We start from the raw sequence: 115,343 nt of genomic DNA on the forward strand, positions 1-115,343 counted from the left end.
TTGAGCGTGGGGATGCCGCGAATCTCCACGCCCGGGGTGCCCGTGGGGACGCAGAACATGGTGAGCCCCTCGTGCCGCGAGCCCGAGGACTGCGTGCGCGCGACGAGCAGCAGGTGGTCGGCGAAGTGCGCGTTGGAGCACCACGTCTTCTGACCGTTGATGAGGAAGCCTCCGCTCGTGCGCGTCGCGCGGCAGGTGATGGCGGCGGCGTCCGAGCCCGCGTCGGGCTCGGAGATTGAGATGGCCTCCACGCGGCCCCGGGTGATGCCGGTGAGCACCTTCTCCTTCTGCGCCTCGCTGCCGAACTTCGCGTAGGGGCTCGCGGCGACGGCCGTGGTGATGTAGCCGCCGACGGGGGCGAGTCCGTACGAGGTGCGCTCGGCGAACAGGCACATCTCGGCCATGCCGCCGTCGGAGCCGCCGTACTTCGGGGAGATGCCCACGCCGAGCCAGCCCAGTTCGGCCATCTCGGCATACAGCCGGGCATTGTGGGCCTCGACGCCGTGCTGGGTCAGCGCGTCGCGCTGCGCGCGGGTGCCCGTCTTGGCGCGACAAAACGCGTCGATGGAAGCAGCGAAGGACGCTTGCTCCGGAGTTCTCGCATGCATGGGGACTCGTGAGGGAGGCGGCGGGTGGTGTGTCAGGCGTTCTCGTAGAACGTGGCGATGCGCTCCGCGTACTGCTTGAGAATCACGCGGCGCTTGAGCTTCAGCGTCGGTGTGAGTTCGCCCGTCGCGGGACCCCAGGCCTCCGTGACGACCTCGAAGCGCTTGATCTGTTCGGCGCGGGAGAGCCGGCCATTGATGGAGGCCACGAGCGCTTCCAGTTCGGAGCGGACCGCCGGCTCGCGGGTGAGCTCCAGGAGCGACTGGGGCGGCAGGCCCCGCGCCTTGGCCCACGTGGGCGCGACGTCCGCGTCCAGGCAGATGAGCGCCGTCACAAACGGCCAGCCGTCGCCAATGGCGATGGCCTGACCGACGAGCGGGTGGGCGCGCAGCATTCCCTCGATGCGGGACGGGGCGATGTTCTTCCCGCTCGAGGTGATGATGAGCTCCTTCTTGCGGTCGGTGATGGTGAGGTAGCCCTCGTCATCGACGGTGCCGATGTCGCCCGTGGCGAGCCAGCCGTCCGCGTCCGCCGGGCTCTCAATCCGCCCGTCAGCGCTCAGGTAGCCCAGGAACAGCACGGGCCCTCGCACGAAGATTTCCCCGTCCGCGGCCAGCCGGACTTGAAGCCCGGGGATGGGGCGGCCCACCGCGCCCACGCGGAACTCCGAGGGCGTGTTGATGGTGGCGCAGCCCGTCGTCTCGCTCATGCCCCAGACCTCCAGCACCTTGATGCCGAAGCCGCCCAGGTACTCCAGCACCTCCACGGGGATGGGCGCCGAGCCGCTGCTCGCCCACGTCAGCGCGTCCAGGCCCAGCGTCGCGCGCAGGGGCTTGAGGACCTTCTCTTCCATCAGCGCGACCTTCTGCGCCAGCTCCGGGGGCACGCTCTTGCCGGAGCCCTCCAGCCGGAAGGCCTCCAGCGCCGTCGCGTGCGCGGCGAGGATGGCGTCGCGTCGGGGCGCCTCCAGCGTGGACAGCTTCGCCTTGAGGCCGCCAGCGAGCTTCTCCCAGACGCGCGGCACGCCGAAGAACGCGGGGGGCCGCACCTTGGCCATCAGCGGCACCACGCCCGCGGGGTCCGCGCAGATGTGTACGTGCATCGCCTTGTAGAGCAGGCGGTACAGGCCCAGCTCGCGCTCGGCGATGTGCGCCAGCGGCAGGTAGGCGATGGACGGCACCTGCATCGGCGTGGGCACCACGACGTCCACGGCGACGGCTTCATAGAAGGCGTTGCGGTGGCTGAGCACCACGCCCTTGGGGTCTCCGGTGGTGCCGGAGGTGTACATCATCGCGATGGGGTCCTCGGGGCGGATGCTCTGCCAGCTCTCCTCGAAGACCCTGGGGTCCTCCTGATGCAGCCGTCCTCCGTCGGCCTCCAGCTGCGCGAAGGAGACGTAGCGGGCGTCGCCCGCGGGCACCGCCGCCGCGTCGATGACGATGACGCGCTTGAGCGCGAAGAGCGACTTGAGGATGGGCCGCCAGCGGGCGACCTCCTCCGCGCCCTCCAGCACCACGACGGTGGCCGCGCTGTGTTGGGCGACGTAGCCTACCTGCTCGCTGCTCAGCGTCTGGTACGCGGTACAGGGGATGGCGCCCAGGTGGACGGCGGCATAGTCGATGAGCCAGTGCTCGGGCCGGCTCGACATCATGATCATCATCCGCTCGCCGCGCTGGAGGCCGAGCGCGCCCAGCCCGCGAGACAGCGCGGCGGTGCGCGCACGCAACTGGACCCACGTGTGCGTGGAGTCACCGGCGCTGAGGGCGGGGGCGTCCGCGAACTCCTCCGCGTTGCGCTTGAGCAACAGCGGCAGGGTGAGCTTGTTCGCCAGGGATTGGCACTGCGCCTCCAGGTCTGCGAGCGACGTACCCATGGGCACCTCCAGCACTGCGATGGCCAACGACTCTCAGCGGGCTTCCACTTCAAGGGTCGACGTACAGGTCCAACATCACGTCGGGGCCGCCGCCGTAGCGGCTGAAGTCGGTGATGCCTTCGGCGCGCAGGACGTCCTCGTCGATGAACGTGTGCCCGGTGCAGTCACGGGGCCGGCGCTGGAGGATGGCCACGGCCGCGTCCGCCATGATTTCCGGCGCGCGGGCCCGCTGCATGGACGAGTCGCCCCCGAGCAGGTTCTTCACGGCGGCGGTGGCGATGAGCGTCCGGGGCCAGAGCGCGTTGGCGGCGATGCCGGCCTCGGCGAACTCCGCCGCCCACCCGAGCGTGAGCAGCGTCATGCCGTACTTGGCCATGGTGTACGCCGGGTGCTTGCCCAGCCAGTGCGGCGCCAGGTTGACGGGGGGCGACAGCGAGAGGATGTGCGGGTGAGGGGAGCGGCGCAGGTGCGGCAGCGCGGTGCGCGTCAGGAGGAACGTGCCCCGGACCTGAATCTGTTGCATCAGGTCGAAGCGCTTGAGCGGCAACTCGTCTGTCTTCAGCGGCGCGAGCGCGCTCGCGTTGTTCACGCAGAAGTCGATGCCACCGAAGCGCGCCACGGCCTCGTCGACGGCGCGCTGCACGTCGGCCTCTTCACGCACGTCGCCCACCACGGCGAGCGCATGGCCACCCGCGGCGCGGATTTCGTCCGCGGCCGTGTGCACGGTGCCCGGCAGCCGAGGGTCCGGCGTGTCGGTCTTCGCCAGGAGCACGACATTGGCGCCCAGCCGGCCCGCGGCGATGCCGATGGCCAGCCCGATTCCACGGCTTCCTCCGGACATCAGCAGCGTGCGTCCCGCGAGTGGTTTCTGGGTCATCCTTCGTCCTTTTCGCGCGGGGCTCCCGGCTTGACGGCGGGAGCGTCACCCCGCTCGGCGCGACCTGGGGGTGAGGTGAGTTCGGGGAGGACGTCGCGGACGATGGTGATGAGCGACTCGCTCAGGAGCAGGTGCGCCTCCTCGCGGGAGAGGGTGCCACCGCGAATCCACTCGCGGATGGTGGCCTTCACCATGCCTGCGTAGGAGCGCATCATCGCGCGATGCCGGACGTCGCTGCCGACCTCCACCTTCATGCCGAGGAACTCGAGCGTCTTCGCCGCGGCCACGTCGTCCGCCGCGGAGATGATGCGTTCGACCTCCGGGTCCGCGATGCTGCCGGCGCCGGTGACGGCGACGTACGTCTTTCCGTGCGTCGCCACCGTGTCCAGGTACCACTCGACGCTGCGCTCCACGCGTTGGCGCAGGGTTCCCGTCGGGCTGACTTTCTCTTCGAGGCCGGGCATGAGCAGCATCCTCTTCACGACCTTCAGGTAGAGGTCCCGCTTCTGCCCGAAGTAGTGGTTGAGCAGCCCCCGGGCGACGCCGGCTTCCTTGGCGATGTCCGTGGTGGAGACGTCCGCGTAGGGCCGCTCGCCGAACAGGCGCATCGCGCACTCGAGGATCTGCTCCCTGCGCGCGTCCGGTTCCAGTCGCTTCCAGCGAGGCGCGGGCGCGGGACTCATGACTCACGCTCCCGCCACGGAAGGAACGTGGGCAGGTCCTCCTCCACGGTGCGGGCGAAGGACGGCGGCCGCTTCTGGAGGAAGGCCATGACTCCCTCCATGGCATCCGGGCTCTGGCCCAGCGTCGCGATGAGCTGGCTGTCCAGTGCGAAGGCCTGCTCGGGGGAGGGCAGGGCGCTCATCCGGTAGAGGGATTGACGGATGACGGCCACGGACACGGGCGCGGTGGTCTCCACCAGCTCGCGCGCCAGCGTGTACGCGGCGTCCAGCACCGCGTCGGGCTCATGGAGCGAGCGCACCAGCCCCGCGCTCAGCGCCTCCTCGGCGGGGATGAGCCGGCCGCTCACCATCCAGTCGAGCGCGCGGCCCATGCCCACCAGCCGAGGCAGGAACCAACTGGAGCCCGCCTCCGGATAGATGCCCCGTCGGCTGAACACGAAGCCGAAGCGGCTGTCCTTGGAGGCGAGGCGGAAGTCCGCCGGCAGCAACATGGTGGAGCCCACGCCCACCGCGGCGCCCCGCACGGCGGCGATGACCGGCTTTCGCAGCGCGAACAACTGGCGCGTCACGCGCGTCGCCGGCTCCACCCAGCCGTTCTCTGGAGGGGCGCTGTTGGCGACCTCGAACGACAGCCCGCTCAGGTCCGCCCCCACACAGAAGTCCTTGCCGGCCCCCGTGAGGACGACGACGCGCACGGCTTCATTGGCGTCCGCCTGGGAAAGCGCGTCCGCCAGCTCGTCCGCCATGGTCACCGTGAAGCCATTGCGCGCTTCGGGTCGGTTCAGCTCGAGGGTGGCGATCCGATCCGCGACCGAGAACCGGATGTGTTGGTAGCTCATGGCTGGGGCCTCATTGCTCCTGTGACGGTGATGATGGGAACTTGTTGGCGGAGTGTCAACAACAAGAGGCCTGCGAAGTCCTGCATGCCTTTCGACGTGTTGCGTCATCCGGGAAGCTGTCCTTGGGGGGCGAAGAGGAGTCACGTGGGACCGAGCCTAGAGCCGGGCTGGGGCCAATGCACCTCCGCGGTGACTCGCGGCGAAGGACGGCGCCTCGCGGGGTGTCTGTCTATTCGGAGGTTCGGACGGGGGCGCGACGTGACGGAAGGCTCCGTGCGCGCCCCTCGCATCCTGGCGTGTGGGGCCGGCCGGCTCGATTTCGAGACCTGGCGCGGGAGGACTGGCACTGGAAAGCTGGAGCCCACGCAGGGCGGGTGCGCCGCGAGCCGAGGGCGTGGCTCGCGGCGCGCCGGGTGACTCAGTAGACCCAGACGCTCTTGGGCGCGAAGTCGAGCGGGCTGACCTGCGCGCCCGGTTCAATCATCTGGGGATAACCCTCGCAGTTCTCGTGGGGGAACAGCGCCGCGGCCTCGTCGTTCGTGTTGATGGCGGAGACGGCCCGGTCCTCCCAGCCGTGCTCGGGCAGGCCCACGCACGTCCCCGCCCCACCCGGCGGCCAGGCCATGACATTCCAGACGGCGCCGGTGAAGTCAGGCCCGTCGAACAGGCAGAGGACACCCGACCAGGGACACGCGGCGGTGTCCTCGGCCGAGGCCTCGGAGGGGGTCAGCAGCACTGTCGCCGTCGCGAGCCCGAGCACCAGGAAGGAGCCCAGGCCCAGCAGCCCTGAGCGGATGAAACGACGGGGATTCCGGCCGAACGTGTGCGATTGCATGGGATTGTCTCCTCTGCCCGTCCCGGGCGCATGTGGCGTGGGGATGGTGGCATTGCGACGGGAGAGGTGCCCTGGAGACGGATTCCCCAGAGGCGGTCCATCCGCTGGCGGACTGTTTGCGTTCACATGTCGGGAGAAGTCCCGTGTGCCTGGAATGAGTGTCTTTGATTGGACGCAAAGGGCTGCCCTCGTGAAGTTCGGCTGCGGGTTGACCGAGACACCGGACGTTCAATGGCGTTGAATTGTTCGACAAGCCTTCAGGAGCCTCCATGCGAGCCGTCGGTTATCGCCAGCCTCTTCCCGCGTCGGACCCCCAAGCGCTGCTCGACGTGGAGCTGCCAGACCCTGTCCCCGGTGAGAGAGACCTGCTGGTCGAGGTTCGCGCCATCTCCGTCAACCCCGTGGACGTGAAGGTGCGCGCGAGCGCGTCTCCGCCTCCGGGAGAGGTGAAGGTGTTGGGCTGGGATGCCGCGGGCGTGGTTCGCGCGGTGGGGGCCGGGGTGAAGCTGTTCAAGCCTGGGGAGCGCGTCTGGTACGCGGGCACCATCACCCGGCCAGGAACGGACAGTGAGCTTCACGTGGTGGACGAGCGCATCGTGGGCCACATGCCGGCGTCGCTGGGCTTCGCTGATGCGGCGGCGCTGCCGCTGACGGCCGTCACCGCGTGGGAGCTGCTCTTCGACCGGCTCCAGGTTCCAGAAGGCAAGGGCACAGGTGCCTTGCTCGTGGTGGGCGCGGCGGGTGGAGTGGGCTCCATCCTGGTGCAGCTTGCGCGGCGCCTCACGGGGCTGACGGTGGTTGGCACGGCCTCGAGGCCGGAGACGCAGGACTGGGTTCGCGAGCTGGGGGCGCACCACGTCATCGACCACCATCAGCCGCTGGCGAAGGAGCTGAAGCGAATCGGCGTGCCGCAGGTGGAGTTCATCGCCAGCCTGAACCAGACGGACCGGCACTACGCGCAGTTGGTGGAGGCGCTGGCGCCCCAGGGCCGGCTCGGCGTCATCGACGACCCGGGACCCATCGACGTGCGCGAGCTGAAGCGCAAGAGCGCGTCGCTCCACTGGGAGCTGATGTTCACCCGCTCGATGTTCGGCACCCCGGACATGCAGGCGCAGCACGACATGTTGGAGCGGGTGTCGAAGCTGGTGGACGCGGGCACGCTGCGGACCACGGTGGGCGAGCACTTCGGTCGCATCGATGCCGCGAACCTGCGTCGCGCCCACCAGCTCCTGGAGTCACACAAAGCCAAGGGCAAGTTGGTGCTGGACGGCTTCTGAGGAGGCCTCTCCGTCAGTAGTCAGCGAAGACATTGGACATGGCGTACAGGCCCATGTCCGTGTTCTGGCAGACCGTCCGGCGTGCGATGAGGAGCTTGGGCTGGCCCGCGACGGTGCGGATGAGCTGATATCGGGCCAGGCTCCCTCCCACGCTGGTGAGGGGCCAGTCTCCGATGGAGGCCGAGGAGGGCGAGAAGTTGTGGTTCGACCAGTTCCAGGTGGGCTGGCCGGCCTCGAAGTCCTCGGTGACGGCCCAGTCCGCCGTGGGGCCGTTCTGGATGAAGAACCACTCGTCCTTGGCGTCGACGTGGTCGATGTTGCCCGCCAGCCACACGTCATTCGGGCCCTGGGGATAGGCCGCGCCGCCGATGTGGGTCGCGTTGGCCGTGCTCCACATCCACTCGAAGGTGCTGTTCCGGTAGTTGAAGAGCGTCGCCCAGCTCGACAGCCCGAGCAGCTCGTCCTGACCATCTCCGTTGGTGTCGCCGCCGTTTCGCAGGTTCGCCCGATAGGGATAGAGGGCGGAGGCCGTGGGGTTGGAGCCCGACATCCAGACCCAATCCCAGCCGAGGCCGTTCGAGTTGAGTCGGAAGATGCTGACCAGTCCAGTCACGGCCACGCTGACGAGCTCATCCTTGTTGGCCAGCGAGCTCCCGCTGTTCCCCGAGAGGTCGAAGTTGCCGGCGACGAGGTAGTTGCCGTTGCGTGAGGACTGGTAGATGGGGTCCGTGGTGCTGCCATTGTTGCTCCAACTCGGGCTCCAGTTGCCGTTGTCGAAGTTGAACAGCGTCACGCCCGCGCCGATGCCCAGCACCTCGTCCTTTCCGTCCCCGTCGAAGTCGCCCACGATGAGGTTGTCCTTGACGGCGAAGATGCCATTGCCCACCGCCGGGTTACCCTGGTTGGTCCAGCCCCATTCCCAATCGTTGTTGCGGAAGTGGAACAGCGTCATCCACGTCGTGGAGACGCCCAGGAGGTCCTCTGCGCCGTCGCCGTTGAAGTCGCCGATGTAGTGCTTCGCGTAGCCCGCGGGTCCCGACTGGTTCGTGGCGGTCCAGACCTTCCGCCAACCGTCGTTCTGCCCTTCGACGGTCACCGTCGTCGTGCTGGTATCCACCTCCTGGCCGCTCGCGTCGTGGATGCGGAGCGTCACCGTCGCCGTCTGGCCGCGAGGCGCATTCGGAGGGAGATTGCCGCTGAAATACACCCTCGAGCTGCCCGCGATGTCTTGAAGGGTTCCGATGGAGAGGCCATTCCAGGTGACCAGAAGGTTGTTGATGGCGAAGGTCCCCGACTGGGAGGCGCTCATGCGGTATCTGCCCGCCGGCAGGGCGCCCGAGTAGATGCCGTTGTAGCTCACGAAGTTGCCACCGGGAGGGACGATGGCGGGCGTGCAGAAGGTCACGGTCGCCGCGAAGGACTCCGCCGGCGGCATCAGGATGAGTGTGGCGACCAGGGCGATGACGGTGAGTCGAAGCCCTTGGCCGCGCGATTCGACACGGCGCGGTGGGGGAATTGGAGGATGACGCGTCACGACGGGAGACGGAGCGCTGATCATGTGGGCCTCGCGAGGGATTGTAGCGAGGCGCCGAACAAGCACCGGTCATGCCAGTGAATGGCGTCAAGGCCCGGAGTCGTGGAGGCTGTGTCGTCTTGGGCTACGGTGGCGTGGCCACTGTGGCATCAGGCGATACAAGAACAACGCCGAAACAGAAATGTGACGGATTCCCGAGGTCAGAAGTGTCCCCCGAGTCCGAGCACCGCCCGGTCATTGATGACACCCAGCGAAGGCGTGAGCTTCAGGGGGAGGCTGAGCCGGGTGCGGGTGGCGGCGGCTTCGTCGTCCTCCCAGTCCCAGTCGGACCCGGTGACGAGTCTGAGATAGCCCGCTCCGAGCGACAGTCCCAACATGATGCCCGTCAGCAAGCTGGTCCCACAGCCCTCGCCGCCCGCGTCGTGCGCGGCGCAGACAGCGATGCCGGCGGCGAGCCCCGCGCCGGTGAGAATCAAGGGCACCAGCCAGACATGGGTGGGAATCACATCGCTGCTCGACGTGTGTCCATCGACGGAGAGGGCGCGCAGGCGGTTGCCCTCCGCCATGAGGCGCTGCCCGAAGAAGGGCCGGGACTCCGTCACTCGGGTGGAGCGTCCACGGGAGGAGAAGTCGAAGGCGCGGGGTGCGGCGAGGACGGTGCCAGGAGTGACAAGCCAGAGGCACAGCCCGACAGCGGCGAGGACAGGGTTCTTCATGGGGGAGTTTCACGAGGAGGCACAGGCCGGCCCGGCGTGCCAGGGAGCGAGCTTTTGTGCGCTTCCCGACGAAATGCGCGGGCGGATATTCACCCGGAGACCGGGTTTCTTCCGTGGCCTCCGAGGACGTGGCGCGCCCCCGTGTCTCCTGCTGGCTCCCGGTCGCGGACTCCCGCCCTACGACGGCTGGCTTCGCGTCACGCGGGCCCGCGCGGCCTGGAGGGTGTTCGCGAGCAGCATGGTGATGGTCATCGGGCCGACGCCCCCCGGCACGGGGGTGATGGCCTCGGCGACCTGGCTGACGGCGTCGAAGTCCACGTCGCCGACCATCTTGAAGCCTCGCGCCGAGCTGGCATCGGGGACGCGGTTCTGCCCCACGTCGATGACCACCACGCCGGGCTTCACCATGTCCGCGGTGATGAGGTTCTGCTTGCCCACCGCGACGATGAGGATGTCGGCCTGCCGGGTGAACGCGGCGAGGTCGGGGGTGTGCCGGTGGGTGATGGTGACGGTGGCGTCCGGGCCGGGGGCCATCAGGAGCGAGGCCAGCGGCTTGCTGACGATGAGGCTGCGTCCCACGATGACCACGTGCTTGCCCCGGGTCGGGATGTTCTCGCGACGCAGCATCTCCAGGATGCCCGCGGGGGTGCAGGGGATGAAGGCGCGCGGGTCGCCCACGAACGCCAGTCCGGCGTTCTGGGGATGGAAGCCGTCCACGTCCTTGTCCGGGTGGATGTGCTCCAGGACGGCCTTGTAGGGGAGGTGCGCGGGGAGGGGGAGCTGGACGAGGATGCCGTGGACCGTCGCGTCCGAGTTCAGCCGGTCGATGACCGCGAACAGCTCTTCCTTGGAGACGTCCTCGGGCAGGTTCAGCGTCTGGCCCTTCATCCCGAGCGTCTCACAGGCGCGCGTCTTGCTCGCGACATAGGCCTGGCTCGCGGGGTTGTTGCCCACCAGCACCACGGAGAGGCCAGGGGTGACTCCCGCGGCCTGGAGCTCCGCGACTTGCTGGGCCATCTCGGCCCGCATCACCCGGCTGATCTCGGTTCCATCGATGTTCCGCGCCATGGGTGGCTCCATACGCCAGATTCCTGGCGTCGACGCGCCCTTTCTGGGGCGTGGGCGGCTCGGATGTTGACCCGTCGCGGCTACGCCGGCTGGAGGAAGCGGCCGTCCACCAGGTGGTCAATCACTTCGCGCGCGGAGTGCGGGTCCAGCCGCGCCTTCGTCCCCAGTTGTGTCACGGCGCTGGAGACCGTCGCGGGCTGCTCGAAGGCGGCCAGGGCGGCGAGCAGGATGGCCCCGTCCTGTCCCTGGACGAGTGTCGGGTCGGAGAACTTGCGAGGGCTCACCGTCGGCGCGCACGTCAGGGTGATGCCGTCGACCGAGCGGAGGACCGTCACGGGCTCCTGGGCCACCTTGGCGGGAGCACGGTGGTGTCCCAGCCAGTCCCCCAGCGTGAATCGCTGAGTCGAAGGCGAGGTGTTCAGCAGCCGCGTCCGTCCATTGACGGCGACGCTGCGCCGCGTGTCGCGGTGCTTCCAGGCGAGCGCGTCCACCTGGTCGGAGTTGCGCTGCACGGCGGCCTCCAGCTCCGCGTCCCGGAAGCGAATCATCGGCACGGACACGTCGCCGGGCTCGCGCTGCTCGAAGTAGTCGAGGAACTCCGTGAACGTCTTCGCTTCGGTCACCATGTCGAAGCGCGCGGGATGTTCGGTGACCAGGGCGCCGGGCTGCGCCTCGAGCCGCTGATAGCCCACCACGCAGTCGAGGCTGATGACGCGCTCCACCAGTCGCAGCTCCTCCGCCAGCGCGGCCTTGCTGGTGAAGGGCAGGCCTCCGATGCCGGAGATCTCCATGTCCAGGTTCGGATGGCGGTGACAGGCGTCGATGACGTCGAGCAGCTCCCGGTCCTTCGCGCACGGCTTGAGCAGGCCCTTGCCCATCTGCTCCAGGCGCTGTTGTTCGGAGAAGCAGCCGATGTCGATGACCATGTAGACGCGCTTGAAGGTCCGGGCCAGCTCGGCGACGAGCTCCAGGCGAGGCACGCCCCACAGGAAGTACGTGCAGCAGTGCTTGGAGAGGTCCACGCCCGCCCAGGTGCTCCCCAGGAACTCCGCGGTGCTGCCCGCGAAGTCGTAGCGCATCTGCCACGTCTGGGGGGCAATCTCCTGGTGGTCCCGACGCACGCTCTGCTCGGAGCGAAGGAACGGCTTCGCGCGCCCGAAGGCCGCTTTCTGGTTGCCTCGGGCCCCGCCGCAGTAGAGGCAGTTCTCTCCGCAGCCCTTGCCCGGCGCGACCCAACCGGAGAACGAGTTGCGGTCCAACTGGCTCAGGAAGAGCTCGTTGAAGTGCGAGTAGTAGATGTCCTCGGTGTTGGTGGCCCCCTGGATGTACGACAGGGGCAGTCTGCGAGACGTTCCCGTTGGAGAGCGCGTCACGCAGTTGGGCGGGGAGGGCTCGCCCTGGCAGATGGCCAGCAGCGGCACCTCGCCATCGCCCAGGACGACATGGTCGATGAAGTCGAACGCGTGCAGCTCCCTCCACCAGTACGACGCGGAGTTGCCGCCCACGACGATGCGAATCCCGGGGTCTATCTTCCGGAGCGTCCGGGCGATGAGCAGCGCGCGGTCCACGTGGTGGAACCACTTGAGGCTGATGCCGACCAGTCGTGGGCGGACCCGGGCGACGAGGCGCTCGAACGAGGCCACCACCTCCGCGTCCGTCTCATCGCCGTCGTACAGCCGCACGAAGGCCTCGATGCCGCCGCGTCGCAGGTAGCTTGCCAGGTAGAGGATGCCGCACGTGGCTTCGCCGGTTCCGGCGCCCACGAGGAGAACTGGCGAGAGCTCACGACCACCACCCATGCGACAAGCACCGACCTTTCCGAGGAAGGGGCAGAGTAGACGATCCAGGCCGCCGTCGGCTCGGGAATGGTGGGCACCCGCCGAGCGGGCGTCCGAGCGTCGCGGGGGCCGCCCGTACGTGAAGGCCCGGCCCTACCTCCTCCCGGGAAGTCAGAAGGACGGTCTCTCGCGGCGGCCGGGGCTTGCGTGTGTCAGCTCCGTGTCGTCGACACCTTCTCGCGAGCCTGGGACGCACGCCGTCTGACGGACATGTCTTGGTTGTAGCGTCGGGTGCTACAGAGACAGTGTCTTTGTTGTTCATTCCCGACGCCGACGCCAGACTTGTAGCATGGCATGTCACAGGGCCTGGATGGCTCATCGTGAATGATTTGTATTCAGGCTTGTCTTTGGCGGCTCAATCACAGCAGAGTGCGGGTCTCACTTCACCAGGAGGCCGTATGTCAGTTGCATCCTCAGCGTTGCTCTCGCGCAGTGGTGTGTCTCGCGGTTGGCTGTTCGGGGCCGCCGTGGCCATGGCGCTCGTCGTAGCTACCCCCGGTCGCGCGGACGCCCAGTGTACGAGCTGGCCGACCAACACCACCGTCACCCCTGGCGCGGCGTACTCCGACACCATCAATGTCTCGGGGCTGGCCTACGGGACGTACATCATCACCGCGTCCTTCTCGGGGAGCGCGGGACTCATCAACATGGCGTTCAGCGCGGTGCCTGGCGTGAGCTGGAGCAATGGCACGAAGGGCTTCATCGGCTCCTCGACGACGATGTATATGAGCTTCATCATGGCCCCCGGGGCGCTCCCGGGCCGCTGGTCGACCGTCACCATGAATGTCGCCAACACCGCGGGCCAGACGGTCTGCTCGTCCAGCTTCGTGGTGTTCGTGGCCGGGGACGCGTGCCCGGGCGACGTTGTCTGGAACGGGACCACTGTCGACGCGACCTTCGATGGCGCCAACTGCTACGTGGCTTCGATGCCGGCGGGTGACGGCTCGCCCTTCATGCACGCCAACAACTATTACATGACGCGCGGCCCGAACAACGTGTGTGAGGCGGGCTGGTTCGACGGCGCCAACTGCTACCTCGGCACGCCTCCCAGTGGGAAGTCGGGCTTCTTCTGGGGCTCGGCGTTCTACTACTCGCCCTGACGAACCCCGTCGTGACGGCCCCGCGCGGCGAGGAATGACCGCGCCGCGCGGGTGTGTCTTCAGCGGAAGGGCCCACGCACCTCGAAGGTGACGCCCTGGCCGTTCGTGCCGCGCTGCGAGCTGAAGTACAGCCGGTGCCCATCCGGACTGAACGCGGGACCGGTGAGCTCCGAGCCTCCATGGCCTTCGAGCTGGAGAAAGGGCGAGACCACGCGCTCCGGCTGAGGGGTGATGAGGCAGAGCTGGAGGTCATCCCCGTCCTCGGCCACGTAGAGGTCCCCCGAGCGAGACACGGTGACGTTGTCCACGCCGTGCAGGGGTGAGTCCGGGAAGAGGTTGTCGTCGTAGAGGATCTCCACCTGTCCGGTGGAGGGCGTGTGGGCCCAGACGCGGTTGTCGCCCTTGGTGGTGAAGTAGACGGTGCCGCTGTCGTACCAGCAGCCCTCGCCGCCATCGAACGCGGTGGTCCAGAACCGCGCGGTCTGGAGCCACGCGGGGCTCGACGCGGAGACCTTCGTCCAACTGAAGGACGCGGTGCCTTCCAGCGCGTTGCCGGACAACCGCGCGGCCTCGAGCGTGCCGGCCGCGAGCGACGGCCACTGGGACGGCGTGAAGCGGTAGAAGCGCCCATGGGGGCGGTCCTCCGTCAGGTACAGCCGGCGTCCCACGGGGTCCACCGCCACGGCCTCATGAGCGAAGGTGCCCAGCGCGGCGCGACGCTGGCCCTGCGAGGGATTCAGCGGGTCGCACTCCCACACGTGTCCGCCATCCCATTCCTCACAGGACAGCCACGTGCTCCAAGGCGTTGGCCCTCCCGCGCAGTTGGCGATCGTCCCACCGAGGATGCGGTACGCGCCCACCACGCCCCCGCCACCGTCGAAGCGCAGCGCGGAGGCACCGCCGAGCAGGGGCAATTCGCTGTTGGAGGTGTAGACCCAGCCTCCGTCACCGGTGGGAAAGCAGGTGCCACCATCGGGGCTGCCATGCCAGGTGTAGTCCGTGCCGGGGACGACCTCGTTCGTGCGCGCGACGATGCGAGAGGTGAAGCCCGCGGGAAGTCGCAGGCCCTGTGCATCCGGTGTCCCGGAGAGGGCGCCATAGGGACCGGGGCCGGGCCGCGAGGGGGCCGCATAGGCCGCACGCCAGAAGCCGGGCCCGAGGACGAGCAGTCCGCTGCTCACCGCGGTGAGTCGAAGGAAGTTCCTGCGCTGCATGGGCCTGCTCCATTCGTGGACAGGCCCAGGAGACTGGTGCGTGCGAGGCACGGCGCCCATCGCGCCCCGAGGGCGTGGTCCTGTCCACCTCACGACGCCCGACTCCGACCGCGTGGCTCGGGAGAACTCCCGTGAGCGGAGTGTCTCTCGCGCCGCGCCGCGCGCGTCCCTGTGTGAAAGGGCGCGCGCGGCGGGGTTCTTCGGGCTTCGCTTGCGCGCTCGGGGCTACATCTCCACCGGCGGCGTGCAGTTGACGTCCTGGCAGACATCACCGGGCGGGCAGTAGCAGCGGTCCGCCACGAGGATGTTCACCAGGGCCGAGGACTCACCCATGTGACTGAAGGTCCCCGGTGCGGTCTGCATGCGCATCCGCCACTGGAAGGCATGAGGGCCCTGGGTCGTGGTGGGCGCGGTGGCCGTGAAGCTGAAGGTCCGCTCCTCGCCGGGTTTGACGCGGTCCCCCGGCTCCAGGGTGACGGACACGTGCCCCCAGTTGTTGCCCTGGAGATTGGGGAGCGGGGCCAGGTGGACGATGGCGCTGTCACCCCAGGTCGTGTCGCCCGAGTTCTTCATCGTGACGGTGACGGGGAAGCTCTGCCCAGGCTCCACGCGAGCGGGGACCGTCTGCCCGACGAACGTCGCGTCGGTGCGAGGAATGACCTGGATGAAGGTCAGCGGCGAGGCCTGCCCGAAGCCTCCGGCCTGGGTCTGCCACATCTGCCACCGCAGCGCGTAGGAGCGGACCTGCGTGGGCGCGTTGACGGTGACGTGGAACGTCTTCTCCGCGCCGGGCGCCACCTCTTCGCCGGGGGCCAGGGCTCCGTTGGAGTTGCTCCATTCGGGGAACAGGTTGCGGAGGGAGAAGCCGGTGTCGGCGCGCCAGGGCAGGGTGCCCGTGTTGCGCAACGTGACATCGTAGACGAAGGAAGTGCCCGCCATCACGGTGGTGGGGCCGGACTGGCTGACGACGGCCGCGTCCCGGGGCGGCAGCGTGACGTTGATGGTGATGGGTTCGGTGAATGCGCCGAAGTAGACCGGGGTGTCGAACCCATCCTGAACCATCCGCCAGAACATGGTGTAGGGGCCGGGCGTGGTGGGCGCGGTGAGCATCGTGGAGAAGGTCAGCTCCTGACCGCGAGCCGCCGAGTCCGTCGGGTTGAGGTAGATGCGCTGGTGTCCCCACACGCTGCTCGTCGCCGGCTGGGAGCCCAGCCGATAGAACGTGGCCATGGTCCAGGTGTCGCTGCCCGTGTTCTTCATCGTGAAGGTGGCGTGGAAGGTGCTCCCCGCCACCACCGAGGTGGGCACGGACTGACGGACGAAGGCCGAGTCCCGGAACGGCACCGTGACGTTGATTTGAGTCAAGAACGAGGGCGCACCGAACAGGCCATGTCCCTCCTTCATCATCCGCCACTGGAAGGGATAGGTGCCCAACTCGTACGGCGTCCTGATGGCGAACAGGAAGGTCTTGGTCTCGAAGCGCCTGATGACCTCACCGGGCTCCAACTGGACGCGGTCCAGTCCCCAGAACGACGTGTTGGTGACGGGCTCGATGGCCTGGAGCCTGAACCCTGTCGCGGCGGTCCAGGGCTCGGTCCCCGTGTTCTGAATCATCACGGTGATGTTGTAGATGCGGTCAGCCTGCATGGTGGAGTCGACCCGCTGGAACACAATCCTCGCGTCCAGGGCGGGCGTGGCGCAGCGGAAGCTGACATCTCGTGAGAGGGTGGTTGCCTCACTGTCGCTGACGGTGAATCTCACCGTCGCGTCAGTGCCCGGCGTGCACGTGCCCGCCACCGAGATGGAGGTGGAGTTCTCGATGGTGAGGTTGGCGATGCTGGACCAGGACTGGGTGTAGGGCGTGACTCCTCCAAAGGGCCAGGGGACGGTGCAGGAGAAGGTGCTCGTGTTCGTCGCCGTGCCGGGAATCGACTCACACGTGGGGGAGGGAATCAGGAGGGGCGTGATGACCGCCTTGGAGGCATCCAGCATGCCGGCGCCGCACGTGTTCGCCGGGCATCCGGGGACGGCATTCACGGACTGGAGGAGCCGCTGGGTCACCTGGGCGACGGTCCAGTGGGGGCGCTGGGTCATGATGAGCGCGGCGACCCCCGCGACGTGGGGCGCGGCGAAGGACGTGCCGGAGATGTAGCGGTGGCAGAAGTCCGCCCCGAACACCGTGGGGCCGGGCTTGGACACGGCCCAGGCCGTCACGCTTCCACCCAGCCCATTATAGGGCCCCATCGGAGTGGGGTCGTCGCAGAGCAGCCCATTGCCGTAGACATCCGGGCCTCCGCCGGGCGCGGTGATGGTCACTCGGGGACCCCTGTTGCTGTAGGGGGCCAGGTGCCCGTTCGGCATGGTCGCGGCCACGGTGATGACCCCCTGACAGGACGCGGGTATCACCACGCTGGGGTCGCGATTGTCATTGCCCGCCGCGGCGACCACCACCACGCCGGCCTGGATGGCATTGGTGACGGCTTGCTGCAACAACGGAAAGTCGACGCAGCGCTCTTCAGTGGGCTCCAGGGTTCCGAAGCTCATGTTGATGACCTTGGCCCCGTTCAGGACGGCCCAGTTGATGGCCTTGGTCACGTTGCTCATGATGGGGCGGTCGGCGGTCGAGGAGATCTTCACGGGCATGAGAGGGCAGTCCCTGCAGACTCCCGCGACGCCGTAGTTGTCCCACTTCGCGCCCAGGATTCCTGCCACCGCCAGGCCGTGGTGCCATCGGCCGTCGGAGGTCGGGTCCGGGTCGGAGACATTCGGCTGCTCGTAACCGAAGTCGTAGCCTTGCCCCCAGCGATCATCGAGGTCCGGGTGCGCGAGCCGCCCAGAGTCCAGGACGGCGATCTTCACGTTGCCGGTGACGGTCTGCCAGGCCTCTGGCAGGTGGATGGCGGGGTAGTGCCATTGCAGGCCGTAGTACGGGTCAACGGGCTCGGACAGGTAGTCCATGTAGGGGTCCACGTGCGCGTATTCCACGTCGGAGCGCAGGCGGAGCTCCTCCACGGCGGCCGTGGTGAGGGACTCCTGCTCGGCCACGGACTTGTTCGTCAGCGCTTCGTTGGACGCGAGCGTCCAGAGCTCCGTGCCCCCGGAAAGGACGTCCGCCTGCTGGAACGTCAGGCCATGGAGCGTCATGGGCGCGCTGACGGAAGAGGCCTTGCCCTGCGGGGCTGGCCGGAACTTCACGAGGACGCGGCCCGGGACGAAGCGGGGGCGGGTGGTGGGCTCCTCTTCCAGCTTCGAAAGGGACGCGGGCGGAGGGGAGTCCTCTGTCGGGGGCGCGGGCGGTTCGCCGCAATGGGCCCCGAGGGCGAGGAATAGACAGGCTTGAAGGCAGCTCAAGAGTCGGGATGAGGGCACAGACGTTTCCTGGGGAGGACGGCGGTGGAGGTGGTGTGGCAACGGGTAGAAGAAAGTGCTGATGGCTCCTCGGCCTGGGGAACGATGTTGTTCTCGAAGGCGAGCCCGGGCACTCAGGAGCCGCACGAGAGCGGCGGGGCGCAGGTGATGGTCAACGATTGGAGGTGAGGCCGGTGTTGTCGGCTTGGCTCACGAGTTGGTCGACCATCATCTGCGGGGGGCCGGTGGCCATCGACGCTTCGTCGGTGACGACGAGTGAGCGGAACGGTTTCAGCGTCGCGGCGATGGGGAAAGGACTGTCGGCCAGAGACGTGGACTGGAGGCCGCCGCGCTCGGAGCGGGGCGCGGCTACGGCGGGCCCCAGGCTCGCGAGGAGCCTGGAGGCGCGCCCCCAACTGGCCTCACGGTCGTCCGCCAATGGAACGTTTCGAAGGTGAATCATCTCTGTTGCCTCTCGGGGATCCGGTGTCCGAGGGCTGTTACGGTCGCTGGCTGCGACCTGGTTGATGATGATTGAACTTCGTCGACTGCGTTTCCCTCGCGCTGCTCAGTCGACGAGCAGGCGCTTCACGGGGGCGGGGTCGACTGCCACCATCAGCGGACGGGCGAAATTGCTGAAGGAGACCAGCGCCTGCCCTGGGGCGAGCCGGGTCACCCGATTCCAGAGGCTCTCGTCGATGCTTCCCACCGTGCGTTGCATGCGGGAGATGACGGAGCTGTCGGTCATCTTGTGGATGATGAAGTTGTTGAGCAGGCCCAGCACCTCATTGGGGAGGTGTTGAGGCAGCTGCGTGACGAAGACGAGCCCGAGCCAACGCTTGCGTCCGCGCTTGGCGATGCGGGCGACCTGCTCGAAGAGGACGGGCATCTGGCTGATGCGGCTGGCCGACAGGAACTCGTGCGCCTCCTCGATGATGATGAGCACCGGGGTGACGGCCTGGTCCTGATTGTTCGCCTTCTCGTAGCGTGCCTCCTGCGCCTCCTGGAGTCCTCGCAGGATGTCCGCGATGACCAGGTTGTTGAGCTGGGGCGAGTCCGTGTCCGACAGGTCGATGACCGACACGCGTCCCGGCGCGAGCATCGAGTTGTAGGCCACGCCCGGCGCGGTCCCCACGTCGAAGATGTTGAGCCGTCGCAGGCGGTGGAGCTTGCTGGCCAGGGCCTTCCAACTGATTTCGGCCCTGCTGCTCTGGGCCATCACCCGGCGCATGACCATCCCCGGGTTGCTCTTGAACTCGCTGTGGAGCGAGAGCGCGTGGCTTGGCGGAGGCGAGTCCTCTTCGGGCGCCGGGTCCAGTCCCTCGAGCGCCTCCAGTAGCGGCTCCTTGCGTCGTGACGAGGCACGAGCACGGGGCTTTGCCTCTGCGCGGCCCTCGTCACTGAGGCTGTAGATGTAGGCGCTCACGACGTCCAGCACGTGCTGGATGGTCATCCGGGGGTAGCCGGTCGACAGCTCGTCCACGTCCAGCGCCTGTTGTTTCTCCTGGTCGCTCAGCGGGAAGATCTTGAAGTCCTCCAGGAGCAGCTTGGTGACGTCATAGGCCTTGAGGAAGCGCTCCTGCTGCGCGTCCGACATGTCCAGGATTTCGGCCAGGGCATAGGGCGACAGGCTGGAGAAGTTCAGGGCGAAGCGGTGCAGGTTCTTGTGGCGCGGGTTGCGGCTGGATCGGCCCGTCAGATGGTGGAGGTGCAGGTCCCTGACGCCCTGAGGTCGCAGGCCCCTTCGCTTGAGGGCCTCCAGCATGGCGGCGTGGTCCGTGGGCTCATCCACATGCGTGTATTCGCCCTCCACGTCGAAGACGACGGTGGCGATGCCCTCTGCCTGGGCGCGGTGGATGAGCGTGGCCACGGTGGTGGACTTGCCGCCGCCCGTCGTACCGATGATGCCGGTGTGCCGCGGCAGCACGGACTTGTCGCGCGCATTGAGGCGGGCCTCCATGCGCTCGTAGCCCACGACGACGCCCAGGCACAGGTCTCCGCCCACACCGAGAACGCGCTCGCTCTCCTTGTCATCCAGCACGAACACGGGGCTCTGGGGACGTGGCCGGAAGCGGGGAGGCTTCAGGATTCCTTCCACTTCCTCACCCAGCAGCTCCACCTCCGCGCGGCCGTGATAGTCGAACGTGTAGGTGAGCTTCTTTCCGTGCGTCACCACGCCGATGGCCATCGTCGAGTTGGCGGGAACGGCGTTGGGCTCCGTGAAGGGGCCTCGGACGACGACACCCAGATAGGTGCGCTTGTCCTCGCGCGACTTCACCCGCACCAGCGTCTGCGAGGCGAGCAGGTGGAGGTCGTCGCGGGCCAGCAGGACGGTGAGGAGGTTGTCCTCGCTGGACGCGGTGTCGAAGTGGGTGAAGCCCGCGGCCAGCTCCAGTTCGGGGTCGAGCTGCGACGCCGTCGTGTCGTTCCTCAGCTCCTCGAGCGCGGCACGGGCCTCGGGTGGCGTCGAACGGACGACGTCGCCGCGCCCCTCCCGCGCGGACGCCGGTGGCGTCTCCGGGGGCGAAGCGGGCCTGCGCACCGTCGTGGGGGCCGCGCGTGACGGTTGACCTGGAGGCACAAGTCTTCTGTCCTCACCGCCCGAGGGCTGCGGAGTCTGATGTGGCGACTCACCCCGAGGTCCTCCGAGCGACGGGAGTGGCGCCGTGTGTCCGTTCAGTCCGTGCGGTGGACGACTCGGAATGTTCTCGAACAGCCCCGGACCTGGTGGCCTTGGTCCCTTGCCATCATTGGACATGGTTGTCTCCCCCTACCGGCGCATCCCGCGCTCACTGAAGAACTGGAGGTTGGCTCCCGCCTGGGCGTAGGCGTCATGGACCAGCCCCAGGAAGCCGTCGTCGCCAAAGGCACTGCGGCAGGACATCTCCGCGACGTCGAGCAGCAGGGGGAAGCCCCGCTCGGGACGCAGCACGCTGTCGGCCATGGCCACCCAGGCGGCCTCGTGCACGTGCTCACGGTGCGCGTAGAACAGGCGGGGAGGGGAGTGGTCTGAAATTCGGAACAGCCCCTTCACGACGCACGAACTCGAGTCGCGCACGAAGTCCCAGGCCATGCGCTTGCTGCGTCCTCCGTACTCCCAGCCCCTGACGATGTGCTCGCCATCGCTCTGGAGCGTCTCGAGGAGCGCGTACTCGCCCGCGTCGAGCGCGAAGCCCATCGTCAGGAAGCCCCGGTCCTGGAGTGAGCCGGAGACGAAGACGAACTTCTTGTGTTCATGGATGACCCGCTGGAGCACGGACAGCGAGCGCTCCAGCAGGGTCATGTACCCAGAGCCGGAGAGCAGCTCGTGCGCGCAGGGATTCCCGATGCCCATCCGCCACTCCGCCGAGGACTTGCTCAAGAGCGCGGCCCGCTCCGCATAGGTCCGGATGCCCCGCCGCGCCATCCGGGACAGGGTGTCTTTGTGCCCCTGGAAGCGGTTCTGGCGCATGTTGATGTAATCCATCGCCTCCTGGGCGGGATTCGCGTTCCGCGCGGCCATCTCCTTGCGGAACAGCCGCTTTGAAAAGGCGCCGGAGTTCCCCTGGTAGCCGACGATGCCGACCCCAATCTGGGAGATGCCGATGGGCAGGCTGTCATGGCTCGCATGGCTGCCGGCCACGGCGTCAACCTTGCCTTGGAAGAGCAGCCGCTCGTGGATGAGTGTCAGCTCTTCTGGCGTGACTTTGTAGACTCCCGCCTCGGGAAGCATGCCGCTGCGGGTAGACAGTCGGGGGAGAATCTCGTTGCGGACGAGGGTGCGCAGCCGCCCTTCCTTGTGCAGGGCGCCGGCAATCTCGCTCCGGAAGCGCTCCATGACCTTGTCCAGGTCGAGCCCCGTGGACCATCGGTCGAGGTCCAGCGTGGAGGCCATGTCCTCCCCGAATGCCTCCCGATAGTCGTCATCCCCAAACAACTCACCCATCTCTTCCGGCGGAATCCTGCTCGACATGTCTACCCTCCCTCCACTCCCAGGAACTGCTCGATTGAAAATCGCGGAGTGCGCATGCGGCGGTGCAACTCCTGGACGTAGGTGTCCGCCTTCTCCCGGGGGAGCCCGTACCGGAAGAACAGCAGGCCCGTGGCCTCCTCGGCGGGGAGGTCCATCACCAGTGGCACCACGAGCTTCGCCGGAGCCAGCAGCTCCAGGCCCAGCAGGTCCGCGCGCCACTCGGAGTCCATCACCGCTCGACGGGCGTAGTGTCCGGAGGCATCGCGAGCCATGAGGTCCACCGGAGGCCCCAGCGAGAGCTTCTCGAAGAGGGCCGTCATGGCCTCGTCCGGCGTGGGCTTACGCAGACCGTCGAGCACCGGCAGTATCTGCTCGCCAAACACCCGCAGGGCCCGCTGACGTGGAAGCCATTGGTCCAGGATGAAGTGCGACAGCTCGTGCGCGACGGTGAAGCGTTGCTCGGCGTTCTCCTCGGACCTGTCCACGAACAGGAATCCGTGTCCGGCTTTCGCCACCATGCAGCCATGGAAATCACTGGCGTCACCCTCGACGGGCTGACGGATACCCCGGCGCAAGAGCCAGTCCCGCACGGCTTGCGGCGTCAGGTGGGGCAGGGCCACCACCTTGACGGAGAGCCGCGAGGGAATCTCCGTCGACAGGTTTCGTGGGAAGCGCGAGGGGGCCGTGAAGCCACACTCCTCCACGGCCTCCTCGAGCCAGAGCGGCGTCATGGACTCGTCTTCTCGCCCGGGACGCGGTCTCTCGCGGCCATCTGGATGGGACGTTCCTCTCCGTTGGAGTCCGCGACCCGCTCGGACAGGGCATCCACGATTTCGACGTGTCGAATCACGTCGACGAGCGCCCGGAGATCCACTTCATGACGTTCGGTGATGGCGGTGACCTGGGTATCGAAGTCCGGGCCCTCGGGTTTGCGGCACAGACACAGCCAGTAGAGCACTTCCCGCGTGCAGCCCAGATCCCGCGCGAGTTCAGCCTCGGTCCGATCCTCCAGTTGGCGATACCTCTCGAGTGTATAGGCAAGCGTCCAGGACGCGCGCTGGGCACGCAGGGCGGCCCGTTCGAGCCAATCAGGGTTCGACATCTCACTCCTCCTTCCCGATCCGTCCCAGGGTCTTCATGAGGCGGTCCCGGTTCCGTTTCACCTCGCGGCGGAGCTCTTTCTCCGACAGCTGCGGCAGGTTCATGGCCTTGGCCAGGGCGTCGGTGGAGCGCTCACCTTGGAGGATGAGCCCGAGGGCGGCCCGGTCCTGCTCCTGAATGGCCTGTTCGAGTTGTCCCACGAGGTGTCGTGCCTCCACGATGATCTCCAGGCTTCTATTCGGAGCCGTCGCGCGAAGTTCGATTGCCTCCCCGAATTCCCTTTCTCGGCGCTGGCGGGCCTCCTGGGAGCGGTACATGTCCCGGACCTGCATTTCGGCGTTCCGGGTCAAATACGAGGACAGCTTGCTCTTGTGGGCCAGGTACCGTTCGGGATTCTCCAAATACTCCATGAGGACGTCGCAGACCGCGTCGTGCGCCTCCTCTTTGGTTTTTCTCCGGTTGCGGCAAAGCACTCGGGTGATGGGGGCCATGAAGACCCTGAAGACGTCCTGGGAGGCCAGTGACTCATTCTTTTTAAGGACGCGCTCATGAAGTGCCTGTTCCTCCGCTTGTGATGGAAAACTCATCCCCACTCCTCACCGGGAAACTCCTGCCCGCTCTCGGGTTGACTGCGACATGTATGTTCGTTCCCACCCTGGTGAGTTCGACGGAGGCGGGTTTGTGCATCTCCATGAAAGGTTGCTGGAGATCAGTCCGTCAGTCTGTACCTCCCAGGTGGTATGCCGCCGCGCGCGAGAGGAGAAAATGAACGCCCCGCGCACTTTGGATCCCGGCAACGAATGAATGGACAGGAGACGGTGAGTCGCCGCGACCGACCCGAGTTCGAGAGGGAACCCATGACGTCCATGCACTGCCGAGTAGCCACCACCCAGCGAGAGCTCGATGACGCGCTTCGTGTCCGCTGGGCTGTCTTTGGGGGGGAACTGAGGTTGATTTCCGGAAAGGCGCCGCCGTCGAGGCGGGAGGTGAGCTGTTTCGACACGCTGGAGACCACGGTGCATCTGGTGGTCTACGCGGACCGCGAGCCGGTGGCGACGTTGCGGATGTTGATGACGAGCCCGGAGGTGGCGCTCGCCACGGGGGGCCGGCTGGGTATCGAACTGGAGCAGAAGCTGGACCTGTCGGGTCTGGGCGGACCTGGGATGGTGTTCGCGGAGACCGCGCGCTTCTGTGTGCTCGAGCGTTGGAGGCACTCCGAGGCGGTGGCGCACCTGCAGGCGGGCATCTACGCGGAGAGCCGCGGACGCGGCGTGACGCACTGGATCGCCGCGGCGAACCTGGACACGGATTCGAGGGAGGACGCGAGTCTCATCGCCCGGGTGGCGGCGCACCGGGGCTGGGTGAGCCCTCGCTGGCGGGTGAGGGTCTCCGAGCCCTCGGAGTCTCCGGTCCTCCCCAGCAGCCCCTTCTATACGCCCATGGAGCGTGAGCGCGCGGGACAGGGAAACCTGGGCGGGCTGCGGATGCCGAGGGCGCCCTCGTTGTTCGCCAGGAAGATGGGCGCGCGGTTCATCGCGGAGCCACTCTACGACGCGAGCTTCCGCCGCTTCACCCTGCCGCTCCTCGCCGCGCTCGACGAGATTCCCGCCAGCACCCTGGAGCGGTTCCGCGCGCTCGACGGCATCGTGCGTCGCGCCGGCTAGCCCCAGGGCGACCCGCTTTTCTTCCTTCACCTTCAACGCGCAACAGCCGGGAGCCCACGCCCCGGACAGGAGACGTCCGTGCAGACGACGATGGAGAGCCCGAAGTCGATGGATTGGGTGGACCTGCTGGAGCAGGAGGGCCGCGCGCTCGTGGCGGCGCTGGATGCGCATCCTGACGCAAGCCGCCTGTTCGCCGGCACGCTCGACCGGGAGGGCTATGTCCACTACCTGGTGCAGACGTATCACTACGTCCGCTGGAGCCTGCCGCTGCTGAAGGGCGCGGGGACGCGCCTGAAGCACCTGGGGCGGCACCCGAGGCTGGCGGACCTGCTGCTCCAGAAGGCCGAGGAGGAGCGCGGCCACGAGCGCTGGTTGCTGACGGACCTGAAGAACCTGGGGTGCTCGGAGGAGCGGGTCCTGTCCACGGGCCCGTCTCCGGCGGTGGAGGCCTATACCAGCTGGAACTTCTTCACCTCCCGGGCGGGCATTCCCACCGCGTTCCTGGGCACGGCGTATGTCCTGGAATACCTCTCCGTGACGCGCGCGACCGGGGCCGCGGAGCACCTGATTCAGGCGGATGCCATTGCGAACATCGGCAAGGCGGTGACGTTCCTGCGCGGCCACGGAGGTCTGGATGAAGACCATGTGGCGGAGCTGACGTCCGTGCTCCGGACGCTGACGGATGTGGAGGAACAGTCCGCCGTGCTGTTGTCTGCTCGCACGACGCGCGTCGTGTATCCAGGTTTCTTCCGCGAGCGGTGAACTCCCATACCCCTGGCGAGGTAGAGACGACCCTCCTGGCCAGCGCCATTCTCCCAGTCGAGACAAGGCATCCACACCAGGGGGCGCTTCATGCGTTACATCACTCACATCCACCTCGAGGGCGGCAGACGACTCGAGCACATCGCGCTGGTTCGCTGGCGTGAGGGCCTCATGACGGGGACGAGTACGCGGCAGCAGATGGTGGAATGGATTGATGACGGTGGGGACGCGAGGGTTCAGGCCCTGCCCGTGGAGGCGCGGGTAGAGGTCGTCAATGCGCGACCGCCCTATCTGCGGTCGGTGCCGAACGGCAGTCGTTTCGACAATCTGCTGTCCCTGCCGGAGTTCTGAGCCGCCAGGGACACGGGGCGCCACGGGCGGGTCCGGAGGAAGGGCCGGGTCCGCCCGTGGTGGGTCAGATGGGCTTCATCAGGCGGGCGGCCTGGTAGAGGAAATCGGCGCGGCTGTCGCAGTTCAGCCGGTCCGTGCTGAAGATGTCCCGGATGTGTGTCTTCACCGTGTCGATGGAGAGGCCGTATTCACGGGCAATCTGCTCGTTGGACCAGTTCCTGAGCAGCGCCTGGGCGATGGTGACCTGGCGACTGGTGAGCCGCCGCTTCATCTGCTCGGGGAGCGGAATCGAGTGGGGAATCTCGTGAAGGATGAGCGCCCAGGGGCTGGGGCCCTGGGGCTCGGGGAGCTCGATGAACTTCACCACCCGGTGCGAGTCATCGAGTGACCTCACCCAGACGTTCGCCTGAAGCCGCTCGTCCGGGGACATGCGAGTCAGGGCGACCAGCCGGTCCACGAGGACCTCGGGCAGGCCGGAACCGTGGAGGTCGGAGCGGGTGAACCACTGCTCGAGCAGCGTGGTGGCCCGGGGTGAGCGCAGTCGTTCGAGGGCGGGCGGGTCCACCACGATGAACGCGGAGCGGTCATTCTCGTGGATTTGCTCCAGGAGGCGCACGCCCGTGGAGGCCACCCACATCTCGCCGCAGTTGCGCACCGTGTTGGCCAGGTGCGGCGTGAGGCTGGTGAGCAGGGCGACGGCGCGCTCGGAGAACGGGTGTCGGCGGTCGCGGTAGAGCGTGAAGCCGCCGAAGACGCCCGGGCGCACGTTCATGAGAACGGCCATGACGTGTTCCAGTCGCAGTTCCAGCTCTTGGCTGCGCTGGTAGAGCTGGCTTGCTTCCAGCTCCCTGCGCGACACCATCTCCGAGTCCCGGAGGACGGTGTCGAGCTGGCGCAACAGCGCCCTGCGCACGAAGTCGTCGTCGGCCACCTTGTCGTATTCGGACTGCTCCAGGAGCGGAACGCGAGGGCCGGGAACCAGCCACCGGTAGGGGATGGGCTGGCCAGGGGCGACGATGCACAGCCCCATGTACTCCGCGGGAATCAGTTCCAGGAAGAGGCCGCGGACCCTCTCCATGACCTCGGAGAGGTTCAGGGAGCTGTTGAGCGCCGCGATGACCTTGTCCCTCAGCAGGAATTCACGAGAGTCGAAAACCATGTCCATCCCCCTGCATGCGGGAGCGCGCCCCGCGATTGCCCAGACCGTCTGCCCTCTCAATAGACAAGAGAGAGAACGCTGTCCCTACCACTCCAGTGGTAGGTGCCCTCGCTGCCCGACGCCCGACCTCCCAGGCTCGGGACGCGCGAAGGGACCGAGCTCCGCCGGACAGGTCGGAGTCGAGGCACTCTGGCGGTGAGCCTTTGCGGGTGTCGAGCCTAGCGGAGCCGACCGGACAATGAAACGCCCTCAGGATGGATTGATGCGTCTGATATTGACTACCCGGGTGGGTGCGTCCTCACTCATCCGGTGGGTCGCGGGGACGGGGCGCCTACTCCTCGGGAGGTATGTCCTGGCCATCCCGTGCGTCGGTACGGTGTGTGGAGAGAGCGCGCTCGAGTTCGGGGCGACACTCCTTCCGCCGCGTCTGGACTTCGCGGCACATCGGTGAGTCATGGTCAGGATTCTTCATTCCGCGGATTGGCAGATGGGGCTTCGGGCGAGACACGTCGCCCAGGTGGCGTCAGCGGTGCGCGAGGCGAGGTTGGAGGCGGCACGCAATGTCATTCAGGCGGCGAACAGCCATCAGGTGGATGCCGTCGTGCTCGCGGGTGACATCTTCGAGGACAACCTGGTCGAGGACCGGCTCGTGCATCAGGTGGTGGCGGTGCTGGAGGGAGCGCGCGCGCCGGTGTTCGTCCTGCCGGGCAACCATGACGCGCTGACGCCTGACGCCGTCTACCATCGCGCTTCCTGGAAGCAGCGGCCCGCGCATGTCCGCATGCTGGATGGAGATGCGCCGGTTCCCATTCCAGGGACGGCGGCGGTGCTGCTCGCCGCCCCGCTTCGACAGAAGAAGGGAATGAAGGATCCAACGGGCGAGTGGCGGGCCCGCGCGGACGTGGACGCCATCCGCGTTGGCGTGGCCCATGGCTCCCTTCGTATCGAGGGGAAGCACGCCCTGGACGACTTCCCGATTGCCCTGGATGCGGTGGCGCGAGTGGGGCTCGACTATCTCGCGCTGGGTCACTGGCACGGGCAATACGTCCACGAGGAGCGCACCGCCTATGCGGGGGCGCATGAGACGACGAAGTTCGGTGAGGATGGCTCGGGGCAGGCGCTGCTCGTGGAGATTGCCTCGCGGGGCGACGTGCCTCGGCTGACCCCCGTTCCCACCGGCTCGCTGGTGTGGCGCACCCTGGAGTTGGATCTGGGCCAGGACCCGGAGCGGGAGGCGGCGCGTGTCCTGGGGCTCATGAAGGACGCGGCCCAGCCGGCCAGGACCCTGCTGCGGATTCGCACCACGGGCGCCTCCTCGGATGCCGCCACACCGGTCGTGGACCGTCTCAAGGAAGGATTGCTGGGGCGGGCGTTCCTGCATGTTTCCGTCGAGCGTCGCGACATTCCGAAGGCGGAGGTGGAGGGACGGCTCGCCGAGGTGGTCGCCTCCAGCTCCCTGGTGGCTTCGCTCCTGGAGGAGTTGTCGCGACCCTTGTCTCCCGGGCTGGTCGACGCCTCGGAAGCGGGGCGGATCGCGGCCAGGTGTCTCTTGTCGGAGCTGGTGATGGAGGCGTGGCGATGATTCTGCGCAGGCTTCGAGTTCAGCATTTCCGTTGCTTCCGCAATCCCGTGGAGCTGTCCGGGCTGGGGGTGGGCATCCATGTCGTCCATGCGCCGAACGAGACAGGGAAGTCGAGTCTCGTCCTGGCCCTCGCGCGGGCACTGTTCGACCGGAACTCGACGAGGGACCGGGAGATACAGAACCTGCGGCCCTGGGGGACGACGCTGTCGCCGCGGGTGACACTGGAGCTGGACTCCGGTGGCAAGCGCTATCGGTTGGAGAAGGCGTTCCTGGATGACGCCACGAGCCTGCTGGACGAATGGACGGGGACGCGGTTCGAGCGGCTCGCCGACTCGCAGCGGGCAGACGAAATGGCGCGAGGGTTCCTCTTCTCCGGAGGAGCGCAGGCCGGTGCGACGAAGCCGGGCCAGTGGGGACTGGCCCGCCTGCTCTGGCTGGGTCAATCCGCCGAGCGTCATGTGCTGCCCGGTCTGGACACGCCCCTGAAGGCTCGGCTCATGGAGGCGGTGGGCGTCGCGGTGCTGAGCGAGCAGGAGCAAGGGGTGTTGAAGCGGGTGGAGGACGCCTATCGCCAGTTTTTCACGCTGAAGAAAGGCAAGGTGGTGACCGGCAGCGAGCTGGAGTTGAAGGCGGCGCTCGTGGCGTCTCTCGAGGAAGAGCTGCGGGGAATTCGCGCCCAGCAGGATGCGAGCGCGGAGCACGCCCGGGACATGGAGGAGGCGAGGAGCGCGCTGGGCGACCTCGCTGGGGAGCGGGGGGCCCTCGAGGCGCGGTTCTCCGCGCTTCAGGCGCGTGTGGAGGCGGAGACGCAGTTGGAGCAGCAGATCGCGCTCCGGGACAAGGATGTGGAGCGCCAGCACCAGGAATGGGAGCACCTGGATGGGAAGCAGCGGGAGCTGCTCGCGCTTCGCCAGAACGTGGCTCGGCATCAGGCTGTCGTGGCGGAGAAGGAGCCGGTCCTCCAGAAGGCGCGAGAGGGGTTGATTGGCCAGGAAGCGTCGTTCCGACAGGCCCGGGAGCTGTTCCAGGCGCAGCTCGGAGAGCAGGAGAAGGCGGAGCAGCGGCAGGAGCGCGGACGTCTGCTGGAGAAGGCCCGGCAGGCGCTGGTGGAGCAGCAGCGGCTGGATGGACAGCTCAAGCAGGGGGAGCGGCTGGAGACCGCCGTGGAGGGATTGCGGCGAAGAACAGCGGCGTTGAAGACGCTGTCCGAATCCGACGTCAAGCGCGCGGAGGACGTCGAGCGCAAGCTGCGGCAGGCGCAGGACAAACTGGAGGCGCGGGGAATCGAGGTCGTCTTCAAGGCGGAAGGGTCTCGGAGCATCGAGTGGGAGGCGGAGGGACAGGTCCAGCGGCACGAACTGGCGAAGGCCGAGCAGAAGCTGTTCGCGGGCGTGAGCGCGGGAAGCCTGCGCATCAAGGGCGTCGGGGAGGTGCGCGTTCGCACCGGGGCCGAGGAGATCGGGAACATCCAGGCGGACGTGGAGAAGTTCCGCAAGGAGCTGACACGCCGGCTCCACGAGCATGGTGTGGAGAGTCCGCAGCGGTTGCGTGGGGAGTGGGAATCACAGCAAGTGGTACTCCAGGAGCAGGCGAAGCACGAAGGCGCGCTGGAGACGTTTCTGGAGGCCGCGGGCTTTGAGAGCGTGGAGGCTCTCCGGGAGAAGCGTCGCGAACAGGCGGGGAAGGTGGGGACCCTGGCGGGGCAGCTCAATCTCGCGGTGGCTGCCCTGGCCACGTACCCGACCCATGAACTCGTCGTGCTCTCCGAGGAGCTGAGGCTCCGCAAGCAGGAGGTGAAGGAGCGCGAGAAGGCGAAGGACGACGCTGAGGCGGTGTATCGCCAGGTGGAGAGGCAGGTACGGGGTCTTGCCCAGGAGCGGGACTCCGCGATGCAGACAGCGCGAGAGCTGGAGCTGACGATGAAGGCACAGCTCCATGCGCTGGGCATGTCGCTGGAGCAACTGGGGGCGGAGGTCGAACGGGCTCATGGGGAGCTAGAGCGCCTGAAGAACATGGTGACGGGGTTGAGGGCGCGGCTTCCCCGTCCGGAGGAGCGGGCGGCCACGCAGCGCCGCCAGCTCGACGAGGCGAGGGAGCGAGTCGTAGGCGCGGAAAAGAAGGCCCAGGAGCGAATCATCCGCGCGGAGACGTTGCTGGGGCGGGCGGCGGAGGCAGGGGTGTACTCGCGATTGGGGGAGGCGGAGGAGCGGCTCGTGCTTGCGACGGAGGAGCACCTGCAACTCAAGACCCGGGCCGAGGCGGCAGAGATTCTCCGAAAGCTGGTGGGCCACTGGCAGGAGCAGGTGAACCGGACGTTCGTGGCACCTATCCAGGACGCGGTGCATGCGCGCTTGGAGCACATCCGTGGAGATGGGCGGAACGAGGTGCTCTCACTGGGGCCGGAGTTCATCGACGCGGCGATGGAGACTCCCGACGGGGCGAGGTCGCTGGCGAGCTTCTCATGGGGAATGCAGGAGCAGACCCTGTTCGCGCTGCGCCTGGCTCTCGGGGAGATGCTGTCGAAGCAAGGGACGAAGCCGGAGCCGCAGCTCGTGGTCCTGGATGATGCCCTGGTCAACACGGACGCGGTCCGCCATCGGCGCGCGCTGGAGTTGATTGAGAGGGCGGGGGAGTCGCTGCAGCTGCTCATCCTGACCGCGTTTCCGGAGCGCTATCGCACCCTGAGAGGGATGAAGGAGTTCGACCTGCGGGAGTTGGCTCAGGAGTCCACTCCCGCCGGGTGAGGTCGTGTTGACGGAGCGTGGCGTTCGCCGCGTGGTGCTTCTCGGTTCATGACGAGTGCAACTGGCGCGTCGAGGTGCGGCGCGCCAGATAGGGGGACGTATGGCTATGCAGAAGAGTCGGGCACGTGTCAGGCATCTGACCGCGCTGCTGATCAAGGACGAATTCAAGAAGCCCGAGGACTGTCTCAAGGACGTCAGCGCGGTGGAGAAGGTGGAGTTGTCAGCGCGGCTTTCCTATTCGGCTGACTTCTACCTCCAGGCGAAGAAGGCGCGCTCACCTCCGTGGATGGAGTTCCTGGAGACGATCGTGGCGAAGAAGCTGCCGACGCTCAAGAACCAGAACGTGTGCGGGGTATTCTTTGTCCGGCTGAAGAAAAGGATCGTCGCCTTCACGCAAGGACATGGCCGGAACCTCCTTCGAGCCGACTGCTTCGAGCGGGACTTCGGCCTCAAGGTGGTCTTGAACTCGGTCGATCCTACCCAGTTGCGGAGCGTGGATGCTCGCAAGGTCGAGGACCTGACGACGCAGACGCGAAAGCAACTGAGTCGAAACTCACCGATGGATGCATTCGCTCTCAATCTGAATCAGGACATCCTCCGGGTCATCGCGGGGAAGCCCAAGAGTGAGGAGTTCGCGAAGTTGATAGTCGGTTCTGACTCGCTTTCGCTGAGCGCCAAAGTGGAGGTCGAACAGCTTGGGGAGAAGAGCCAGGAGCTCTTCGCCGCCTATCAGAGCCAGGAGTACAAGAAGCACTTCCCCTGGTTCGATCATCTCCGGTCGGTTCGAGACCAGGCAGTGATGGGGGAGTTGAATCGCAGGTTGATCGAAAAGATTCAGGCAGGCTCAGCCGACGCCCTCCATCTGGCCACGCCCGAGGTCATCGACTGGAGTGAATCATCGGGGCTTTCGTTCTCGACGGAAGCGGACCCGACGCCGCGCCATGACCTGTTGATGGAGGACTATCTCAAGACGAAGGATGAAACGGTGTCGGTCGCCGACCTCAAGCGAGACCATGTTCAGGTTCACTTTGGCGCGGCGAATGCGCCCGTGTCCAAGTGGAGTGTGTATGACTCGATTGTGTTCGAGGCGGAGGAAAAGGGAGAGGTCTTCGTGCTCTCCGGGGGCGATTGGTTCCGAGTCGCCAAGCGTTTCGCTGATGAGGTGAGAGACCGGGTCGGAACCATCAAGAAGTCGACGCTCATTCTTCCTGCCGCGAAGAGCACGGACCGGGAGGACGACTACAACTTCAACGTCGCCAAGTCGCGAGGGTTCATCTTGATGGACAAGAAGAACTCATATGTCGCGGAGGGCAAGACGTCGATCGAGGTCTGCGACCTGCTCACGAAGGATCGGCAGTTCGTGCACGTGAAGCGGAAGACACGGTCCTCGACACTCAGCCATCTTTTTTCTCAAGGCGTTGTCTCGGCGGATGCGTTCTGGATGGATCAAGAATTCAGGAACCACGCCCGGAATCATGTACTGAAGATCCATCCGACGTTGAAGAGTCTGATCCCGCAGGAGCGCCCGAATCCGGCGGAGTTTGAAGTTGTGTTCGCGGTCATCACAAAGAGCAACCCCAAGTGGCCGCATTCCCTCCCGTTCTTCAGTCAGCTCAATCTGAGCTACGCACATGACCGCCTGGAGCGGATGGGGTACCGAGTCTCGTTGCTGAGAATTGATGAGGTTTGACAGCGGCTGGGTTGATCGCAGGCGGGTGACCCCTTCCTCGCCGTTCGGCAGGGCGGTGCGCCGCTCCCGTGGAGAGGCGTACGGGTCCTCCATAGGCGTCGACAGCGGCTGGCCGCGAATCGCCCTGATTCCTCACGCGGTGGCCACCCGCCTCGCAAGCTGGCCCACTCTTATCGGGGCGCCGGACGCGTCGAGGAGCGAGTCGTCTTCCGTCGCGCCACCTGATTGACTGGTGGCGCCGCCTTCTTGGCCCGTGACGCCGTCTTCCTGGCCGGTGACGCCGCCTGATTGACTGGTGGCGCCGCCTTCTTGGCCCGTGACGCCGTCTTCCTGGCCGGTGGCGTCGTCTTCCTGTCCGGTGGCGCCGCCTTCGTTGTCCGTCGCGCATTCGCGGCGCGGGCAGCCTCCATCACCGCGGCCCGTCGCTTGATGCGCGCGACGCCCTCCGTGTCCGCGGCGGAAGCCCCGAGTGTGCCCATCGCGGCCAGTGCCTCACGCGTCGGTGCGTGCTTGTGACAGAGCAGCACGAGGTTGGCGGCGCGCAGCACGCGAGGGGTGAAGATGGGTGGGTTGCCCAGTTCGGGCAGCAGACCGAGCAGCACCGGCACGTCGTCGAGCTTTGACTGCCAGGACTCGGCGCGCGAGCTCTTCGCGATGTGCGTCACCTCGCGCCCGATGTACGCCGCCGCCAGCTCGGCGAACCACGGGGTGACGGGCTTCTTCACGAGGGCCATGAGCGCCGTGGCGAGGCGGCGGCTCTTGACGAGCACCTTCCAGGCCTTCTCCTCCGCGGGGGTGATGCTGGACGACGGCACCACCGCCACCAGGGACGACTCGAGGTTGTCGGCGAGCAGCACGTCCTCCCCGTCGTCATCCACCCGCTTCTCCCAGGTGGAGACAGCGCGCCTCACGAAGGAGGCCTCGTCGGCGAATTCGCTGTGGTCGCCATGCTCTTCGATGTCTCCCCGCAGGCCTCGGAGTGCGCGCAGCACCACGCGTGCGATGGCGGCGTCCTCTTCCTTCTTCAGGAGCGCCGTGCCTTCACGAACCAGGCTGCGCGGGTCGAGCTTGTGGGCGCGCTCGGCGAAGTCCCGTACGGTGGGAGAGGACTCCGTCCCGGCTGCGCCCTTCCTCAGGGAGACGACGAACCTTCGGAGTGCGTCCTCGGTGACATGCATGCCCCATCCTGCACCGGGAATGGAGTGCGTTGGGACCTGTCCATCTGGAATGGGGCTATGCCCACATGGCAATGTTTTGCTGTTGTTGTCTGTCTGGTTCGAATTACTAGTTAGTCTAGTCTATGATAGGAGTTGCGTCAGAGGCACGCGCCAGGTGTGGAGATGTCCCTGGTGAGCGCTGCGTGGAAGGCCTCGTGTCCCTCGTTCCCGGGAGTCGCACGTGAAGACGAACAGTCGGTCCGCGGTCCTCCAGGCGGTACGCGAACTCGCACCATCCCTCTCCGCGCGGGGCGCGGAAATCGAGTTGGCGAGGAGGATTCCCGCCGATGTGATTGGCCTGCTCAAGTCAGCGGGGGTGTTCCGGATGTTCGTGCCGCGCAGTCATGGCGGACTCGACCTGTCGCTCCTGGAGGGGCTGGAAGTGCTGGAGGAGCTGGGTCGAATCGACGGCTCCCTCGGTTGGACGACCATGATTGGCGTGGGCAGCCCCCATCTGTTCGCGGTGTTGCCACGCTCGGAGTTCGATGCCATCCACGCGGCGAGCCCGGACATCGTCGCGGCGGGCGCCATGGCGGCGCAGGGAGAGGCGCGGACGGTGGTGGGAGGCTATCGCGTCACGGGGCGGTGGAACTTCGCCACGGGGTGCCATCACAGTGATTGGTTCTACGGAAGCTGCGCCCTGAAGGACGAATCGGGAAAGCCTGTGATGGGCACGGATGGCAAGCCGGCGCTGCGCACCGTGCTGGTGCCCGCCTCCTCCGCGCGCATCCTCGACAACTGGCAGGTCCTCGGGATGCGTGGCAGTGGCAGTCACGACATCTCCGTCGAGGATGTCTTCGTGCCGGAGGCGTATGCCTTTGACGTCGCCGCGGCCCGCCCCTGCCACCCCAGCCCCCACTTCGTGGCCCCTCCGCTCCAGATCAGCCTGCACATCGGCGCGGTGGCGGTCGGAATCGCGCAGGCGGCGCTCGACGACGTGGTCGCCCTGGCGAAGGCGGGGAAGAAGCGCCTGTATGCGCGCCACACCCTGCGCGAGTCACCCCAGTTCCAGCACCGGCTGGGGCGCGCCCAATCCGACCTGCGCGCGGCGCGCGCCCTGCTCCAGGAACTCTCGGGGCGCTTCTGGACCACCTGCGTCGAGGCGCCGGACTCCGCCTCCGGCTTCGCACCGGAGATTCTAAGCACCACCGCGTGGCTCGTGGACACCGCCGCCGAGGTGGTGAGCGCCTGCTATCGCGCCAGCGGCACCAGCCCCGTCCGGGACGGCTCCACCCTCCAGCGGCGCTTCCGCGACATCCATGTGCTCACCCAGCACGCCTCCGCCACGGATGGATGGTTCGCGCAGGCGGGCAGCACCTTGCTGGGGTTCGACTTCGCGTTGGAGTCCTGAGGCTCGGAGGCGGGCCCGTCCCGTCATGGCGGGGCGGGCCCACGGAGCAAGTGCTCAGGTCCCCGTGCTCTGGGGGGCCTCGTCCTCCCCGTAGGGCGGGATGCGGAAGCCCTCGGGCTGCTTGCCATCCACGTCCGTGAAGCCGTACTCGCGCGCCAGGTCGCCGGAGGTGAACAGCTTCCCGCTGCGCTCCATGATGCGCGGATCCCCGGCCAGCGCGGCCACGGCCCTGCCTCCGTACTCGGGCGACTCGGTGCCGCTCAGGTCGAAGGGACCCTTGGCGTGCTCGGCCATCACTCGCTCGGTGCGCATGAAGCCCGGTGCCAGGGCCACCGCCGCGACGTGGTGCTTCTTCAACTCCAGCCCCATGCCAAAGCTCATGCGGATGATCGCGGACTTGGCGACGTCGTAGTACAGGTTGCGCAGGTACTCGCCGTAGGCCCAGCCCACCGTGTTGACGATGAGGCCCGGAGGCGCGTCGGCCTTGCGCCCGATGAGCAGCGGCGCGGCGAACCGGCTCGACAGGAAGTGCGCGCGCAGGCCGGCGACATACATGCCCTGCCAGCGCTTCTCCGTGGGCTGCTCCCAGAACGGCAGGTCGAAGTCGGGGCCGTCATACTGCTCGTAACCTCCCCAGACGTTGTTGACGAGCAGGTCCAGCCGCCCGGACTCGCGCTTGACGCGCTCGAAGAACGCGGCCACGTCCTGCTCGTTCGTGTGGTCCACCCGCGCGGCGATTCCCTTCCCCCCTCGCTGCGTCACTTCCTCGGCGGCGTTCTCCACCGTGCCGGGGAGCCCTTCGGTGGTCTGTCCGGCAGAGGCGCTTCGACCGGTGACGTAGACAGTGGCGCCGGCTTCGGCGAGCACCAGGGCGATGGCGCGACCCGCGCCGCGGCTGGCGCCGGTCACCACGGCGACACGGCCGGTCAGGGTCTTCAGGTGTTTCGCGATGGGCTGCTTGGCTCCTTGCATGAACGTCTCCGGATAGGTTGGGGCAGCGGGTGGACTTCGGGCTTTGTTCAGCGAACGTCAGGCAAGACGAGACCCACCGGGGAGGGCGAGCGAGCTGTCGGGGTTCGTCGTCTTCGTCAGGCGAGGATGCCGTGCAGCAGCATGTCCCGCCCGTAGTCGTGGCGGAGCGGATCTCCTCCGGCCAGGTGCAGCAGGGTGGCGAAGAGCGCGTCGATTTCGAGCGGGCGCCGTTGCCCCTCGGTGGCGCTGCCGCTGCGATAGTCGATGGAGACGCCGCGGAACCTCGCGTCCGTCTGGCCGACCGTCGCGCCCGCGCGGATGCCGCGCCCCAGGAGGATCCAGCTGTTCTCGGGCCAGTGGTCCTTGCCCCGCACCATGTTCAGCTTGGGGAAGCGGCCCAGCTCGGAGGCGATCACGATGGTGGTCTGCTCCAGGAGCGTGCCGAACGCGTTGCGCTCGCGCTGGAGCAGGTCCAGGAAGCCGGCGATGTCGTCGAAGATGGGGCGCGTGCGCGCTGACTGGAGCGCCACGTTGTCGGTGTGCGTGTCCAACCAGACGCGCGGCGAGCGCACGGTGACGAAGCGGGCGTGATTGCCACGCACGGCATGGAAGGCGAGCTGGAGGCCGGGCCCCAGCGGACTTCCACGAAGCGCCGTGTGTCGGTCCGCGGTGGATAGCAGGCGCTGGAGGTGCTGGCCCTGTTGGAGCGTCTGCTCGTGTGCGGCGAACTCCTCCGGTCTCCCGCCGAGCCACTGGCGGGCCTCCTCGTGCCGCAGGGCCTGCATCTCCTCGAACCAGGGAGGCGTGTCGAACAGGCCCCGCCGGGGCTCACCGGTGAGCAGCTCCACCGTCGCGGGGTCGATGCTCAGTCCTCCCGCGAGGGGAATGGCGCGGCCCTCCGGGTTGCCGGGCAGCGGCAGCGCGTCCAGGGGGCGCGGTGGCCGCGGGAAGCCGGTCTGGATGTGGAGGTGCGGGATGGGGGCGCTGCCCGGCAACAGGCCTCCGAGCACGTCGCCGAAGGGCGGGGTGCTGGCGCCATGTCGCTGGTGGCCCGCGCGCAGGATGGCCTCACCCGTCTCGTGCGCGACGGTGTCGTAGCGGACGCCATGGACCAGGCACAGCGCGTCGTCGTGGCGCAGCAGCCCGCCGATGAGCGGCCCGAACAGGCGGCGCGTGCCCTGGAGGCGCTCGGCCGCCCGGTATCCGGTGTCGACCTCTCCGGCCGTGGCGGGGTCCTTCGCGTCCACGGTCATCACGCTGTCGAAGCCACCGTCGAGGGTGATGCGGACGAAGTAGTGGGGCCGCGCGGTGGACGGCGGCGGGAGGGCGACGGGTGGCGTGGAGGTCGACTTCACGTCGGGCGCGCCCGCGCGGTGGAGGCCACAGGCCGGGAGCAGGGCCAGTCCGCTGACGCCAGCCAGGGCCTGGAGGACTTCGCGTCGTGAGGAGCGGGCCATGGTCGTCATCTCGCTGTCGTGGGGGCGGGGGCGAGTTCCAGCCGCAGCACCCGGATGCCGGCCAGATAGCTGGTGCACAGCGCCGCCGCCGCGTCGCGTGTCGCCGGCGCGATGCGCTGGAAGCGGCGGAAGCGTGCCTGTCCATCCTTCGTGTCCGCGGCGCTGGGCTCCTGCTGGTACACGAGCCGGAAAAGGCGCTGCGTGATGGCCTCCGTCGCCTTCTCCGAGGCAGGTCCCTCCGCGACGTCCACCAGGGTCCGCTTTCCGGCGGGGCGCCCCAGGTCCGTGTCGATGACCCGGGTGCAGACGTCCATGGCGATGAGCGGATGGCGTGCGGAGGGCTCGAGCTCCAGCCGAGGAGCGACGAGGGCCTCGAGCGCGCCCGCGCTCATGTACGGATGCGCCACCTCGCGGACGATGAGCAGCCAGTCGTCCAGGGACAATTGCATGGCCGTGCGCGGCGGGGCGGGGTGCTGTTGGGCCTCCAGCAGCGCGGCGATGGAGCTGGCGAGCTCCTGCCGGTATCCGGGCCCCAGCGGGACGGGTGAGTTCCCAGGGCCCTTCCACAGCCCCTCCGCGTCCTTCGCGGAGGGAGGCATGCGGCCGGTCTCGACGGCCTTGTGGATGTCCCGCCACGTCTCCAGGTCGCTCGGGCCAGGCACCTGACGCAGGTCGAGCGAGCTGTCCTCATCGTGACAGCCGGCGCAGTGGCGTTGGAGGAGGACCGCCACGTTGGGGGGCACCTCGGCGGCGTCACGCGCCGGCGCCGCCGCCAGGACGAGGAACAGCAGACCGAGGGAGGTCATTGCGCGAGCACCATCGGTTCCGTCTGCGGCTTGCTCCACAGGATGGCGCGGATGAGGACATCGACCCGCCGTCCGTTCTGCTCGAAGGTCCGGGTCAGCTCCTCCAGCAGCCGCCGCTCCTCGGCCGTCTTCCGGGGCGGTCGCCCCACGAGGAAGGTGAACATGCGGGAGGTGGCGCAGCGGGGGAACTCGGGCTGCTGGGTGAGGAGCCGGGCCAGCGCGGCGGTGCCCTTGCCCTTGCCCCGGAAGTCCTCGGCGCCGTGGACGTACAGCGCCCCCTCCACCTGTCTGCCGGTGGGGATGGAGCCGAAGATGGGCGGACGCAAGCCCACCAGGAAGCCCGAGCCCGAGTCCATGGGCGCGTGGCATCCGCTGCACGCGCCCTGGTTGCGCATGGGGGACTCGTACACTTCGAAGCGCACGCCCTCGTGCTGCCCGCCGGTGACGGTGAGGAGCGTCTCGCTGTCCACGGTGTTCGCCGGGAAGTCCACGCAGAGGAACTGCGACAACATCAACTGCATCGTCGCGCGGGACGTCCCCACGAACGCGGCCATGACGGGCGTGTTCAGGAACAGGCCACTGCCCTGGTATTCGCCCTTGCGCTCGACGAACTGGCCCGGGGCCTCCAGGTCCACCGTGGCCAGCATCCGCACCAGCTCCTGCTCCCGCGCGGGGGAGAAGGGCTTCTGGGACACCTTCGCCAGCATCTCCCGCCGCAGGTACAGGAAGCGCGTCAGGCCGGACTGCCAGGTGGAGGAGGTCGTCATCAACTCGTCGAAGGGGCGCCCCTTCGACATGAGCTCAGCGCCGGTCTCGGTCACCTCGCTCATCATCGCCTCCACGAAGCGCTGGTCCATGCGCGGCGCCTCCTCGTCCGGAGGGAGGCAGCCCAACAGCAGGGGACCGCAACCGCAGCCCGGTCTGGGCGGCGTGGGGATGGTGGGCTCGGGTTGTCCACCGCAGTAGCCGACCGCGTCGAAGGCGTTCTCCGGGCGGTAGCTGTCCTGACAGATGGAGATGCGTTGTCCGCGCCCCCACCAGGCTGGCGCCGACTTGCGTTCGGCGGGCGCACAGGGCGCGGTCCCCTCCGGACGCGAGGCGCCCACGGTGTGGGGCAGGTAGTAGACCCACTGCCCGTCTTCACGGAAGCGTGACAGCGTCCCGACGAAGAAGTTCGTCGCCGCAGGCGTGAACGCCAACGCGCTCGAGAGCTTCCGGTAGAAGTCCCGCGTCAACCAGCGGTCCAGGACCTCCTCGTAGATGCGGGACGGAGTCTCTCCGCGCGCGAGTCGCTCCTCCAGGTCGCGCCGCTCCTGTGGCTCCAGCCGCTTCAGCCGAAGGCGAAGGGAGAGCACCTGCACCAGCTCCACCACGGGCGTGGACGCGGCGTCGTCCGACGCCTGCGCTGGCGAGAGCGTCAGCGTCAGGAAGGCTGCTCCCAACGTCATCCTGTTCGAACGCGTGGTGAGAGGCATTGCTCGAAAACCTACTCGGGTCTTTCCTGTAAATCCAGGCGTTAATGTCAATCATTTCCTGGGGGCTGCGCGGCGGTCGGCAATGATTGCCGTGCCGTGGAACCGACCGGGTGGGCGGAAATATGGAGGGCGTGGCTGACGTAGGTGGCATTGCCCCAGTTCTCCACGTCCAGGGAGGGTGCGGGAATCATGTACGGGGGTCTTCGCGTTGGCGTGAAGCCTGACAGCGAAGGCAGGCCGTCGGTGCGGTCCATGACGCGAATGGTGAGGGGTTGGGCCGCCGGGAAGGTGGCCTGCAGGAGATTGCCCTCGGGGAGCAGGGTTTCGAGCCACAGGGTCCATGCCGCGTCGCCCGCGAGGGCGGGACTGGTGGGGCCAGGAGCGCCATCCACGGCATAGGCGAGCACGGGCGCGCCATGGAGTGACACCAACGCGCTGCGCGCTCCCCGGGGGGAGGTGATTCGCAGGCGCAGCGTCCTCCGGTCCGCCGTGACGGTGTCCTCGAGCGCCTCCACGAGGGGCGCTGGCGCGTCGAGCACCGGAGCGGGCGCGAACCGGAAGTCCTGGCCCCAGCGCGGCATGAAGGCGGGGAGCTGCCCTTCTCGCGTCGCGTCCCGGGGGAAGAACTGCCGCGTCCAGTCGTCCAACTGCTCGTCGCTGCTGAACCAGAGGGCTTGCCCGCTGTCCGCGTCCCACGCATAGACGACGTTGTTCGCCCGGGGGCGCTCGGGGGTGGGCGCCCGTGGAAGACTCGCCAGGACCACGAGTCCAAGCCCCGTGGCGAGGGTTGTCACCGGCAGCGGCCAGGTCCGGAGTGCCGTCAGCGCGTGGAGGAGTGGGACGAGCAGTCCGCAGAGGAGGACGGCGAGCAGCGCCGTCACGACGGCGAGCCGCGGCGTGAGCCCCACGAAGGTGAGGACGAGGAGGGGCGCCACGATGAGCAGCGGCGGGATGGCGCACAACGTCAACGCCGTCGGCCATCGCCAGTTCGCCGCGCCGGGAGCGGAGGGGAGCAGCGCCAGCCCGAGCGCCGTGCTCGCCAGGGGCCAGGTGAACAGGAAGCCGAGTCCGGGCGCGAGGAACGCGGTCAGCACCGCGAGCAGCGCCCAGGGCCCGCAGGCCGCCAGGGTGAGGGCCCGCACGCCGACGCGGGGGCCCGTCCTCACGACGAACAGCGCGGCCACGGCGGCCGTCACCGCAAGCAGGCCCCCGAGGTAGAGGCCACTGCCGTAGGTGTCGCCGGCGCGGCGGGACTCGGGATGGGTCGCGCCAGCCAGGAGGCTGATGGCGAGCGCGATGGCGAGGACACCCCCGCAGACGAGGAGGAAGGTGCCCAGTCCGCGCGCGAGCTGCCTCGCCGACAGCGTCTTCTCCCGGAGTCCTCGCGCGACAAGGGCCGCCCAGAAGAGCGTCGCGCCCAGGGCGAAGAAGGGACTCCACCCTTCCGGGTACGTGATGAGTCCCAGCCCCGCGACGTTGAAGAAGACCAGGCTGGAGGTCCCCTGGGGCGACAGCGTGCCGTCCGTCAGCCGCCGGGTGAGGCGCAGCGCGTACTCCCCCTGGTGCTGCAAGGTGCGCGCGTCCACGTTCTCCGGACGGTCCAGCGCTCCGTGGTAGGCCGTGAGGCCGTCGATGTACGCGAAGTTGAGGCCGGGGATGCCGGCGGCCTTGGACAGGGTGAACTCGGTCATGTTCGGCAGGTACCGGTAGGCCGTGTCGAACAGCGAGCTCGCGAGCGCCGTGGGCACCGTCGAACCGAGCGCGTCGACGAGCCAGCCGCTGTCCGGCCCCGTCTCGAACATCAGGACCGGGCCATGACTGCCACGGGCCTCGAAGTTGAGCACCGTGGCCACGGCGTGGCGCCGGGGATGCTGGGCGAAGAAGGCCTGCGCGCCGAGCAACCCGACCTCCTCCGCGTCGGTGAACAGGAAGAAGACATCGTGGCCGGGCTTCTGGGGGGACGCGGTCAGCGCGCGCGCCGTCTCCAGGAGGGTGGCCACCGCGGCGGTGTTGTCGTTGGCGCCCGGGCCCGCCGGCACGGAGTCGTAGTGCGCCATCAGCAGGAGGGCCCGCTCGCTGGAGCGTCCTGGCACACGGGCGAGCACGTTCTGGACGACGGCCGCGGACCGGTAGGTCACCCCGAAGGGGGTGGGAAACTCCGCCACGCTCGGGGCCCGCTGGACTTCGGGTGAAAGGCCCAGCCCCTCCAGCTCGGCGAGCAGGTACTCGCGCACACGCGCATGCTCCGCCGAGCCCACCGGATGGGGTTCGCGAGCGATGCGCTGGACGTGGGCGAACGCCCGCTCCGCGGAGAAGTCCTCGGCCGACGCGGAGGCGGGAACAGGCGCGGGCGGTTGGTAGGGCGCCAGGGCCGCCCAACTGCCGCCGACCAGCAGGACCAACGCGAGCACGACGCCAGGCCCGCCGGGGATGACGGAGGGCTCCGGGGAGCGTTTCGCGATAGGGCGGGAAGGCGGGGGCATGGGACGGGCCGTGGGCTCAGCGCTTCCTCGCGAGGGTCAGCCCATCCGCGAAGGGAAGCATGCTCAGGTCCACGCGCTCGTCGTGCAGGAGCTTCGCGTTGATGCGACGCAGCGAGTCCGTCTCCGGGTCCGAGACGGCGGGGTCGGCGACCTTGCCGGACCAGAGCGTGTTGTCGAGCACCACCAGTCCGCCCGGGCGCAGCAGCCGGAGCGCGAATTCGTAGTAGTGCTCGTAGCTCTCCTTGTCCGCGTCGATGAACGCCAGGTCGAACGTCCCCCGCTCGGGGCTGGACACCAGCGCCTCCAGGGTGTGGTGGGCATCCCCGAGACGCACGTCGATGCGCTCCTCCACGCCCGCGAGCTTCCAGTAGCGCCGAGCCACGGAGATCCACTCCTCGCTCAGGTCGCACGCGACGACCCGGCCGTCCGCGGGGAGCGCGAGCGCGGTGCACAGGGTGCTGTAGCCGGTGAAGACGCCCACCTCCAGCGTCTTGCGCGCGCCCAGCAGTCGCGTCAGCAGGTGGAGCAACTGCCCCTGCTCGGGCGGGACCTGCATCGTGCGCAGCGGCAGGCGCGACGTCTCCTCGCGCAGGTCGCGCAGGATGGGGTTGTCGCGCAGGGAGTTGTCACGGACGTACTGGAGGACAGGCTGGGTCAGTTCGACGTGGTGGATCATTCTGGGACTCGTCTCTTGCGGTGAGAGGGATGGGGCGTGGCCGCTCAGGTTCCGGCGACCTGTCGCGAGCGGGCGGTGCGCAGCGCTTCGGGGGGTGGGAGGAAGCCGACGTCGACCAGGTACTGGATGCAGCGGTGCGCCAGGGCCTCGGTCATGGGGGGGCAGCGGATGCCGCTTCCCGCCAGCACCTCCAGCGCGTTGGCGCACTCCATCTCGGGCTGGAGTTCACCGATGACGGATGGGTCGAGCGCCGGCGTGGGTTCCGCCTCCGCGTCGCGGATGAGCGGCACCAGCGGATAGAGCGGGTGGGACGTGTCGACCTCCAGGGCCCGTCGTCGCGCCTCGTCGAAGGGGACGATGTCGAATTCGTACCCGTACGAGCGGATCCACTCGCAGAACTGGTGCAGGGAGACGGGCGCCGGGTTGAACAGGTGGAAGAAGCGCCCGAACGCCTCCCGCTTCAGGGAGATGTGGACGATGGCCTTCGCGGCGTAGTCCACGGGGATGGTGTCGAAGATGCGCGGGTACTCCGGGAGGATGCCCATGGGGACGTAGCCCCGGAACGCGACCAGCAGGTAGTCGTTGGTCTGCGTCGCGCCTGTCTCCTCGTGACTCAGGATGAGGCCGGGCCGGTAGATGCCGACGGGGATGCCGCGCTGCCGGGCGATGTCGACGACCTTCTCCGCGACCCACTTGCTCCCGGTGTAGCCGCCGGGCACCTCCACCGGGCTGTGCAGCGGCGAGTCGTCCTCCAGGAACGGCCGCGGCATGTGAGTGGCCAGCAGCACGTCGATGGTGGAGACGTAGTGCACGGCCTTGAGCCTTCGCAGGCAGGCCAACCGCAGCACCTCCTGGGTGCCCTGCACGTTCGGTCCTCGCAGCGCGGAGTAGGGGTAGACGAAGTTGACCAACGCGCCGTTGTGGTAGATGGCGTCGAGCTTCCCGGCCATCGCGTCCCACTCCGCCTCGTCCAGGCCGAGGCGGGGCTTGGCCAGGTCTCCGACGAGTGGACGGATGCGCGCCGCGTGGGCTTCGTCCCAGACGAGGTACTGCTCCATCGTCGTCCGGACGCGCTTCATCGCCTGGGCGGGCGTGTCCGCGCGGACCAGGCAGTAGACCGTGGCGCGGGTGCACTTCAGGAGCTGCTCCAACAGGAACGCGCCCAGGTAGCCCGTGGCGCCCGTGAGCAGGACGGCGGAGGGGTCGAGGAAGTCCGCCTCGGGTAGACCTTCGGGCGAGATGTCGGGCGGCAGGGTGGCGTCCGTGTCCAGGCGCGTGGCGTGCTGATTCATCAGCACCGCCTCGAGGCCCTCGCGTTGGAAGGTCTCCACCACGTTCGCGACGCCCGCCACGGTGGGCACCTTGAAGAACTGGTGGACGGGGATGGCGATTTCGAAGCGGTTGAGCAGCCGCGACGCAAGCTTCGCCAGCATGAGCGATGTGCCGCCGACGCCGAAGAAGTCGTCGTGGATGCCCACGCTCGTCGTGCCGAGCACATTCCCAAAGGCCGCGGCGATCTCCTCCTCCAGCGGCGAGCGGGGCATGGCGGAGTCCGCCAGCGGCTCCGCTCGTTCGACCTGGGGAGCGGGCAGGGCCTGCCGGTTCACCTTGCCGTTGGCCGTTCGGGGCAGCTCACTGACGATGACGAACAGGGTGGGCACCATGTACGTCGGCAGGTGTCCCTCCAGGTACGTCGACAGCGCGCGCGCCTGGGGCGCGGCGTTCTCCGCGGGCACGATGTAGGCGACGAGCCGCTTCATGTCCGGGCCACTGGCGTGGGCCACGACCACGACTTCGCGCACGTCGGGGTGCTGGCCAAGCGCGGCTTCGACCTCGCCCAGCTCCACGCGGTAGCCGCTGACCTTGACCTGGTCGTCCACGCGACCGAGGAACATGATGGCGCCGTCCGCCCGGTAGCGGCCCAGGTCGCCCGTCCGGTACAGCCGCGCGCCAGTCTCGCTGGAGAAGGGGTCCGGCACGAACCGCTCCGCCGTCAGGCCGGGCCTCCCGTGGTAGCCGCGGGCCAGTCCCGCGCCGCCGATGCAGATCTCCCCGGGCACGCCCACGGGCACCGGTTGGAGGTGCGCGTCGACGACGTAGGTCCGCGTGTTGCCGATGGGCCGACCGATGGGGGCCGCCTCGGGCTCATCCACGCGCGGGCACGTCCAGCTCGTGGCGTCGATGGTCGTCTCGGTGGGGCCGTACAGGTTCGCCACCGTGGCTGACACGCGCGAGAAGATGCTGCGCTGGAGCGAGCCGGTGAGGGCCTCGGCCCCGCTCAGCACGTAGCGCAGGCGGGTGCACCGGCCGATATCCGGCTCCTCCATCAACACCGAGTTGAGGGACGGCACCGCGCCGTAGACGGTGATGCCCTGGGAGCGCATCAGCTCCACCAGCGACCGGCTGTCGGTGGCCTGCCCCGCGGCGGTGACGACGGTGCGCGCGCCCACGAGCAGCGGCCAGAACGTCGCCCAGACGGAGGGGTCGAAGCTGAACGAGTGGTTCTGCAGGACGCGGTCCTCTGGGTTCAGCGGCCACGTCGCCTGTCGCCAGGTGAGGTTGTTGACGATGCCCCGGTGCGTGAGCATCACCGCCTTGGGCGTCCCCGTGGAGCCGGAGGTGTAGATGAGGTACGCGAGGTGCGCGGGCGTCGTCGTCCGGGGCGGGGCCGAGCGCGGGTTCGCCGCGATGGCGGGCCAGTCCTCGTCCACGAGGAGCCGCTTCGCCGGGGAGGTTCCCAGCCGCGCCGTGAGCGACCGCTGGGTGATGAGCACCCGCGCGCCGCTGTCCGTGAGCAGGTGCGTGAGCCGCTCCGTGGGGTACTCCGGATCCAGCGGAACGTAGGCGCCTCCGGCCTTGAGGACCGCGAGCATGGCGACGACCATCTCCACCGAGCGCTCCAGGCACAGCGCCACGCGGTCCTCGCGCTCCAGCCCGAGCCCCCGCAGGTGATGCGCGAGCTGGTTGGCCTGCTCGTCGAGCATCGCGTAGGTGCGCTCCCCGCCAGGACCGGTGACGGCCCAGGCCCCCGGGGTCCGCGCCGCCTGCGCCTCCACCAGCTCGTGCAGGCACTTCTCCGAGGGAGCGGCGTGGGCCGTCTCGTTCCAGCCATGGAGGACCTGTCCCCACTCCTCGGCCGGCAGCAACCGCAGCGCGGAGAGGGTGCTGGTCGGAGTGGTCAGCGCTCCGTCGAGCAGCGTGCGCAGGTGGTCGAGCATCCTCCGCGCGGTGCTCGCGTCGAACAGGTCGGTGTTGTAGTCCACGCGCAGGTGGAGTCCCTCCTGGGTCGCGGTCGCGGCGAGCGTCAGGTCCACCGGGGTGGTCCCCACGCGCGGCACGTGTGGCGTGACTCTCAGGCCGGGGACCAGGTCGAGCGCCTCGCGCGCGTCACGGAACTGGAACAGGGTCTGGAAGAAGGGCGTGCGGCTGAGGTCTCTCGGTGGCTGGAGCGCCTCCACGAGGGTGGCGAACGGCACGCGCCCGAACTTGCGCGCCTCCCGGAGGGCGCGGCCGGTTCGTCGGAGCGCGTCCTCGAAGGAGGGGTCTCCGCCCAGGCCGACTCGCAAGACGAGGGGGCCGCGGCCGGGACCTGGTGGCTCGGACTCCGCGCTGCCAGGAGGCTCGTCGCGCACTCCCACCGTCACATCCACCTGGAGCGAGTAGCGGGCCAGCAGGGTCTGGAGGCCGGTCAAGAGCACCGTCCCCAGCTCCTCGTCCGTGCGCGTGGCGAGCGCGGACAACTGACCCAGGAGCTCCCGCGGCAGGCGCTGGTGGACGGACGCGGAGCGGTGGGTCTTCACGGCCGGACGCGGCCGGTCCGTGGGGAGCTGAAGCACGGGAACGTCCGCGAGCCGTCGACGCCAGTGCTCCACCGCCGCCGCTCCCTCTGGACTGGCGAGCCACGCGTGCTCGCGGGTGGCGTGCTCCGCGTGGGAGGGCACGGCGCCCTCACCGAGGGGCTCGCCTCGGTGGAGGGCGGCATACGTCGTGAGGAGCTCCTGGACGAAGGACTCCAGGGAGGAGGTCGCCACGACCAGCTCGTGGCCCGTCGCGAACAACACGTGGCTGTCGGCGGCGAGCCGCACGAGCCGCAGGTCCACCAGTGGCGCGGAGGCGACGTCGGCGCGCCGGGCGAGCATCTCCCGGGCGATGTCGGAGAGGCGCTCCGCGGCGTCCGCGTCGGTCACGTCCGTCACCCGCAGGGACAGCGCCGCGATGGGGTGGACGAGTCGCAGCGGCGTTCCCCCCACGTCCTTGAAGGTGCTGCGAAGCAGGTCGTGGCGGCGGCCGACCTCGGCGATGGCCTGCTGGAGCGGGGCCAGCTCCAGCGCGCCCCGCAGCTCGCGCGCCGTCAACACCTGGGCCGGCAGCGTGCCGTCCAACTGGAGCAGCATCCACAGTCGTCGCTGCGTGGGCGTCAGGTTGGCGGGGTCGGCCCCGCGTTCCCGGAGCCAGCGGGTGAGCGTGGCTCGCCGGTCCTCGAGGGGCCTTCGGACGGAGTCGTTCTGGGAGGGCATCACCTGCGAATCTCCTGGGAGAGGGCGTGGCTCAGCAGCGGATCGTTCAGCAGGGCTTCCACGTCGGCGTCGCTCAACCCGTCCAGCGGCGTGTCGGACGCGGGCTTCAGCACCGAGGGCGCTTGTCGGCGCCGCGTGTCGATGACGGTCGCGAGGTGGGCGATGGTGGCGTTGATGAAGAGGTCGCGCATGGGCACCCTCACGCCGAACTCCTGGTCGAGCAGTTGCACGAGCCGCCCGGCGAGCAGCGAGTTGCCGCCCAGCTCGAAGAAGTCGTCATCCACGCCCACCTGCTCGCGCTCGAGCAGTCGGGTCCAGACGGCGCCGACCTGGCGTTCGGTGTCGGTGCGGGGCGCGACGAGGAGCCGCTCGCTGGAGGCGGAGACGGCGTCCGGAGAGGGCAGGGCGCGACGGTCCACCTTGCCGTTGGGCGTCAGCGGGAGCGCGTCCAGCAGGGCGATGGTGGCGGGCACCATGTACTCGGGGAGGTGGGCGCGAGCGTGCTCCCGAAGGCGCCGGGCGAACTCCTCGGAAGGAGGGCGCGTGGCGGGAACGACGTGGGCGACGAGCCGCCGGCGGGCCTCGTCCGTCCCCCACAGGTGGACCGCCACAGCGCGCACCTCCGGGTGGCGTCGCAGGACGGTTTCCACCTCCTCCAGCTCGATGCGGAAGCCCCGGAGCTTCACCTGGTGGTCCGCGCGCCCCAGGTACACGAGGTCGCCGTCAGGCCGCGGGCGCACCAGGTCCCCGGTGCGATAGAGGCGCGCGCCCGGGCTCGCGGAGAAGGGGTCGGGCACGAAGCGTTCGGACGTGCGTCCGGGCAGCCCCCAGTAGCCACGGGCCACGCCCTCTCCGCCGATGAACAGCTCGCCGCTCACGCCGGGGGGCACCGGCATCAGGTCCTCATCCAGCACATAGGTGCTCGTGTTGCCCACGGGCCGGCCGAGCGTGACGCGCTCTCCGGGATGCAGCCGCTTGCGGCATGACCACACCGTCGTCTCGGTGGGGCCGTAGAGGTTCCACAGCGCGGCGCCGCGATACGTGAGGAGGTCGGCGAGGTCCTGGGGAAGCGCCTCGCCTCCGCAGAGCGCGGTGAAGCTGCTGGAGGGTCTCCAGCCGTTATCCGTCAAGAGCCGCCAGGTGGCGGGCGTGGCCTGCATCACCGTCACGTGGTGGGTGTCGAGCAGTGCCGCCAGCTCCCGGGCATCCGCCGCCTGTTCCCGGGTGACGAGCACCACGCGCGCACCCACGAGCAGCGGCAGGTAGAGCTCCAGCGCGGCGATGTCGAACGAGAACGTGGTCACCGCGGCGAGGACGTCCTCGCCTCGCAGCCCGGGCTCGCGCGCCATGGTGTGCAGGAAGTTGGCGAGCGCTCCGTGTGTCACCATCACCCCCTTGGGGTGACCGGTGGAGCCCGACGTGTAGAGGACATAGGCGAGGGTGTGCTCACCCGCCCTCGGGCCTGGAGGGGCGTCCCCGCCGGCCTCCGCGACCGCGTCCGGGGTCAGGACGTGGGGGATGTCCACGCCCAGCGACGCGAGCTGGGGCGTCGTCACGAGGGCCCGGGGACGCGCATCCTGGAGCATGGCGCGGATCCGCTCACGCGGGTACTGCGGGTCCACGGGGACGTAGGCCCCGCCGACCTGGAGCACCGCGAGCAGGGCCACGATGAGGTCCGGCGAGCGCTCCAGATGGACGGCGACCCGGTCCTCGGTGCCCACGCCGCGCGCGCGCAAGGCACCCGCGAGCTGGCCCACGCGGGTCATCAGCTCGCGGTAGGTGAGGCGGAGGGCGCCGCACTCCACGGCCACGCGCTCCGGCGTCCGCGCGGCCTGCGCGGCGACTGCCTCGTGGAGGGGGACGAAGGCGTGGGGCTCCGCGTGGAAGGCCCGCGCGAGCTGCTCCCGCCGGTCGGCCTCGCTGTCCAAGGCGAGCCGCGAGAGGCGCGGACGGGTTTCATCCAGGAGCCCTTCGACTGCCCGCGTGAAGTGCTGGACGAGGTGGGCGATGGTGTCGGCCTCGAACAGGTCCGAGCCGTACTCGACGATGCCTTGGATGCGGTCTCCGTCGTCGATGAGGAAGAAGGACAGGTCGAAGCGGGAGGTGCCCGGGTCCACGGGCAGCCGCTCCAGCGCGTGCCCTCCCATCGAGAGGCGGGAGAGGGGCGCCTCCTGCATCGCGAACATCACCTGGAAGAGGGGGTTGTGGCTCAGCGTGCGCTGGGGCTGGAGCGCCTCGACGAGCAGCTCGAAGGGGAGCTGCTGGTGCGTGAGCGCCTCCAGGACGGTCTCCCGGATGCGCGCGCCGAGGGCGTCCACGCGCGGGTCCCCGGACAGGTCCACGCGCACCACGAGCGTGTTGGCGAGGAACCCGATGAGGGGCTCCAACTCGGGCCGCTCCCGGTTCGCCACGGGTGTTCCGATGAGGAGGTCGTCCTGCCCCGTGTACCGCCGCAGCACGATGGCGAACGCCTGGAGCAGGAGCATGTACGGCGTGATGCCGGTGGAGCGGACGTGGCGGCGGACGGCCGCGCCCAGCTCCGGGGAGAGGGTGAACTCCGTGGTGGCGCCGCGGAACGTCTGGACCGAGGGGCGCGGGTGGTCCACCGGCAGCTCCATGACCTGGGGCGCGCCGGCCAGCTTCCGCTTCCAGTAGGTGCTCTGGGCCGCGTGCGCCTCGGTGCCGAGCCACTGCCGCTGCCAGGCCACGTAGTCGGCGTATTGGATGGGGAGGGCCGGAAGGGCCGGCTCCGTGCCCTTGAGGCAGGCGTCGTAGCTGTCCGCCAGCTCGCGCACGAGCAGCTCCACGGAGCTCCCATCCGCGACGAGGTGGTGCACCGTGACGAGCAAGGCGTGCTCCGCGGCGCCCAGGCGCAACAGGTTCACCCGTAGGAGGCTGTCCTCGGTGAACCGGAAGGGGCGCCGGGCCTCTCCCGCGAGCAGTCGCCGCGCCTCTTCAGCTCGCTCGGCCGCGGGGACGTGCCCCAGGTCGGTGAAGGAGAGGGTGACCCTTGCATCGGGATGGATGACCTGCACCAGCTCGCCGTCCAGGTACGCGAGGCGGGTCCTCAGAGCCTCGTGGCGGGCCACCACGAGGTTGAGGGCGCGTTGCAGCGCGACGCGGTCGACAGCGCCAGCGACGCGGAAGGCCACGGGCAGGTGGTAGGCCACGCTCCATTGAGCGTCCAGCTCGTGGAGGAACCAGAGCCGCTGCTGGCTCGCGGACGCGGGGAAGACGAAGCAGCCCTGGAGGGCGGCGTCGGTCGGTGGGGGACGGGCGTTCGTATCCACGGTGGACATGGGGGTTCTCTCCTCGCGGGCACTAGCCGCCGCGATACGGCACCCGGGGTTGCACGGTGATGGTGGAGGGGCCGGAGGACGACGCCCGTGCCTGGGCGAGGTTCTCCGCGAGGGTCGCCACCGTCCGGTGCTCGAAGACGGTGCGGACGCTGGCCTGGATTTGCAGCGCCGAGGACAGCCGCGTGGCCACCCGGGTCGCCAGCAGGGAGTTGCCGCCCAGGTCGAAGAAGTTGTCGTGGACGCCCACGCGCTCTCGTTGGAGCAACTCCGCCCAGACCTGGGCGATGCGAGTCTCCAGCTCGTTGCGCGGGGCGATGTAGTCGGCGCCCGGATCTTCCGGTCGGGTGAGTGGGTCGGGCAGCGCCGCGCGGTCGACCTTGCCGTTGGGTGTCAGCGGCAGCTCCCGCAGCACCAGGAGGGTCGCCGGCACCATGAACTCCGGGAGCCGGGCGCGCAGGTGTTCTCGCAGATGGCGCGCGGACACCTCCAGCCCCGTGCTCTCGCGGACAGGCACCACGTAGGCGACCAGCTGTCGTCGCGCGCCCTCGCCCTTGACCACGACGATGGCGTCGCGCACCCCGGGCTCTTGTCGGAGCGCGGCTTCGATGTCGCCCAGCTCGATGCGGAAGCCACGCAGCTTCACCTGGTGGTCGACCCGGCCCAGGAACTCCAGCGTTCCATCCAGGAGCTGTCGTACGTGGTCTCCCGTCCGGTACATCCGCGCCCCCGGGAGTCCGGAGAACGGGTCCGGGAGGAAGCGCTCCGCGGTGAGCCAGGGCCGCTCGACGTAGCCACGCGCCACGCCCGCGCCGCCGATGAACAGCTCGCCCCGAACGCCCGCGGGCACGAACTGGAGGTGAGCGTCGAGCACGTAGACCTGGGTGTTGGCCACCGGCCCACCGATGCTCACCGGCTCGGAGGGTTCGGCGGGCAGCGTGGTGAACGTGGAGTACGTCGTGGTCTCCGACGGCCCATACAGGTTCACCACGCGGGTGGCCTTCGTCTCCTGGTAGAGCCGCCGCACGAGCTCCCGCGTGAGGGGCTCACCCGCGAGGTTGATGGTGCGCACCGTGTCGGGGATGCCACCCGAGGCGAGCAGCTCGGTGATGGCCGAGGGCACCGTGTTGAGGAGGGTGACGGTGGCCGAGGTCTGCTCCGGCAGGTGCAGCGCGCTGTCCGCCAGGATGACGCTGCCTCCGTGGCTGAGCGTCGCGAACAGCTCGAAGACGGAGAGGTCGAAGCAGATGGACGTGCCCGCCAGGACGCCCTGCCGCTCCTCGTCGCTGAACGCCTCGCCGGCCCAGTGGATGAAGTTCGCCGCGCTGCGGTGGGAGATGGCCACGCCCTTGGGCTGGCCGGTGGAGCCGGAGGTGTAGAGGATGTACGCCAGGTGGTCGGGGTGGACCTCCTCCGTGGGTGCCTCGGGGGCCAGCGTCCCCTCGTCGTGTGTTTCGTCCAGGAACACGCGGTGGGCCGTGCTCGCGGGCAGTCGCTCGTCCAAGGAGCGCTCCGTGAGCAGGGCGTGGATGCGTGCGTCGCGGACGATGAAGTCCAGGCGCGGCTGCGGATATTGGGGGTCGAGCGGAACGTAGGCGCCCCCCGCCTCCAGCACGGCGAGCAGACCCACGACCAGGTCGAGCGTGCGGTGGCTGAAGACGCCGACGCGGACCTCGGGACCCACGCCGAGCCGGCGCAGCTTCGCCGCCAACGCCGAGGCCCGTGCGAGGAGCTCGCCGTAGGTCAGCCGCCGCGCGCCGTGAACCAGTGCCACCGCGTCCGGGGTCCGCCGCGCCTGACGGGCCACGAGGGCGTGCAGACCGTCGCCCGCGGGATAGGACCGGTGGGAGGCGTTCCACGCGAGCAGGTGCTGCTCGCGCTGTGACGTGGGCAGCAGCGACAGCCGTGCGATGGGCGTGTCCGCGTCGTCCAGGGCCGCTTCCAGCAGGTGCCCGTACTGCGCCGCGAGCCGCTCGATGAAGGCCGCGTCGAAGCGCGCCGGGTCGTACTCGAACGCGCAGGAGAGACCCTCATCGGTCGGCGCGATGGCGAGCATGAGCTCGAAGGGGGACGCGGCGGGGGGCAGTGGCAGCAGCTCGACGCTCGTGCCGCCCATGCGCAGCCGGGCGGCGCCATCGCCGAGCGCGAAGGACGACAGCGCGGGATGGCTCGAGAGGGGACTTCGCTGATGGACGAAGAGGGTCTGGAAGATGGGCGTGCGGTCGGCGACGCGTTCCGGATGCAGTCGTTCGACCATGAGGGGGAAGGGGAACTCCTGATGCTCCAGGGCCCCTCGGACGAGGTCGCGGGTGCGCCGGACAAGGGCGGCGAACCCGGGCCCATCCGCCAGGTCCACGCGAAGCGGCAGGGTGTTGACGCAATAGCCCACCAGTCGCGCGGTGCCCGCGGGGCCTCGCGTGGCCACCGGGGTCCCCACGACGAGGTCGTCTTGTCCGCTCAGCCGGTGCAGCAGCGCCTGGAACGCCGCGAGCAGCGAGACGAAGGGCGTCACGTCGTGGCGCTGGGAGAAGTCGTCGACGCGCCGTTGCATCCGCTGCCCCAGCGCGAAGTGATGAACCGGAGCCGGGGGACGCGCGGAGGGGACGGGCGACGGGGGCGGCAGGTCCACGAGGGGCAAGGGGCCGTCGAGCCGCTGTCGCCAGTATTCCCAGTCAGTCTGCTGGCGGGGACTCGACAGGTATTGCTGCTGCCATTGGAGCCACGTCGCGGGATGCCCGGGCGGGGGCAGTGCGTCCTCGCTCCCGGTCCCCTCGTAGAGCTGGATCAGCTCCTCCACCAGCACGGCGAGCGACCAGAAGTCCGCGATGAGGTGATGGAACGCCAGCAGGAGGACGTGCTCGTCGGCCGCCTTCGAGAACAACGTCGCGCGGAGCAGCGGACCCCGGGCCAGGTCGAAGGGCTGGAAGGCGGCGTCGCGCAGTCGGGCATGGCTCGTGTGCGAGTCTTCGCCCGAGACGTCGACGACCTGGAGGAGGTCCGCGCGCCGGGCGTGGAGTCGCTGGATGGGCTCTTCTCCGACGAGGGAGAAGGTGGCGCGCAGGGAGGGGTGGCGCGCGACGAGCACCTCGAACGCGCGGCGCAGCGCGGCCACGTCCAGGGGCCCTCGGATGTGGGCCGCCCTCGCGAGGATGTAGGCCAGGGAGGAGGGTTTGAACTGCTGGAGGAACCACAAGGCTCGCTGCCCCGGCGTCAGGAGCAGGTGGGCCTCCTGGTCGCGTGGGAACTCCTCGGCCCTCGGAGGTGGCGCCGCCGCGCGCAACGCCTCCTGCAGGTGGGTGACGAGTTCCTCCAGGGAGGGGGCGCCCAGCAACAGCCTCAACTCCAACGAGACGCCCAGGTCCCGTTCGAGGCGATGCTTCAATTCGACGAGGGCGAGCGAATCCAGCCCCAGCGAGTGGTGCGCGGCCTCGTGGGCGGGCAACCCCGGGGGGAGCTTCCCGGCCCGGGAGAGGAAGTCGATGAGCACGGCGCGCCGTTCGTCCTCGGAGCGCGCCATCAGGTCGTCTCGCGAGAGCCGGTCGGGCACTTCCCGCGTCTGGGGCGCGTCCGCGTGGACGGGGGCGAGTCGTCCCGCGAGCCAGGCCTCCCTGCACGCGGAGCGCTGGACCTTGCCGCTGGAGGTCTTGGGCAGGGCGCCCGCGCGGATGAGGACGACAGAGTCGACGCCCACACCGTGTTGCAGGGAGAGGGATTGCCGGATGGCGTTCGAGATGGCGTCCCAGTCCTCGCCCGGGTAGCGCCGGTCGAGCTCCTGGACGACGACGACTCCCGCGGTGGCCTCGTCACCGTGCGCGAACACCGCCGCGCAACCCGGACGCAGCGCGGGGTGGCTGCGCTCCACGGTCAATTCCAGGTCCTGGGGATAGTGATTGCGGCCCCGGATGATGAGGAGATCCTTGTGCCGCCCGGTGACGTACAGCTCGCCATCCTGGAGGAAGCCGAGGTCCCCGGTGCGCAGCCACGGCCCGTCGTCCGCGCCCGCCACGTGGGCCGCGAAGGCCTGCTCCGTCGCTTCGGGTTGTCGCCAGTAGCCCTGGGCCACGCTCGGCCCCTGGACCCAGATCTCTCCCACGTGGCCCTCTTCGAGCCGCCGCCGCGTCCCCGGGTCCACGATGCCCACGTGCAGCCCCGCCGCCGCCTCGCCGCAGCTCACGTGCGTCGCGCTCGTCTGCCCGTCTTCTGGAGCACGCTCCAACGGGATGGCACGGTGGGCTTCCAGCGCTTCTCGCTGGAATGTCCGGACGCGGGCGCCCCGGCCCCTGGCGGGCCCCGTGACGATGAGCGTCCCCTCCGCCAGGCCGTAGCAGGGGTACAGCGCCTCCCGACGGAAGCCGCAGGGCTCGAACGCCCGGGCGAACGCGTCGAGCGTGTCCGCGCGCACCGGCTCCGCTCCACAGAAGGCCAGCTCCCAGGTCGACAGGTCCAACGTCGCCTTCTGGGCCTCGGTGACCTTCCGGGCACACAGCTCATACGCGAAGTTGGGCCCGCCGCTGCACGTCCCCTTGCGGTCTGAGATGGCCTTGAGCCACGCGAACGGAGCCTGCAGGAACGTGAGAGGCGACATGAGGTCCACGGGGAGCCCACCGTGGATGGGCGCGAGGATGCCGCCGATGAGGCCCATGTCGTGGTAGGGCGGCAGCCAGATGACGCCCCGGCTCTGACGGGTGAGGCCGAACCGCTCGTGGATGGCCTCGAGGTTGTGGAGCAGGTTGGCGTGGGTGAGCACGACGCCCTTCGGCGTCGCCGTCGAACCGGACGTGTACTGAAGGAACGCCATCGTGGAGGCATCCACCTCTGGTGCGCGCCAGTCCTCCGCCACCTCCAAAGGCAGCTCGTCCGTCAGCTCCCACTTCAGCCGCTCCAGCTCGGGGAACTCGGCGAACAGCCCCTCCGCGACACCGCGCAGGAGGGCGGTCGTGAGCACCCACTTCGCCTCGCTGTCCCGGACGATGCCAAGCAGCCGTGAGAGGCTTCGCTCCGGGCGCGCCAGCTCCGGTGGATAGACAGGGACCGCCACCATCCCCGCGAACAGGCAGCCAAAGAAGGCAGCCACGTATTCTGGACCGGGGGCATAGAGCAGCAGCGCTCGCTCTCCCACCGCCCCCTGCGCCTGAAGCCTCGCGGCGATGGCCCGGGCCTGCCGCGCCAGCGTGGCGTAGTCGACGCGCTGCTCCACCTGGCCGGACTCACCCAGGAAGCTGAAAGCCTCGCGTGTCGGCTCGGTCTCCGCCCGCTGTTGCAGAAGGGTGACAAGCGTGTGGCGGGGGAGCTGCGCGTGTTTGATTGAGAGGGATTTGTCCAATGCCACGGGAAGGCGCCCCCAGAACAACTCCAACCATGGTTGATGTAAGGGCTGGACCGTAAGGACTTAATTCCGGAATGTCAATTAAAGTTGTAAAGCCAGGAAAGTCGTGTCAATGTACTGGTGTTTGGTGGGGATGCCAGTGATTGGCAAGGAGAAGGCACGTGACGGCGCCAGGCATCTATCTTTTGCGACCCGAGCGACTGCCACGCCTGCGTGGGGAACTCCAAAGGGAGGCTGCTCAGGTAGCGGTGCTGGAGCCCCTTGCCGCGCTGCACCGGAGGTCGGCCGAGGATCAGGCGATCTTCGCGGCGCGGGATTCCCTGTCAAGACTGGGGTTGGGAGATGGGGACTTCACCCCGGTGGTGGACGACCCGGAGGCCTCGCAGGGCAACAAGGATAATGATCAGGCATTTGCCATTGTCCGGGTCGAGGGACGGGTGGTGCCGCTGCTCGTCCACAGCACGCTCCACGGATTCGTGACGTTGTTGGATGAGGCCCTCACGAGCGGCACGGACCTGGAGCCCGAGGCGTGGGGGCGATTGCGGCATGCCTACAGCGTGCTCTTCGACATGCTCCTGGACCGTCCGGTGGACCGGGAGGGCGCCGCGGCGCTCCCGCCCCCGCGCTCGACGGCGTCTGGCGAGCGGGACGCGCTGCGTCGGTGGACGCGCGGGCACTACGTCTTCATGTCACTCGTGCAGGGGATGGTGGTTGTCCTTCACGTCCTGCGTGAGGACGTGGAGGCGGGGAACCTGGAGGCCGCGCGCGCCGACCTGGAGCGCGTCACCGCCCTGATGAATGGCGCCGAGGTGGCGCTGCGCTTCACGGGCGACTATTCCTATACGGCCTACGAGAAGTCGGTCCGTCCCACCTTGATGCCGCCCGTGGCGCCTCCGGGCATGACAGGGCTGCGGTGGCGCGACCACGAATACATGGTGAAGGTGCTCGCCGGGTTGCGTCCCATCTTCGCGGGGCTCCCGGTGGAGCTGGAAGAGGCGCGTGAGGCCTTCTACCAATCCGTCGCGCGGGCCTATGACGCACACAAAACGGTGTGTGCCAGCTTCGTGGGGACCGAGCGCACCAGTCTGTTGATGGCCGAGCGGACGGAAAAGTCCGCCGTGGAGCTCCTGGAACACTTCAAGCGCGTGCGCCTCCACCTCATCAAGGAGTGAGCGCCGTATCGACCCGTTGGATGCTGGTTCCCTGGAGTTGGGGGGGAGGAACAAGACAATGGCTGCATTCCTGGGCAGTGACGAATCCGTGTCATGCAAGGTCGTCGTGAACCACGAAGGGCAGTACTCCATCTGGCCCGTGGAGCGCCCCAATCCTCCCGGCTGGCGAGATGAGGGATTCCACGGAGCCCGTTCGGACTGTGTGGCCCACATCGACAATGCATGGACAGACATGCGTCCCCTGTCTACCCGGAGTGAGCAGACGTCGTAGGGTTTTTGCCGTCTCCCAGAAGTCAGTCGAGGAAGAGGCCCCGTGGGGTCCTGGCGGAGCCTTGCCCTCGTGATGTGGCCGGTCGAACGACTGCAGTCTCTTGATGTGGAGGAACACCCAGATGAAGACCGACAACGCGCTTTTGAAGGTGGCGGCTCGGCCCGCCACGGGTCCGCTGACGCACGATGATCTGACGTTCATCCTGTTCGGCGCCTCGGCGGCCCAATATCTGAACGCGGCCTGCGAACTCAACCTGTTCGAACTGCTCGAGCACAAGCCGGGCCTCGCGAAGGAGGAGATTGCCCTGCGGCTGGAGTTGCAGCCCCGGGCCATCGATATCCTGCTTCTGGGCACCACGTCCCTGCGGCTGACGGAGCGGGTGGACGGGGCGTACCGCAACGCCGAGGTCATCAGCCGGATGTTCAAGGAGGAGACCTGGGCCATCTTCAAGTCGGTCGTCGGCTTCGAGCAGTACATCTGCTACGAGGGCCAGGTCGACTTCACGGAGTCGCTGAAGGCCAACCGCAACGTGGGGCTTCGCCGGGTGCGCGGGGCGGGACGGGACCTCTACCACCGCCTGTCCGAGAACCCCCACATGGAGCAGGTCTTCTACGAGTACATGCGCTCGTGGTCTGAGCTGTCCAACCCGCTCCTGTTCAAGCACGTGGATTTCTCGGGCGTGCGCAAGGTGCTGGACGTGGGCGGCGGTGATGGGGTGAACGCCATCGCGCTGGCCCAGGCGTACCCGAACGTGGAGGTGACGGTCCTGGAGATTCCGGGGACGGCGCCCCTGACGCGTCGGCGCATCGCGGAGGCCGGGTTGTCGGAGCGCATCAAGGTCCACGCGGGCGACATGTTCGCGGAGCCGTTCCCCCCGGGACATGACTGCGTCCTGTTCTCCCATCAGCTCGTCATCTGGACGCCGGAGGAGAACACCTCCTTGCTGCGCCGGGCCTACGAGGCGCTGCCGCCCGGTGGCCGGGTCGTCATCTTCAGCTCCATCTCCAACGACGCGGGTGACGGTCCGTTGATGGCGGCGCTGGACAGCGTGTACTTCGCGGCCATCCCCGCGGAGGGCGGGATGATCTACGCGTGGGAGCAGTACGAATCGTGGGTCAAGGCGGCGGGCTTCAAGCGCGCCGACCGCATCCCCTGCGGTGCCTGGACGCCCCACGGCGTCCTCCAGGCCACGAAGTAGCGAACTCTCCGCCCCATGTGCCTCGAGCACCGCCGCGCTCCGGTGTCGCCGGAGCGATGCGCGCTCGAGGCCGTGGAACGAAACCCCAGACAGGTGGGTCCATGAACATCCTTCAACACGCATACCGCAAGCTGAGCCTGCACGACTATCGCGTCCGCGCGCACTATGGCTTCCTGGCCCAGGGCGGCTCCCTCTCCGAGGAGAGCATGTTCATGAACATGGGCTTCTGGAAGGACGCCCCGGCCACGTTGGACGAGGCGGCCCGCGCGCTGGTGCGGCTCGTCGCACAGACGGCCAGGCTCGGTCCCGGGGACCGGCTCCTCGACGTGGGGTGCGGCTTCGGGGACCAGGACCTCCTGTGGATGGAGGAGTTCGGACCGGCGCGCATCGACGCGGTCAACATCAGCGAATCGCAGCTCAAGGTGGTGCAGGGGCGCGTCCTCGAGCGCGGCCTGGGCGAGCGCATCAACCTGTGGGCCGCGTCCGCCACGGAGCTGCCTTTCGAGGACGGCACGTTCGACAAGGTGGTGTGCGTGGAGGCCGCCCACCACTTCAACACGCGTGAGGCGTTCTTCCGCCAGGCCTTCCGGGTCCTCAAGCCCGGGGGGCGCGTCGTGCTGGCGGACATCCTGCCGATGGCCGGGCAGAAGGTGGGCGCCTTCGAGCGGCAGAACATGCACATCAAGGGCGAGAACATGTACACCCGCGATGTCTACGCACGGAAGCTCGCCGCCGAGGGCTTCGGCGCGGTGGAGGTCCAGTCCATCCGCGAGCACGTCTGCCCGCCCTATTCCTCCTTCCTGTTGCGTCGGGTGGGGGAGGGGGCCATGGCCGAGCGGATGAACCCGGTGGTGCGTTGGGCGGCCCGCGCCTACCTGAAGCGGTTCGGCACCTTCGAGAACCTGGACTTCGTCATCGCCTCCGCGGAGCGTCCAGCCCACGCCGCCGCGCGGAGCGCGTCATGACGACTGGGGCCGTGGCGGCGCGCGCCCCTCGCCTGCCGGGGCCGCGCTCGCTGCCATTGATTGGCTGGCAGTTGGAGGGCCTGCGGATGCTGGGCGACCCTCCCGCGCACTTCATGCGAGCGTTTGAGCGCTACGGCCCCGTCAGCGCGTGGGACCCGCGTAAGCCCAGGCACGTGTACGCGCTGGGCCCCGAGTACAACCAGCTCCTCTTCACCCAGCCGGAGCGCTTCATCTCGGATGCCTTCCGTGAGAGCAACCTGCCTCGCGATTCGGCGATGGAGCGGCTGACGTTCGGGTTGCTCCGGCTGAACGGCGCGGCCCACCGCAAGCACCGGACGTTGATGCAGCCCGCCTTTCGTCCCCAGCGCATCGACGCCTGCCGGGACACCATCGTCGGCTTCACCCAGGCGGAGTTGGATCGGTGGACGGTGGGGGAGACGCGGCCACGGCTCGACCAGGATCTGCTGCGGCTCATCATGCGCATCGCAATGCAGACGATGTTCGGACTGGACCCCGCCGGTGACGGTGTGCGGCTCCAGTACCTCATCGCCCGGTTGCTGGAGCTCGCCTCCGCTCCCACCACGCTGCTCCTGCGGGTGGACCTGCCTGGCGCGCCCTACCGGGAGATGCTGGCGGTCGCGCGGGAGATCGAGGACATCCTCGGGGTGCTCATCCGGCGCAAGCGGGAGGCGGAGGCCGGACAGTTGGACGTGCTCTCCGCGCTCATCACGGCGCGGGACGAGCATGGGCAGGGCCTCACGGACGACGAGCTCGTGGGCGAGGCCTACAACGTCCTGTGCCACTCCACGAGCGCGGCGTCCATGACGTGGACGCTCTTCCTCCTGGACCGACATCCCCAGGTGCTGGCCACGCTCCAGGAGGAGCTGCGCACGACCCTGGGCGGCGCGCCGCCGACAGTGGAGCAGCTCAAGAAGCTGGAGTACCTGGACCTGGTGGTGAAGGAGAGCTTGCGGCTGTTCCCTCCCGCCTCGTTCCTGATGCGCTACACGAGCGAGGCGTGCCAGTTGGGCCCCTACGAGCTGCCCGAGGGCACCATGGTGTTCGCGAGCGCCTACGTGACGCACCGGCTGCCAGAGCTCTTCCCGAACCCCCAGCGGTTCGAGCCGGAGCGGTGGAGGACGGCCACGCCCACGGTGCACGAGTACACCCCCTTCGGCGCCGGTCCCCACAACTGCCTGGGGCGCCACATGGCCCAACTGGAGATGAAGCTCGTCCTGTCCATGTTGCTGCAGCGCTTCCGGCCGACGCTCGTCCCGGGAGCGCGCGTCGACCGGGCGATGCGCATCTCGCTGGTCCCCAAGCTGGGGCTGCCCATGGTCCTCCTCGCGCCGGACCACCAGCCGCGGGTCACGCCCGTGCGCGGAAACATCCACGCGTCCGTGGAGCTGGTCTGAGTCCGGGGCTCGCATCTCCCCATTCCTTCACCACATCACCGCCGTCCTCGTCAGGAGCCCCGTGTCGCCCGTCCCGAAGGTCATCGTTGTCGGTGCTGGACCGACCGGTCTGACGCTCGCCGCCGAGCTCGCCAGCGCGGGCATCCCCTGCCGCATCCTGGAGCGCCGCGCCCAGCGATCCTCGTGGTCCCGGGCGTTCGGCCTGACGCCGTACACGATGGAGCTGCTCGACATGCGCGGTCAGGCCGACGCCACCATCGAGAAGGGCCTGCCTTGGAAGCACGGCCCGTTGGGGGATGGGAAGAGCTACCTGGACTTCGGGCGACTCGATTCGCGCTTCCCCTTCATGTTGATCATGCCTCAGAACCGCACCGAGGAGGTGCTGGAGGCGTGGGCGCTGCGCGCGGGGGCCGAGCTGGTTCGCGAGGCCCGCGTCGTGGGGCTGCGGCAGGAGGACTCGGGCGTGACGCTCGACGTTGAGGGCGCGGACGGCAAGACGTGGAAGGAGCACGCCAGCTATGTGGTCGGATGTGACGGCGTGCGCAGCGCGGTTCGCTCCCTGTCGGGAATCGGCTTCGAGGGCATGTCGTACGACTGCTCGCTGGTCACGGCCGACGTGCGACTGAAACACCCGCCGGATCCTCCCGTGCACGCCATCACCGGCGCGCGAGGCACCGTGGCGGTGTTCCCCTACGGGGATGGCACCTTCCGGCTCATCGTGTTGGACCGCGCGCGCATGCAGGTCCCGCTGGAGCAGGCCGTCACGCTGGAGGAGGTGGAGCAGAGCGTGCGCGCCATCCTCGGCGTCGACCTGGGCATTCACGAGCCGCTGTGGATGTCTCGCTTCCGCAGCGACCAACGTCAGGCGGACCGATACCGCGCGGGCCGGGTCCTGCTCGCGGGAGACGCCGCCCATACGCATATTCCCTCGGGAGGGCAGGGGCTCCAGGTGGGCGTGCAGGACGCCATCAACCTGGCGTGGAAGCTGATCGCGGAGCTCCAAGGCTGGGCGCCGGAGGGGTTGCTGGACTCGTACCAGGAGGAGCGCCATCCCATCGCGAAGGCGACCCTTCGCAAGACGGACCTCGTGTTCAAGTATGAGATTTCCAGCGCCGCCCCGTTGCGGCTGGTGCGCTGGCTCATCATGCAGTCGCTGAAGGTGAAGGCGATCCAACTGCCCGTGGTGAAGGAGTTCGCGGGGCTGACGCTGCGCTATCCTCCGCCGCGCGGCGCGGACGCGCACCCGCTCGTCGGGCGCCGCGTCCCAGACATCCAGATGGATCTTCCTCACGCGCGGCCGGTCCGGCTCTACGAGTTGCTGCGCCAGCGGCGGTTCGTCCTCGTGGACAGGACTCTCGAGGGGCGCTTCGCGAGCGTCGTGGGGCATGGCTGGGAGGACCGGGTGGTCGTGGCGCGCGGCGGCGCGTGGGACCGCATCGACCTGCCCCCCGCGCTGCTCGTCCGGCCCGATGGCATCGTCGCCTGGGGCGTGACGCGCGCCGGCGTACCGGGCCTGGAGGCGGTGCTCCACAAGTGGTGCGGCGGACCGACCGAGGCCTCCGTGCCCGCGCGCGCCGTGGCCAGCGCCTGAAGACTTCACCCGGGCCCCGCTGTCAGGGCCCCCTGACGCCACATCCGTGTCGAGAAAGAGAAGACGCTGTGCTCCTGGTGGATCGTCTCATGTCGCGGCCCGAGTCCTGGGGCCGGTGCGTCCTGCTGTCAGCGTTGATGTGCCTGGTCGCGCTCGCCAGTCCCGCGAGCGCGGAAGGTGGAGCGACTGGCGGGCGCTTCGCCTATGTGAGTCACTTCTATACGCATGACATCACCGGGCATGTCATCGACCCGCGGACGGGGGCGCTCGGCGCGCTGCCGTTCGCCCCGTTCGCGGCTGGCGAGCGCCCGTCGTTCATGCGGCTGCACCCCAACGGGCGGCTGCTGTACGCGTTGAACTACTTCTCGTCGAGCATCTCCGTCTACGCCATCGACCCGAGGACCGGAGCGCTGTCGCCCATCCCCGGCTCGCCGTTCTCCACCGGAGTGCGCCCCATCAACCTGGTGTTCACGCCGCAGGGCCGGTTCGCCTATGTGGCGAACTGGGGGGATGACACGCTGACGGCGTACTCGGTGGATGCGACGACGGGGGCGCTGACGCAGCTCGCGGGGTCCCCCCTCGCGACGGGGCCTCATCCGCTGTCGCTCGGGATGAATCCCCTGGGGCGGTTCCTGTACGCGGTCAATGATGTCTCGAACACCGTCACCGCGTATGCCATCCACCCGGTTACCGGGGCGCTGACGCCCGTGCCGGGGTCGCCCTTCGGCGCGGGGACGATGCCCTTCTCCGTGGCCGTCCATCCGTTCACGGGAGCGGTCTACGTCGCGCACGGACTGTCCAGCGACGTCTGGGGCTACGCCGCGAATCCCATCACTGGCGCGCTGACTCCCGTCGCGGGCTCTCCGTTTCCGACGGGCGCGAACCCCGCGCAGATCAAGATTCACCCCTCCGGCCGCTTCGTCTACGTGGCGGATTGGGGGGACGGCACCGTGTCTGGCTTCTCCGTCGTTCCCGGCTCCGGCGCGCTGGTCCCGGTGCCTGGCTCGCCCTTCGCGGCGTTGGTGGGGCCTCGCTTCATCGCGTTCGACCTGGTGGGCGGGCGCATGTACCTGACGAACATCGAGACGGAAGGCCCCAACGTCTCGGTCTACACGCTCGACGCCGCGTCGGGAGCGCTGTCTCCCATCGTCGGCTCACCGTTCCCCTCGGGGTCGAGTCCCTCGGCCATCGTGCTCACCGGGACACCCCAGTGAGCGCGCCGCCGGGGAGGCTGAGGGCCCACGTCGCCGCGGTCCTGCGCCCCCTGGTGGGTGGCCTGCCCCGGACCTTCTGGGTGCTGTGGTTGGGGACGCTGGTGAACCGGCTGGGAACGTTCATCCTGCCGTTCCTGGCCCTCTACCTCACGGGGGAGCGGGGCTTCACCGTGGAGCGGGCCGGGCTCGTCGCGTCGCTGTATGGCGCGGGCGCGGTGGTGGCCGGGCCGCTCGGTGGAATGCTGGCGGACCGCGTGGGCCGGAGGCTCACCGTGGCGGGGGGACTCTGGCTGGGGGCGGGGGCGATGTTGCTGCTCGGCTTCTGCCGGGAGCCCGTGCACATCTTTGGCGCCGCCTTCCTCCTGGGCGTCGTGGGAGAGCTGTACCGGCCCGCCTTCTTCGCCATCATCTCGGACGTGGTGCAGGAGGTGGATCGCCCGCGCGCCTATGGCCTGTTGTACTGGGTGCTCAACGTGTCCACCGTCGTGTCGATGCCACTGGCGGGGTTCATGTCGAGGCAGGGCTTCCAGCTCCTCTTCATCCTCGATGCCTGCACGACGTTCATCTACGGCATGGTCATCTGGGCGTTGGTGCCGGAGACGCGGCCCTCGACGGAGGGCGTGCGCCAGACGCCCGTTGAAGTGGGCTCGATGCTGACGCCGTTCCGCAATCTCCGGTTCGTCGGCTTGGTCGTGCCCATCTTCGCGACGACGTTCATCCTTTGTCAGGGGGGCGTCGCGCTTCCAGTGGACCTGGAGTCGCGCGGCATGGACCCGGCGATGTTCGGCACGGTGATGGCGGTCAACGGGTTGATCATCTCCGTGGGAGAGCCGTTGCTGCTGCGCGCGACGGTCCGGGTTCGTCGCCTGACGCTGCTGGCCTGGGGCGCGGTCTTCACCGGGGCGGGTTTCGGGCTGCATTCCCTCTCCGCTTCCGCGGGTCTTGCCGCCGTGGCCGTGGGGGTTTGGACGCTGGGGGAGATGATTCAATCCCCCGTGGCGCCCGCGGTGGTGGCGGACCTGTCGCCCGTGGATGCGCGGGGCAGCTACCAGGGTGCCTTCCACATGGTGTGGGGCCTCGCCACGTGTGTCGCTCCCGCCCTCGGGGGACAGGTGCTCGGCCGGCATGGTGCGTTCGCGCTGTGGATGGGGTGCCTCGGATTGGGGTTGCTCGCCGCTGTCTGGTACCTGGTCTTCGGCGCGCTCCTGCGTCGTCAGGTTCGTCCATGGGGCGAGCCCGGTCCTGTGATTGAGGCCCCCGGCTCCGGCCTCTGAGCGTGTGTGGAGATGGGGGGTTCCCTTGATAGGACTCAGAGGGCGCGGGTGACGGACCTGCGCCGCGATGGGTGCTCATCGAGCCGGAGGTCAGATGGAGGGCAGGCCCTACAGGCTCTACGGCGCGGAGATCAGCTATTTCACCGGGAAGGTGCGTGCGTATCTGCGCTGGAAGAACATCCCGTTCGACGAGATTGCGTCGAGTGCGGAGGTCTTCAGGGAGGTCATCCTCCCCAGGGTGGGTTTCTCCGTCATCCCCGTGCTGATTGCGCCCGACGGTCGCTGTTTGCAGGACAGTACGGAGATCATCGACGCACTCGAAACGAGTCACGGTGGACCCTCGGTCTACCCGAGCACTCCGCGCCAACGGCTTGCCGCATTGCTGCTGGAGACCTACGGCGACGAGTGGCTGATGATACCGGCCATGCATTATCGCTGGCATCACAACAGGGAGTGGGCGCAACGCGCCTTCGGCTCACTGAGCGCTCCAGCCGCGACACCCGAGGAGCAACTGGAAACGGGCATCCTCCTCGCGGCGCCTTTTGCCAAGGCCGCCGTGCGATTGGGGGCGGAGCCGCACATGCATGCCGCCATCGAGGCGTCCTACGAAGGGTTGCTCGCGGAGCTGTCCAGGCACTTCGAGCACAATGACTTCCTGTTGGGTGACCGCCCGTCGATGGGTGACTTTGGACTCTTCGGTCCCCTGTATGCACACCAGTACCGGGATCCGAAGAGTGGTGAGCACCTGCGCCGGGTGGCGCCGCGAGTCGCGCAATGGGTCGAGCGGATGCTGCACCCCATGCCGTTGTCGGGTGAGTTTCGGGCGGCCGATGAGGTGCCGGTGACGCTGCTCGCGGTTCTTCGTCGGATGTTCATCGAGCAGATGCCCGTGCTCGCCGATACCGCGCGGCGTGTGAGCGAGTGGATGGGGGCGCATCCTGGCGAGACCCTGCCGCGCGCCATTGGCATGGGCGCGTTCGTCCTGGAAGGACAGGAGGGCAAGCGCATCGTCAGTCCGTACAGTCTTTGGATGCTGCAGCGAGCACGCGACTATTTCAGGTCGCTCACAGGCTGTAACCGGACTGCCGTGGAGGAGATGCTGCGCGCGGCAGGGGGGCAGTCGTTCTTGGAGTTCGAGGACCCACCACGCTTGGCTCGCGCCGGTTTGAGCGTGCGGCCGGGCTAGCGATGGCGCTCCGTGCCGCAATGCATTGACATGCCGGTGGGGGGATGGCTGCCAGAATGCATCCCGAAGAGAGCTACCACGGTCTCATGGCTGTTTTCCCTGTTCGAACTGGGAGATGACGTCATCGAGGACGCTCAAGAAGTAGCCATCCGCCTTGGCCGATGAATCGCGAAGGGCCAGGAGCAGCGGATAGAATTCCGGGTCGCCAAGGGATGCAGCGGCCTCGAGCGTGTACACCGTCACCGGATTGCCACACAGCGCGGCGCGTACGGGCTCGACAGCGCGTGGGTCCTTGCGAGCCGCGAGACCTACGAGGGCTTCTCCGAAAATTTCTGAGTCCTCCTCACCGAGGCGCGCTGCGAGCGCATCACGCAGTTGCGGTGTGTCCACGTCCTCCCTCAGCGTTCCCAGGTCGAAGGTTGCCCAGTTCCGTACGTCGCGGTCCTCGTCGGACGAGAGCCTGATGAGCGCCTCGACAGCTTCCGGTGCATCCATGGCAGCCAGGCCGTGCACCGCGCCATACCGAGCCTCGGAAGTGGGGTGACTCGCCAGTCGGATGAGTTCGGAAAGGGCACGAGGCTCCCTGAGGTGTCCCAGCGCAGCGCCTGCTGACAGAAGGACAGCCGGGTCTTCCTCCCGCCGGAGCAGGCCCAACAGCGCCTCGCCACGCTCCTCCGTGAAGACGGGGACAGATCCAGGGCTACTCGCTCCAAGCTGGCCAAGGATATCCGCGCCGCGCCCCCGAGCCTTCGCGGAGGGAGCGTCAAGAAGGCGCAGGGCGGCGTCCAGCACGTCGCGCGTTCCCCGAAAATGCAGCACGCGGATGGCTGCCCAGGCACGCTCGTCATCCTCTTCACCCTCGAGTGATGCCTGGATGAGCGCTTCGGTGCTTCTCTCATCGTCACGTTCTGGATGACTCATGATGTCCCTGTGCGTGTCGAGGCTGCCGGCCGCCTGAGTTCAAATGCACGAGTGCATTGTTCATGTCGAGTGGGCGCTTCAATTTGGATTGAGCCTGCGGTGAGTTGCGCTGACCGCGCGTCAATGCGCGCGGACTCTGACAGTGGTTCGGGTGACCCACAACCAGGGCACTGGATGTGCTTGGGTTGACCGCAGACATCTATCTCATTGCTGTTTCGTGGAGTGCGAGCAGGGTCCGCGCCCAGTCCCTTGCTCGCAATGGTTAGCGTTTAGGGATTGAGGGTCGGCCGGTTTCCCTCTGGATCGGGGCACGTGGAGCGTCCATGGAGGTCCACCCGCGTCCGACCATCTTGGGCCCGAGGGTGGGAACGGCATGGGTCAAGGGCCATTGGCTGGCCCGGGGCCGGTTACGTCCGTGAACTTCGCGCCGGTGAGGCCCGCGCGCTCCAGGGCCTCCTTGATCTCCTCGGACACGATCAAGGCCACGGTCCAGCCCCAGGTGCGGAACACTTTTGCGCCTTCCGCCTTCGCCGTGTCGATGCGCATCCCGGACACCGAGGAGTACGTCCCCACCTTCTCGGGCATTCCGTCCTCCAGTGTCCAGTAACGCACCTCCTCGCACGCAGCGTCGTCGATGCACTTCACCAATCGGGTGGCGTTGAGGATGAAGTGCTGAGCCGACTGGGAGTCGATCTCCACAGGGATGAGCTGCACGTCGTCGGGTGCCACCTCTGTGAAGAGGGAGGCCACGCGGGCGTGGACGACGGGGATGCTGAAGGCCGCGTGGGAATAGTCGAGCGGCTTGCCGGAGATCTTGATGGGGATCTTGATGCGCTCGTCCGACTGAGCCCGTTGCCCGATCCTGAACTGCCACGGGTCATCGAGTTTCCGGCCCTCGTGATCCAGAGGATGCCCCAGCTCCCACCGGCCGGAGATGTACACATCATCGGTCAACTTGAAGAACCGCTTCGGCATGAGGTCATTCTTCCGTCATTCGGTTCGCGTCACCAGCCGATTGAGCCTGGTCCCCTGCTTCGAGATCTCACGTGCCAACGCACCGAGGATCTTCGTCAGCGCCTCCCGGCAACGCTCGATGCTCTTGCAACTCGATGTTGCTTCGTCCAGCCGCTCGTAGACCTCCTCATGGTACTCCCTTGGGTGCGGCCCCTTGTGGCGCGGGACGCGGACCTGGTTCGCCGCATCGTCGAGCGACATGCCTGCCCGGTCGAAGATCTCCTGGTACCTTGGCGTCCAGGGCCCCCCGTTGTTGGTGGAGGTGCTGAACTTGTCGGAGGCGACGTGGTGCCAAGGGCCTTCCGCGTCCACTGGGGCCGTGCTAGCGGCGCTCGTCCCTCGTGCCGCCATGGCCAGCGCACCAGGAGCGAGCGCGATGGTGACGGCTCCCTCGGTGGGAATAGCCACCGAGCCCACTTCCGCGATCGCCGTGAACCGGAAGCCTCCCTGGAGATCGGCCAGCCGCACCGCCTGTGCCGAGCCCGGAAGCGCCGGTGCCTTGATCGCCAGCCCTGCGGTGCTCCCAATGGCGGCGGTCGCGAGCATGATGAAGATGCGCGCCGCGTTCTCGCCCATGACCATGCCGTACTTTTCGCCAGCCATGCGTACCTCGTCGAAGGTCGTGGCGACCGCTACGTCCTCGGCAAGCTGCCGCCACCCCGCGACCAGGTTCCAAACGGTGTCCACCCCCAAGTAGGCGATGAGGCAGACCGTCAGGGTGGCGGCCACGCCCTTACTCACCGGTTCGGGCAGCAACCAGAGGCCGAGGTACACGGCCATGGCCGTGATGATGGTGTTCCGCACAGCGACCGGATCCACCATCTTTCCCAGCGCATCATGGGTCTCGTCCATGACCGAGCCCATTGCGAACTGGAGGGCCAGGGTGCGCTTTCCTTCTTCGCCAAGAGTGGGGCCGTCTTCCAGTAGATGCAGACAATCTCGGGTGCGCTGCGTCCGATTGCACCAGCGGCCGTAGGCGCGCGTGAGTTCTGAATCCGCCTCCGGCCTCCATGCCCCAATCGGTGGGAGGTGGTCGCTGTACGAGTCCAGCTCCGAGCCAACAGACACGAGACCGATGCGCCCTCGTGCGCCTGCGTACGCATCATTCGCAGGGAACCAGAACAGCCGCCGAGCGTCCGATCGAGGCTGCGTGGACCCGGGCACATCTCGGCCCAACTTCGCCACGGCCTCTTCGAAGTCGTCTTCGTTCAGTTCCACCGGTCCCGCGTCACCGGAGCGTGGAGTGAAGGTGATGGGCTTGCCCGGACCCGTGTCCAGACGCACCGATCTTGTCGCGCTACTGCACCCGGCCAACATCACGAACAGCAGGAGAATCGACCATCGTGGCAGCATGTGGAGCCCCCCTGGCGCTGGCCCCCATCGCTCGGGAGCACATCGGCAGCGCAGGGTCGGGTAATACCAGATAGAGCTGACAGGCGATCCGGGCTGACACTGCCTGTGATGGAGCGGGTGGGGCCGACGGCGTGCCTCCTGGACCGTCACGCCCGGGCGCGAGATCGTGCGCAGTCTGCTCGGTCCCCATTGCTGAGCGCGAACGTCCCTCGGGTTGCATCACCGGCGTCGCCTCTGCTTTCAACACGAAGCGAACAGACGACTTGAGAGTGATGAGAGCCTTTGCCGGACGGTCAGGGTCTACAGGGATGTGCCCATCTTGATCGTCAGCGATGCACTCAGGCGCAGGCCTGGAGCCCAAGGAGGCAACGGGCGTGCATTTTGTTGGCAGTGTTGAATCTATTGTGAACTATTCCAATCCAAGGTCCAGCCGGGTTGGATGGCGATAATCCAGGTTTAACCCAAAGTATGGTGTTCCTTTGATGGGTTCAAATCCGAGTCGCCCCCAATACTGCTGAAGCTTTCTACGCGCGGCAAGCTGTTGGATCTTCGAAAAGCTGGAGAGCGAGGGGTCGGTCCTTCTGTTGATGTCGAACTGAAGCGGGAAGGGTTTGCAGATAACAAGTCCGCAGCCTCTTCCAAGGGTTTCAATGAAGCGAGATGCAACTGCAAGCCCAAGCTTGTGTCATGTGTAGAGGCTTTGTTTGGATTGTCCCATGGTCCAGGCAAGGCTGCGCCAGAGAACTCAAGGGATACATGGCGGTAGAGCACGAGAATCGAACTCGCCAGAGACGTCTCTCAACGCCTCTCACTGGGTTTGAAGCCCAGGCCGGCCACCAGGTCCGGAGGCCCTACCGTGGCCGATTAGTGCCGGGCCTTCCCAGCTCCGTCAACGCTCACCGTGCCGCTGGCTTCAACCCCGGCAGCCCATGCACCAGCGTCTCCGTCAGCGTCTCTCGCAGCTCCTCCGCGGACGTCTGGAACGCCGCGCACGTCAGCTTCAGGCTCACGATGCCGTGCAGCCCCGCCCACAGTGCCTCGGCCAGTCGCCCCGGGTCCGCCTCGGTTGCCAGTCTCCCCGCTGACTTCAGGTCCTCGAACACCCGGGCCAACAGGCCGAAAGCGCGAGGCCCCGCACCATCCGAGTCGCCTTGGAAGAGCTCGGTCGACAGCCTGGGGTCTTCCATGAAGATGAGTCGGTACGTTTCCGGGTGCTCCAGCCCGAACCGCACATAGGCCGCGCCCATCACCGACAGCCGCTCCAGTGGCTCCGCCACCGCCGAGCCCGGCTCCAGCGCCCCCAGCAGCTCCCCGAAGCCCCGCACGCACAGCTCCCGGGCAATCGCCTCCCGGTTCTCGAAGTGCAGGTACAGCGTCGCGGGCGCGTACTCCACCGCCTCCGCCAGCTTGCGCATCGACAGCGCGCTGAACCCCTCCTTCACCACCATGTCCCGAGCCACCCGGAGGATCTGCTCCCGCAGCTCCGCCCGCTGCCGCTCCTTGCGCTCCGAAATCCCCATGCCTCAACCCTAGGGCTTGACGATTCGAACGGCCACCAGTAGATGAACGGTGTTCACAGAACGGTGTTCATAAAAATCTCGATGTTCGAAGCGGAGCGCATCATGGACGGCAAGGTGGCGTTGTTCGGAGCCTCGGGAGTCATCGGGCAGAGCGTGGCCAACGCGCTGAAGGCGCAGGGGAGGGCCTATCGGGTGGTGGGCCGCTCGAAGGCCTCCCTGCAGGCCGAGTTCGGCTCAGACCCGCTCGCGGAAATCGTGACGTGGAACCCCGAGGACCCGGCGTCGGTCCGCGCGGCCGCCCACGGTGTCGACACCCTCGTCTACATGGTCGGCGTCAACTACTGGCAGTTCCACCTGCACCCGGTGCTGATGCGCAAGACGCTCGACGGAGCAATCGCCGAGGGCGTCCAGCAGGTGGTCCTCATCGGCACCGTCTACCCCTACGGCCTGCCGCGCACGACGCCCGTCAAGGACGACCACCCGCGCGAGCCCAACAGCTTCAAGGGCCGCATGCGCAAGGAGCAGGAGGACCTCCTCCTGGCCGAACACGCCGCCGGCACGATTCGCGGCACCATCCTTCGCCTCCCCGACTTCTACGGCCCCGGCGTCGAGCTCAGCTTCCTGTACCGCGCCTTCGTCGCCGCCGTGGACGGCAAGCGCGCGCAGCTCATCGGCCCCATCGACTCGCCGCACGAGTTCATCTACGTGCCCGACGTGGGCCCCGTGGTGACGAAGCTGATGGACGAGCCTCGCGCGTATGGCCGCTCCTGGAACCTCGCCGGCGCGGGCGTGACGAGTCAGCGCAAGCTCGTCGAGGAAATCTACCGACAGGTCGGCCGCCCCACGAAGGTCATGACGATGGGGAAGGGGATGATTCGCCTCGTCGGCCTCTTCGACCCGTTCATGCGCGAGCTGGTGGAGATGCACTACCTGCACACCCAGCCCGTGCTGATGGACGACTCGGAGCTGCACCACCTGCTCGGCGACGTGCCCAAGACGCCCTACGCCGAGGGCATCCGCCAGACGCTCGCCGCCCTGAAGCAACGGCGCGCGGCCGCCGCCGTCAGTCCAGCCCCCGCAGCCACAGGTCGTCCTCGTCCAACCCCATGAGGTGACCGACCTCGTGCATCACCGTGATTCCAATCTGCTCGATGAGCTCCGCGCGCGTCTTCGCGAAGCGCTCCAGGTTCTTCTGGTACAGCACGATGGACGCCGGGAAGTGGTCATACGCGTTCGTCACGCTGCGCTCGCCCACGGGCGTTCCCCGGAAGACGCCGAGGATGCTCGGAGACAGGGGAGGGGACTGCCCCAGGAGGTCCTCCTCCGACGGCAGGTCCTCCACCGCGATGGTGACGTTGTCCAGGTACTGCTTGGCGTGCTGGGGCAGGGCCTTCACCGCGTCCTCCACCGCGCGGTCGAACTCCGCCTCGGCCAGCTCCACGGGGGGCGGGAACTCCTCGGACGCCAGTGACTGCGCCTTGGCGAAGCGCTTCCTGGCCTCTTTCTCGTCCCCCCGCCGCTCCGCCATCAGCCCCAGGTAGTGGTGCGCCCACGCCTCGTCGGACGCGTCCTTCAGCACCGCCTCGAAGCCCGCGCGCGCGTCGTCGAAGCGGCACAATTCGAACAAGGCGATGCCCCGCTCCAGCCGCGCGTCCACCGAGCGCGGAACGTGCCCCAGCGCCGCGTCCAGGCTCAACAGGGCCTGCTCGGACTCACCCATCTGGTTGAGCCCCATGCCCTCCAGGAGGAGGAACTCGTAGAGCATCTCCACGTCGTCCTCGCGCTGGGCCAGGCGCTTGCCCCGCGCGCACAGGCCCAGGCCTTCCTCCACCGCTTCCCGGTCCTCGCCGGCCCGGCAGACCAGGCAGTCCGCGGCTCCCAGGAGGATTTCCAGGTCCTCGGGGGCGACCTTGAGGGCCTGGCCATAGGCGCGGCCCGCCTCCTCCAGCCGTCCCAGCTCCGCGAGCGCCGCGGCCCGGTAGTGCAGGGCCTCCGGCAGCTCCGGCGCGTCCGAAAGCAGACCTTCCACCTGTGCCAGCGCCGCCTCGATGTCACCCGACTCGAAGGCGTCCGACACCGCCTCCAGCCGCGCCGTCGGGTCCCCCGACCCCGATCGCTTCCCGGTCCGCTTCTCCATGGCCCGGCTCATAAGAAGCCCCGCTGTGCGTTGTCAACGACGGGGGCGGCTGTTACGTTCCGCCGCCCGTGCTGGTGCGGCGTTCCGTCCCGTGAACATCCTTGTCGTCGACGATGATCTCGAGCTGTGCACCTTGCTCTCTCGCTTCCTGGAGATGCATGGGTACACGGTGTACTCGGCGTCGGATGCGCTCCAGGCGCTCGACATCCTCGAGCGCAACCAGGTGGGCATGGTCATCACCGACTTCATCATGCCCCACATGGACGGCATCACCTTCACCGAGCAGCTGAAGGCCGACCCGCGCTTCCAGGCCATCCCCGTGCTCCTGATGACGGCCAGCACGGACGGGAACATCACCGAGCGCGGCCTGCGCAAGGGCGTGGCCCTCACGCTGAACAAGCCCCTGGACATGGGCCAGCTGCTCACCTTGATGCGCTTCGCTGAGTAGCCTCCGAAAGGCGCCTCCCCGGCACGCGTCGGGCCGTCCGCTCGCCCACACGTCCGCCCTTCCTGGTTGACATCGTTGGGCTGACCCTTATGTTGGCGCTCGCCAGGGTCGAGTGCTAACGACCTGCGTAGTATCCACGAAAATTCCAAGTAACATCAGGAGGTTGCGATGGCAGCGAAGGAGATTTTCTTCCACCAGTCCGCGCGTGAGGCCATCCTGCGAGGCGTCCGGACGTTGTCGGACGCGGTCGCGGTGACGTTGGGTCCCAAGGGCCGCAACGTGGTCATCGAGAAGAGCTTTGGTTCGCCCACGGTCACCAAGGACGGCGTCACCGTCGCCAAGGAGATCGATCTCGAGAACCGCTTCGAGAACATGGGTGCGCAGATGGTGAAGGAGGTCGCGTCCAAGACCTCCGACAAGGCGGGCGACGGCACCACGACGGCGACGGTGCTGGCCCGGTCCATCTACGAGGAGGGCCTGAAGCTGGTGGCCGCGGGCCACAGCCCGATGGACCTCAAGCGCGGCATCGACAAGGCGGTGGAGGTGGTGGTGGCGGAGCTGAAGAAGCTCTCCAAGCCGACCTCCGACAAGAAGGAGATTGCCCAGGTTGGAACCATCTCCGCGAACGGGGATGAGACCATCGGCACCATCATCGCGGACGCGATGGAGAAGGTGGGCAAGGAGGGCGTCATCACCGTCGAGGAGGCCAAGGGCCTGGAGACGACGCTCGAAGTGGTCGAGGGCATGCAGTTCGACCGCGGCTACATCTCTCCGTACTTCGTAACGAACCGTGACCGGATGGAGGTCGTCGCCGAGGACCCGTACATCCTCATCAGCGAGAAGAAGATCTCCTCGATGCAGGACATGGTTCCCATCCTGGAGCAGGTCGCGCGCTCCGGTAAGCCCCTGCTGCTCATCGCCGACGACATCGAGGGCGAGGCGCTGGCCACGCTCGTGGTGAACAAGATTCGCGGCGTGCTGAACGTCTCCGCGGTGAAGGCGCCGGGCTTCGGCGACCGTCGCAAGGAGATGCTCAAGGACATCGCCACGCTGACCGGCGGCATGGTGGTCAGCGAGGAGCTGGGTCACAAGTACGAGAACCTGACTCTGAACGACCTGGGCCGCGCCAAGCGCATCACGGTGGACAAGGACAACACCACCATCGTCGATGGCAACGGCAAGAAGGAGGAGATCGAGGGCCGCATCAAGCTGATCCGCGGCCAGATCGACACCGTCACCAGCGACTACGATCGCGAGAAGCTCCAGGAGCGTCTGGCGAAGCTGGTGGGCGGCGTGGCCGTCATCAACGTCGGCGCGGCCACCGAGACGGAGATGAAGGAGAAGAAGGCCCGCGTGGAGGACGCGCTGCACGCGACTCGCGCGGCCGTCGAGGAGGGCATCGTCCCGGGCGGCGGTGTCGCCTACCTGCGCACGCTGCCGGCGCTTGAGCAGCTCAAGCCGGGCGGCGAGCAGAACTTCGGCGTGGATATCATCCGTCGCGCGCTCCAGGAGCCGCTGCGGAAGATCGCCAGCAACGCGGGCGTCGAGGGCGCCGTGGTCATCAACAAGGTTCGCGAGGGCAAGGGCGCGTTCGGCTACAACGCGCGCACGGACACCTACGAGGACCTGGAGAAGGCCGGCGTCATCGACCCGACCAAGGTGGAGCGCACCGCGCTGCAGAACGCGGCTTCCGTCGCTTCGCTGCTCCTGACCACCGAGGCCATGGTCGCCGAGCGACAGAAGGGCAAGTCCAAGGGCGGCAGCGGCGGTGGTAGCGGCGGCGGCATGCCGGACTACGGCGGCGACGACATGGAGTACTGAGCCACGCTCCGCGTCCCGGGCCTCACGGCCTGGGGTGTGGCGGGTGAGCTGGCCTCGGCCCCGGATGCCTCTTTCGAGGCGCCGGGGCCGTTGTCTTTCGTAGGGGATGGAACTTCAGGGAACGCGGCCGACGGCGCCCCCGGTGCCGCTCTCCTGGGATGTGAAGAGCAGGGTGTCGCCGTCCGCGATGAGTCCACCCGGGCCGGTTCCCTCGGGGCCGACCGCGTCGGAGGTGCCGGGAGGACAGCCCCGGGTCCGGCGCAGGAAGGCGGAGGAGCGGGGCACGGCGTCCTTGAAGTAGACGGCGCCATTCAGCTCCACCGGGAACAGCGGTCCTTGCAGGCCCTCGGCGAGCACGCGGGCCTCGCCGCCAGCGCGGGGCAACTTGAGCAGCCGACCCGTGCCTCCGCCGCCCTCGGTGATGAGGAAATGCGTGGGCGTGAGCTCCAGCGAGGTGCCCGTGGTGATGCTCGCATCCACGCGCTGGGCCGGCGTGTCCAGGTCCAGGGGGACGCGGTAGAGGCCTGGCTCGGTGCCTCCCGTGACGAGGAACCACACGTCGGTGCCGTCGATGCGCGCGCCACGGACCTGGGTGTCGACGGTGCCCTCGAAGAGCACCAGGGACGAAGGCGTGGCCCCGGTCGTGTCGACGCGGACGAGGCGCCGGGCCCCTGTCGCCACGACGAGGACGTCCTTTCCGGACAGGCGTCCGATGCGGATATCGGTGCCTCCCGTGATGACGCTGTTCAACGAGGCCTCGATGGGCAATGTGCCGCGCTCGCCCGTGGCCTTGTCCACGCGCCAGAGACCTTCCTGGTCGAGCAGATAGATGTTCTTCGCGTCCACCGCGATGGCATCCGGCGCGAAGAAGCCTTTGGCAACGGAGGTCGCTCCTCCGCCAGCTCTAGGAAGGCGAAGGATTTGTCCCTCTCCTGCCGGGGCATTGGGCCGCAGCGAGTGCGACTCGGAGATGTAGATGTCCGTCGCGTCCACGGCGAGTCGGCGGGGGTTGTTCAGCCCGGGCACGAGCAGGGACTCCCGCACCGACGGAGGTGGCTCGCAGCTTCCCGCGTCGTCCTCACCGGGCCCCGCGTCGGCGCCCGTGCCGCCGTCATCACCCGAGCCGCCGTCGCCAGGGTCCACGCCTCCGTCTGGCTGCGTCCCCGCGTCCGAGCCCGAGTCCTCCGGGCCGCTCGCGTCCGGTTCGCCCTGCACCGGGGGCTTGTTTGAGGAACACGCCACACCCAGCAGTAGGACGGACAGGAGCGCAAGCCTCATGGGACGCCTTTCTTGAACGCGCGGCTCAGCTCACGGCTCAGCGCCGTGGTGTCGGACAGCAGCTTGGGCAGACAGGCCGAGGCCCCCGCGCGAAGCGACTCCAGCGCGGTCTCCATGGTGAGGTGCTCGGCCAGCACCACGAAGGGCGCTCCCTGGGCCATGGCCTTGCCCAACTCGAGCGCCTTGCGCCCATAGGCCGGCGCGAAGTCCCAGGACACCACCACGCCCGCGGGCGGCTCCAGCGCGATGAGCTCCGAGGTGGGCAGCACGCGGGCTTCCAGGCCAATCAACTCCAGCGCCTCGGCGATTTGCGCGGCGGTGGCGGGGTTGTCCTCCAGCACGTCCACGCGCTTCACCTGGGCCGCGGCGCCGGGCTGTGTGGGCGGCGCCGCCAGAGTGGAGCGCAAGAGCGTGCGCACCTCGCGGATGTCGTCGAAGGGCTTGAGCAGGTAGTCCACCACGCCCAGCTCCAGCGCCTGCTGTGTCGTCACCAGCGACGGATAGCCCGTCATCAGGATGACCCGCGACGTGGCGGACAGCCGGCGCGCCTGCTGCGCCAGCTCCAGCCCGGACAGGCCCGGCAGGTTCTTGTCCGTGACGATGAGGTCCACGGGCGCCTCGCGCAGCAGGTCCAACGCCTCCTCGCCGCTCGCCGCCTCGATGACCTCGCACTCCTTGCCCATCAAGTCGCGGAACACCATGCGGATGATGGTCTCGTCATCCACCACCAGCAGGCGCTTGCGCGGCCCGGGTGCCGTCTCCGAGGCGGGGAATTGCACGCGGAACACCGTGGCCGGCGCCGGCACGTCCCGCAGCGCACCCTGCGGCGCGAGGTCGATGCGCGCATGGTGCTCCTCGGCGATTCGTCGACACACGGCGAGCCCCAGGCCGGTGCCGCGTTTGCTCGCGGTGACGTACGGCTCGAAGATGCGCTCGCGCAGCTCGTCGGGGATGCCCGGGCCCCAGTCCGCCACGTACAGCACGGGCGCCGAGCCCTCGCGCGTGAGCACCACCTTCACCCGTCCACGCCCCGACATGGCGTCGCGCGCGTTGTTGAGCAGGTTCAGCGTGAGCTGCTCGATGAGGCGCGAGTTGCCCTGGACGGAGATGTCCTCCGGGGCCTCCACCTCCAGCGAGATTCGCGCCGAGTCGGGGTTGACGCTGAAGAGCTTCGCAGCGGCCCAGATGGGCGCCGCCAGGGACAGTCGCTGCTGCGGAGCATGTCGCTCGCTGGCGAGCCGGATGAAGTCGGAGACGATCTGCTCCATCCGCTCCACCTGGGACATCAAGAGGCGCAGGGGGCCGGAGGGGCCGCCGTCCTCGGCGAGCAGTTGTGCATAGGCCTTCACGCCGAGCAGGGGCTGGCGCAGTTCGTGGAGCACCTCCGCGGCGAGCTGGGTGGCGTGGAGGCCGGAGCGTTGGAGCGCCGCCGCGGCCGTGCGCGCGGCTGGCAGGTCCCCCGCGTCCAGGGCCTGGAGCAGTTGGGCGAGCGGCGCGGGAATCTCCATGTCGGGAAGCATGACGGAGGCGGCCCATCCCACGCAACGCGCCTGGAGGGAATCCGTTGACCGGCCCGCCGGGGACGCGGATGCTCCCCGCGTTCTTCCCGCGTCGCCCAGCCTGCTGGACGCCGTCGCCCGGCCTCGGAGGGCCTCTCATGCCGCAGACCGACCCGTTCCACTCCCTCGTGCCTCGGAAGATGACCGACGCCGAGCTGGCCCGCTCCATCCGGCTCAACATCGAGGCGGAGCTGGACGCCATCAACCTCTACGCCGCCCACATCGACGCCACCGACAACGAGGAGGCCAAGGCCATCCTCCGGCACGTCATGGACGAGGAGCGTGAGCACGCCGCCCTCTTCTGGCAGCTCATCGCCCGGTTGGACCCCGAGCAGGCCCAGCACGCCCAGGAGGCGGTGGAGAAGTTCAAGCTCATCATTTCCGGTGCCCCGCATGAGTCGGTGGAGGCCGTGGGCAAGGAGGGCGCCAGCGCCGAGGCGCCGGAGCCCAGCATCGTCAAGCGCCTCACCGTCGGCAGCATGCGGCCCTGAGCTAGGTGCCGGTGCTTCCCTGGCGACGTTCGGCTGGGGGGGCTTCCAGGTCCTGCGCGGCCATGTAGACGACGTTCCGGGTGCCGCGCTTGCCGCGGTACATGGCCCGGTCCGACAAATCCAGCAGCGTGGCCTTGTCTCGCGTGTGCTCGGGGAAACTCGCCACGCCGATGCAGGTGGTGAGCTTGAGCGACAGCCCCTCGCGCGCCAGGAACCGATGCGTCTCCATGGTGCGGCGGATGCGCTCGGCGACCTTGAGGGCCCCGCCCGAGTCGGTATTGCGCAGCATCACCACGTACTCGTCGCCGCCATAGCGCGCCACGACGTCATGGTCTCTCACGCAGCCCTTCACCACGCGCGCCGTCTCCACGAGCAGCTTCGAGCCGACGAGGTGGCCGTGGTTGTCGTTGATGGACTTGAAGTGGTCCAGGTCCAGGAACAGCAGGCTGAAGGGGCGGTGCGTCTGGGGCGCGTCCTGGAACTCCCGGTCCAACATCAGGTGCAGGTAGCGCGTGTTGAACAGGCGCGTCAGGTCGTCGATGTACGCCAGGTCCTCGACGGCCGCGAAGCGACCCAGGTTGCGCAGCGCCAGCGCCCAGTTGCGCACCAGGTAGCTGGCGGCCTCGGAGGCGCTGCCCTCGCTGTCGCGGGCGTCCGCGTAGAAGAGCACCGCGTGCCCCAGCACCGCGTCGCCCTCGACGGCGGGGAAGGTGAGGACTCGCTGGAAGGGGACGTCCGGCACCTCGAGCTCGCGAGGGGAGCGCGCTTCCAGGAGCTGCTCGCGCAGCCAGGCGACCACCGTCTCCTCGGCGCCGGTGGGCAGCCCGCGCGTGCCCTGCGTGCGCAGGCCCACCGCGGCGTCGCGCTCCAGCAGGACGATGGCGTTGGCGGAGCCCATGGACTCGAGCGCGCCGGTGGTGGCGGTGGCCAGCTTCTCCCGGTCCAGCGTCGTGGCCAGTCGCTGCCCGGCCTCCAGCAGCGCGACATGTCGGCGCAGGGAGGCGTTCTCCCGCATCAGGTCGCGGGTGGTGAGCGCGCGGCGCACGGCGTGCTGCAGGGCTTCTGGTGCCACGGGCTTGACCAGGTACTCCGCGGCGCCGCTCTTGATGGCGCGCACGGCGGGGTCCACCTTGTCGAGGCCGGTGATGACGACGACCTCCACGCCCGGGTGTCGCTCCCGCACGTGCCGGAGGACCTCCATGCCGTCGCCACCGGGGAGGATGAGGTCCGTCACCACCGCGTCGAAGCGGTCCGCGGCGAGCGCCTGTCGGGCCTCGTGGAGCGTGGCCACCGCCGTGACGGTGTGCCCCACGGCCGTGAGGTAGTCGCCGTAGAGGGTGCGGGCGATCTTTTCGTCGTCGACGAGGAGGATGCGCGCCATCTCCCGCATGGCTTAGCACCATCCATCGGAACGCTGCTAGGGTCGCTCCCGTGTCGCCCTTCGAAAGCGGTCGCCGACTCTGCTTGCTCGTCGAAGCCGGGGAGACCCGTTATGCCGTGGAAGCCACATCCGTCATGGAAGTGGCGATGCCTGGCTCCCATGGAAGCAACCTGCGAGGCGTGCTCGAGGTGAAGGATCTGGCGGCGCTGCTCGGCGGCGCGCCGGAGCCGGACGTGGGCATGGTGGTGGTGCTCGACGTAAGTCCCACGCTCGCGGTGCGGGTCCGCTCGGTGGTGGAGGTCGCGGATGTCGCGCGCGCGCCGTTCTTCCTGTTGCCTTCGGGCCTGGCGGACTCGCTGGCGCCGCTGAGCCGGGGCGCGGTGCTCCACAAGGAGCGGCTGTACCTGGAGCTCATCGCGGAGGCGCTGCCGCACCGGGTGGGGCCTCGGGCCACGCCTGCTCCCCCGCGCCCCGTGCACTGGGCCGAGTCCGTGCCCGAGCGGGCGCTCGTCTTCGAGTCACAGGGGCGCCTGTTCGGCGTTCCCCTGGCCTTCGTGTCTCAGGTGGTGGAGCGGGGTGAGTCCTTCAGCGTCCTGCCCGTGCAGAGCGGACCGGTGGCCGGTATCTTTCCGCATGCCCAGGTCCTGTGGCCCATCTGTTCGGTTCCCGCTTTGCTGGGGGCTCCCCCCGCGCCCGAGCCATTCTTTCTCCTGGCGGAACTGGCGGGGCGTAACGTAGGGCTGACGGCCACGCGAGTGCTGGGTGTCCTGCAGCGCTTCGAGCCGGACGACACCGCGGGAAGCTTCCGCGTCCCTGGATTGCCGGAGCCAGTGCTGTTCCTTGACCTGCAGCGCATGTTTTCTTGATCGTCCCGGAGCGCAAACCGTAAGCTGCCGGGCTTGATACCGTGCCGTGAAGAAGGTTTTCTCGGCCGGATTTCTCAACGAATTCAGGGGGGTCGACGCCCCCGAGGCCCGATACCGATGCCCAAGAATCTGCTGGTCGCCGATGACTCGCTCACCATTCGCAAGGTGATCGGCATGATCTTCGCGACCGAGGACTTTCAGGTGACCGCGGTGGACAACGGGCTGGACGCCATCTCGCGCGTGCGCGAGATGCGCCCGGACGTCGTCCTCGCCGATGTGACGATGCCGGGCAAGAGCGGCTACGAGGTCTGCGAGGCGCTGAAGAACGACCCCGCCACCCAGGGCATCCCGGTGATGCTGCTGGCGGGCACCTTCGAGGCCTTCGACGAGAACCGGGCTCGCGCCGCCCGCGCGGACGACCACGTCACCAAGCCCTTCGAGAGCCAGATTCTGCTCGACAAGGTGAAGGCGCTGGTCGGCCAGAAGTCCAACACGCTGCCGGCCTCCATCGCCACGCAGGTGATTCGTCCTTCCGCCACGCCCGCCGCTCCGGTGGCGCCGCAGCCCGCGCCCGTCGCGGCGCCCGTGGGTGCCCGTCCTGGAATGCCGCCGGGGCCGGGTGCGCGTCCTCCCGGGCCGGGCATGCCGCCGGGGCCTGGTATGGCGCCGCGTCCTCCGGGGCCTGGCATGCCGCCGGGGCCGGGCATGGCGCAGCGTCCCCCTGGGCCTGGAATGCCGCCGGGGCCGGGTGCGCGTCCTCCCGGGCCTGGAATGCCGCCGGGGCCGGGTGCGCGTCCTCCTGGGCCGGGCATGCCGCCGGGACCGGGTGCGCGTCCTCCTGGGCCGGGCATGCCGCCGGGCGCCGTCGCGCGTCCGGGTGTGCCGCCTCCGCCGGGTGCTCCCGCGCCGGGCATGCCTCCTCGTCCAGGCATGCCGCCGGGCCCTGGGGCTCCGGGCATGGTGGCCCGTCCTGGCGCTCCGGGGCCGGGGATGCCGGGGGGGCTGCCGCGTCCTCCGGGCGCCACGCCGCTTCCTCCCATCCAGGGTGGCGCGCCGCAGCCGGCGGCCCGCGCGAGGGATCCGTTCGGGCTGGGCGCTCCCGCCGCTCCGGCTCCCGTGGCCGCGCAGCCCGCCATCAGCATCGAGGACTCGCTGCCCGACACGAGCGGCGCGGAGGAGATCTCGCTCGACATGGGTGGGCCCGTGGCTCCGGCCGCTCCGGCGCAGCGGGGGCCTCCGGTCGCCCGTCCCGCGGCGGATGGGGGCGAGGCCCTGCTGCGCGAGGCGCTGTCCAAGGCTTCCCGTGAGGTCATCGAGAAGATTGCCTGGGAGGTCGTACCGCAGCTCGCGGAGACGATCATCCGCCAGGAGCTCGAGCGGCTGATCAAGGACCGAGAGACGCAGCACTGAGGCGAGTTTCTCGCCGCAAACCTCCTGACTTCCCCGCCGGCCCCCTCAGGGGGGCTGGCCGTCTTCAATGACCGATACGACCGAACTGTCCAAGGCCTACGAGCCCACCGAGGTCGAGGCTCGCCTCTATGCCTTCTGGCTCGAGCGCGACTACTTCCGCGCCGCGGCGACGTCCGACAAGCCCGCCTTCTCCATCGTCCTGCCCCCGCCCAACGTCACGGGCAGCCTGCACATCGGTCACGCGCTGACCGCGACCATCCAGGACATCCTCACGCGCTGGAAGCGGATGAGCGGCTTCAATGCGCTCTGGCTCCCCGGCACGGACCACGCCGGCATCGCCACGCAGATGGTGGTGGAGAAGGAGCTGAAGAAGACCGAGGGCAAGAGCCGTCACGACATCGGTCGCGAGGCGTTCCTCAAGCGCGTCTGGGAGTGGAAGGGCAAGTACGGCGCCCGCATCGGCGAACAGCACCGTTTCCTGGGGGCGTCGCTGGACTGGAGCCGCGAGCGCTTCACCATGGACGAGCCGTCGTCCGCCGCGGTCCGCGAGGTCTTCGTCCGGCTGTACGAAGAGGGCCTGATGTACCGGGCCCAGAAGCTCATCAACTGGTGTCCCTCGTGCCGCACGGCGCTGAGCGACCTGGAGGTCGAGCACGAGGAGAAGAACGGCTCCATCTGGCACATCCGCTATCCCATCAAGGGCAGCGACCGCACGCTCACCGTGGCGACGACGCGCCCGGAGACGATGCTGGGCGACACGGCGGTGGCCATCCACCCCGAGGACGAGCGCTACGTGGGGCTGGCCGGCCAGCTCGTCGTCCTGCCGCTGACGGGGCGCGAGATTCCCATCGTCGCGGACGCGGAGCTGGTGGACCCGAAGTTCGGCACCGGCGTGGTGAAGGTGACGCCCGCGCACGACTTCAACGACTACCAGACGGGCCTGCGTCACAAGCTGCCGATGGTGTCCATCCTGGACGAAGCGGCGCGGATGACGAAGGACACCGGCAAGTACGCCGGGATGGACCGCTTCGAGGCGCGCAAGGCGGTGCTGGCGGACCTGCAGGAGCAGGGGCTGCTCGAGAAGGAAGAGCCGCACAAGCTGTCCATCGGCGCCTGTCAGCGTTGCACCACCGTGGTGGAGCCGCGCCTGTCGCCGCAGTGGTTCATCAAGATCGAGCCGCTGGCGCGTCCCGCGATTGAAGCGGTGGAGCAGGGCCGCACGAAGTTCGTCCCCGAGGCGTGGACGAACACGTACTTCCACTGGATGCGCAACATCCACGACTGGTGCGTCAGCCGCCAGCTGTGGTGGGGCCACCAGATTCCCGCGTACTACTGCACGTCGTGCAGCCCCCGGCAGGGTGACGACACGGACCTGCCGCTGGATGCCCCGACGGTGAAGGTGGGCGGCGTGGACTTCGCTCGCGCGGAGCCCATCGTCGCGCGCACGATGCCGGAGTCCTGCCCCAAGTGTGGCGGCAAGAGCTTCATCCAGGACTCGGACGTGCTGGACACCTGGTTCTCGTCCGCGCTCTGGCCGTTCTCCACGCTGGGCTGGCCTCGCGACACCGCGGAGCTGAAGACCTTCTACCCGACGTCCGTCATGGAGACGGGCCACGACATCATCTTCTTCTGGGTCGCCCGGATGATGATGATGGGCCTGCACTTCATGGGCGACGTGCCCTTCCGCACCGTCTACCTGCACGCGATGGTGCGCGACGAGAAGGGCGAGAAGATGTCGAAGGTCAAGGGGAACGTCATCGACCCCTTGGACGTCATTCTCGGCGCGAAGCCCGAGCAGCTCAACGCGACGCTGAAGAACAAGTTCCCGCAGGGCATGCCCGCGTTTGGCGCGGATGCGCTGCGCTTCACGCTCGCCTCGCTCACCCAGCAGGGCCGCGACATCAAGCTGTCGATGGACCGGCTCGCCGGCTACAAGGCGTTCTGCAACAAGCTCTGGAACGCCAGCCGCTTCGCCCTGATGAACATGGGGGGGTACCAGTACGACGGCCGCTCGCCGAAGGAGCTGCCGCTCACGCTGGCGGACCGGTGGATTCTCTCGCGGCTGCAGCGCGCGACGACGGAGGCCAGCGCGTCGCTGGAGGTCTACGGCTTCGCGGAGGCTGCCTCCACGCTGTACCAGTTCCTCTGGGCGGAGCTCTGCGACTGGTACATCGAGCTGGCCAAGGGCTCGCTCTATGGCGAGGACCCGGCGGCGAAGGACACCACGCGCGCGGTGCTCGTCTACGCGTTGGATCGCGTGCTGCGGCTGATCCACCCGTTCATGCCCTTCATCACCGAGGAGATCTGGCAGAAGCTGCCGATGACCCGGCCGACGGAGAGCATCATGATTGCCCCGTACCCGACGCCGGACACGGCGCTGGTGGACGAGGCGGCCGAGTCGGAGATGGCGCCGGTCATCGCGGCCATCGAGGGACTGCGCACCATCCGAGGCGAGAGCAACCTGTCTCCGGCCACCAAGGTGAAGGCGGTGGTGCAGAGCCCGGACGCTCGCACGCGCGAGCTGCTGGAGCGCTGGCGCGGCTACCTGCTGCCCCTGGCGGGCCTGTCCGACGTGCAGGTGGGGCCTCCGGGCCCGAAGCCTCCCCAGGCGGCGGCCTTCATGGCGACGAATCTGGAGATCTACGTGCCGCTGGCGGGGCTCGTCGACCTGGACGCGGAGCGGGACCGGCTGCGCAAGGAGATGGCCCGCTCGGAGCAGGAGGCGGCCAGCATCCTGCGCAAGTTGGAGAATCCCAACTTCGTGGCCAAGGCGCCGCCCGACGTGGTGGAGAAGGACCGCGCTCGCGTGCAGGAGTTGAAGGAGCGCAAGGCTAAGCTCGAAGATCACCTGCAGCGGATCGCCCCGGAGCCGTCCATGCCTGAGAATCTGCCGACCGAGAGCAGCAGCACGTCCACCGAGGAGAGTGCCTCCCCCTCCCAGCCAGCCCAGGTGAAGGTCGCCCCGTCGAAGGAAGACAAGGGCGGCGTGGACCTGGGCCAGGAACTGAAGGGTGAGATGGGGGATGAGGGCCGCGTGCCCGAGGAGGACCCCCAGGTGCAGGACGCGCTGGCGAAGCTGCGCGAGGGGACGAAGGAAGGCCTGTCTCCCACGGACCACCATGACCTGGGCGTCGCGTACATGAGCATGGGGCTCGTGGACGACGCGATGCGCGAGTTCGGCAAGGCGAAGGAGGGCGGCGACTCCCGCGAGGCTCCGTCCAAGGGCACGGCGTCCAAGCCCGCGCGCACGGGTGGCAAGAAGGCGAAGCCCCAGGCGACTGCCTCCGAGGTCAGCGAAGCTCCCGCGAAGCCGGTGGCCGTGAAGGCCCCGAAGGCTTCCAGCGAGAAGCCGACCGTGGCGACGGCCGCCCCGGCGAAGGCAGCCGCGAAGAAGGCCCCCTCCAAGGCCGCGAGCACCAAGGCTCCCGCGAAGAAGGCCTCCGCGAAGGCCGCGAGCACCAAGGCTCCCGCGAAGAAGGGGGCTGCCGCGAAGGCGGCGGGTGGTAAGGCCTCCTCGAAGAAGGCCGCTGCGGTGAAGAAGGCCGCGGGTGGCAAGGCTTCGGTGAAGAAGGCCGCGGGTGGCAAGGCTTCGGCGAAGAAGGGCGCGGCGAAGAAGGCCGCGGGCAGGGCTTCCTCGAAGAAGAGCGCGGCGAAGAAGGCTCCCGTGAAGAAGGCGGCGGCCAAGAAGGCGGGCGGAAGAGCTCCCGCGAAGAAGTCCTCCGCGAAGAAGGCGGCGGCCAAGAAGGTCACCCGGGCGAAGCCCTCGGCACGGGCCAAGGCCCGGCGGTAGCAGGAGGAGACGTGCAGCAGGATTACCTCGATCGGCTCATCGACCTCGCCCTTGACGAAGACCTGGGGGCGGCGGGAGACGTCACCTCGCAGGCCCTCATTCCGCCTGACGCGGAGGGCAGTGCCGAGCTGGTCGCCAAAGAGCAGTTGGTGCTCGCGGGGCTGGAGGCCTTCACGCGCGTCTTCCACAAGGTCGACCCGGACGTCGAGGTGGAGCTGCTCCGCCAGGACAGCCAGGAGATCAAACCCAAGGTCGTGGCCGCTCGGTGTCACGGGCGGCTGCGCTCGCTGCTCGCCGCCGAGCGAACCGCGCTCAACCTCGTCCAGCGCGCCGCCGGCATCGCCACCCTGGCTCAGCAGGCGATGACGTCGGTGCGGGGCTCGAAGATGCAGGTGCTGGACACGCGCAAGACGCCCCCTGGCATGCGCGTGCTGGCCAAGGACGCCGTCCGCATGGGCGGCGCCACCAACCACCGCTTCGGTCTCTTCGATGGCGTGCTCATCAAGGACAACCACATCGCGGCCGTCGGTGGTTCCATCTCCGAGGCGCTCCGGCTCGCCAAGGCGAACGGTCCTCGCCTGTGCAAAATCGAGATTGAGGTCACCAACCTCAAGCAGCTCGCCGAGGCACTCGAGCACGGCGCCGATGTGGTGATGCTCGACAACATGGACGACGCGCAGATTCGCGAGGCCGTGAAGCTGGCGGCCGGGCGTGTACCGCTCGAGGTATCCGGTGGCGTCACCCTGGACCGGCTGCCGCGCCTGGCGAAGATGGGCGTGGACTTCGTTTCCATGGGGGCGCTGACACACTCGGCGCGGGCCATGGACCTGTCGTTGGAAATCACCGCCGCGAAGAAGACGCGCCGTCCGCGCGCCGCCCCTTCGCAGGGCTGAGCCCCGCTCACTCCGGGCCCTTGCTCCGCTGAGCGAGGGCCTGGGCCTTGAGCCCCTCCATGTCAGGCGTGAAGCGGCGCTCGGGCACCAGCCTGGGCCGGTGGACGCGGTCCATCCGGAACATGCGCGCCGCGGACTTCTCCACGTCGCGCGCCAGCACGTACCAGACCGGGGACTCGACGAGCAGCCCGTGTGGCTCCACACAGCGGCGGCTCTTCTTCCCGTGGCGGTCCTCGTAGTCGAATGCGAGACACACCTGCTCGCGGAACGCCTGCTCGAAGATGGCGAGCAGCTCCTCGGGAGGCGCTCCCAGCTCCGAGAGCACGCGGGCTGTCGCGGGGCGGCCCACCACCACGCGTTGGCAGAGCTCGCGCATGCTCCGGGAGCGCTCCCTCGGCACGCTGGCGAAGAGCTTGTCGAGCCCCGAGCGCGCCGCGCTCCCCCACGGCAACGCGCTCCCCGTCGACGATAGGCTCGCGGCCAGCCATAGCGCGACGACCTCCTCGACGCCGAGGTGGACGGCGGTGACACCCCTGTCTCGCTCCAAGCGAACGCCGCCTCCCGGCCCGGTGTCACTGGCGATGGGCAGGCCCTGCTCCCGCAGGGTGGCGAGGTCCCTGTGGATGGTGCGCGGACTCACCCCCAGTGCGGCGGAAATCTCCGCGACGGTGGTGGCCTCCCGGCCCCGGAGAAAGTCGACCAGACGCATGACTCGGCTGACGCGTGCCATTTGCTGACAGATTCTGACAGGGATGGGCCGTACTCAAGGATTCATGGCGCGGTTGGACGCGCCCCTGAATCGAGGAGGTCGTCATGAAGGGCCCGGCTGGGACGCTGTACGTGGATGACGGTGGTGTGGGTGGGCTTCCGGTGGTGTTCGTCCACTCCAGCGCTGGGAGCACGAAGCACTGGGCGGCCCAGCTCTCGCATCTGCGCGAGACGCGTCGGGCGCTGGCGCTGGACCTGCGAGGCCATGGCCAGTCCGAGGTCCCCACCGAGGGAGCGATTTCCGTCGAGAACTTCGCGGCGGACGTGGCGGCGGTGGTGGATGGCTTGAAGCTGGAGCGGTTCGTGCTCGTGGGGCACAGCCTGGGCGGAGCGGTCTGCACGGCCTACGCCGCGGCGCATCCGTCGCGCGTGGCGGGGTTGCTGCTGCTCGACCCTGCTTCCGATGGACGACTGATTCCAGAAGAGCAGGCGCAGGGGCTGATGGCGGTGCTGGGCACCGAGGCGTGGCTTCAAGTCGTCGAGGAGTACTGGGCGCCGATGCTCGCCCCCTCGCGGCCCGAGGTCCGGGAGCAGGTGCTCGGAGGACTGCGTGCCACCGCTCAGATGGCGGTCCGGTCGGGACTGGGTTCGCTCCTGACGTTCGACCCGGTCTCCGCGCTGCGTCGCTATCCGGGGCCCAAGCTGTCCGTCGTGACGGCGCACAACGAGGGTCCCGATGCGTACCAGATTCGGGTGCCCGAGCTGCCGTTCAAGAAGGTGGAGCCCGTCACCGGGCACTGGGTGCAGCTCGATGCACCGGCCTGGGTGAACAGCGTGCTCGACGGGTTTCTCGCATCGGTGCGCTGAGTTGCTCGTCCCGTCGGCGGGGACCTCACGCGGGAGGTCCCATGCCTCGAATCCCGCTCACTTCCCCGTGAGAATCTCCGCGCGAGGCTTGCCCTCCGTGGACGCGGGCATCCCCATCTCGAGCAGCGCCGCGAGCGTCGGCGCCACGTCCACCGGGTCGATCTCCGTCATGTACATCCCCGGCTTGATGCCCTTGCCCGCGAACACCACGGGCACCTGGGAGTCGTATGAATACGGCGAGCCGTGCGTGCTTCCCTCCGGGTCGAAGTAGACGACCTGGAAGGGCCGCAGCAGATACACCACGTCGCCGCTGCGCTCCGGGTAGTAGCCCTTGCGCAGGGGCGCCAGGTAGCCCGCGGGGTCCGGCGCGGAGAAGAGCTCTTCACGCGTCACCGCCGCGACGACATGGGGCTGCTTCAGCAACCAGTCCGCCACCGCGCGCCGCACCTGCGCGCCATCCACCTTGCCCGACGTCAGCGCGGGGCCGCCGAGGTACACGTCCAGTTCCTCCATCATCACCGTGACATCCGGGCCGAAGCGCTCCTTCACCATCGCGGAGATGCCCTCGCTGATAGTCTTGGGGTTCATCCGCTGCGCGGGAAGTCCCGCCGCTGCCCACTGCTCGGGCGCCGTCGCTCCACCATGGTCCGCCACCAGCGCGATGGTCAGGTTGGCGCGTCCACCAGCCGCGCGCTCGGCCGCGGAGATGAGGTCCCCGAGCGCCTTGTCCAGCCGCAGCATCGTGTCCTGCATCTCCCACGAGTACGGGCCGTACTCATGGAAGACGTTGTCCGTCCCGCTGAAGCTCACCGCGAGCAGGTCCGGCACCGCGTCCTTCCCCAGCGCCTCTCCGACGATGGCCGCCTTCGCCGCCTCCACGAGCAGAGTGTGCGAGTCCGGCGAGACGCCGAACGCCTTGTAGAAGTTGAGCCCCGGCTCCTTCAGTCCGCCGGTGAGCGGATGGGGGAAGGTGCGGCCCAGGCCATAGGAGTCCGCCTCGTAGCTCCGGTCATCCTCGCCGATGTACTCGGCGCGCGGACGCATCAAGTCCCACGTCTTGCCGAAGGAAGACTCCGGAATCTTCCGCGCGTTGAGCTGCTTCACCCACTCGGGGAACTCCTTCGTGTACCAGGTGCCCGTCACGAACTTCCCCACGCCGTCGTCGAACCACCAGGCCTGTCCCAGCCGGCCCGCCAGGGCGATGGCCGAGCGCGACTTGAGCGACACCGCCACCGCCTTGCCTCGCTCCTGCGTGGCCATCCGCAGCCGGTCCGCGAGCGTCTCCGCCATGAGGTTCGCGGGACTGGCGTCCTGGCCCGGCTTGAGCGTCGCCTCCAGCACCGGATGCGCCGGGTCCACGAAGGAATAGACGAGCTTCCCCGTGGAGCGGTCCACCCACCGGTTGTCCACGATGCCGTGACGCCAGGGGTTGGTGCCCGTGGCCAGCGTGGTGTGGCCCGGCGCGGTGCGGCACTTCGCGTAGGCATAACGCGCGTACGGGAAGTAGGCGCCACTGTCGAGCAGTTGACCCAACGCGCCCTGGAGCCGAGGCCGGTTGCGCAACAAGACGTCGCTGCCGAGCGCGTCCACGGTGATGAGCAGGGTGAGTCGGGGAGGACGCGCGGCGGCGGGCAGCGAACCCAGCAGGGCGGTCAGGACGAGGGCGCGAATCATACGTCCAAGAAGCTGCACTGCCCGACGGGGAAGATGCAACCGCCAAGCGCTTCGGCGTCTTGGACGGCGGCAGTCAGCCCCTGCTACGGTCCGCGCCCTCATGGTCGAGGCCCGACTGCGCGTCATCTACGGTGACACCGATCAAATGGGTGTCGTCTATTACGCGAACTATTTCCGCTACTTCGAGTTCGCCCGGAGCGAGTACTTCCGCGCGCGCGGAGGCAGCTACCGGGAGATGGAGAGCTCCGGGTTGATGCTGCCGGTGGCGGAGGCGAGCTGCGCGTACAAGTCCCCCGCGCGCTACGACGACGTGCTCATCATCCGCGCGATGGTGAGCGAGTTGCGCCGGGCCTCGGTCGTGTTCACCTACGAGCTTTTCCGCGAGGGCGAGCCGCGCACGTTGCTGTGCACCGGTCGTACCCTGCACGCGTGCGTGGGGCGCGACGGCAAGCCCACGCGGTTGCCGGAGTCCGTGGCCCGGCTGCTGGAACATCCGAACGCAGGAACCTGAAGGAGCACAGACGATGGATCGCAACCTTGCAATGGAGGTCGTGCGCGTCACCGAGATGGCGGCCATCGCCTCCGCCCGACTGATGGGACGCGGCGACAAGAACGAGTCGGATCAGGCCGCCGTGGACGCCATGCGCCGCGCCTTCGACGCGCTGCAGATCGACGGCACCATCGTCATTGGCGAGGGCGAGCGCGACGAGGCGCCCATGCTCTACATCGGCGAGAAGGTGGGCCGACGCGGCGAGGGTGACCCCGCCGTGGACATCGCGTTGGATCCGCTGGAGGGCACCAACCTGTGCGCCTACGGCCGTCCGGGCTCCATCACCGTGGTGGCCATGGCCAGCAAGGGCGGGCTGCTCAACGCGCCGGACACGTACATGGAGAAGCTGGCCGTGGGCCCGCGCGCCCGGGGCGCCATCGACCTGCGCAAGAGCGCCACGGAGAACCTGCGCGCCGTCGCGGAGAAGATGAAGGTCTACGTGGAGGACCTCACCGTCGTCGTCCTGGACCGTGAGCGGCACCAGGACCTCATCAAGGAGATCCGCGCCGCGGGTGCTCGCATCCGGCTCATCGAGGACGGTGACGTGGCGGGCGCCATCGCCACGTGTTTCGAGGGAACGGGCGTGGACGTGCTGATGGGCACCGGTGGAGCGCCCGAGGGCGTCATCGCCGCGGCGGCCATCCGCGCCACCGGCGGTGACATGCAGGGCCGGCTGGTGCCCCGCAACCCGGGCGAAATCGAGCGCGCCAAGAAGATGGGCATCACCGACATGGCGAAAATCTATGCCGCCGAGGAGCTGGCCCGGGGCGAGGTGATGTTCGCCGCCACCGGCGTCACCAGCGGCGACTTCCTCAAGGGCGTGCGCTTCTTCGGCGGCGGCTGCGAGACGCACTCGGTGGTCATGCGCAGCAAGACGAGCACCGTGCGCTTCATCCAGTCCCTGCACAAGTTCGACAAGAAGCCGGGCTACGCTGCCTTCTAGGCCGTCCCCTCGACGCTTTCGGAGACCGACACCATGCCTGGCGCCTCGCGGACCATCGTCATCAACGCCCCCATCGAAAAGGTGTTCGACGTCATCACCCAGTATGAGCGCTACCCGGAGTTCCTGTCCGAGGTGAAGGAGACCCGCACCGCGAACCGGAAGGACAACACCGTCGACGTCCACTACAAGGTCGACGTGATGAAGACGGTCCGTTACTCCATCCGCGTGGTGGAGGAGCGCCCGCGCCGCATGTCCTGGACCTTCATCGAGGGCGAGGTCATGAAGGACAACAAGGGCAGCTGGGTGCTGGAGCCCGAAGGCGAGGGCAAGACGCGCGCGACCTACAACGTGGAGATGGCGCTGGGCCTGCTGGTGCCCAAGGCCGTCGTCAACGCCCTGGTCGACACGTCGCTGCCGAAGATGCTGGAGGCGTTCAAGCGCCGCGCCGAGGCGCCCTGAACGTGGCAGACAGGGGTCGCTCTAGACCCCATGTTCCTCGCTGACCCGCCCGCCTGGGAGTAGACAGGCGGGCAGGCCCTTCCGCCGGGTGCCCGCCGCCCCGAACGCCGGAGGTGTGCCGGGGAGTGGGTCCGCTTGCGGGCCGTCGCGAGGGCATTAGAATCAACACCATCCCGACCGGAAGTTTCGGGTCTCCATGACATCTACGCCACGGTTCCCCTGGCTCGGATGTCGGATGGCGGACGAGCAACCGTGCGAGATGGCGGCAGTGTACCCAGTGCGGAACCGGGGTTCTTAATTTGCATCTGAGAGTGGTGGCAGTGATTTCTGGGCGGGACGGCGGGCGTACATCGGGGTACGTAGGCTGAGGGGAGACGGAAACCCATGCTCGACGCCTTCATCATCGAAGAAATCAAGCGCAGGGAGCGCCGCCGGGAGGAGCACGACAGGCCCGTGGTGGAGCTGCCGCTGCCCATGCCCGACGACCGCCCGCGTCGTAGGACTGAAACCGACGAAGAGAAGCCCCAGCGGGGCGTGGTGGTCATCGACCTGCTGGCCTGAGTGACAGTCGCGGCCCCCAGGCCGCATTGGCGTGGCAACGAGCCCGCGGCGGGCGTCCCCCTGAGGACCGTCCCCCGCGGGCTTCGTGTATCCATCGCCCCGCATGGGCGACGTCAGGCGGGGACCAGGCTCAGCAGATGCCGCGGGTGGTAGACGTCCCAGAGCGGGCCCTTCACCGTGCCGAGCGCCTCCAGCACCTGCTTGCGCCATTCGGCGGGCAGCGCCTCCTCGCCGTGGAAGGCGCCCACCAGCGCGCCCGTCACCGCGCCGTGGACCTCGGTGTCTCCGCCCCGGTGGATGACGTCGACGAGGGCGGCCTGGGCCGTGGGCGCGTGGAGCAGCTCCCAGAAGGCCAGTCGGAAGGCGACGTGGATGGCGTGCTGGGCGCGGTGCACGTGCAGGTCCGGACCGTACAGCCGGGGGTCGTCGTCGCGGGCGCGCGCCAGGTCCTCGCGCAGCAGGCTGGAGGCGAAGGAGACCTCCTGGACGTAGTCGGGGGCGGAGCGCCCCAGCGCCGCGCCAGCCAGCAGGATTCCGGACTCCGCTGCGGTGAGGAGGTCCTCGGCCTTCAGGTCGGCGCCGGATGTCACGGCCTTGGCGATGGCGGCGGTGAAGGCGGCGCACGCCAGCTGGCAGCGCGGGTCGAAGTGGGTGAGCGCGGAGTCCTCCAGCGTGGCCTGGGTGCGGGCCTTCGGGTCGCTCGCCAGGTACACACCCAGCGGGGCGATGCGCGCGAGGCTGCCAGCGCCCACGGCCTTGCGATGGCCGCGCAGCCAGACGCGCTTGCCCGAGCCCAGGGGCGGCAGGCCGGCCTGACAATCCTCCAGCACTTCCTTCATGGCCTCGCTGACGTCGAAGGCGTGAGGCTGCCAGGCCCGGTAGCGGCGCAGCGCGTCCGCGGCGTCATAGCGCTTGAAGTCGCGCAGGCTGTGCCCCAGGCAACAGGCCAGGTGGACCTCCTCCGTCACCTGACCCTTGCGCAGCTGATGAGGGCCTCCGCCCATCAATCTGTCGTAGGGCCCATCCGCCATAGAGGGGAAGGGCGCCGCCTGCAGCGGACGGTGCGCGGTGGGCACGGCGAGGGCGTTGCCCACGGCGAGTCCGAGCAGGGCACCCCTGCGTCGCTGGGCGAGGAGGGGGTCGGGCCCCTGGGGGGCATTGCGGCGACGGGGCGGCGGCGGCATTCGGCGGGTGGACACTGTAACAGCGGCGCCGGTGAGCGTGCTTGCCCATGCTCGGGGGCTCCTCTACAACCGCGCGGCTATGCGGAAACCGCGCATCCTCGTGTCCAACGACGACGGCTATTTCTCCGAAGGACTTCAGGCACTGGTGGAGGCGGTGAGTCCCCTGGGAGAGGTCTGGGTGGTGGCGCCGGACCGCGAGCAGAGCGCCGCGTCCCACGCCATCTCCCTGCACCGGCCCCTGCGCATCAAGGAGGTCCGGGAGCGGTGGTTCGCCGTCGACGGGACACCCACCGACTGCGCTTATCTGGCCATCGTCCATCTCCTGAAGGATGATCGCCCCACGCTCATGGTGTCCGGCATCAACCACGGTTCGAATCTGGCCGAAGACGTCACCTACTCGGGGACGGTCGCGGCGGCGATGGAAGGGGCCCTGCTCGGGATTCCCGCCATCGCCTTCAGCCTCGTGGCGCGAGGCTCGTTCGACTTCGCTCCCGCGGCGCGGTTCGCCCGCTCGCTGGTGACGGCCGCGCTGTCGCGACCCCTGCCCAGGCGGATGCTGCTCAACGTGAACATCCCCGGCGGGGTGGAGCCGGAGGGCTACACCGTCACGCGCCTGGGCCGGCACTCGTATGGCTACAGCGTGGTGGAGAAGGAAGACCCTCGCGGCCGGAAGTACTACTGGATTGGCGGCAGCGACTATCAGCACGAAGACATTCCAGGCAGTGACTGCAACGCCGTGCACCTGTCCAAGCGGGTGTCGGTGACGCCGCTGCACCTGGACCTGACGGACCATGGTCAGCTCGAGGACCTGGGGGGCTGGAGCGTCCCGGACTTCGTCCGACACGAGCCGGATGGTGCCTAGCGTTGAGGCCGGGCACCTCCATCCGAGCGGGCAGGGCGCTCCTGGTTCTCCTCGTGTCCGCGCTCGTCGCGGGTTGTGTGGGCCCCCGGGCCGCCTCTCCGGGGGCGGAGCTCACGCTGGTGGACTCGGACGCGCCAGCCCCGTCCGGTGAGACGCGTGGGGCGCCTGCCCCTGCCTCCTCGGAGCCCGCGCCGCCACCGCGCAATGGGGCGTTGCCGTTCGCCTTGCGCGCCGCGCACCCGGAGCCGGAGCTGGTGTCCGTGCGGCACCGCGTCGCGCCGGGCGAGACGATGTACCGCATCGCCAAGACCTACGGCCTCACGGTGGACGAGCTGTCCTCCGCCAACGGCATCAAGGATGTTCGCGCGCTGGCGGTGGGGCAGGAGCTGACGATTCCGGGCGTGGAGCGCAGCGTGCCGGTGGAGTCGTCGGACACGCTCGCCGCGGAAGCGGACCCGGAGCCCGTGCGGACGTCCACCGGTGCGGCGCCCCGGCAGGTGGTGGCGCGTCGCGAGGAGCCACCACGTCGGCCCGCGTCGCGTCCTGGCGCCGGGCGGCCCCGGCTGGCCACCCAGGGGATGATTGACTGGCCCCTGAGGGGCGTCCTGTATGGGCGCTTCGGGAAGAAGGGGCGCGAGCCCCATGACGGCATCGATCTGGCCGCGCCCGCGGGCACACCGGTGAAGACGGCGCAGGAAGGCACGGTGCTCTACGCGGGCGAGCAGCGTGGCTACGGCAATATCGTCATCGTCGAGCACGCCAACCGGCTCATCACCCTCTACGCGCACAACCGCGACCTGCGCGTGCGCACCGGGCAGAAGGTGCGCCGGGAGCAGGTCATCGCCACCGTGGGCGAGTCCGGCAAGACGTCCGGCCCGCACCTGCACTTCGAGCTGCGCCTGGACGGAAAACCGGTGGACCCGCTCGACTACCTGGGGCCGATGCCTTCCACCTGAGCCTCGGGGCAGAGGCTCGCCTCCTTCCTCGCCCGTGGACCTGGATTCGGAGGGCGCACCCCGCGAATTCAGGCGCCAGGGCCCGAGGCCCCCTCTGGGACCGGGCCAGGGGAGGGTAGAGTGCCGCGCCGTGCCGCACCCCTTCGCACAGCTCGCCCTCCTCCTCGTCCTTCTCGCTCCGACCGCACGGGCCCAGGTGTTCTCCCCGTCGAGCGGGCCTGACTCCGAAGCCGCGGCCGCCGGGCCGACGGCGCCTTCGTCGAAGGAGGAGGCGCCCCTTCGCGTCGCGGTGCTCGCGTTCGAGGCCAACGCCTCCGCCCGGGACTCCGCGACGGGCGTCACCTCGCTCATCACCGGGCGGCTGGCCGAGGCCCCTCGCCTGTGGGTCGTCTCCCAGCGTGACGTCGAAGCGTCGCTCGATGACGCCCAGCGCCGGCAGCTCGCGGACCTCAAGACGTCGTGCGAGCGGGGCGCCTGCCTCAAGGACCTCTCCACGCTCACCGGGGCGCGGTTCGTCGTCATCGGCCGCGTGGACCGCTTCGGCGATTCCTACCTGCTCTCCGCCAATCTCCTCGACACCGAGCGCGAGGAGAGCCTGTCCAAGCCGCGCGCGGAGTCGCCCGAGGCGGACACCCTGTTCCCCACCGTCTACGCCATCGCCGACGCGCTGGTCGCCGAGCTGGTGGCTCCCGGTGTGACCCAGGGCGCGCGGCCGCTCATCGGCGGGGCTCCCATGGTCGGCGGCGGTGGCCTCTCGCTGGGCCTGCGCATCAACAACAACTTCGTCGACAAGCTGGCCAACTTCAATCCAGGCGCCGACCTGGAGGTGGGCTACTGGTTCCACCCGGAGTGGCTCGGCTTCGTCCAGGTGGGCTTCTCCTATCTGCGCTCCGACACAGCGGGCGCAGAGGGTGGCCTCAACGTCCTGCCCAGCGTCGTCGGCGCGCGCCACTACCACAACGTGGAGAAGTCACTGCGCCCCTATTGGGGTTTCGGCCTGGGCGTGCAGCTGTCCTTCGGCGACTTCGGCATCTTCCAGTCCACCGGGCCGCTGCCCACCGTCGTCGGTTTCCTCGGGCTGGAGTACCTCATCGCCGGACACGTCGGCGTCCAACTGGAGGCCGGTACGAATGTGGCCCAGGCCGTGCTCGGACTCGCGGAGTCCAAGCTCGGCGATGGCCTCAATCTGGACCTCAACCTGGGCATCGCGTACCACTTCTAGGATTCGGAGCCCCCCATGTTCTCGCGCCTGCGTTCCCTGTCCCTGATTGCCCTGCTCGCCACCGCCGCCTGTGACGACAGTCCCACGGTGACGCCCAAGGACCACGCGGAGGGCCTCTACATCAAGGGCACCGCCGAGTATCTCCAGGGCCATTTCGAGGCCTCGCTCGCGTCCTTCGAGGAGATGCGCAAGCTGGCGCCCACCGACCCCCGGTTGCCTGCGGCTCGCGGCGAGGTCTTCCTCTCCATGGGCAAACTCGCCGAGGCCGCCACCGAGTTCGAGGCTGCCCTCAAGCAGGACCCCAAGCGCTCCACCAACTGGAGCCGCCTGGGCTTCGTCCAGGCCCAGTTGGGCCGCCCCGATGAGGCCCTCAGCTCGCTGCGCAAGGCCGTGGCGCTGTACCCCAACGACTTCAACGCGCTGGAGCAGTTGGGAGAAATCCACCTCAAGAAGGGCGAGCAGGACGAGGCCATCCGCCACTTCATCCTGGCCGCCAACGCCGCCTCGGGCTCGGTGAAGTCCGAACTCGTCCTCCGCACCACCGAGGTGCTCATCCAGGTCGGCCGCCAGCAGGAGGTGCTCGCGCTCGTGCAGAAGGCCGCCAACGAGGGCATCCGCACGGCGGCGGTGCTCACCGCGCTGGGAGACGCCCTGGTGCGCGCGGGCAAGCTGCCCGAGGCCGCCGCCGCCTACAAGGAAGCCGCCAGCAAGTCCCCCAGGGACCCCACGCTGTGGGAGCTGGTGGGCACCATCCAGCTGCAGCTCGACAAGCCGGGGGAGGCCATCGATGCGTACAAGGAATCCCTGCGCGTGAAGGACCGTGCCATCGTCCACGTGGCGCTGGCCCGAATCCAGCTCGCGATGAAGAGCAAGCAGGGCGCGGAGCAGGAACTCGCCGCGGCGCTCGAGTCCGTGCAGGGCAACGACGTGCGCGAGCTGCGGGAGCTGGCCGACCTGCTCGTCACCATGGAGCGCAAGCCGGATGCGCTGCGCATCCTCGCCAGCCTCAGCGCCGAGCACGACCTGGTGAAGGACGCCGACCTGCAGCTCTCCACGGCGCGGCTCGCCCGGGAGCTGAAGGATGTCGTGCTGGAGAAGGCCGCGTGCACCCGCGCGCTGGCCGCGGACCCTCGCGTGAAGAAGTGCCCCTGAGCGTGGGCCCAGGGGCGGAGGGCCCGCGACGACGCTACGCGCGCCCGCCCTGCATCTTCCGGTAGACGCCCACCACCAGGCCCAGAATCATCGTCGAGCGGAACTCCGTGCGGCTCACGTAGATGGGCTGCATGGTGGCGTTCGCCGGCTGGAAGCGGATGCGCTCGCCTTCCGGGTAGTAGCGCTTCACCGTGGCCTCGTCCTCGATGAGCGCCACGACGATGTCGCCCGGATTGGCCGCCGGCGTCTTCTTCACGAAGAGGTAGTCGCCGTCGTGGATGCCGTCGTCGATCATCGACTGGCCCTTCACCCGCAGGGCGAAGACCTCCCGGCCATTCACGCCGCCCAGGAGGAAGCTGTCGATCTTGACCGAGTCCTCCATGTGCTCCTGCGCGAGCAGGGGCGCGCCGGCCGCCACCTTGCCCAGCAGGGGGACCTCCACCATGCCAGCGTCGCGCTTGGCGCCCAGGCCCAGCAGCAACCGTGCTCGCTTGGTGGGCACCAGGGAGCGGCTCTGCTGCTCACCCCGGTTCAGGTAGCCCTTTCGCTCCAACGCCTTCAGGTGGTCATTCACCCCGTTGGTGGAGCGGATATCCATGTGCTCGCCAATCTCCCGGATGGTGGGCGGGAATCCGCGAGTCTCCGACTCCTTCACGATGAAGCTGAGAATCTCGCGCTGGCGGTCCGTCAGCTCTTCCATGCGCTCCCTCGCTCGGCCGGCCTGATTCCCTTGGGGCAGGTCCCCAGGCAACAGGCTTTCAGTGTCCACTTTCCCTGAACATACGTGTAGAGTCAATCCGTTCAGTGTCCCACGGCGCACCCTCAGTGCGTGTCGAACTTTTCGGCATTCTCAGTTCTTGAGGGCAGACGACGATCTCGACGTACAATTCCGCCCGCTTTGTCCGAGCTCCGCCACACGCTGCTCTTCGTCGACGATGAGGCCGACGTCCTGGACATCCTTTCGCGGATGTTCCAGCGCCGGTATCGCGTCCTCACGGCCTTGAGCGGTCAGGCCGCGTTGGAAGTCCTACGTCGCGAGTCGGTGGACGTGCTCGTCACGGACCAACGGATGCCGGAGATGACGGGCATCGAGCTGGCCGCGACAGCCCGCGCGGAGGGGTTCGACGTCACCACGCTCCTGCTGACGGGCTTCACCGACCCTGATGACCTCATCGCGGCCATCAACAAGGGGCAGGTGTACCGGTACATCACCAAGCCCTGGGACGTGAACGACCTGCTCATCACCGTGAAGAACGCGGTGGAGTACACGCAGCTGCGGCGGGACAAGGAGCGGCTCATCCGCCAGCTCCACCAGCGCGTGGAAGCGCTGTTCGTGCTGTACGAGGTGAGCCGGGCCAGCGCGAATGATCCGGCCAGCTACGACAACATCATCGACCGCGTGCTCATCGCCGTGGCGCGCGTGCTGCCGTACGACTGCGGCGCGGCGCTCATCGCCCCGGACGAGTCGCGCAGCGCGACGCTGCGGCTGCGCTGCCACGGCACCGTGGGCGAGCAGGCGCTGTTGGGCGTGAAGGAGTCGATGCTCGGCGCGTACCGCAAGAGCAGCGGCCTGCTGTTGCCGGAGGACCGGGTCATCACCCGCGTGGCGGGGACGACGACGCAGGACGCGGCGGCGCCTGCTGTCTACCCCAGCCAGCTCACGGTGAACCTGGTCGCAGGTGGGCGTCCGGTGGGCATGCTGTCGCTGTTCAGCCAGCGCGCGGACGCGTTCACCGAGGACGACGGCGTGCTGTTGGACGTGCTCGCCAACCAGACGGCGGACGCCATCCAGTCCCTGCGCTCGGCGGAGGAAGAGGCTCGCCACCGCATGGAGCGGATGGTGGAGTCCATGGCCGACGGCGTGGTGCTCACCGACGAGAAGAACGACATCGTCGTGATGAACCCGGCGGCGCGCAGGCTCTTGCGCGTGGGGGATGATCCGACCGAGCACACCAGCCGGATGATGGAGGAGCGGCTGGGCTTCCAGCCCTTCCACCTGGTGCGCGGCTGGGAGTACAGCGGCACGCAGGTGCTGCGCGAGGAGGTGAAGCTCTTCGACCGGCATGTGCAGACCACCACCACCCCGGTGAGCGATGCGCGCGGCACGCTGCGCGGCGTGTGCGTGGTGCTGCGCGACATCACCGACCAGAAGCGGTTGGAGGAGCGCAAGGACGAGTTCGTCTCCATGGTGAGCCACGAGCTGCGCACGCCGCTCACGTCCATCTCCGGCGCGCTGGACCTGGTGCTCAACTTCATGGCCGGGGACATCAACGAGCGGCAGCGCCGCTACCTGTCGCTGGCGCGGGACTCGACCGAGAAGCTCAACACCATCGTCGACGACCTGCTGGACCTGTCGAAGTTCGCCAAGGGCCGGCTGCGGATGAACTTCGAGGTCGCCTACCTGGACGAGCTCGTCCAGCGGGTGGTGGAGAAGTACGGCCCGGCCTTCGGTGAGAAGCGCGTGCAGGTGACGCCGGGGCTGCCGCGCCATCCGCTGCGCGTCGTCGCCGACCCGAACCGGCTCAACCAGGTCCTCAACAACCTGCTCAACAACGCGGTGAAGTTCACGCCGGAGGGCGGCGAGGTGCGCGTTGAGCTGCACGCCACGTCCAGCCTGCCCGGCTACGTGGTGCTCTCCTGCTGGAACAGCGGCGACCCCATCGCCGAGGACAGCCTGGAGCGCATCTTCGACCGCTTCGAGCAGGCGCGCACCAAGGCCAACCGCACCGTGCGCGGCACGGGCCTGGGCCTGGCCATCTGCCGCAACATCGTGGAGGCCCACGGCGGCCGCATCTGGTGCGAGCCGTGCGCGGATGGCGTGCGCTTCATGGCGGTGCTGCCCACCGAGCCGCCGCCGGAGCTGCGCCAGTCCGACGACGCGGGCGAGGCGCCGGGCCCCCGACGACGCGAGAGCCGGGGCCGCGTGCTGGTCATCGAGGGCGAGCCGGAGGTCGGCTACATCGCCAAGGCGCTGATGTCCGCGCGCGGCTACGACGTGCGGCTGGCGTTCAACGCGGAAGAGGGCCTGGCGAGCGCTCGGCTCCACCACCCGGACATGGTGCTGGTGTCCGTGCGGCTGCCGGACGTGGACGGGCTGCGGCTGGCGGAGATCCTCCGGCATGACCCCGAGACGCGGCGCGCGCCGCTGCTCCTCTCGTCCGCCTTCGACGAGCGCCAGCGCGCCTTCCGCGCCGGAGCCGATGCCTTCCTGGTGCGCCCGCTGATGCCGGACAAGCTGCTGGCCACGGTGGACTCGCTGGTGCGTGGCCGCGCGGGCACGGCCCACGGACGCGTGCTGGTGGTGGACGACGACGTGAAGATCGCCACCATCTGCCGCGAGGTGCTGGAGAACATCGGCTTCGACGTGGTGGTGGCGGGCTCGCTGGAAGAGGGGCGCCGCTCCCTGCGCGAGCGCCGGCCGGATGTCATCCTGCTGGACGTGACGCTGCCGGACGGCGATGGCTTCCTCTTCCTGGAGGAGATCAAGGCCGAGCGCGCCAGTGGCCACATCTCCGTCATCTTCATCTCCGCTCGCGCGGAGACGTCCTCGAAGGTGCGCGCCCTCAAGCTGGGTGGTGACGACTACCTCACCAAGCCGTTCGACGCGCTGGAGCTGGGCGCCCGGGTGGAGAGCGTGCTGCGCCGCAAGGAGCAGGAGCTGTCGGCCTCTCCGACGACGCAGCTTCCGGGCTCCACCGCCATCGAACGCGAGGTGCAGCGGCGGCTCGTGGCTCGGCGGCCGTTCGCGTTCTGCTACCTGGACCTGGACAACCTCAAGGCCTACAACGACTACTACGGCTTCGCGAAGGCCGACGGCGTCGTGCGCCAGACGGGCGACCTGATGCGCGAAATCTTCGCGCAGGAAGGACTGCCCGGAGACTTCCTGGGACACGTGGCCGGGGACGACTTCGTCTTCATCGCCGCGCCGGAGTCGGTCGACCGCGTCTGTCAGACAGCAATCGAAACTTTCGACCGCATCATCCCGCTCTACTACGACCGGCAGGACCGCGAGCGGGGCCACATCGAGGCGGAAGACCGCTTCGGAGAGCGCCGGCGCTTCCCCATCATGAGCGTGTCCATCGTCGCGGTGATGACGGACGGCACCCAGGACCACGCGGAGCTTGCCCGGCGCGCGGCGGACATGAAGAAGCGCGCCAAGGCCATCCTGGGCTCCGTCTATCTGCGCAGTGACCGCGAGCAGGTGGTACGCTCCGTCGCCGGGTGAGGCTCTACCAGCAGCTGGTCCTGTTCATGCTCGCGGCAACGGTGCTGCCGCTCGCCGCGGTCGGCTTCCTGTTGCTCTCGCGCGCCGAGGCGGAGCTCGCTGCTCGCATCGACGCGGAGCAACGCACGCGGGCTTCCGCCGCGGCGGAGGCCGTGGGTGCCACGTTGATGGAGGTGGTGGACGCGCTGGCGCGCTCCGCCGAACTCATCGACTGGCAGTCCGCCACGGAGGCGGAAACAGTGGGAGGGCTGCGCCTGCTCTACGGCCAGTCCCCGGCGGTGAGCGCGGTGTTGAAGCTCGACGCCCACGGCCGCCCGCTGGGCGCGCCCGTGTTCCGGACACAGGGCGTGGAGGGGCACCCTGGCTTCCAGGCAGAGGGGCTCACGCGGATGGTCCAGTCCGTGCCCGTGCAGCAGCTCCGCGGAGGCGGCAAGGGACAGGCCGCGCTCGGCGGCGCCTATGTCCACGCGGAGAGCGGGCACGCGGCGGTGGCCGTGGCGGTGAAGCTGGCTGATGGCGAGGATGCCCCCTTCGCGCTGGCGGAGGTGGTCTTCGAGCCGCTGGAGGCCGCGCTGCTCCGCCGTCCCGAGGGCGCCTTGGGGCGCGTGGACCTGGTGGACGAGGACCGGCGAATCCTCGCGAGCTCCGAGCCCGCGCGACGCATGAGCACGCTGGCCCCGGAGCTGGCCGCGCATCTGTTGACGCAGACGGCCCCGGAGCCGGACGTGGTGCGCAGCTTCCGCGTGGAGGGGCCGCCCCGGCGCGTGAGCGTGGCGCGGGTGTCCCGCGGCCTGCGCTTCGATGTGGTGGTGGAGTTGGACGAGGCCACGGCCCTGGCTCCAGTGCACGCCATGCGGCGCACGGTGCTGGCCTCCATCGGCGGGGCGTTCTTCGTGCTCCTCGGGCTGGGCGCGCTCTTCACGCGGCGGCTCAACCGCAGGCTGGAAGAGGTGGTCCAGGGCGCGGAGGCCTACGGGCGCGGCGAGCTGAGCCGGCGCGTCAAGGTGGAAGGCCAGGACGAGCTGAGCGAGCTGGCGAACACCTTCAACCGCATGGGCGAGGAGCTGGAGTCGGCCCGCGCCAGGATGCTGCGCTGGAATGACGAATTGCGCATGCGCGTGGACGAGGCCACCCACGATTTGCGAGGCGCGCAGGCCCAGCTGCTCGAGGCCCAGAAGCTGGCGGCGGTGGGACAGCTCGGCGCGGGCGTGGCGCACGAAATCAACAACCCGCTGGCCGGCATCCTCGGCAACGTGCAGTTGCTCATGCTGGACCGAGGCACCTCGGACCCTGATTTGGAGACGCTGCGCAAAATCGAGCACAGCGCCAAGCGCTGCAAGGAAATCACCCAGAACCTCCTGCGCTTCTCCCAGCAGCGCGAGCGCGCCGACCTGCGCCCGGTGGACCTCAACGCCGTGGTGCGCGATGCCCTCAGCCTCACCGAACATCAGATTCTCAGTGACGGCGTGACACTTGCCACCCAGTTGTCACCGGGTCTGAGCCGTGTTCGCGCCGACCCCGGGCACCTGTCCCAGGTCATCCTCGCGCTCCTGTCCAACGCGCGCACGGCGATGCTGAAGTCCCCCACGCGGCGGCTCACCCTGCGCACGGGCCAGCGCGACGGCCGGACGTTCCTGGAGGTGGAGGACACCGGCAAGGGCATCTCCCCCGACATCCGTCCTCGCATCTTCGAGCCCTTCTTCACCACCAAGGACGTGTGGTCCAACGTGGGGTTGGGCTTGAGCGTGGCCTGGCGCGTCGTGACGGAGTCAGGTGGAACGCTCTCCGTCCGCTCGGAAGTAGGGCAGGGGGCCTGCTTCACCGTCGAGCTGCCGAGGGCCTGAGCATCCCACTCGGGCTGTGATAGCTAGAGAGACGCCATGGCCGAGCCCCGCCCCTCCCGGCGCCAGACGCCTTTCTTCGTCGGCCTCGCGCTGATCCTCGCGGCGTTGCCGTTGGGATGGTTCATCTTCCTGCGCGAGCCGCCTCCGCCGCCCCCGCCTCCCGCTCCGCCCGTGGTGTCGGTGCCGGCGCCCGTGGTGCCCAAGGCGATGGAGCTGGAGCTGACCGAGGTGACGGGCACCGTCGAGGTGAAGGAAGGCGACGGCACCTGGCGCACGGCTTCCGTGGGCATGGCCCTGCGGCGGCACGACAAGGTGCGCACCAACGACGGCTCCTACGCGGTGCTCATCGGCGGTGAGGCGGTGGAGTTCCGCATGGACCCGGGCACCGAGGTGTCCGTGGAGGAGCTGACCGCGTCGGTGTCCCGCATCCTGCTCGCCAACGGCATGGCGACCGCCGTCGTGCGGCCCGGCAAGCGCCACACCTTCGAGGTGAAGGCCGCGCAGAGCGACGCGGTGGCGACCCTGCAGGAAGCCGGTGCCTTCACCATGAGCAACAACGGCCAGGGCACCGTGGCCGTGGGCACGCGCGAGGGTGAAGTGACGTTGCTCGGTCAGGGCAAGGTCGTCATCGTCCGTGCGGGCCAGCAGTCCGTCATCCGTCCCGGTCAGGCCCCGTCGGAGCCGGCGGCTGTTCCCACCAGCCTGCTGCTCAAGGTGGACTGGCCCTCGGAGCGCACGCGCCGGGAGAAGGACCTCGTGGTTCGGGGCCAGACGACACCCGGCAGCCGAGTCCAGGTGAACGACGTGCGAGTCCTCGCCGACGCGGACGGACGCTTCGAGCGCAAGGTGAAGCTGCGCGAAGGCTCCAACACCGTGGACGTGCGCGCCGTGGGTGTGGGGCGTGTCGAGCAGCACGAGAAGGCGGAGCTCATCGTCGACACCCGGCCGCCCTCGCTCAAGACGGACCCCGACATCTGGAACCAGGCCAGCGACGCGGCTCCCTGACTCTGGGAGCGTGCGGGCAAGCAGTCGGCTTGACCCCTGCCAGGGGGTCTCCCTAGACTCTGAACCACAGTCGTTCCTGTTCAAGGGCAATCCTGGCCGAAAGGCCTGGTGCGCAAAGCCGCGGGGCCTGAAGTCCGGCCGGCCGTGACCGCCGTGGGAAGCACGCTCCGGGGAGCATTCCGGGCCCACTGCGCCTTGTGCGGGCCATGGGTCTGTCGTTCCTGAGTCCCCCCGGGAAGGTGGTTTCCGATGCTGCGCGCTCTGGCCCTCTTGACGTGCTTGTTGCCTGCGCTGTCCCCCGCCTCCCCTGAAGTCGGCAGTCTCTCCGGGTCCGCGAAGCTGGTGAACGGTGGCCCTGGAGACCAGACGGACCCGCACGTGAGCGGGGCCCTGGTCGCCTACACGAGCGAATCCGGAGGCACGAGCGAGATTCGCTACCACGACCTGGCGTCTGGGACGGACCAGGCGATTCCGAACGACGGCGCGTTCGACTTCGTGTCGGACATCAGCGGAAGCACCGTGGTGTTCACCCGCGTCAACACCTCCAGCGCCATCTTCACGTACGAGGTGGGCACGGCGCAGGCGCCGGTGGAGCTGGCGCCGCAAGCGGGCAGCAGTCGCAGGGCGGCGGTGATTGGCGGTCGCACCGTGGCGTGGCAGGACTTCGGCTACACCGGCAGCACGCTGGAGCCGGAGATCGCCCTCTTCGATCTGGACCAGGGCACGCTCACCCGGCTCACGGATGATCGCATGCTGGACCGCACGCCGTCGGTGGCTCCGGACGGGAAGACGGTGGTCTGGGCCAAGTGCGACGCGCAGGGGCAGCACTGCGACATCTGGCAGGCGCGCTGGGCTGGCAATGGCTTCAACTCGCAGGCGCTCACCGGCAGCGAGGGCGAGGAGTCGCAGCCCGACACCAATGGGGACATCGTCGTCTACGCCAGCACGCGCACGGTGGATGGGGTGTCGGACCGCGACATCTACTGGAAGCCGGTGAATGGCGGCACCGAGCAGCGACTCGCGCTGCCGGGACTGGATGCGAACCCCAGCATCAGCGGCTCGTTGATCGCCTTCGAGCGCAAGGACCCGGCGAAGGGCGACTTCGACATCGCGCTCTACGACCTGGATACGCAGACGCTCTACCTGCTCACCAAATCGGCGGAGAACGAGAACCTCAACGACTTGAGCGTGGCCGACGACGGCACGGTGCGCGTGGTGTGGACGGTGGCGGAGAACGGTGACTTCAACGTGCACTCGTTCACCTTCAAGCTGCCGGGAAACGCCCCCTGCGAGGACGTGGCGTCCGCGGAGCCTCCGCGCACGGCCGAGGCGGTGTGCACGCAGCCGGGGTCCACGCCGCTGCTCGCCGCGCTGGAAGTGGCGCGGACCACGGGCCAGCCCAACGCGGTGTCACTCGGCTTCTACGGCCTGGGGGCCGGGGTGCTGTGCGTCGACAACGGCTACAGCGGCGAGCGCGCCACGTCCGGCTGGGTGTGGCTGGACGGCGCCGAAATCGTCGACCCCTCCAGCTTCAAGCCCACCGTGTCGCTCGTGGCCCGAGATGTCACCCTGGATGGCAACACCTGGCTGGCGGCGCTGATCTCCGGAAATGCCGGAAGCTCCTTCCGCATTCGCATTTATGGCACCGCGTCACAGTGCGACGTGACGCCGCCTCCCGTGAAGGGGGAGGAGCGCATCCCCGGCGAGTACGTGGCTCCCCTGTCCCTCGAGGTGGGTGGGGTGTCATCCCTGACCTTTGTGCCGCAAGGCGAAACACATGGAGCAGGGTGTAGCGCGGGAGGCACGTCGATGGCGGCGGCCGGGTTGGCGCTGGTGGCGTTGTGGCTGGCGCGTCCCCGGCGTGTCTCCGTGAGGGTTTCGCGGAAGGAACTTCGGCGGAGCGGACGGGCCCTGTAGACTTCGTCTCGTCCTGAAACATTTTCCGCTCCCAGTCCTTGTGATGCTGTGCGTGTGTGCTTCGGCCAGAGCCGACACACTCGAACTGCTTGGGCCGTCGTCCGCCGTGACGCCAGAGGGCTTCCCGGTGGCGGTGGTTCGCAAGGATGCGTCCGGAGTGCCGGTGCCCTTGGTGGGGACGCCGACCCTCACGGTGGATGGCGCGGAGCTTCGAGAAGGGCCCGCGCAGCCGCCGCTTCGCACCTTCATCGTCGTGCCCCGCCCAGGCGCGCGCGACGTGCAGGTGCGCGCGCGGGTGGATGGACTGGAGGCGCAGGCGCGCTTCGTGCTCGGACCTCCCGCCACGGACGTGAAGCTGGGGTTGGAGCCCGCCGCGCCGGTGAAGGGGCGCGACAAGGAGGCGGTGCTCACGGTGAGTCTGCTGCGGCCGGACGGCACGGCTGACGACAGCGGCGCGCCGCCAGTGGTGCGGGTCAGCACCGGCAGGGTGGAAGGGCTGGAGCGCGTCGCGCCGGGGACCTATCGCGCGCGCTACGTCCTCCCGGACACGCGCCATCCGGAGGTGGCCATCCTGGTGGCGTTCTCCGCGTGGCCCAGCCCGCAGTCCGTCCACGGGGCCTATGGGCGCGTGCTGGTGCCGCTCGCCGCGTCGGTGAACCTGCCGGGCACGACGGAGCCGGATGCGCGCATGTCCATCGACATCGCGGGGGAGAGCTTTGGCCCCGTGACGGCGGGACCGGATGGCCGCTTCCGTCTTCCCATCGTCGTGCCGCCGGGACATCGCTTCGGCCAGGGCCGCGTGGTGGACAGGGCCGGCAATGCGCGGCGTGAGAACATCGACTTGAAACTGCCGCCCACCGACGGGCTCGCGTGTGTGTTTCAACCGCAGCGACTGCCGGCGGATGGTGTGTCTCAGGCGCGGCTCCTGTGCGCGACGAGCGACCCTTTGGGCAAGCCCGTGGAGGACGCGAAGGTGACGGCGCAGGCGCGTCGCGGTGTCCTGCGAGGACCGTCACGCGCGGCGGGCGGCATGCTGGAGTGGCTCTACACGGCGCCTCGGACGCTCGGCGATGACGAGCGAATCGAAGCCGCGTGGCCCCAGCGCGGCGCGGGCTCTCGCGAGGTGTTGTCGCTGCAGCTCGTGCAGGGGCCGGTGGCGGAGCTGGCCATGTCCGTGTCGGAGGCGCTCGTGCACCGGGGCGCACAGGCGCGGGTGTCCGTGCGCGCGCGGGATGCGCTCGGCCGTGCACGCCCCGGAGCGACGTTGTCGCTGGAGGCTCCCGAGGGTGGCTTCACGCCCGCGGTGGAGTCCGCGCCCGGTGACTTCGCGAGTGCCTGGCAGCCGCCTGTCGCTGGGGGCGCGGAGCAGGTGACGCTGAGCGCTCGGGCCTGGGGGCCGGTGGGCAGCGAGCCCGCGCGCATCGCAGTGTGGCCGCGCGGAGGCGTGCTGTATGCGGGCGTCTCCGACCTGGCGGGACTGCCGGTGCCTTCGCAGCCGTTGCGCCTGGATGGACATGAGCTGACCACGGGCCTGGACGGCACGGTGGCCCTGGGCGCGTTGTCGCCGGGGACGCACCTGGTGGCGCATGGCCTGTGGACGGGATTGGTGCGCACCGTCCACGTCCTGGGCGGCGAGGGACTGGCGTATCCGCTGGATGTGCCGCTCGTGCCGGAGGCCGTCTCGCAGCAGGTGCGCGTGGCGCCCGAGGTTCCCGTCAACGTGCGGCTCCGCGGGGAAGGCGCTCGCGTGACGTACTGGCTGGAGGACTCTCGCGGGCACGTCCTGGAAGGGCGCGCGGTGCATGTCGCGCTGTCGGACGGAACGCGTGAGGGCGAAGAGGTTCGCGAGGGACGCACGTCGTTCACCGTGCGCTCCACGCGTCCGGTGAGCGTCTCCGTGGCGGACGTGGCCACGGGTGTCACCGCGCTCATCGAGGTGCGCCCATGAGGCTTCCGGGCCTGCTTCTCGTGAGCGCGATGCTCTGCACCGGGGCGGCCTGGGGACAGGGCGTGTCCATGGACGTGCCCTCGCTGGCGTCCACCATCGCCGGTCGCGTGTGTCTGGATGTCGATGGGGATGGGCGCTGTGGCGTTGACGAGCCAGGTGTCGCGGGAGTGCGGCTGGTGCTGACGACGGGGCGCGAGGTGCGCACGGACTCGCGAGGACGCTTCCACCTCACGGGCGTGGACTCCCGCACGCCGGACGCCACGCGCGGCCTGCACCTGCGTCCGGGGCGCCACCGGCTCAAGGTGGATCCGCGCTCGCTGCCGGCCGCCAGTCGTGTGACTCCGGAGGCCGCCACGGTGGAGGTGCCGTGGGGCGCCGTCGCCCTCCAGGACTTCGCGGTGCGCAGTCTGGCTTCGGATGCGCCGCCGCTGGAGCTGTCCTATTCGCGAGTACCTCCCGTGGCGGACGTGGTCGCCGGCGAGGGGGCCGTGCGCTTTCGTCTCGCGGGTCAGGCCGCCGTGGGAGACCGCGTGCGCGTCGGTGCGCTGGACGCGGAGGTGGATGCTCGCGGTGGGTGGAGCGCCTGGGTTCCCCTCATCGCCGGGGACAACACGCTGGCCATCCAGGCCACGGCTCCGGATGGCAGGGTGCGCCTGTCACGGCAGCAGGTCGACGTCGTGCGCCGGGCCGAAGGCTGGTTGGTGGTGCCGAGGCCGCTGGTGCTCGTGGGCTCCTTCCAGCTCCCCTCCGCGCGTGACGAGGCCGCGGCCAGTGGTGTCACCCGGCTGAAGGTGGAGGCTCCGGCGGGGACGTCGGTGCGAGGCCCTGAGGGTGAGTCTTCCGTGGTCGGGCCCGAGGGTCGCGTGGAGGTCCCCGTGACGCTGGCTTCAGGGAACAACCGCGTGACGTTGGCCCTGACGCCGCCAGGAGGCTCCGCGCACGAGACGGTGGTGGACATCCTCGCGGAGCCGAGGCCGTTCGCGGTGGGGTTGCTGGACCTCGAAGCGAGCTATTCGCCGGCGGACAGCGACTTCCAGCTGCGAGGCCGGGGCTCGGCGCACGCGGAAGTGCGCCTGGGGCCGGTGGACGTGGTGGGGGAGTTGGACCTGCGCGACACGGATGGCCGCACGCTGCGCGGCGCGGAGCTTCCGGACTGGCTGCGTCCTCGCGTCCCCGAGCGTTTCGACCGGGTGGCGGACCCGGACTTCTCGCCGGAGGAGTGGGGCGACGACTCGGTGTCGCTGACGCCGAACGCCACCGAGGCCCGGCTTCGCGTGGAGGCGCGTCACCCGGACTTCGGCCGCGCGGGGTTGGGCACGTACCGGGCGCTGGTGCAGGACCGCGAGGTGGGCCGCTACCACCGCCCCCTCTTCGGCCCCTATGCGGAGCTGACCACCTCGAGCGAGAAGGGCCCGGGGCTCCGCGCCGGTGTGGATGCTTTCGGCGGCAGCCTCACGGACCCGACGCGGGGGCTCTCGGCCGTCCCCGCCCATGAAGAGCTGCGCGCGACGGGCGGCAGCCTCTTCTACCTGGGCGCGGTGTCGGTGGCGGAGGGCTCGGAGCTGGTTCGCGTGGAGGTGCGCGACGGCGTCACCGGTCTGCCGTTGGCGGAGCGCCACCTGGTGCGCGGGCGCGACTACGACATCGACTACTTCGCCGGGCGCATCCTGCTGTCGCGGCCGTTGTCGTTCCTCGCGGGCGACACCTTCCTTCGCACCGACATGCTCACGGAGGCTCCGGAGCCGGTGCTCGTCGTCGACTACGCGGCGCTGCGCACGACGGGCACGGAGGACTCCGGTGGTGGCGAGGTGTGGGCCGAGTGGGGCGGCGCGCGCGTGGGGCTGGCCGCGGTGCGGGAAGGCCGCGAGGGCCGTCCCTACACGCTGTACTCGGGCCGGGGCTCGGCGCGACTGGGCGCGTACTCACTGGAGGCGGAGGCGGCCTCCAGTCGTGGCATGGCGGTGGACTCGGCCGTGTTCGGGGTGTCCGACGACGGAGGCCTGAGCTTCCTGCGCCCTGGCGCGGGGCTGGCGACGGGCGGCGAGGCCCTGGGACTGCGCATGCGGGGGCCGGGCCTGTGGGGCGACGGCACCGTGGATGCGTCCTATCGCTGGCGCGGGCGGGGCTTCTCGGATGGCGCGCACCTGGATGCGGCGCGCTTCCAGCAACTCGCCCTGCGTCTGCGTCAGCCGTTGGGACGGCTGCGTTTGTTGCTGCTCGCGGATGGTCGCAACTCGGCGGACCCTCGCGAGCCCTTCGTGGACAACCCCTTCTCCGCGAGCACCGTGGGCGCGAGCGTGGGGTGGGAGGAGTCCACCTGGGGGGTGAGCGTGGAGGCGCGGGACGCTCGGCTCAAGGCGGCGGAGGTCGTGGGGCAAGGCGAGGCGCTGACGGGCGGCCGCACCTCCGTGGGCGTCGCGGGTCGCTACCGGCTGCTCGACGGCCTCTGGCTCCAGGCCTCGCATCGCCAGAAGCTTGCTCTGCATGGCGCGGGGCCGGGACGCGTGGACGACACGTTCAGTGCGGCGGGCGTGGACGTCGAACTGGGGCGCGACACGCGCGTGGGTGTGCGCGGTGGTTGGGGGCCGGAGCTGGGGCCTCGCGCGTGGGCCAACGTGGAGTCTCGTCGCGGCTCGGACGTGTACTACGGCGGCTACTCGGTGGACGTGGATGGGCCGGACTTCGGTGCCGGACGGACGCTCACGGGCGCTCGCACGGAGCTGCCCGACAGCGGCACCGCGCTGTTCGTCGAGGAGGTGGGCCTGCACGACGCGACGTCCGTGCGGCTGTCGCGGGCGGTGGGCCTCCAGAAGACGGTGCTGGATGGCTTCAGCGTGGGCGCTCGCTACGAGCGCGGCGTGCGCAGCCTGCTGGACGTGAATCCTCCGCTGCGGCGCGACGCGGGCGGCGTCTTCGGACAGTTGCTCCTGGAAAAGCTGCGGGTGGAGGGGCGGTTCGAACTGCGACGGGAGAAGGGCACGCCGGAGCGCGGCACGACGGAGGCCGTGGACCGGTTGCAGACGGTGGTGGCGCTGGCCGCCGAGGCGGAGCTGGCGCGCGACGTGACGGCCTCCGGTCGCGTGGACTTCTCGCGAACCCTCAACGACGACGCGTTGGAGGCCCGGCTGTTGGAGGGCTACGCGGCGTTGGCGTGGCGACCCGGACCGTGGCTCGTGGTGGCGCGATACGGAGTCACCCGGGAGCTGCTGCCGGGCACTCGCGCCGCCTTCGGCGACAGGGCGCTCCAGATTCTCTCCCTGCTTCCCGCGGTGCGCCTGGGCGACAGGTTCTCCGTCGCGGCGGGACTGCACGCGGGACACAGCAGCCTGGAAGGCTCCTCGCGGTGGGTGTGGACGGGCACGGTGCGCCCCGCCGTCCGGGTGGTGGGTGGGCTGCAAGTGGCGGGCGAACTGGCGCGTCGGACGGCTTCACCCGACGGCGACCGGCTGACAGCGGTGCGGGCTGAAGTGGCATATCGGATGGATGAGAAGCTCCGAATGGCCGTCGGGTACACACTGCTGGGCTTCAGCGGCTTGGGTTTGGGCTCCGAGTCGTCCGAAGATCAGGACCGTCTCTACCTCCGGGCAGAGCTCGCCTACTAGGAGTATCGCGTGCGCTCCGGCATCCTCATCTGCCTCTGCTTGGGACTGTCCGCGGTGGCCGCCGCGGAGTGGAAGGAAGGCCTCCCGGTCGCGGGAGAACCGAGCGATGTGAGGGTGTGGCGTCCTGGCACCGTCGCCATTGCTTCCTCCCAGGGCGTGGAGCTCCACATCGACGGGGAGCAGGTGGCCAACCGGGTCTTGTCGCCCGCCGTGGGCACATTGCTGTTGTCCTCGGGTTGCTTCGCGGGCGTGCGGGGGGATGGGGATATCTTCGCCCACAACGACTGCCTTCCTCCTGACAGCATCCTCCCGGAGCTGCCCACCGCGACGACGACCGAGGTTCGCCGGGTGATACAGACCGCGTCGGGCACTGGCTACGCCTCCGTCGCGGTCGATACGAACGAGTTCCTGCTGCTGCACGCGAGCCCGTCCCAAACCGCCACCTTCCCGTGGAACACCCGCGTCCTGGAGACGGGGCAGTACAAGGCGACGTCGGTGATGGGCGTGACGGAGACCGCGGGTGGAGTGGCCCATGCGATCATCCCCGTCGTCGGCAATCCGAACCTCCTCTACATCCGAGGCGACCGGAGCGAGGCCGCGTTCAACATGGACGCTTCGCTGACGACGCTGCCGCTCCTGACAGTGGACCTCATCTCCACGAGCGGGGTGTATCCCATCATCCTGGCGGGCAACTCGGATGGACTGTTCCGCGCGCCGCTCTCCGCATCGCCGGTTCCCCAGGACTTCCAGCGCGTCACGCTGCTCGACTCGGGACCGGTGAGCATCGTGTCCGTGGACATGAACACCGAGCTGAGCAGCAGCCGGGGGACGGGCTTTGGCCTCGCGGTGGGCACGCGCAACGGCGGAGAGAACGTCGTGCTCGGCGCGGTGCCGACGGGAAGCGCGACCGACTCGGGGGTGACGTGGCGAATCCATCCCGCGTTCGCCAACGCGTCGTTGCCGGTGTCGGACCCGTTCGCCCAGGTGTCCTGCGTGGACTCCACCTTCTGCGTCATCACCCTGCGCAACCCGGTGCAGAACGTCATCTACTACATCAACGCCGTGGCACCGGTGTTCGGAGCGATTCCGGCGCCGGTCAACATCAACGAGGCCACGACGCGGACGCTGGATGTGACGGCGACCGATGAGGACGGCGACGCGGTCCGAGTCTCCGCGGAGGTGGGGCAGTCATTGGTGCAGGTCAACGCCACGCCCGGAGTGGACGCGGTGTCGCTGTCCCTCACGGCTCCAGTGGTCTGCGAGCCGACGATGACCCAGTTCACGGTGTTCGCCTCGGATGGTCTGGGCACGCATGACCGGCAGGCCACCGTGTCCGTGCGCATCGAAAACACGGAGGGACCCGGGGCGCCCGTGGTGATGCCGCTCCAGGCCACGACGTCCGCGGGAGGCCCCGCGCTCGTGTTCGCCGCGTCACCGGGCGCCGGAATCTGCGAGTCCGTGGACTACGTGTGGAGCACGCCCCCGGGCCAGCCGGTGTTGCACACGGACGCGGGCGGCCGCTCCGCCACGTTCATGCCGTCGGACTTCCTCTGCTCGGCGACAGGCGCGCGTTACACGTACGAGGTGCGGGCGAGGGACAAGGGCCTGGCTCCATCCGAGCCCACGACGTTCACCGTGGACGTGCGGCCGTGGGGAAAGCCCGCGGCGCCCTTTGCGCCGAACACCGTGCGCCCGTTGACCTCTGGGCACACCGTGGAGCTGCGTCCCGAAGCACTGCACCCCTGTGAAGCCACGGCGGGGCTGCCGCAAGTAGAGACGGTGTGGCGGCTCCAGGATGGGGGCGCGGTGCCTCCGGGGCTGACGGTGAAGGATGGTGCCGGCAACCCCGTCGACCTGACCTCGCCCGTCACCGCGCCAGTGCTCCAGGTGTCAGCGGAGAGCTGCGCGAGCACGTCGCTGACGCTGGTGGCCCGCAACCGGATGACCGTCGCGGGAGTCGGCGTGTTGGAAGGGCCGGAGTCCGTGGTGAAGGTGGAGGCCCAACCGGAGGCGGAGGATGTGTCGGCCGCCAGCCTCGACCTGTCGATGCGTGTCACGGGCGGGCAGGACGTCGAGGCGACGCTGGGCACGTCCCTGCGCTGCCCTG

83 protein-coding genes and 1 tRNA gene (2 of these 84 cut by a window edge) are annotated in these 115,343 nt (G+C 68.8%); 42 read left to right on the forward strand and 42 right to left on the reverse strand.

The window, feature by feature from the left end; all coding sequences use genetic code 11:
• The 6 genes from HUA78_RS29840 to HUA78_RS29865 form a co-directional block, all read right to left on the reverse strand.
• A protein-coding gene (locus HUA78_RS29840; protein WP_174477696.1) for an acyl-CoA dehydrogenase family protein crosses the window boundary here: on the reverse strand, positions 1–608 show its 5' portion. The gene continues 532 nt to the left of window position 1, outside the view; only the first 608 of its 1,140 coding nucleotides appear in the window; it begins with the start codon at positions 606–608; its stop codon lies off the left edge, out of view.
• Positions 609–640: 32 nt separating this feature from the next.
• Positions 641–2,479: a long-chain fatty acid--CoA ligase gene (locus tag HUA78_RS29845; protein WP_141644966.1), complete on the reverse strand. Its 1,839-nt coding sequence runs from the start codon at positions 2,477–2,479 to the stop codon at positions 641–643.
• A gap of 49 nt (positions 2,480–2,528) precedes the next feature.
• Positions 2,529–3,356, reverse strand: a complete 828-nt coding sequence (locus tag HUA78_RS29850; RefSeq protein ID WP_141644967.1) for an NAD(P)-dependent oxidoreductase — start codon at positions 3,354–3,356, stop codon at positions 2,529–2,531.
• Complete coding sequence (locus tag HUA78_RS29855) at positions 3,353–4,039, reverse strand: TetR/AcrR family transcriptional regulator (protein ID WP_174463601.1); 687 nt, start codon at positions 4,037–4,039, stop codon at positions 3,353–3,355. The genes HUA78_RS29850 and HUA78_RS29855 overlap by 4 nt, the downstream gene beginning before the upstream one ends.
• A complete protein-coding gene (locus HUA78_RS29860) occupies positions 4,036–4,878 on the reverse strand; it encodes an enoyl-CoA hydratase-related protein (protein WP_141644969.1) in 843 nt (280 codons plus the stop codon). The genes HUA78_RS29855 and HUA78_RS29860 overlap by 4 nt, the downstream gene beginning before the upstream one ends.
• Before the next feature lie 418 nt (positions 4,879–5,296).
• On the reverse strand, positions 5,297–5,713 hold the full coding sequence (locus tag HUA78_RS29865; protein ID WP_174455649.1) for a peptidase inhibitor family I36 protein: 417 nt from the start codon (positions 5,711–5,713) through the stop codon (positions 5,297–5,299).
• 269 nt (positions 5,714–5,982) lie between these two features.
• Between HUA78_RS29865 and HUA78_RS29870 the strand changes: the two genes are divergently transcribed.
• On the forward strand, positions 5,983–6,990 hold the full coding sequence (locus HUA78_RS29870; protein ID WP_174455648.1) for a zinc-binding alcohol dehydrogenase family protein: 1,008 nt from the start codon (positions 5,983–5,985) through the stop codon (positions 6,988–6,990).
• Between the two features lie 13 nt (positions 6,991–7,003).
• On the opposite strand, the gene HUA78_RS29875 is transcribed toward HUA78_RS29870, so the two are convergent.
• From HUA78_RS29875 to HUA78_RS29890, 4 genes are all read right to left on the reverse strand, one after another.
• The gene (locus HUA78_RS29875; protein ID WP_174455882.1) at positions 7,004–8,425 is read right to left on the reverse strand and encodes a VCBS repeat-containing protein; all 1,422 of its coding nucleotides are present in this window, start codon (positions 8,423–8,425) and stop codon (positions 7,004–7,006) included.
• 299 nt (positions 8,426–8,724) lie between these two features.
• A complete protein-coding gene (locus HUA78_RS29880; protein WP_174455647.1) occupies positions 8,725–9,240 on the reverse strand; it encodes a hypothetical protein in 516 nt (171 codons plus the stop codon).
• A 177-nt stretch (positions 9,241–9,417) separates the two neighbouring features.
• Positions 9,418–10,308, reverse strand: coding sequence for a bifunctional methylenetetrahydrofolate dehydrogenase/methenyltetrahydrofolate cyclohydrolase FolD (folD, locus tag HUA78_RS29885; protein ID WP_141644972.1), 891 nt, complete (start codon positions 10,306–10,308; stop codon positions 9,418–9,420).
• 80 nt (positions 10,309–10,388) lie between these two features.
• Positions 10,389–12,107: a radical SAM protein gene (locus HUA78_RS29890; RefSeq protein WP_174477697.1), complete on the reverse strand. Its 1,719-nt coding sequence runs from the start codon at positions 12,105–12,107 to the stop codon at positions 10,389–10,391.
• A 437-nt stretch (positions 12,108–12,544) separates the two neighbouring features.
• Here HUA78_RS29890 and HUA78_RS29895 point away from each other — a divergent pair, with 437 nt between their 5' ends.
• A complete protein-coding gene (locus tag HUA78_RS29895) occupies positions 12,545–13,246 on the forward strand; it encodes a hypothetical protein (RefSeq protein WP_174455646.1) in 702 nt (233 codons plus the stop codon).
• A gap of 59 nt (positions 13,247–13,305) precedes the next feature.
• Here the strand turns inward: HUA78_RS29895 and HUA78_RS29900 are convergent, their stop codons facing one another.
• The 8 genes from HUA78_RS29900 to HUA78_RS29935 form a co-directional block, all read right to left on the reverse strand.
• Complete coding sequence (locus tag HUA78_RS29900; protein ID WP_174463605.1) at positions 13,306–14,460, reverse strand: alkaline phosphatase PhoX; 1,155 nt, start codon at positions 14,458–14,460, stop codon at positions 13,306–13,308.
• A gap of 225 nt (positions 14,461–14,685) precedes the next feature.
• Positions 14,686–17,604, reverse strand: coding sequence for a S8 family serine peptidase (locus HUA78_RS29905; protein ID WP_174477698.1), 2,919 nt, complete (start codon positions 17,602–17,604; stop codon positions 14,686–14,688).
• Positions 17,605–17,980: 376 nt separating this feature from the next.
• Positions 17,981–18,271, reverse strand: a complete 291-nt coding sequence (locus HUA78_RS29910; RefSeq protein WP_174477699.1) for a hypothetical protein — start codon at positions 18,269–18,271, stop codon at positions 17,981–17,983.
• 105 nt (positions 18,272–18,376) lie between these two features.
• Positions 18,377–20,566: an ATP-binding protein gene (locus HUA78_RS29915; protein ID WP_174477700.1), complete on the reverse strand. Its 2,190-nt coding sequence runs from the start codon at positions 20,564–20,566 to the stop codon at positions 18,377–18,379.
• Between the two features lie 12 nt (positions 20,567–20,578).
• A complete protein-coding gene (locus tag HUA78_RS29920; protein ID WP_141647515.1) occupies positions 20,579–21,760 on the reverse strand; it encodes a hypothetical protein in 1,182 nt (393 codons plus the stop codon).
• Between the two features lie 2 nt (positions 21,761–21,762).
• On the reverse strand, positions 21,763–22,491 hold the full coding sequence (locus HUA78_RS29925; RefSeq protein ID WP_141647514.1) for an ImmA/IrrE family metallo-endopeptidase: 729 nt from the start codon (positions 22,489–22,491) through the stop codon (positions 21,763–21,765).
• Positions 22,488–22,862: a hypothetical protein gene (locus tag HUA78_RS29930; RefSeq protein ID WP_141647513.1), complete on the reverse strand. Its 375-nt coding sequence runs from the start codon at positions 22,860–22,862 to the stop codon at positions 22,488–22,490. The genes HUA78_RS29925 and HUA78_RS29930 overlap by 4 nt, the downstream gene beginning before the upstream one ends.
• Position 22,863: 1 nt before the next feature.
• A complete protein-coding gene (locus HUA78_RS29935) occupies positions 22,864–23,448 on the reverse strand; it encodes an RNA polymerase sigma factor (protein WP_141647512.1) in 585 nt (194 codons plus the stop codon).
• A gap of 270 nt (positions 23,449–23,718) precedes the next feature.
• On the opposite strand from HUA78_RS29935, the gene HUA78_RS29940 reads away from it, so the two are divergent.
• The 3 genes from HUA78_RS29940 (at position 23,719) to HUA78_RS29950 (ending at position 25,638) form a co-directional block, all read left to right on the forward strand.
• Entirely contained in the window at positions 23,719–24,525 is an 807-nt protein-coding gene (locus tag HUA78_RS29940) for a GNAT family N-acyltransferase (RefSeq protein ID WP_174455642.1), read from the forward strand.
• 78 nt (positions 24,526–24,603) lie between these two features.
• Positions 24,604–25,287: an iron-containing redox enzyme family protein gene (locus HUA78_RS29945; RefSeq protein ID WP_371745690.1), complete on the forward strand. Its 684-nt coding sequence runs from the start codon at positions 24,604–24,606 to the stop codon at positions 25,285–25,287.
• Between the two features lie 90 nt (positions 25,288–25,377).
• Positions 25,378–25,638 carry a DUF3892 domain-containing protein gene (locus tag HUA78_RS29950; protein WP_174455641.1) on the forward strand — a complete coding sequence of 87 codons (261 nt, stop codon included), beginning with the start codon at positions 25,378–25,380 and terminating at the stop codon, positions 25,636–25,638.
• Positions 25,639–25,702: 64 nt separating this feature from the next.
• On the opposite strand, the gene HUA78_RS29955 is transcribed toward HUA78_RS29950, so the two are convergent.
• On the reverse strand, positions 25,703–26,797 hold the full coding sequence (locus tag HUA78_RS29955) for a LuxR C-terminal-related transcriptional regulator (protein ID WP_174455640.1): 1,095 nt from the start codon (positions 26,795–26,797) through the stop codon (positions 25,703–25,705).
• 454 nt (positions 26,798–27,251) lie between these two features.
• Between HUA78_RS29955 and HUA78_RS29960 the strand changes: the two genes are divergently transcribed.
• The 3 genes from HUA78_RS29960 to HUA78_RS29970 are packed head-to-tail and all read left to right on the forward strand — an operon-like array spanning position 27,252 to position 32,813.
• Entirely contained in the window at positions 27,252–28,379 is a 1,128-nt protein-coding gene (locus HUA78_RS29960) for a DNA repair exonuclease (RefSeq protein ID WP_174455639.1), read from the forward strand.
• Positions 28,376–31,123: a hypothetical protein gene (locus tag HUA78_RS29965; protein ID WP_174477701.1), complete on the forward strand. Its 2,748-nt coding sequence runs from the start codon at positions 28,376–28,378 to the stop codon at positions 31,121–31,123. The genes HUA78_RS29960 and HUA78_RS29965 overlap by 4 nt, the downstream gene beginning before the upstream one ends.
• A 55-nt stretch (positions 31,124–31,178) precedes the next feature.
• A complete protein-coding gene (locus HUA78_RS29970; protein ID WP_217442648.1) occupies positions 31,179–32,813 on the forward strand; it encodes a DUF6119 family protein in 1,635 nt (544 codons plus the stop codon).
• 170 nt (positions 32,814–32,983) lie between these two features.
• On the opposite strand, the gene HUA78_RS29975 is transcribed toward HUA78_RS29970, so the two are convergent.
• A complete protein-coding gene (locus HUA78_RS29975) occupies positions 32,984–33,991 on the reverse strand; it encodes a hypothetical protein (protein WP_174477703.1) in 1,008 nt (335 codons plus the stop codon).
• 220 nt (positions 33,992–34,211) lie between these two features.
• Here HUA78_RS29975 and HUA78_RS29980 point away from each other — a divergent pair, with 220 nt between their 5' ends.
• A complete protein-coding gene (locus HUA78_RS29980) occupies positions 34,212–35,381 on the forward strand; it encodes an acyl-CoA dehydrogenase family protein (RefSeq protein ID WP_174455635.1) in 1,170 nt (389 codons plus the stop codon).
• A gap of 54 nt (positions 35,382–35,435) precedes the next feature.
• Here HUA78_RS29980 and HUA78_RS29985 read toward each other — a convergent pair whose 3' ends face one another.
• The 9 genes from HUA78_RS29985 to HUA78_RS30025 form a co-directional block, all read right to left on the reverse strand.
• The gene (locus tag HUA78_RS29985) at positions 35,436–36,353 is read right to left on the reverse strand and encodes an SDR family NAD(P)-dependent oxidoreductase (RefSeq protein ID WP_174455634.1); all 918 of its coding nucleotides are present in this window, start codon (positions 36,351–36,353) and stop codon (positions 35,436–35,438) included.
• Between the two features lie 116 nt (positions 36,354–36,469).
• Positions 36,470–37,810: a DUF1501 domain-containing protein gene (locus HUA78_RS29990; RefSeq protein WP_174477704.1), complete on the reverse strand. Its 1,341-nt coding sequence runs from the start codon at positions 37,808–37,810 to the stop codon at positions 36,470–36,472.
• Positions 37,811–37,815: 5 nt separating this feature from the next.
• On the reverse strand, positions 37,816–38,616 hold the full coding sequence (locus HUA78_RS29995; protein ID WP_174477705.1) for a hypothetical protein: 801 nt from the start codon (positions 38,614–38,616) through the stop codon (positions 37,816–37,818).
• Positions 38,613–40,064: a DUF1585 domain-containing protein gene (locus HUA78_RS30000; RefSeq protein ID WP_174477706.1), complete on the reverse strand. Its 1,452-nt coding sequence runs from the start codon at positions 40,062–40,064 to the stop codon at positions 38,613–38,615. The genes HUA78_RS29995 and HUA78_RS30000 overlap by 4 nt, the downstream gene beginning before the upstream one ends.
• Before the next feature lie 74 nt (positions 40,065–40,138).
• The gene (locus HUA78_RS30005) at positions 40,139–42,502 is read right to left on the reverse strand and encodes a M20/M25/M40 family metallo-hydrolase (RefSeq protein WP_174463616.1); all 2,364 of its coding nucleotides are present in this window, start codon (positions 42,500–42,502) and stop codon (positions 40,139–40,141) included.
• Positions 42,503–42,590: 88 nt separating this feature from the next.
• Entirely contained in the window at positions 42,591–43,250 is a 660-nt protein-coding gene (locus HUA78_RS30010; RefSeq protein WP_141645739.1) for a class I SAM-dependent methyltransferase, read from the reverse strand.
• 44 nt (positions 43,251–43,294) lie between these two features.
• Entirely contained in the window at positions 43,295–47,767 is a 4,473-nt protein-coding gene (locus HUA78_RS30015; protein ID WP_174477707.1) for a non-ribosomal peptide synthetase, read from the reverse strand.
• Complete coding sequence (locus HUA78_RS30020; RefSeq protein ID WP_174477708.1) at positions 47,767–51,066, reverse strand: non-ribosomal peptide synthetase; 3,300 nt, start codon at positions 51,064–51,066, stop codon at positions 47,767–47,769. The genes HUA78_RS30015 and HUA78_RS30020 overlap by 1 nt, the downstream gene beginning before the upstream one ends.
• A gap of 22 nt (positions 51,067–51,088) precedes the next feature.
• Positions 51,089–56,392 carry a non-ribosomal peptide synthetase gene (locus tag HUA78_RS30025; RefSeq protein WP_174477709.1) on the reverse strand — a complete coding sequence of 1,768 codons (5,304 nt, stop codon included), beginning with the start codon at positions 56,390–56,392 and terminating at the stop codon, positions 51,089–51,091.
• A gap of 245 nt (positions 56,393–56,637) precedes the next feature.
• Here HUA78_RS30025 and HUA78_RS30030 point away from each other — a divergent pair, with 245 nt between their 5' ends.
• From HUA78_RS30030 to HUA78_RS30070, 9 genes are all read left to right on the forward strand, one after another.
• Positions 56,638–57,561: a hypothetical protein gene (locus tag HUA78_RS30030; RefSeq protein WP_174455626.1), complete on the forward strand. Its 924-nt coding sequence runs from the start codon at positions 56,638–56,640 to the stop codon at positions 57,559–57,561.
• A gap of 58 nt (positions 57,562–57,619) precedes the next feature.
• The gene (locus HUA78_RS30035; protein ID WP_141645734.1) at positions 57,620–57,832 is read left to right on the forward strand and encodes an MbtH family protein; all 213 of its coding nucleotides are present in this window, start codon (positions 57,620–57,622) and stop codon (positions 57,830–57,832) included.
• Positions 57,833–57,953: 121 nt separating this feature from the next.
• Positions 57,954–59,030: a methyltransferase gene (locus HUA78_RS30040; protein ID WP_141645733.1), complete on the forward strand. Its 1,077-nt coding sequence runs from the start codon at positions 57,954–57,956 to the stop codon at positions 59,028–59,030.
• A gap of 101 nt (positions 59,031–59,131) precedes the next feature.
• A complete protein-coding gene (locus HUA78_RS30045; protein ID WP_174455625.1) occupies positions 59,132–59,995 on the forward strand; it encodes a cyclopropane-fatty-acyl-phospholipid synthase family protein in 864 nt (287 codons plus the stop codon).
• Complete coding sequence (locus HUA78_RS30050) at positions 59,992–61,410, forward strand: cytochrome P450 (protein WP_174463621.1); 1,419 nt, start codon at positions 59,992–59,994, stop codon at positions 61,408–61,410. Before HUA78_RS30045 ends, HUA78_RS30050 begins: the two co-directional genes overlap by 4 nt.
• Positions 61,411–61,471: 61 nt before the next feature.
• Positions 61,472–63,001 (forward strand): FAD-dependent monooxygenase, encoded by a 1,530-nt coding sequence (locus HUA78_RS30055; RefSeq protein ID WP_174477710.1) that lies wholly within the window; start codon positions 61,472–61,474, stop codon positions 62,999–63,001.
• 89 nt (positions 63,002–63,090) lie between these two features.
• On the forward strand, positions 63,091–64,215 hold the full coding sequence (locus HUA78_RS30060) for a beta-propeller fold lactonase family protein (RefSeq protein WP_174477711.1): 1,125 nt from the start codon (positions 63,091–63,093) through the stop codon (positions 64,213–64,215).
• Entirely contained in the window at positions 64,212–65,489 is a 1,278-nt protein-coding gene (locus tag HUA78_RS30065) for an MDR family MFS transporter (protein ID WP_371745691.1), read from the forward strand. Before HUA78_RS30060 ends, HUA78_RS30065 begins: the two co-directional genes overlap by 4 nt.
• A gap of 94 nt (positions 65,490–65,583) precedes the next feature.
• Positions 65,584–66,675, forward strand: a complete 1,092-nt coding sequence (locus HUA78_RS30070; protein ID WP_174477712.1) for a glutathione S-transferase family protein — start codon at positions 65,584–65,586, stop codon at positions 66,673–66,675.
• Between the two features lie 84 nt (positions 66,676–66,759).
• Here the strand turns inward: HUA78_RS30070 and HUA78_RS30075 are convergent, their stop codons facing one another.
• From HUA78_RS30075 to HUA78_RS30095, 5 genes are all read right to left on the reverse strand, one after another.
• Complete coding sequence (locus tag HUA78_RS30075) at positions 66,760–67,467, reverse strand: HEAT repeat domain-containing protein (protein ID WP_371745692.1); 708 nt, start codon at positions 67,465–67,467, stop codon at positions 66,760–66,762.
• A 507-nt stretch (positions 67,468–67,974) separates the two neighbouring features.
• Positions 67,975–68,571: an imm11 family protein gene (locus HUA78_RS30080; protein WP_174477714.1), complete on the reverse strand. Its 597-nt coding sequence runs from the start codon at positions 68,569–68,571 to the stop codon at positions 67,975–67,977.
• 15 nt (positions 68,572–68,586) lie between these two features.
• Positions 68,587–69,462 (reverse strand): AHH domain-containing protein, encoded by an 876-nt coding sequence (locus HUA78_RS47775; protein WP_371745693.1) that lies wholly within the window; start codon positions 69,460–69,462, stop codon positions 68,587–68,589.
• Positions 69,463–70,720: 1,258 nt separating this feature from the next.
• Positions 70,721–70,819 (reverse strand) — tRNA-Sec (locus HUA78_RS30090).
• Positions 70,820–70,859: 40 nt separating this feature from the next.
• Positions 70,860–71,483 (reverse strand): TetR/AcrR family transcriptional regulator, encoded by a 624-nt coding sequence (locus tag HUA78_RS30095; protein ID WP_174455620.1) that lies wholly within the window; start codon positions 71,481–71,483, stop codon positions 70,860–70,862.
• A gap of 81 nt (positions 71,484–71,564) precedes the next feature.
• Here HUA78_RS30095 and HUA78_RS30100 point away from each other — a divergent pair, with 81 nt between their 5' ends.
• Positions 71,565–72,593 (forward strand): NAD-dependent epimerase/dehydratase family protein, encoded by a 1,029-nt coding sequence (locus HUA78_RS30100; protein WP_254623963.1) that lies wholly within the window; start codon positions 71,565–71,567, stop codon positions 72,591–72,593.
• On the opposite strand, the gene HUA78_RS30105 is transcribed toward HUA78_RS30100, so the two are convergent.
• A complete protein-coding gene (locus HUA78_RS30105) occupies positions 72,547–73,620 on the reverse strand; it encodes a metallopeptidase family protein (RefSeq protein ID WP_141645752.1) in 1,074 nt (357 codons plus the stop codon). The two genes, HUA78_RS30100 and HUA78_RS30105, sit on opposite strands and share 47 nt — an antisense overlap.
• Positions 73,621–73,711: 91 nt before the next feature.
• Between HUA78_RS30105 and HUA78_RS30110 the strand changes: the two genes are divergently transcribed.
• Together HUA78_RS30110 and groL are read left to right on the forward strand one after the other, a co-directional pair.
• Positions 73,712–74,068, forward strand: a complete 357-nt coding sequence (locus tag HUA78_RS30110; RefSeq protein ID WP_174455618.1) for a response regulator — start codon at positions 73,712–73,714, stop codon at positions 74,066–74,068.
• Positions 74,069–74,236: 168 nt separating this feature from the next.
• Entirely contained in the window at positions 74,237–75,889 is a 1,653-nt protein-coding gene (gene groL / locus HUA78_RS30115) for a chaperonin GroEL (RefSeq protein ID WP_141645753.1), read from the forward strand.
• Positions 75,890–76,003: 114 nt separating this feature from the next.
• Here groL and sinM read toward each other — a convergent pair whose 3' ends face one another.
• A complete protein-coding gene (gene sinM / locus HUA78_RS30120; RefSeq protein ID WP_174477716.1) occupies positions 76,004–77,167 on the reverse strand; it encodes a signal integration modulator SinM in 1,164 nt (387 codons plus the stop codon).
• Entirely contained in the window at positions 77,164–78,675 is a 1,512-nt protein-coding gene (gene sinK, locus HUA78_RS30125) for a hybrid histidine protein kinase/response regulator SinK (RefSeq protein WP_174455878.1), read from the reverse strand. The genes sinM and sinK overlap by 4 nt, the downstream gene beginning before the upstream one ends.
• Before the next feature lie 149 nt (positions 78,676–78,824).
• Here sinK and HUA78_RS30130 point away from each other — a divergent pair, with 149 nt between their 5' ends.
• Complete coding sequence (locus HUA78_RS30130) at positions 78,825–79,217, forward strand: demethoxyubiquinone hydroxylase family protein (RefSeq protein WP_174477717.1); 393 nt, start codon at positions 78,825–78,827, stop codon at positions 79,215–79,217.
• Position 79,218: 1 nt separating this feature from the next.
• Here HUA78_RS30130 and HUA78_RS30135 read toward each other — a convergent pair whose 3' ends face one another.
• Positions 79,219–80,598: a diguanylate cyclase gene (locus HUA78_RS30135; RefSeq protein WP_141645769.1), complete on the reverse strand. Its 1,380-nt coding sequence runs from the start codon at positions 80,596–80,598 to the stop codon at positions 79,219–79,221.
• Positions 80,599–80,648: 50 nt separating this feature from the next.
• On the opposite strand from HUA78_RS30135, the gene HUA78_RS30140 reads away from it, so the two are divergent.
• From HUA78_RS30140 to nadC, 4 genes are all read left to right on the forward strand, one after another.
• Positions 80,649–81,464, forward strand: a complete 816-nt coding sequence (locus HUA78_RS30140; protein WP_141645757.1) for a chemotaxis protein CheW — start codon at positions 80,649–80,651, stop codon at positions 81,462–81,464.
• 117 nt (positions 81,465–81,581) lie between these two features.
• On the forward strand, positions 81,582–82,874 hold the full coding sequence (locus HUA78_RS30145; RefSeq protein ID WP_174477718.1) for a PleD family two-component system response regulator: 1,293 nt from the start codon (positions 81,582–81,584) through the stop codon (positions 82,872–82,874).
• Positions 82,875–82,941: 67 nt separating this feature from the next.
• Positions 82,942–86,664: a valine--tRNA ligase gene (locus HUA78_RS30150; RefSeq protein ID WP_174477719.1), complete on the forward strand. Its 3,723-nt coding sequence runs from the start codon at positions 82,942–82,944 to the stop codon at positions 86,662–86,664.
• 11 nt (positions 86,665–86,675) lie between these two features.
• On the forward strand, positions 86,676–87,557 hold the full coding sequence (nadC, locus tag HUA78_RS30155; protein WP_174455614.1) for a carboxylating nicotinate-nucleotide diphosphorylase: 882 nt from the start codon (positions 86,676–86,678) through the stop codon (positions 87,555–87,557).
• A gap of 7 nt (positions 87,558–87,564) precedes the next feature.
• Here nadC and HUA78_RS30160 read toward each other — a convergent pair whose 3' ends face one another.
• Entirely contained in the window at positions 87,565–88,287 is a 723-nt protein-coding gene (locus HUA78_RS30160) for a YafY family protein (protein ID WP_174477720.1), read from the reverse strand.
• Positions 88,288–88,370: 83 nt separating this feature from the next.
• Between HUA78_RS30160 and HUA78_RS30165 the strand changes: the two genes are divergently transcribed.
• Entirely contained in the window at positions 88,371–89,132 is a 762-nt protein-coding gene (locus tag HUA78_RS30165; protein ID WP_174477721.1) for an alpha/beta fold hydrolase, read from the forward strand.
• A gap of 57 nt (positions 89,133–89,189) precedes the next feature.
• On the opposite strand, the gene HUA78_RS30170 is transcribed toward HUA78_RS30165, so the two are convergent.
• Complete coding sequence (locus tag HUA78_RS30170; protein WP_174477722.1) at positions 89,190–90,806, reverse strand: alkaline phosphatase family protein; 1,617 nt, start codon at positions 90,804–90,806, stop codon at positions 89,190–89,192.
• A 100-nt stretch (positions 90,807–90,906) separates the two neighbouring features.
• On the opposite strand from HUA78_RS30170, the gene HUA78_RS30175 reads away from it, so the two are divergent.
• The 4 genes from HUA78_RS30175 (at position 90,907) to HUA78_RS30190 (ending at position 93,319) form a co-directional block, all read left to right on the forward strand.
• Positions 90,907–91,317 (forward strand): thioesterase family protein, encoded by a 411-nt coding sequence (locus HUA78_RS30175; protein WP_141645763.1) that lies wholly within the window; start codon positions 90,907–90,909, stop codon positions 91,315–91,317.
• A gap of 13 nt (positions 91,318–91,330) precedes the next feature.
• A complete protein-coding gene (glpX, locus tag HUA78_RS30180; protein ID WP_141645764.1) occupies positions 91,331–92,299 on the forward strand; it encodes a class II fructose-bisphosphatase in 969 nt (322 codons plus the stop codon).
• A 33-nt stretch (positions 92,300–92,332) separates the two neighbouring features.
• On the forward strand, positions 92,333–92,758 hold the full coding sequence (locus HUA78_RS30185; RefSeq protein ID WP_141645765.1) for a type II toxin-antitoxin system RatA family toxin: 426 nt from the start codon (positions 92,333–92,335) through the stop codon (positions 92,756–92,758).
• Positions 92,759–93,142: 384 nt separating this feature from the next.
• Positions 93,143–93,319 (forward strand): hypothetical protein, encoded by a 177-nt coding sequence (locus HUA78_RS30190; RefSeq protein WP_174455609.1) that lies wholly within the window; start codon positions 93,143–93,145, stop codon positions 93,317–93,319.
• 113 nt (positions 93,320–93,432) lie between these two features.
• On the opposite strand, the gene HUA78_RS30195 is transcribed toward HUA78_RS30190, so the two are convergent.
• Positions 93,433–94,503 (reverse strand): ADP-ribosylglycohydrolase family protein, encoded by a 1,071-nt coding sequence (locus tag HUA78_RS30195; RefSeq protein ID WP_174462546.1) that lies wholly within the window; start codon positions 94,501–94,503, stop codon positions 93,433–93,435.
• Positions 94,504–94,582: 79 nt separating this feature from the next.
• Between HUA78_RS30195 and surE the strand changes: the two genes are divergently transcribed.
• The 4 genes from surE to HUA78_RS30215 all read left to right on the forward strand — a co-directional run bounded on the left by surE (position 94,583) and on the right by HUA78_RS30215 (position 98,695).
• Entirely contained in the window at positions 94,583–95,365 is a 783-nt protein-coding gene (gene surE / locus HUA78_RS30200; RefSeq protein ID WP_141648760.1) for a 5'/3'-nucleotidase SurE, read from the forward strand.
• A gap of 212 nt (positions 95,366–95,577) precedes the next feature.
• Positions 95,578–96,321, forward strand: coding sequence for a peptidoglycan DD-metalloendopeptidase family protein (locus HUA78_RS30205; RefSeq protein WP_371745694.1), 744 nt, complete (start codon positions 95,578–95,580; stop codon positions 96,319–96,321).
• Between the two features lie 130 nt (positions 96,322–96,451).
• Positions 96,452–97,543 carry a hypothetical protein gene (locus HUA78_RS30210; protein WP_174455606.1) on the forward strand — a complete coding sequence of 364 codons (1,092 nt, stop codon included), beginning with the start codon at positions 96,452–96,454 and terminating at the stop codon, positions 97,541–97,543.
• 15 nt (positions 97,544–97,558) lie between these two features.
• Positions 97,559–98,695, forward strand: coding sequence for a lipopolysaccharide assembly protein LapB (locus HUA78_RS30215; RefSeq protein WP_174455605.1), 1,137 nt, complete (start codon positions 97,559–97,561; stop codon positions 98,693–98,695).
• A gap of 34 nt (positions 98,696–98,729) precedes the next feature.
• Here HUA78_RS30215 and lexA read toward each other — a convergent pair whose 3' ends face one another.
• A complete protein-coding gene (lexA, locus tag HUA78_RS30220) occupies positions 98,730–99,395 on the reverse strand; it encodes a transcriptional repressor LexA (protein ID WP_141648756.1) in 666 nt (221 codons plus the stop codon).
• Positions 99,396–99,593: 198 nt separating this feature from the next.
• On the opposite strand from lexA, the gene HUA78_RS30225 reads away from it, so the two are divergent.
• From HUA78_RS30225 to HUA78_RS30255, 7 genes are all read left to right on the forward strand, one after another.
• Positions 99,594–102,920 carry a response regulator gene (locus HUA78_RS30225; protein WP_141648755.1) on the forward strand — a complete coding sequence of 1,109 codons (3,327 nt, stop codon included), beginning with the start codon at positions 99,594–99,596 and terminating at the stop codon, positions 102,918–102,920.
• On the forward strand, positions 102,917–104,764 hold the full coding sequence (locus HUA78_RS30230; RefSeq protein WP_174477724.1) for a sensor histidine kinase: 1,848 nt from the start codon (positions 102,917–102,919) through the stop codon (positions 104,762–104,764). The genes HUA78_RS30225 and HUA78_RS30230 overlap by 4 nt, the downstream gene beginning before the upstream one ends.
• Before the next feature lie 36 nt (positions 104,765–104,800).
• Positions 104,801–105,769: a FecR domain-containing protein gene (locus HUA78_RS30235; RefSeq protein ID WP_174455603.1), complete on the forward strand. Its 969-nt coding sequence runs from the start codon at positions 104,801–104,803 to the stop codon at positions 105,767–105,769.
• Positions 105,770–106,018: 249 nt separating this feature from the next.
• Entirely contained in the window at positions 106,019–107,686 is a 1,668-nt protein-coding gene (locus tag HUA78_RS30240) for a hypothetical protein (protein ID WP_174477725.1), read from the forward strand.
• A gap of 43 nt (positions 107,687–107,729) precedes the next feature.
• Positions 107,730–109,634, forward strand: a complete 1,905-nt coding sequence (locus tag HUA78_RS30245; RefSeq protein WP_174477726.1) for a hypothetical protein — start codon at positions 107,730–107,732, stop codon at positions 109,632–109,634.
• The gene (locus HUA78_RS30250; RefSeq protein WP_174477727.1) at positions 109,631–113,236 is read left to right on the forward strand and encodes a flagellar motor protein; all 3,606 of its coding nucleotides are present in this window, start codon (positions 109,631–109,633) and stop codon (positions 113,234–113,236) included. Before HUA78_RS30245 ends, HUA78_RS30250 begins: the two co-directional genes overlap by 4 nt.
• A gap of 9 nt (positions 113,237–113,245) precedes the next feature.
• Positions 113,246–115,343 carry the 5' portion of a hypothetical protein gene (locus HUA78_RS30255; protein WP_174477728.1) on the forward strand. It continues 968 nt past the right edge of the window, so only the first 2,098 of its 3,066 coding nucleotides appear in the window; its start codon is at positions 113,246–113,248; its stop codon lies off the right edge, out of view.

Origin of the sequence: Myxococcus sp. CA033 (genome assembly GCF_013336625.1) — a bacterium.
In the GTDB taxonomy this organism is placed as follows: Bacteria; Myxococcota; Myxococcia; order Myxococcales; family Myxococcaceae; genus Myxococcus; species Myxococcus llanfairpwllgwyngyllgogerychwyrndrobwllllantysiliogogogochensis.

Bases quoted from the DNA above. Each gene is read 5' to 3' on its own strand.
- HUA78_RS30105 (WP_141645752.1), bottom strand. From the start codon at position 73,620: ATGGAGAAGCGGACCGGGAAGCGATCGGGGTCGGGGGACCCGACGGCG.
- HUA78_RS30245 (WP_174477726.1), top strand. From the start codon at position 107,730: ATGCTGTGCGTGTGTGCTTCGGCCAGAGCCGACACACTCGAACTGCTT.
- HUA78_RS30070 (WP_174477712.1), top strand. From the start codon at position 65,584: ATGGAGGGCAGGCCCTACAGGCTCTACGGCGCGGAGATCAGCTATTTC.
- HUA78_RS30150 (WP_174477719.1), top strand. From the start codon at position 82,942: ATGACCGATACGACCGAACTGTCCAAGGCCTACGAGCCCACCGAGGTC.
- HUA78_RS29920 (WP_141647515.1), bottom strand. From the start codon at position 21,760: ATGTCGAGCAGGATTCCGCCGGAAGAGATGGGTGAGTTGTTTGGGGAT.
- HUA78_RS30130 (WP_174477717.1), top strand. From the start codon at position 78,825: ATGCCGCAGACCGACCCGTTCCACTCCCTCGTGCCTCGGAAGATGACC.
- HUA78_RS30050 (WP_174463621.1), top strand. From the start codon at position 59,992: ATGACGACTGGGGCCGTGGCGGCGCGCGCCCCTCGCCTGCCGGGGCCG.
- HUA78_RS30175 (WP_141645763.1), top strand. From the start codon at position 90,907: ATGGTCGAGGCCCGACTGCGCGTCATCTACGGTGACACCGATCAAATG.
- folD (WP_141644972.1), bottom strand. From the start codon at position 10,308: ATGGCGCGGAACATCGATGGAACCGAGATCAGCCGGGTGATGCGGGCC.
- glpX (WP_141645764.1), top strand. From the start codon at position 91,331: ATGGATCGCAACCTTGCAATGGAGGTCGTGCGCGTCACCGAGATGGCG.
- HUA78_RS30000 (WP_174477706.1), bottom strand. From the start codon at position 40,064: ATGACGTTGGGAGCAGCCTTCCTGACGCTGACGCTCTCGCCAGCGCAG.
- HUA78_RS29845 (WP_141644966.1), bottom strand. From the start codon at position 2,479: ATGGGTACGTCGCTCGCAGACCTGGAGGCGCAGTGCCAATCCCTGGCG.
- HUA78_RS29860 (WP_141644969.1), bottom strand. From the start codon at position 4,878: ATGAGCTACCAACACATCCGGTTCTCGGTCGCGGATCGGATCGCCACC.
- HUA78_RS29910 (WP_174477699.1), bottom strand. From the start codon at position 18,271: ATGATTCACCTTCGAAACGTTCCATTGGCGGACGACCGTGAGGCCAGT.
- lexA (WP_141648756.1), bottom strand. From the start codon at position 99,395: ATGGAAGAGCTGACGGACCGCCAGCGCGAGATTCTCAGCTTCATCGTG.
- HUA78_RS29925 (WP_141647514.1), bottom strand. From the start codon at position 22,491: ATGACGCCGCTCTGGCTCGAGGAGGCCGTGGAGGAGTGTGGCTTCACG.
- HUA78_RS30165 (WP_174477721.1), top strand. From the start codon at position 88,371: ATGAAGGGCCCGGCTGGGACGCTGTACGTGGATGACGGTGGTGTGGGT.
- HUA78_RS29950 (WP_174455641.1), top strand. From the start codon at position 25,378: ATGCGTTACATCACTCACATCCACCTCGAGGGCGGCAGACGACTCGAG.
- HUA78_RS30170 (WP_174477722.1), bottom strand. From the start codon at position 90,806: ATGATTCGCGCCCTCGTCCTGACCGCCCTGCTGGGTTCGCTGCCCGCC.
- HUA78_RS30100 (WP_254623963.1), top strand. From the start codon at position 71,565: ATGTTCGAAGCGGAGCGCATCATGGACGGCAAGGTGGCGTTGTTCGGA.
- HUA78_RS29870 (WP_174455648.1), top strand. From the start codon at position 5,983: ATGCGAGCCGTCGGTTATCGCCAGCCTCTTCCCGCGTCGGACCCCCAA.
- HUA78_RS30250 (WP_174477727.1), top strand. From the start codon at position 109,631: ATGAGGCTTCCGGGCCTGCTTCTCGTGAGCGCGATGCTCTGCACCGGG.
- HUA78_RS30040 (WP_141645733.1), top strand. From the start codon at position 57,954: ATGAAGACCGACAACGCGCTTTTGAAGGTGGCGGCTCGGCCCGCCACG.
- HUA78_RS30135 (WP_141645769.1), bottom strand. From the start codon at position 80,598: ATGGCGCGCATCCTCCTCGTCGACGACGAAAAGATCGCCCGCACCCTC.
- HUA78_RS30145 (WP_174477718.1), top strand. From the start codon at position 81,582: ATGCCCAAGAATCTGCTGGTCGCCGATGACTCGCTCACCATTCGCAAG.
- HUA78_RS29905 (WP_174477698.1), bottom strand. From the start codon at position 17,604: ATGACGCTCCATGGCCTGACGTTCCAGCAGGCGGACGTCCTTTCCGGG.
- HUA78_RS29985 (WP_174455634.1), bottom strand. From the start codon at position 36,353: ATGCAAGGAGCCAAGCAGCCCATCGCGAAACACCTGAAGACCCTGACC.
- HUA78_RS30215 (WP_174455605.1), top strand. From the start codon at position 97,559: ATGTTCTCGCGCCTGCGTTCCCTGTCCCTGATTGCCCTGCTCGCCACC.
- HUA78_RS29960 (WP_174455639.1), top strand. From the start codon at position 27,252: ATGGTCAGGATTCTTCATTCCGCGGATTGGCAGATGGGGCTTCGGGCG.
- sinK (WP_174455878.1), bottom strand. From the start codon at position 78,675: ATGGAGATTCCCGCGCCGCTCGCCCAACTGCTCCAGGCCCTGGACGCG.
- HUA78_RS29990 (WP_174477704.1), bottom strand. From the start codon at position 37,810: ATGGCCCGCTCCTCACGACGCGAAGTCCTCCAGGCCCTGGCTGGCGTC.
- HUA78_RS30235 (WP_174455603.1), top strand. From the start codon at position 104,801: ATGGCCGAGCCCCGCCCCTCCCGGCGCCAGACGCCTTTCTTCGTCGGC.
- HUA78_RS29865 (WP_174455649.1), bottom strand. From the start codon at position 5,713: ATGCAATCGCACACGTTCGGCCGGAATCCCCGTCGTTTCATCCGCTCA.
- HUA78_RS30160 (WP_174477720.1), bottom strand. From the start codon at position 88,287: ATGGCACGCGTCAGCCGAGTCATGCGTCTGGTCGACTTTCTCCGGGGC.
- HUA78_RS29875 (WP_174455882.1), bottom strand. From the start codon at position 8,425: ATGCCGCCGGCGGAGTCCTTCGCGGCGACCGTGACCTTCTGCACGCCC.
- HUA78_RS30035 (WP_141645734.1), top strand. From the start codon at position 57,620: ATGGCTGCATTCCTGGGCAGTGACGAATCCGTGTCATGCAAGGTCGTC.
- HUA78_RS30190 (WP_174455609.1), top strand. From the start codon at position 93,143: ATGCTCGACGCCTTCATCATCGAAGAAATCAAGCGCAGGGAGCGCCGC.
- HUA78_RS30010 (WP_141645739.1), bottom strand. From the start codon at position 43,250: ATGATCCACCACGTCGAACTGACCCAGCCTGTCCTCCAGTACGTCCGT.
- HUA78_RS30095 (WP_174455620.1), bottom strand. From the start codon at position 71,483: ATGGGGATTTCGGAGCGCAAGGAGCGGCAGCGGGCGGAGCTGCGGGAG.
- HUA78_RS29975 (WP_174477703.1), bottom strand. From the start codon at position 33,991: ATGCATGTCACCGAGGACGCACTCCGAAGGTTCGTCGTCTCCCTGAGG.
- sinM (WP_174477716.1), bottom strand. From the start codon at position 77,167: ATGAGGCTTGCGCTCCTGTCCGTCCTACTGCTGGGTGTGGCGTGTTCC.
- HUA78_RS29930 (WP_141647513.1), bottom strand. From the start codon at position 22,862: ATGTCGAACCCTGATTGGCTCGAACGGGCCGCCCTGCGTGCCCAGCGC.
- surE (WP_141648760.1), top strand. From the start codon at position 94,583: ATGCGGAAACCGCGCATCCTCGTGTCCAACGACGACGGCTATTTCTCC.
- HUA78_RS30195 (WP_174462546.1), bottom strand. From the start codon at position 94,503: ATGCCGCCGCCGCCCCGTCGCCGCAATGCCCCCCAGGGGCCCGACCCC.
- HUA78_RS47775 (WP_371745693.1), bottom strand. From the start codon at position 69,462: ATGGACGAGACCCATGATGCGCTGGGAAAGATGGTGGATCCGGTCGCT.
- HUA78_RS30185 (WP_141645765.1), top strand. From the start codon at position 92,333: ATGCCTGGCGCCTCGCGGACCATCGTCATCAACGCCCCCATCGAAAAG.
- HUA78_RS30060 (WP_174477711.1), top strand. From the start codon at position 63,091: ATGTCGCGGCCCGAGTCCTGGGGCCGGTGCGTCCTGCTGTCAGCGTTG.
- HUA78_RS29995 (WP_174477705.1), bottom strand. From the start codon at position 38,616: ATGACCTCCCTCGGTCTGCTGTTCCTCGTCCTGGCGGCGGCGCCGGCG.
- groL (WP_141645753.1), top strand. From the start codon at position 74,237: ATGGCAGCGAAGGAGATTTTCTTCCACCAGTCCGCGCGTGAGGCCATC.
- HUA78_RS29880 (WP_174455647.1), bottom strand. From the start codon at position 9,240: ATGAAGAACCCTGTCCTCGCCGCTGTCGGGCTGTGCCTCTGGCTTGTC.
- HUA78_RS30240 (WP_174477725.1), top strand. From the start codon at position 106,019: ATGCTGCGCGCTCTGGCCCTCTTGACGTGCTTGTTGCCTGCGCTGTCC.
- HUA78_RS29850 (WP_141644967.1), bottom strand. From the start codon at position 3,356: ATGACCCAGAAACCACTCGCGGGACGCACGCTGCTGATGTCCGGAGGA.
- HUA78_RS30045 (WP_174455625.1), top strand. From the start codon at position 59,132: ATGAACATCCTTCAACACGCATACCGCAAGCTGAGCCTGCACGACTAT.
- HUA78_RS29890 (WP_174477697.1), bottom strand. From the start codon at position 12,107: ATGGGTGGTGGTCGTGAGCTCTCGCCAGTTCTCCTCGTGGGCGCCGGA.
- HUA78_RS29965 (WP_174477701.1), top strand. From the start codon at position 28,376: ATGATTCTGCGCAGGCTTCGAGTTCAGCATTTCCGTTGCTTCCGCAAT.
- HUA78_RS29915 (WP_174477700.1), bottom strand. From the start codon at position 20,566: ATGTCCAATGATGGCAAGGGACCAAGGCCACCAGGTCCGGGGCTGTTC.
- HUA78_RS29855 (WP_174463601.1), bottom strand. From the start codon at position 4,039: ATGAGTCCCGCGCCCGCGCCTCGCTGGAAGCGACTGGAACCGGACGCG.
- HUA78_RS29955 (WP_174455640.1), bottom strand. From the start codon at position 26,797: ATGGTTTTCGACTCTCGTGAATTCCTGCTGAGGGACAAGGTCATCGCG.
- HUA78_RS29900 (WP_174463605.1), bottom strand. From the start codon at position 14,460: ATGCAGCGCAGGAACTTCCTTCGACTCACCGCGGTGAGCAGCGGACTG.
- HUA78_RS30080 (WP_174477714.1), bottom strand. From the start codon at position 68,571: ATGCCGAAGCGGTTCTTCAAGTTGACCGATGATGTGTACATCTCCGGC.
- HUA78_RS30020 (WP_174477708.1), bottom strand. From the start codon at position 51,066: ATGTCCACCGTGGATACGAACGCCCGTCCCCCACCGACCGACGCCGCC.
- HUA78_RS29895 (WP_174455646.1), top strand. From the start codon at position 12,545: ATGTCAGTTGCATCCTCAGCGTTGCTCTCGCGCAGTGGTGTGTCTCGC.
- HUA78_RS30015 (WP_174477707.1), bottom strand. From the start codon at position 47,767: ATGCCCTCCCAGAACGACTCCGTCCGAAGGCCCCTCGAGGACCGGCGA.
- HUA78_RS29940 (WP_174455642.1), top strand. From the start codon at position 23,719: ATGACGTCCATGCACTGCCGAGTAGCCACCACCCAGCGAGAGCTCGAT.
- HUA78_RS29935 (WP_141647512.1), bottom strand. From the start codon at position 23,448: ATGAGTTTTCCATCACAAGCGGAGGAACAGGCACTTCATGAGCGCGTC.